General features: G+C 43.7%; 114 protein-coding genes, 1 other RNA gene, 2 riboswitches and 1 other annotated feature (2 of these 118 cut by a window edge). Of the genes, 22 read left to right on the top strand and 93 right to left on the bottom strand.

Annotated elements, in window-relative coordinates; genetic code table 11:
- The 7 genes from ECA01S_RS09270 to rplK all read right to left on the bottom strand — a co-directional run.
- Positions 1–144 carry the 5' end (the start) of an ArsR/SmtB family transcription factor gene (locus ECA01S_RS09270; RefSeq protein WP_067394385.1) on the bottom strand. It extends 183 nt beyond the left edge of the window, so only the first 144 of its 327 coding nucleotides appear in the window; the start codon lies at positions 142–144; the stop codon falls past the left edge of the window.
- Positions 145–258: 114 nt separating this feature from the next.
- Entirely contained in the window at positions 259–456 is a 198-nt protein-coding gene (locus ECA01S_RS09265; protein WP_067394382.1) for a hypothetical protein, read from the bottom strand.
- Between the two features lie 260 nt (positions 457–716).
- A complete protein-coding gene (locus tag ECA01S_RS09260) occupies positions 717–2,510 on the bottom strand; it encodes a DNA-binding protein (protein WP_067394379.1) in 1,794 nt (597 codons plus the stop codon).
- A 289-nt stretch (positions 2,511–2,799) separates the two neighbouring features.
- A complete protein-coding gene (rplL, locus tag ECA01S_RS09255) occupies positions 2,800–3,168 on the bottom strand; it encodes a 50S ribosomal protein L7/L12 (protein ID WP_067394376.1) in 369 nt (122 codons plus the stop codon).
- Positions 3,169–3,218: 50 nt separating this feature from the next.
- On the bottom strand, positions 3,219–3,719 hold the full coding sequence (gene rplJ, locus ECA01S_RS09250) for a 50S ribosomal protein L10 (RefSeq protein WP_067394374.1): 501 nt from the start codon (positions 3,717–3,719) through the stop codon (positions 3,219–3,221).
- 142 nt (positions 3,720–3,861) lie between these two features.
- Positions 3,862–3,988: a sequence feature (ribosomal protein L10 leader region), on the bottom strand.
- A gap of 48 nt (positions 3,989–4,036) precedes the next feature.
- Positions 4,037–4,726: a 50S ribosomal protein L1 gene (gene rplA / locus ECA01S_RS09245; protein ID WP_067394372.1), complete on the bottom strand. Its 690-nt coding sequence runs from the start codon at positions 4,724–4,726 to the stop codon at positions 4,037–4,039.
- Between the two features lie 102 nt (positions 4,727–4,828).
- Positions 4,829–5,251: a 50S ribosomal protein L11 gene (rplK, locus tag ECA01S_RS09240; RefSeq protein WP_067394369.1), complete on the bottom strand. Its 423-nt coding sequence runs from the start codon at positions 5,249–5,251 to the stop codon at positions 4,829–4,831.
- Between the two features lie 345 nt (positions 5,252–5,596).
- Here rplK and sdaAB point away from each other — a divergent pair, with 345 nt between their 5' ends.
- Positions 5,597–6,262, top strand: a complete 666-nt coding sequence (gene sdaAB, locus ECA01S_RS09235; protein ID WP_067394366.1) for an L-serine ammonia-lyase, iron-sulfur-dependent subunit beta — start codon at positions 5,597–5,599, stop codon at positions 6,260–6,262.
- Positions 6,263–6,274: 12 nt separating this feature from the next.
- The gene (sdaAA, locus tag ECA01S_RS09230; protein WP_067394363.1) at positions 6,275–7,144 is read left to right on the top strand and encodes an L-serine ammonia-lyase, iron-sulfur-dependent, subunit alpha; all 870 of its coding nucleotides are present in this window, start codon (positions 6,275–6,277) and stop codon (positions 7,142–7,144) included.
- An 88-nt stretch (positions 7,145–7,232) separates the two neighbouring features.
- Here sdaAA and ECA01S_RS09225 read toward each other — a convergent pair whose 3' ends face one another.
- The 8 genes from ECA01S_RS09225 to rpmG all read right to left on the bottom strand — a co-directional run bounded on the left by ECA01S_RS09225 (position 7,233) and on the right by rpmG (position 12,727).
- A complete protein-coding gene (locus ECA01S_RS09225) occupies positions 7,233–7,484 on the bottom strand; it encodes a metal-sensing transcriptional repressor (RefSeq protein ID WP_067394361.1) in 252 nt (83 codons plus the stop codon).
- Entirely contained in the window at positions 7,474–7,761 is a 288-nt protein-coding gene (locus tag ECA01S_RS09220; protein WP_067394358.1) for a rhodanese-like domain-containing protein, read from the bottom strand. Before ECA01S_RS09220 ends, ECA01S_RS09225 begins: the two co-directional genes overlap by 11 nt.
- Positions 7,758–9,401, bottom strand: a complete 1,644-nt coding sequence (locus tag ECA01S_RS09215; RefSeq protein ID WP_067394356.1) for an FAD-dependent oxidoreductase — start codon at positions 9,399–9,401, stop codon at positions 7,758–7,760. Before ECA01S_RS09215 ends, ECA01S_RS09220 begins: the two co-directional genes overlap by 4 nt.
- Before the next feature lie 118 nt (positions 9,402–9,519).
- Positions 9,520–10,620 (bottom strand): lactate oxidase, encoded by a 1,101-nt coding sequence (locus ECA01S_RS09210; RefSeq protein ID WP_067394353.1) that lies wholly within the window; start codon positions 10,618–10,620, stop codon positions 9,520–9,522.
- Between the two features lie 75 nt (positions 10,621–10,695).
- Positions 10,696–11,553, bottom strand: a complete 858-nt coding sequence (locus tag ECA01S_RS09205) for an alpha/beta hydrolase (protein ID WP_067394350.1) — start codon at positions 11,551–11,553, stop codon at positions 10,696–10,698.
- Between the two features lie 194 nt (positions 11,554–11,747).
- Entirely contained in the window at positions 11,748–12,290 is a 543-nt protein-coding gene (gene nusG / locus ECA01S_RS09200; protein WP_067394347.1) for a transcription termination/antitermination protein NusG, read from the bottom strand.
- A 102-nt stretch (positions 12,291–12,392) separates the two neighbouring features.
- Entirely contained in the window at positions 12,393–12,563 is a 171-nt protein-coding gene (gene secE, locus ECA01S_RS09195) for a preprotein translocase subunit SecE (protein WP_067394344.1), read from the bottom strand.
- An 11-nt stretch (positions 12,564–12,574) separates the two neighbouring features.
- Positions 12,575–12,727, bottom strand: coding sequence for a 50S ribosomal protein L33 (gene rpmG / locus ECA01S_RS09190; RefSeq protein WP_067394342.1), 153 nt, complete (start codon positions 12,725–12,727; stop codon positions 12,575–12,577).
- A 216-nt stretch (positions 12,728–12,943) separates the two neighbouring features.
- Here rpmG and cbpA point away from each other — a divergent pair, with 216 nt between their 5' ends.
- The 3 genes from cbpA to ECA01S_RS09175 all read left to right on the top strand — a co-directional run bounded on the left by cbpA (position 12,944) and on the right by ECA01S_RS09175 (position 15,160).
- Positions 12,944–13,588, top strand: coding sequence for a cyclic di-AMP binding protein CbpA (gene cbpA, locus ECA01S_RS09185; protein WP_067394340.1), 645 nt, complete (start codon positions 12,944–12,946; stop codon positions 13,586–13,588).
- A 97-nt stretch (positions 13,589–13,685) separates the two neighbouring features.
- On the top strand, positions 13,686–14,600 hold the full coding sequence (locus tag ECA01S_RS09180) for a DUF7916 family protein (protein WP_174519976.1): 915 nt from the start codon (positions 13,686–13,688) through the stop codon (positions 14,598–14,600).
- On the top strand, positions 14,600–15,160 hold the full coding sequence (locus tag ECA01S_RS09175; RefSeq protein ID WP_067394338.1) for a GNAT family N-acetyltransferase: 561 nt from the start codon (positions 14,600–14,602) through the stop codon (positions 15,158–15,160). The genes ECA01S_RS09180 and ECA01S_RS09175 overlap by 1 nt, the downstream gene beginning before the upstream one ends.
- Before the next feature lie 50 nt (positions 15,161–15,210).
- Here the strand turns inward: ECA01S_RS09175 and ECA01S_RS09170 are convergent, their stop codons facing one another.
- Positions 15,211–15,723 (bottom strand): QueT transporter family protein, encoded by a 513-nt coding sequence (locus tag ECA01S_RS09170; protein ID WP_067394337.1) that lies wholly within the window; start codon positions 15,721–15,723, stop codon positions 15,211–15,213.
- A gap of 5 nt (positions 15,724–15,728) precedes the next feature.
- Positions 15,729–15,774, bottom strand: a riboswitch (PreQ1 riboswitch).
- A 121-nt stretch (positions 15,775–15,895) separates the two neighbouring features.
- On the opposite strand from ECA01S_RS09170, the gene ECA01S_RS09165 reads away from it, so the two are divergent.
- On the top strand, positions 15,896–16,837 hold the full coding sequence (locus ECA01S_RS09165; RefSeq protein WP_067394335.1) for a diacylglycerol/lipid kinase family protein: 942 nt from the start codon (positions 15,896–15,898) through the stop codon (positions 16,835–16,837).
- A gap of 12 nt (positions 16,838–16,849) precedes the next feature.
- Positions 16,850–17,158 (top strand): inorganic diphosphatase, encoded by a 309-nt coding sequence (locus ECA01S_RS09160; RefSeq protein ID WP_067394332.1) that lies wholly within the window; start codon positions 16,850–16,852, stop codon positions 17,156–17,158.
- Between the two features lie 58 nt (positions 17,159–17,216).
- On the opposite strand, the gene recD2 is transcribed toward ECA01S_RS09160, so the two are convergent.
- From recD2 to ECA01S_RS09140, 4 genes are all read right to left on the bottom strand, one after another.
- On the bottom strand, positions 17,217–19,736 hold the full coding sequence (gene recD2, locus ECA01S_RS09155; RefSeq protein ID WP_067394329.1) for an SF1B family DNA helicase RecD2: 2,520 nt from the start codon (positions 19,734–19,736) through the stop codon (positions 17,217–17,219).
- 17 nt (positions 19,737–19,753) lie between these two features.
- On the bottom strand, positions 19,754–20,407 hold the full coding sequence (locus tag ECA01S_RS09150; protein WP_067394328.1) for a histidine phosphatase family protein: 654 nt from the start codon (positions 20,405–20,407) through the stop codon (positions 19,754–19,756).
- Between the two features lie 13 nt (positions 20,408–20,420).
- Positions 20,421–20,927 carry a tRNA (uridine(34)/cytosine(34)/5-carboxymethylaminomethyluridine(34)-2'-O)-methyltransferase TrmL gene (gene trmL, locus ECA01S_RS09145; protein ID WP_067394325.1) on the bottom strand — a complete coding sequence of 169 codons (507 nt, stop codon included), beginning with the start codon at positions 20,925–20,927 and terminating at the stop codon, positions 20,421–20,423.
- Between the two features lie 201 nt (positions 20,928–21,128).
- A complete protein-coding gene (locus ECA01S_RS09140) occupies positions 21,129–21,971 on the bottom strand; it encodes a methyltransferase domain-containing protein (protein WP_067394322.1) in 843 nt (280 codons plus the stop codon).
- Between the two features lie 91 nt (positions 21,972–22,062).
- Between ECA01S_RS09140 and ECA01S_RS09135 the strand changes: the two genes are divergently transcribed.
- A complete protein-coding gene (locus tag ECA01S_RS09135; RefSeq protein ID WP_067394320.1) occupies positions 22,063–22,701 on the top strand; it encodes a copper homeostasis protein CutC in 639 nt (212 codons plus the stop codon).
- Positions 22,702–22,773: 72 nt separating this feature from the next.
- Here the strand turns inward: ECA01S_RS09135 and ECA01S_RS09130 are convergent, their stop codons facing one another.
- The 12 genes from ECA01S_RS09130 to yjbM all read right to left on the bottom strand — a co-directional run bounded on the left by ECA01S_RS09130 (position 22,774) and on the right by yjbM (position 37,537).
- Positions 22,774–24,438: a phosphoenolpyruvate carboxykinase (ATP) gene (locus tag ECA01S_RS09130; RefSeq protein ID WP_067394317.1), complete on the bottom strand. Its 1,665-nt coding sequence runs from the start codon at positions 24,436–24,438 to the stop codon at positions 22,774–22,776.
- A gap of 8 nt (positions 24,439–24,446) precedes the next feature.
- A complete protein-coding gene (locus ECA01S_RS09125; RefSeq protein WP_067394314.1) occupies positions 24,447–25,625 on the bottom strand; it encodes an NAD(P)-dependent malic enzyme in 1,179 nt (392 codons plus the stop codon).
- Between the two features lie 53 nt (positions 25,626–25,678).
- Complete coding sequence (locus ECA01S_RS09120) at positions 25,679–26,791, bottom strand: Ldh family oxidoreductase (protein ID WP_067394312.1); 1,113 nt, start codon at positions 26,789–26,791, stop codon at positions 25,679–25,681.
- Positions 26,792–26,812: 21 nt separating this feature from the next.
- Positions 26,813–27,535, bottom strand: a complete 723-nt coding sequence (locus tag ECA01S_RS09115; RefSeq protein ID WP_067394310.1) for an MIP/aquaporin family protein — start codon at positions 27,533–27,535, stop codon at positions 26,813–26,815.
- Positions 27,536–27,547: 12 nt separating this feature from the next.
- On the bottom strand, positions 27,548–29,056 hold the full coding sequence (glpK, locus tag ECA01S_RS09110) for a glycerol kinase GlpK (RefSeq protein WP_067394417.1): 1,509 nt from the start codon (positions 29,054–29,056) through the stop codon (positions 27,548–27,550).
- 56 nt (positions 29,057–29,112) lie between these two features.
- On the bottom strand, positions 29,113–30,939 hold the full coding sequence (glpO, locus tag ECA01S_RS09105; RefSeq protein WP_067394307.1) for a type 1 glycerol-3-phosphate oxidase: 1,827 nt from the start codon (positions 30,937–30,939) through the stop codon (positions 29,113–29,115).
- A 53-nt stretch (positions 30,940–30,992) separates the two neighbouring features.
- Positions 30,993–32,465, bottom strand: coding sequence for an AcpB/EbpR/MafR family transcriptional regulator (locus tag ECA01S_RS09100; RefSeq protein WP_067394306.1), 1,473 nt, complete (start codon positions 32,463–32,465; stop codon positions 30,993–30,995).
- Entirely contained in the window at positions 32,455–33,678 is a 1,224-nt protein-coding gene (locus ECA01S_RS09095) for an FAD-dependent oxidoreductase (protein ID WP_067394303.1), read from the bottom strand. Before ECA01S_RS09095 ends, ECA01S_RS09100 begins: the two co-directional genes overlap by 11 nt.
- 110 nt (positions 33,679–33,788) lie before the next feature.
- Positions 33,789–35,153: a magnesium transporter gene (mgtE, locus tag ECA01S_RS09090; RefSeq protein WP_067394300.1), complete on the bottom strand. Its 1,365-nt coding sequence runs from the start codon at positions 35,151–35,153 to the stop codon at positions 33,789–33,791.
- A gap of 5 nt (positions 35,154–35,158) precedes the next feature.
- Complete coding sequence (locus tag ECA01S_RS09085) at positions 35,159–36,058, bottom strand: RluA family pseudouridine synthase (protein ID WP_067394297.1); 900 nt, start codon at positions 36,056–36,058, stop codon at positions 35,159–35,161.
- A gap of 8 nt (positions 36,059–36,066) precedes the next feature.
- The gene (locus tag ECA01S_RS09080; protein ID WP_067394294.1) at positions 36,067–36,864 is read right to left on the bottom strand and encodes an NAD kinase; all 798 of its coding nucleotides are present in this window, start codon (positions 36,862–36,864) and stop codon (positions 36,067–36,069) included.
- Positions 36,839–37,537 (bottom strand): GTP diphosphokinase, encoded by a 699-nt coding sequence (gene yjbM / locus ECA01S_RS09075; protein WP_067394291.1) that lies wholly within the window; start codon positions 37,535–37,537, stop codon positions 36,839–36,841. Before yjbM ends, ECA01S_RS09080 begins: the two co-directional genes overlap by 26 nt.
- Before the next feature lie 169 nt (positions 37,538–37,706).
- Between yjbM and ECA01S_RS09070 the strand changes: the two genes are divergently transcribed.
- Together ECA01S_RS09070 and ECA01S_RS09065 are read left to right on the top strand one after the other, a co-directional pair.
- Positions 37,707–38,288: a CYTH domain-containing protein gene (locus ECA01S_RS09070; RefSeq protein ID WP_067394288.1), complete on the top strand. Its 582-nt coding sequence runs from the start codon at positions 37,707–37,709 to the stop codon at positions 38,286–38,288.
- A gap of 112 nt (positions 38,289–38,400) precedes the next feature.
- The gene (locus ECA01S_RS09065) at positions 38,401–39,057 is read left to right on the top strand and encodes a DsbA family protein (protein WP_067394285.1); all 657 of its coding nucleotides are present in this window, start codon (positions 38,401–38,403) and stop codon (positions 39,055–39,057) included.
- A gap of 43 nt (positions 39,058–39,100) precedes the next feature.
- On the opposite strand, the gene ECA01S_RS09060 is transcribed toward ECA01S_RS09065, so the two are convergent.
- From ECA01S_RS09060 to ECA01S_RS09025, 8 genes are all read right to left on the bottom strand, one after another.
- Positions 39,101–40,033: an ROK family protein gene (locus ECA01S_RS09060; RefSeq protein ID WP_067394273.1), complete on the bottom strand. Its 933-nt coding sequence runs from the start codon at positions 40,031–40,033 to the stop codon at positions 39,101–39,103.
- Positions 40,034–40,051: 18 nt separating this feature from the next.
- Positions 40,052–40,495 (bottom strand): D-aminoacyl-tRNA deacylase, encoded by a 444-nt coding sequence (gene dtd, locus ECA01S_RS09055; RefSeq protein WP_067394271.1) that lies wholly within the window; start codon positions 40,493–40,495, stop codon positions 40,052–40,054.
- A gap of 3 nt (positions 40,496–40,498) precedes the next feature.
- Positions 40,499–42,712: a RelA/SpoT family protein gene (locus ECA01S_RS09050; protein WP_067394268.1), complete on the bottom strand. Its 2,214-nt coding sequence runs from the start codon at positions 42,710–42,712 to the stop codon at positions 40,499–40,501.
- Positions 42,713–42,825: 113 nt separating this feature from the next.
- Entirely contained in the window at positions 42,826–43,428 is a 603-nt protein-coding gene (locus ECA01S_RS09045) for a beta/alpha barrel domain-containing protein (protein WP_067394266.1), read from the bottom strand.
- An 18-nt stretch (positions 43,429–43,446) separates the two neighbouring features.
- Entirely contained in the window at positions 43,447–44,178 is a 732-nt protein-coding gene (locus ECA01S_RS09040) for a 16S rRNA (uracil(1498)-N(3))-methyltransferase (RefSeq protein WP_067394263.1), read from the bottom strand.
- The gene (gene prmA / locus ECA01S_RS09035) at positions 44,178–45,122 is read right to left on the bottom strand and encodes a 50S ribosomal protein L11 methyltransferase (protein ID WP_067394260.1); all 945 of its coding nucleotides are present in this window, start codon (positions 45,120–45,122) and stop codon (positions 44,178–44,180) included. The genes ECA01S_RS09040 and prmA overlap by 1 nt, the downstream gene beginning before the upstream one ends.
- Before the next feature lie 12 nt (positions 45,123–45,134).
- The gene (locus ECA01S_RS09030) at positions 45,135–45,602 is read right to left on the bottom strand and encodes a DUF3013 family protein (RefSeq protein WP_067394258.1); all 468 of its coding nucleotides are present in this window, start codon (positions 45,600–45,602) and stop codon (positions 45,135–45,137) included.
- Positions 45,565–46,230: a DNA-3-methyladenine glycosylase gene (locus ECA01S_RS09025; RefSeq protein WP_143139576.1), complete on the bottom strand. Its 666-nt coding sequence runs from the start codon at positions 46,228–46,230 to the stop codon at positions 45,565–45,567. The genes ECA01S_RS09030 and ECA01S_RS09025 overlap by 38 nt, the downstream gene beginning before the upstream one ends.
- 138 nt (positions 46,231–46,368) lie before the next feature.
- On the opposite strand from ECA01S_RS09025, the gene ECA01S_RS09020 reads away from it, so the two are divergent.
- From ECA01S_RS09020 to ECA01S_RS09010, 3 genes are all read left to right on the top strand, one after another.
- Entirely contained in the window at positions 46,369–47,649 is a 1,281-nt protein-coding gene (locus ECA01S_RS09020; protein WP_067394253.1) for a replication-associated recombination protein A, read from the top strand.
- Between the two features lie 62 nt (positions 47,650–47,711).
- A non-coding RNA gene (ssrS, locus tag ECA01S_RS09015) (6S RNA) lies at positions 47,712–47,906 on the top strand.
- A gap of 67 nt (positions 47,907–47,973) precedes the next feature.
- Positions 47,974–48,243, top strand: a complete 270-nt coding sequence (locus tag ECA01S_RS09010; protein WP_067394251.1) for a hypothetical protein — start codon at positions 47,974–47,976, stop codon at positions 48,241–48,243.
- Positions 48,244–48,281: 38 nt separating this feature from the next.
- Here the strand turns inward: ECA01S_RS09010 and ECA01S_RS09005 are convergent, their stop codons facing one another.
- From ECA01S_RS09005 to arfA, 5 genes are all read right to left on the bottom strand, one after another.
- Positions 48,282–50,183 carry a glycoside hydrolase family 127 protein gene (locus ECA01S_RS09005; protein WP_067394249.1) on the bottom strand — a complete coding sequence of 634 codons (1,902 nt, stop codon included), beginning with the start codon at positions 50,181–50,183 and terminating at the stop codon, positions 48,282–48,284.
- Between the two features lie 64 nt (positions 50,184–50,247).
- On the bottom strand, positions 50,248–51,096 hold the full coding sequence (locus ECA01S_RS09000; protein WP_067394248.1) for a carbohydrate ABC transporter permease: 849 nt from the start codon (positions 51,094–51,096) through the stop codon (positions 50,248–50,250).
- A 15-nt stretch (positions 51,097–51,111) separates the two neighbouring features.
- Positions 51,112–52,017 carry a carbohydrate ABC transporter permease gene (locus ECA01S_RS08995; RefSeq protein ID WP_067394247.1) on the bottom strand — a complete coding sequence of 302 codons (906 nt, stop codon included), beginning with the start codon at positions 52,015–52,017 and terminating at the stop codon, positions 51,112–51,114.
- Positions 52,018–52,085: 68 nt separating this feature from the next.
- Positions 52,086–53,348 carry an ABC transporter substrate-binding protein gene (locus tag ECA01S_RS08990; RefSeq protein WP_067394245.1) on the bottom strand — a complete coding sequence of 421 codons (1,263 nt, stop codon included), beginning with the start codon at positions 53,346–53,348 and terminating at the stop codon, positions 52,086–52,088.
- A 25-nt stretch (positions 53,349–53,373) separates the two neighbouring features.
- Positions 53,374–54,873: an arabinosylfuranosidase ArfA gene (gene arfA, locus ECA01S_RS08985; protein WP_067394243.1), complete on the bottom strand. Its 1,500-nt coding sequence runs from the start codon at positions 54,871–54,873 to the stop codon at positions 53,374–53,376.
- A gap of 131 nt (positions 54,874–55,004) precedes the next feature.
- Here arfA and ECA01S_RS08980 point away from each other — a divergent pair, with 131 nt between their 5' ends.
- Positions 55,005–55,874 carry a helix-turn-helix transcriptional regulator gene (locus tag ECA01S_RS08980; RefSeq protein WP_067394240.1) on the top strand — a complete coding sequence of 290 codons (870 nt, stop codon included), beginning with the start codon at positions 55,005–55,007 and terminating at the stop codon, positions 55,872–55,874.
- Positions 55,875–55,912: 38 nt separating this feature from the next.
- Here the strand turns inward: ECA01S_RS08980 and ECA01S_RS08975 are convergent, their stop codons facing one another.
- The 5 genes from ECA01S_RS08975 to fitA form a co-directional block, all read right to left on the bottom strand.
- A complete protein-coding gene (locus tag ECA01S_RS08975; protein WP_067394238.1) occupies positions 55,913–58,231 on the bottom strand; it encodes a hypothetical protein in 2,319 nt (772 codons plus the stop codon).
- 167 nt (positions 58,232–58,398) lie between these two features.
- Positions 58,399–59,343, bottom strand: a complete 945-nt coding sequence (locus ECA01S_RS08970) for a siderophore ABC transporter substrate-binding protein (RefSeq protein WP_067394235.1) — start codon at positions 59,341–59,343, stop codon at positions 58,399–58,401.
- 22 nt (positions 59,344–59,365) lie between these two features.
- Positions 59,366–60,124: an iron chelate ABC transporter ATP-binding protein FitD gene (gene fitC, locus ECA01S_RS08965; protein ID WP_067394233.1), complete on the bottom strand. Its 759-nt coding sequence runs from the start codon at positions 60,122–60,124 to the stop codon at positions 59,366–59,368.
- Entirely contained in the window at positions 60,121–61,068 is a 948-nt protein-coding gene (gene fitB, locus ECA01S_RS08960; protein WP_067394231.1) for an iron chelate uptake ABC transporter family permease subunit FitB, read from the bottom strand. Before fitB ends, fitC begins: the two co-directional genes overlap by 4 nt.
- Positions 61,065–62,006, bottom strand: coding sequence for an iron chelate ABC transporter permease FitA (gene fitA, locus ECA01S_RS08955; RefSeq protein WP_067394228.1), 942 nt, complete (start codon positions 62,004–62,006; stop codon positions 61,065–61,067). Before fitA ends, fitB begins: the two co-directional genes overlap by 4 nt.
- A gap of 153 nt (positions 62,007–62,159) precedes the next feature.
- Between fitA and ECA01S_RS08950 the strand changes: the two genes are divergently transcribed.
- Both ECA01S_RS08950 and ECA01S_RS08945 read left to right on the top strand, forming a co-directional pair.
- Positions 62,160–62,618 carry a YueI family protein gene (locus tag ECA01S_RS08950; protein WP_067394226.1) on the top strand — a complete coding sequence of 153 codons (459 nt, stop codon included), beginning with the start codon at positions 62,160–62,162 and terminating at the stop codon, positions 62,616–62,618.
- Positions 62,615–63,022: a hypothetical protein gene (locus ECA01S_RS08945; RefSeq protein ID WP_174519975.1), complete on the top strand. Its 408-nt coding sequence runs from the start codon at positions 62,615–62,617 to the stop codon at positions 63,020–63,022. The genes ECA01S_RS08950 and ECA01S_RS08945 overlap by 4 nt, the downstream gene beginning before the upstream one ends.
- Before the next feature lie 74 nt (positions 63,023–63,096).
- On the opposite strand, the gene gshAB is transcribed toward ECA01S_RS08945, so the two are convergent.
- The 5 genes from gshAB to rnc form a co-directional block, all read right to left on the bottom strand.
- Positions 63,097–65,361, bottom strand: coding sequence for a bifunctional glutamate--cysteine ligase GshA/glutathione synthetase GshB (gene gshAB / locus ECA01S_RS08940; RefSeq protein ID WP_067394411.1), 2,265 nt, complete (start codon positions 65,359–65,361; stop codon positions 63,097–63,099).
- Between the two features lie 139 nt (positions 65,362–65,500).
- A complete protein-coding gene (gene ftsY / locus ECA01S_RS08935; RefSeq protein ID WP_067394224.1) occupies positions 65,501–66,499 on the bottom strand; it encodes a signal recognition particle-docking protein FtsY in 999 nt (332 codons plus the stop codon).
- Positions 66,500–66,509: 10 nt separating this feature from the next.
- Positions 66,510–67,319 carry a Cof-type HAD-IIB family hydrolase gene (locus ECA01S_RS08930; protein ID WP_067394222.1) on the bottom strand — a complete coding sequence of 270 codons (810 nt, stop codon included), beginning with the start codon at positions 67,317–67,319 and terminating at the stop codon, positions 66,510–66,512.
- Positions 67,316–70,897, bottom strand: a complete 3,582-nt coding sequence (gene smc / locus ECA01S_RS08925; RefSeq protein ID WP_067394220.1) for a chromosome segregation protein SMC — start codon at positions 70,895–70,897, stop codon at positions 67,316–67,318. The genes ECA01S_RS08930 and smc overlap by 4 nt, the downstream gene beginning before the upstream one ends.
- 24 nt (positions 70,898–70,921) lie before the next feature.
- Complete coding sequence (rnc, locus tag ECA01S_RS08920; RefSeq protein ID WP_067394217.1) at positions 70,922–71,608, bottom strand: ribonuclease III; 687 nt, start codon at positions 71,606–71,608, stop codon at positions 70,922–70,924.
- Positions 71,609–71,801: 193 nt separating this feature from the next.
- On the opposite strand from rnc, the gene ECA01S_RS08915 reads away from it, so the two are divergent.
- Positions 71,802–73,328 (top strand): AMP-binding protein, encoded by a 1,527-nt coding sequence (locus ECA01S_RS08915; RefSeq protein WP_067394214.1) that lies wholly within the window; start codon positions 71,802–71,804, stop codon positions 73,326–73,328.
- Between the two features lie 95 nt (positions 73,329–73,423).
- Here ECA01S_RS08915 and ECA01S_RS08910 read toward each other — a convergent pair whose 3' ends face one another.
- The 10 genes from ECA01S_RS08910 to ECA01S_RS08865 all read right to left on the bottom strand — a co-directional run bounded on the left by ECA01S_RS08910 (position 73,424) and on the right by ECA01S_RS08865 (position 84,934).
- The gene (locus ECA01S_RS08910; RefSeq protein ID WP_067394212.1) at positions 73,424–75,211 is read right to left on the bottom strand and encodes an oligopeptide ABC transporter substrate-binding protein; all 1,788 of its coding nucleotides are present in this window, start codon (positions 75,209–75,211) and stop codon (positions 73,424–73,426) included.
- 15 nt (positions 75,212–75,226) lie between these two features.
- Positions 75,227–76,144 carry an ABC transporter permease gene (locus ECA01S_RS08905; RefSeq protein WP_067394210.1) on the bottom strand — a complete coding sequence of 306 codons (918 nt, stop codon included), beginning with the start codon at positions 76,142–76,144 and terminating at the stop codon, positions 75,227–75,229.
- 23 nt (positions 76,145–76,167) lie between these two features.
- Entirely contained in the window at positions 76,168–77,124 is a 957-nt protein-coding gene (gene opp4B / locus ECA01S_RS08900) for an oligopeptide ABC transporter permease (RefSeq protein ID WP_067394207.1), read from the bottom strand.
- Positions 77,124–78,071: an ABC transporter ATP-binding protein gene (locus ECA01S_RS08895; RefSeq protein ID WP_067394205.1), complete on the bottom strand. Its 948-nt coding sequence runs from the start codon at positions 78,069–78,071 to the stop codon at positions 77,124–77,126. The genes opp4B and ECA01S_RS08895 overlap by 1 nt, the downstream gene beginning before the upstream one ends.
- Positions 78,072–79,091: an ABC transporter ATP-binding protein gene (locus ECA01S_RS08890; RefSeq protein WP_067394202.1), complete on the bottom strand. Its 1,020-nt coding sequence runs from the start codon at positions 79,089–79,091 to the stop codon at positions 78,072–78,074. It abuts the gene before it with no gap.
- A gap of 266 nt (positions 79,092–79,357) precedes the next feature.
- Positions 79,358–79,597: an acyl carrier protein gene (gene acpP / locus ECA01S_RS08885; protein ID WP_067394200.1), complete on the bottom strand. Its 240-nt coding sequence runs from the start codon at positions 79,595–79,597 to the stop codon at positions 79,358–79,360.
- Between the two features lie 143 nt (positions 79,598–79,740).
- Entirely contained in the window at positions 79,741–80,742 is a 1,002-nt protein-coding gene (plsX, locus tag ECA01S_RS08880) for a phosphate acyltransferase PlsX (RefSeq protein ID WP_067394197.1), read from the bottom strand.
- A 10-nt stretch (positions 80,743–80,752) separates the two neighbouring features.
- Positions 80,753–82,774: an ATP-dependent DNA helicase RecG gene (recG, locus tag ECA01S_RS08875; RefSeq protein ID WP_067394194.1), complete on the bottom strand. Its 2,022-nt coding sequence runs from the start codon at positions 82,772–82,774 to the stop codon at positions 80,753–80,755.
- Positions 82,775–82,849: 75 nt separating this feature from the next.
- On the bottom strand, positions 82,850–84,532 hold the full coding sequence (gene fakA, locus ECA01S_RS08870; RefSeq protein ID WP_067394191.1) for a DAK2 domain-containing protein: 1,683 nt from the start codon (positions 84,530–84,532) through the stop codon (positions 82,850–82,852).
- 39 nt (positions 84,533–84,571) lie between these two features.
- Entirely contained in the window at positions 84,572–84,934 is a 363-nt protein-coding gene (locus ECA01S_RS08865; protein ID WP_067394188.1) for an Asp23/Gls24 family envelope stress response protein, read from the bottom strand.
- 264 nt (positions 84,935–85,198) lie between these two features.
- Here ECA01S_RS08865 and rpmB point away from each other — a divergent pair, with 264 nt between their 5' ends.
- A complete protein-coding gene (rpmB, locus tag ECA01S_RS08860; RefSeq protein ID WP_010756473.1) occupies positions 85,199–85,387 on the top strand; it encodes a 50S ribosomal protein L28 in 189 nt (62 codons plus the stop codon).
- Positions 85,388–85,483: 96 nt separating this feature from the next.
- On the opposite strand, the gene ECA01S_RS08855 is transcribed toward rpmB, so the two are convergent.
- The 15 genes from ECA01S_RS08855 to ECA01S_RS08785 form a co-directional block, all read right to left on the bottom strand.
- Positions 85,484–86,119, bottom strand: a complete 636-nt coding sequence (locus ECA01S_RS08855; RefSeq protein WP_067394185.1) for a thiamine diphosphokinase — start codon at positions 86,117–86,119, stop codon at positions 85,484–85,486.
- On the bottom strand, positions 86,116–86,769 hold the full coding sequence (rpe, locus tag ECA01S_RS08850; protein WP_067394182.1) for a ribulose-phosphate 3-epimerase: 654 nt from the start codon (positions 86,767–86,769) through the stop codon (positions 86,116–86,118). The genes ECA01S_RS08855 and rpe overlap by 4 nt, the downstream gene beginning before the upstream one ends.
- A 9-nt stretch (positions 86,770–86,778) precedes the next feature.
- Entirely contained in the window at positions 86,779–87,663 is an 885-nt protein-coding gene (rsgA, locus tag ECA01S_RS08845; RefSeq protein ID WP_067394179.1) for a ribosome small subunit-dependent GTPase A, read from the bottom strand.
- Positions 87,664–87,791: 128 nt separating this feature from the next.
- On the bottom strand, positions 87,792–89,966 hold the full coding sequence (gene pknB, locus ECA01S_RS08840) for a Stk1 family PASTA domain-containing Ser/Thr kinase (protein WP_067394176.1): 2,175 nt from the start codon (positions 89,964–89,966) through the stop codon (positions 87,792–87,794).
- On the bottom strand, positions 89,963–90,706 hold the full coding sequence (locus tag ECA01S_RS08835) for a Stp1/IreP family PP2C-type Ser/Thr phosphatase (RefSeq protein WP_067394171.1): 744 nt from the start codon (positions 90,704–90,706) through the stop codon (positions 89,963–89,965). The genes pknB and ECA01S_RS08835 overlap by 4 nt, the downstream gene beginning before the upstream one ends.
- A gap of 18 nt (positions 90,707–90,724) precedes the next feature.
- Entirely contained in the window at positions 90,725–92,041 is a 1,317-nt protein-coding gene (gene rsmB / locus ECA01S_RS08830) for a 16S rRNA (cytosine(967)-C(5))-methyltransferase RsmB (RefSeq protein WP_373277551.1), read from the bottom strand.
- A gap of 17 nt (positions 92,042–92,058) precedes the next feature.
- The gene (gene fmt / locus ECA01S_RS08825) at positions 92,059–92,997 is read right to left on the bottom strand and encodes a methionyl-tRNA formyltransferase (RefSeq protein WP_067394165.1); all 939 of its coding nucleotides are present in this window, start codon (positions 92,995–92,997) and stop codon (positions 92,059–92,061) included.
- Entirely contained in the window at positions 92,990–93,484 is a 495-nt protein-coding gene (def, locus tag ECA01S_RS08820) for a peptide deformylase (RefSeq protein WP_067394163.1), read from the bottom strand. Before def ends, fmt begins: the two co-directional genes overlap by 8 nt.
- 12 nt (positions 93,485–93,496) lie before the next feature.
- Entirely contained in the window at positions 93,497–95,875 is a 2,379-nt protein-coding gene (gene priA, locus ECA01S_RS08815) for a primosomal protein N' (RefSeq protein WP_067394160.1), read from the bottom strand.
- Between the two features lie 162 nt (positions 95,876–96,037).
- The gene (gene rpoZ, locus ECA01S_RS08810) at positions 96,038–96,340 is read right to left on the bottom strand and encodes a DNA-directed RNA polymerase subunit omega (RefSeq protein ID WP_067394157.1); all 303 of its coding nucleotides are present in this window, start codon (positions 96,338–96,340) and stop codon (positions 96,038–96,040) included.
- A gap of 6 nt (positions 96,341–96,346) precedes the next feature.
- Complete coding sequence (gene gmk / locus ECA01S_RS08805; protein WP_067394155.1) at positions 96,347–96,961, bottom strand: guanylate kinase; 615 nt, start codon at positions 96,959–96,961, stop codon at positions 96,347–96,349.
- 181 nt (positions 96,962–97,142) lie between these two features.
- Positions 97,143–97,430 (bottom strand): hypothetical protein, encoded by a 288-nt coding sequence (locus ECA01S_RS08800; RefSeq protein ID WP_067394153.1) that lies wholly within the window; start codon positions 97,428–97,430, stop codon positions 97,143–97,145.
- Positions 97,431–97,485: 55 nt separating this feature from the next.
- Entirely contained in the window at positions 97,486–98,367 is an 882-nt protein-coding gene (locus ECA01S_RS08795; protein ID WP_067394151.1) for a YicC/YloC family endoribonuclease, read from the bottom strand.
- Between the two features lie 10 nt (positions 98,368–98,377).
- Positions 98,378–98,593, bottom strand: coding sequence for a YdbC family protein (locus ECA01S_RS08790; RefSeq protein WP_067394148.1), 216 nt, complete (start codon positions 98,591–98,593; stop codon positions 98,378–98,380).
- Between the two features lie 2 nt (positions 98,594–98,595).
- Positions 98,596–100,191 carry a patatin-like phospholipase family protein gene (locus ECA01S_RS08785; protein ID WP_067394145.1) on the bottom strand — a complete coding sequence of 532 codons (1,596 nt, stop codon included), beginning with the start codon at positions 100,189–100,191 and terminating at the stop codon, positions 98,596–98,598.
- 127 nt (positions 100,192–100,318) lie between these two features.
- Here ECA01S_RS08785 and ECA01S_RS08780 point away from each other — a divergent pair, with 127 nt between their 5' ends.
- The gene (locus ECA01S_RS08780) at positions 100,319–100,564 is read left to right on the top strand and encodes a hypothetical protein (RefSeq protein ID WP_067394143.1); all 246 of its coding nucleotides are present in this window, start codon (positions 100,319–100,321) and stop codon (positions 100,562–100,564) included.
- Between the two features lie 204 nt (positions 100,565–100,768).
- Positions 100,769–101,110, top strand: a complete 342-nt coding sequence (locus ECA01S_RS08775) for a hypothetical protein (protein WP_067394141.1) — start codon at positions 100,769–100,771, stop codon at positions 101,108–101,110.
- Positions 101,111–101,226: 116 nt separating this feature from the next.
- On the opposite strand, the gene thiT is transcribed toward ECA01S_RS08775, so the two are convergent.
- The 3 genes from thiT to ECA01S_RS08760 all read right to left on the bottom strand — a co-directional run bounded on the left by thiT (position 101,227) and on the right by ECA01S_RS08760 (position 104,304).
- Positions 101,227–101,826: an energy-coupled thiamine transporter ThiT gene (gene thiT, locus ECA01S_RS08770; protein ID WP_067394134.1), complete on the bottom strand. Its 600-nt coding sequence runs from the start codon at positions 101,824–101,826 to the stop codon at positions 101,227–101,229.
- 58 nt (positions 101,827–101,884) lie between these two features.
- A riboswitch (TPP riboswitch) is annotated at positions 101,885–101,984 on the bottom strand.
- 72 nt (positions 101,985–102,056) lie between these two features.
- Positions 102,057–103,412, bottom strand: coding sequence for a TPM domain-containing protein (locus tag ECA01S_RS14720; RefSeq protein ID WP_067394132.1), 1,356 nt, complete (start codon positions 103,410–103,412; stop codon positions 102,057–102,059).
- A gap of 103 nt (positions 103,413–103,515) precedes the next feature.
- Positions 103,516–104,304 (bottom strand): hypothetical protein, encoded by a 789-nt coding sequence (locus ECA01S_RS08760; protein WP_067394130.1) that lies wholly within the window; start codon positions 104,302–104,304, stop codon positions 103,516–103,518.
- Positions 104,305–104,535: 231 nt separating this feature from the next.
- On the opposite strand from ECA01S_RS08760, the gene ECA01S_RS08755 reads away from it, so the two are divergent.
- Positions 104,536–105,249, top strand: coding sequence for a class A sortase (locus ECA01S_RS08755; protein ID WP_067394128.1), 714 nt, complete (start codon positions 104,536–104,538; stop codon positions 105,247–105,249).
- 95 nt (positions 105,250–105,344) lie between these two features.
- Here ECA01S_RS08755 and ECA01S_RS08750 read toward each other — a convergent pair whose 3' ends face one another.
- Positions 105,345–105,800 carry a low molecular weight protein-tyrosine-phosphatase gene (locus tag ECA01S_RS08750; RefSeq protein WP_067394127.1) on the bottom strand — a complete coding sequence of 152 codons (456 nt, stop codon included), beginning with the start codon at positions 105,798–105,800 and terminating at the stop codon, positions 105,345–105,347.
- Positions 105,801–105,901: 101 nt separating this feature from the next.
- On the opposite strand from ECA01S_RS08750, the gene ECA01S_RS08745 reads away from it, so the two are divergent.
- Complete coding sequence (locus ECA01S_RS08745; RefSeq protein WP_067394124.1) at positions 105,902–106,864, top strand: 2-hydroxyacid dehydrogenase family protein; 963 nt, start codon at positions 105,902–105,904, stop codon at positions 106,862–106,864.
- A 114-nt stretch (positions 106,865–106,978) separates the two neighbouring features.
- Here the strand turns inward: ECA01S_RS08745 and ECA01S_RS08740 are convergent, their stop codons facing one another.
- The 9 genes from ECA01S_RS08740 to ECA01S_RS08700 form a co-directional block, all read right to left on the bottom strand.
- Positions 106,979–107,548: a TetR/AcrR family transcriptional regulator gene (locus tag ECA01S_RS08740; protein WP_067394121.1), complete on the bottom strand. Its 570-nt coding sequence runs from the start codon at positions 107,546–107,548 to the stop codon at positions 106,979–106,981.
- The gene (ruvB, locus tag ECA01S_RS08735) at positions 107,545–108,549 is read right to left on the bottom strand and encodes a Holliday junction branch migration DNA helicase RuvB (RefSeq protein WP_067394119.1); all 1,005 of its coding nucleotides are present in this window, start codon (positions 108,547–108,549) and stop codon (positions 107,545–107,547) included. Before ruvB ends, ECA01S_RS08740 begins: the two co-directional genes overlap by 4 nt.
- Positions 108,550–108,559: 10 nt before the next feature.
- Positions 108,560–109,132: a Holliday junction branch migration protein RuvA gene (gene ruvA, locus ECA01S_RS08730; RefSeq protein WP_067394116.1), complete on the bottom strand. Its 573-nt coding sequence runs from the start codon at positions 109,130–109,132 to the stop codon at positions 108,560–108,562.
- Positions 109,133–109,238: 106 nt separating this feature from the next.
- Positions 109,239–109,688 (bottom strand): peptide-methionine (R)-S-oxide reductase MsrB, encoded by a 450-nt coding sequence (gene msrB / locus ECA01S_RS08725; RefSeq protein WP_067394110.1) that lies wholly within the window; start codon positions 109,686–109,688, stop codon positions 109,239–109,241.
- Between the two features lie 79 nt (positions 109,689–109,767).
- A complete protein-coding gene (locus ECA01S_RS08720; protein WP_067394109.1) occupies positions 109,768–110,331 on the bottom strand; it encodes a Maf family protein in 564 nt (187 codons plus the stop codon).
- Between the two features lie 12 nt (positions 110,332–110,343).
- A complete protein-coding gene (mutL, locus tag ECA01S_RS08715; protein ID WP_067394107.1) occupies positions 110,344–112,329 on the bottom strand; it encodes a DNA mismatch repair endonuclease MutL in 1,986 nt (661 codons plus the stop codon).
- Positions 112,330–112,341: 12 nt separating this feature from the next.
- Entirely contained in the window at positions 112,342–114,897 is a 2,556-nt protein-coding gene (gene mutS, locus ECA01S_RS08710) for a DNA mismatch repair protein MutS (protein ID WP_067394105.1), read from the bottom strand.
- Between the two features lies 1 nt (position 114,898).
- A complete protein-coding gene (locus ECA01S_RS08705; protein WP_067394101.1) occupies positions 114,899–115,249 on the bottom strand; it encodes a YlbF family regulator in 351 nt (116 codons plus the stop codon).
- Positions 115,249–115,343, bottom strand: the end of a protein-coding gene (locus ECA01S_RS08700) for a TIGR00282 family metallophosphoesterase (protein ID WP_067394098.1). Its footprint extends 706 nt past the window's final position; only the last 95 of its 801 coding nucleotides appear in the window; its start codon lies beyond the right edge, outside the window — the gene reads right to left on this strand; it ends in the stop codon at positions 115,249–115,251. Before ECA01S_RS08700 ends, ECA01S_RS08705 begins: the two co-directional genes overlap by 1 nt.

Raw genomic sequence — 115,343 nt, 5'->3', positions numbered from 1 at the left:
CGTCAAATCCGTTACCCGCAGACCCTCGCAAGAATCCTCTTCCATCAAACGGATAATGATTGCTTGCCGTTTTTCATCCCCCAAAGCAATCAAAAAATCACTGACTTCCGCAAACTCTTGCTTTAATTTAGAAAGATCCGCCATGATATTCCACTTCCATCGTTCTTATTTTTAAACCATTTAACCACGTGCGAGAGTGGTTGTCAATTACCACGAAGCCGCTTTTATAGTTTAAGCATCAGTTATTTCGCGGTAAACTTATTTCTTCTTATAATACATACCAAAAGCAAAAAGAATCGCACTGGGAAGTAGATAATCAATCGTCCGATCAAAAATCAACTCAGTAGTAAAGCTAGACCTTAGCACAAATAGGTCCAAAATCGTTCTAATCAGAAAAATAGCCAAGAGTACCGCCGCTAAAATCAAAAAGTATTTATAAAAGTTTTGTTGCTTCATTCGTCCCACCTCACAGCTTTTATGTACCAGAAAATAGTTGAAGAAATCATCAAATATAGCTCAACTGTAGCATAGACGAAAAGAATTTAAAATTGTAGTGAATAATTCTCTCTATGTAGCCATATATAAGTTTGAAAGAGTCTCATCTTACCCCGACAAATAATAAATACTAAAAGTACGGCTTATTTATTGGTTACAATATTAGAATCAGGAATCAAGGAAAAGCAGAGAAAAGTGTATTCTTTCCTCTGCTTTTTCCTCTATTCTTTTCCATCAATACTAGCAACTGTCAAATCTTGAATGCTCGCTGCAGTTTGATCTGCTGTCACGTTAGCTTTAAAGGTGACCTTGTCCCCTTCCTTGATAAAAATAGCATAGGGACTATTATTAGAATTAACACTATAAACTGTTCTATCATTTTGTAGTAAAAATGACACCACCGTATTACTACCGTTTGCCAGAACAACCACCCGTTGTACGATACCGCTTTTTTCAGCAAGAGAATCTGCGTTTGTATTACTGTTATTACTGCCTTTAGTCGCCAACTCAATTCGATAAGCATCTAGTGCACTTTGCGCATTTTCGGCGTCGACAACTATATCGTTATCAACAGCATTGATATAGACATATTTTTTGAAAATTCCTTTGCTATCCATTAGTGAAACAATCCACGTTGGAACGCCATCAATGTTGTAAAGAACGGGCATTTCAGCATCCCATTTCTTTTCTGGATAAATCTTGGAGGCAATGGAGATTGCACCATCACTGTCCATAATCCCAACTTCCAAATCACGGTAATAAGTCAACTGACCGCTGCGAGCATCGATCAATGAATAACCCAATGCAGAATCCTGATCATCGTCACCACTGGTAAAGTCGGTGAAATAATTTAAATGACCTTCTTTACTAAGCATTGGCGTAATTTGACCAGCCGCATAAATGCCATTATCCGTGGGAACTTTGACATCTTTTTTAGCCCCAAAAATAAACTGGTTCCACCAACCTTGACCATAACGTCCAAAAAATTCATTCATACTATTCGCTGCGGCCGAAGTAATTGGTGCATCTACAAAACTAGGTGCTTCTTTGCTATCATATAGCTTAACTTCACCTGTTTGGGCATTTAAGACCGCCGTTTTAAAATTATCATAATGCATTAACCCCGTTACGCCATATTCCTTGTACAGTGTTTGAATATAATAAGGAATCCCCTTATCATCAATTTCTAGATTGATTTTCCCATAAGAAGCATATCCAGGAAAAGCAGCATAAATTTTTCGCCCGGCATCTTGATTAAAGAAAGCTGATGGGGTGTACTTCAGTGGTTCTTTGACAAATTCTGGCTGTGCATTAATATCAGTAGCACTAATTTTGAAATATCCCGGAACCTCTCCAAGTTTAAGCCACTTGAAAAAACCATTGTATTCTACCGTTGCAACATAAACGTATTCTCCATTAATCGTCTGGGCCGTAATGCCATCCAAAGTGAACATATTGGAGTTTGGAATCACAGAGAATTTTTGCAGCATTTTCCGTTTCGCCATATCTGGTGCAATTGCAATGGGGGTCTCTTTAGTAGAAGTTAATACCTCTGCTTTTTCCTCTGTTTTAGCATGGATGGAAGAATAAACTTCATCAATGGAAGTAATTGCGCTAATTTTAGAAACAACAAATAAAATCAGCATCAGTGCCACCACACTACCAAATAGTTTTCCCAATTGCACAGGAGAAGTTTTTTTATCAAAAGAAATATCCACCCGTTTTCCGGTTACATTTAATGTTTTTTGACGAATTTTACTCCCCGCTTTTACAAGGGTTAGCAAACCTCCAGCTAACAAGATTGCAGCAAATGCGCCCCACAAGTTGTACCATAAAAGTGAACTCAAGTTTTTACTTGGAAGTGCAAGATACAAAAAAATACCCATGAAAAACAGTTCAAAAACGGTTAACCCAACTAATCCTTTTTTAGAATTGTTTTTTTTCATCAGGGCAATTAATAAATTGACAACAATAATACCAAACAACCCGGTTAAAACAACAAAATCAACAATCATTCACAACACTCTTTCCTTAATAAGACTTTTATTTATTATGCCAGAAAAAAACAGGAAATACTTCATACTTTAGTGGTATTTTCAAAAGACTGCAGTCTTTATAAGATTAGATTTTAAGCAGTATAAACTAACAAAGCTTAGAAAACTATCGTCCGTAAAAAGAACAAGGTACTCGCACTTTTTTTTGATCTATAGATTTTCTCAACTATTACCCGCCATTCCTTAATTCACTATAAAAAAAGACCCAAATCCCTATTAATAGGGATTTGGGTCATGTAGTCAAATAGAATTATTTAACTGTTACTGAAGCGCCAACTTCTTCTAAAGCAGCTTTCAATGCTTCAGCTTCGTCTTTAGAGATGCCTTCTTTAACTGCTGAAGGAGCTCCGTCAACTACTGCTTTAGCTTCTTTCAAGCCTAAGCCAGTTGCTTCACGAACTGCTTTGATAACTTTAACTTTTTGGTCGCCAGCTGCAGTTAATTCAACTGTAAATTCAGTTTGTTCTTCAGCAGCAGCAGCGCCACCAGCAGCAGCTACAGCTACAGGAGCAGCTGCAGATACGCCAAATTCTTCTTCGATAGCTTTAACTAAGTCGTTAAGTTCTAGGATAGTTGCTTCTTTTAACTCAGCAACGATGTTTTCAATGTTCAATGCCATTTTTGGTTTCCTCCGTTTTGAAAGTTTAATTTTTTTATGCTATGCGGCTATTAAGCTGCATCGTCTTCTTTTTCGGCCACTGCTTTGACAGCGTAAGCCACGTTGCGGACTGGTGCTTGTAGGACAGATAGCAACATAGAAAGAAGGCCTTCGCGGTTTGGCAATTTTGCCAATGCTGTGATTTCTTCCAAAGAAGAAACTTTACCTTCGATGATACCGCCTTTGATTTCCAAAGCTTTTGCGTCTTTCGCAAATTCGTCCATGATTTTCGCTGGAGCGACAACATCTTCGTTACTGAATGCAACGGCTGTAGGGCCTGTGAACACTTCGTTCATACCTTCTAAGCCTGCTTGTTCAGCCGCACGAGAAAGGATAGAGTTTTTGATAACTTTCATTTCTACGTTAGCGTCACGAAGTTGTTTACGTAAACGAGTCACTTCATCAACAGTTAGTCCACGGTAATCCACGATTACTACAGATGCGGCTGCTTTGAATTTTTCGCTTACTTCGTCAACGATCGCTGCTTTTTTTGCAATTGCTGCTTCACTCATTGTTTGTTTCACCTCCTGGTTTTGATGGAAGAGTTCTTCTAGAAAAACCAACGAAAAGTCGTTCTTTTAAAGGAAACGACCTACACTAGGTTGGGCTAGTACGCTTCAACAGTCCCGTCAAGTCGGTTGACCAACGTTGTGTTGAAAACGCAAAAAAACTCCATGCCACCGCAGACATAGAGGGACTATTGAATGTTCTCAATAATTGTCCTCGGTAGGAAATTAAGACTTGCGTCACCTACTGTCTTCGGTACAGTTAAACTTTAACCTCAACTACCTTATCACAGATAAGGCAGTCGAGTCAATCTTTTTTTTAATTAGAAAGAAGCTTGATCTACATGGACACCAGGGCCAAATGTAGTTGTTACGGAAATGTTTTTGATGTATTGACCTTTAGCTGCTGAAGGTTTAGCTTTCAACAAAGTGTCATTGATTGTTTTGAAGTTTTCGATTAATTTGTCGTCTTCAAAAGAAACTTTTCCGATTGGCACATGGATGTTACCAGCTTTGTCAACGCGGTAAGTAACTTTACCAGCTTTTACTTCGTTAATAGCTTTTGTTACGTCCATTGTAACTGTACCAGTTTTAGGGTTTGGCATTAAGCCTTTAGGGCCTAAGACACGACCTAATTTACCAACAGTAGCCATCATATCCGGAGTTGCTACTACGACGTCAAAGTCGAACCAGCCACCTTGGATTTTTTGGACCATGTCGTCGTCACCAACGAAGTCAGCACCAGCAGCTTCTGCTTCTTTTGCTTTTTCGCCTTTAGCGAAGACTAAAACTTTTTGTGTTTTACCAGTTCCGTTAGGTAATACTACGGCACCACGGATTTGTTGATCCGCTTTTTTAGGGTCAACGTTTAAGCGGTAAGCCACTTCTACTGTTGCATCAAATTTTGCGATGTTTGTTTCTTTAGCTAAAGCAACTGCTTCAGCAACTGGGTAAGCTTTAGTTGAATCAACTTTTTTCAATGCATCTTGCATCTTTTTGCTCTTTTTAGCCATTTTGTTTCCTCCTTGAATGTGGTTATAACGGTTGAACCTCCCACGTGTTCTATATCTTTCAATATAGAGCCAACTGAGAAGCTACTTCCTTAGGGATAAGTCTTATTCGACAGTGATCCCCATGCTTCGTGCAGTTCCTTCAACCATGCGCATAGCTGCTTCTACGTCAGCGGCGTTTAGGTCTTCCATTTTCAACTCAGCGATTTCTTTTACTTGGTCGCGAGTTACTTTAGCAACTTTGTTTTTATTTGGTTCGCCTGAACCTTTTTCGATTTTAGCTGCTTTTTTCAATAATACGGCAGCTGGTGGTGTTTTTGTTACGAAGGTGAATGAACGGTCTTCGTATACAGAGATCACTACTGGAATGATCAAACCTGCTTGGTCAGCTGTACGAGCATTGAATTCTTTTGTGAATCCCATGATGTTGATACCCGCTTGACCTAGTGCAGGACCTACTGGCGGAGCTGGAGTTGCTTTACCTGCAGGAATTTGCAATTTAACTAATTTTTCTACTTTCTTTGCCACGAGACATACCTCCTTAAGTCCGTGATGTGGTTAATTGGAGATGCAAATTTCTCCTCCCACCTTCCTAGTGTCGCCACTAGATGTGCCGAAACCCATCAAAAAGATGCGTCCAAAACTGCACACTCAGATATTCTACTAAAAAAGTGCCAAAATTACAAGAAGGAAAAGTCCCTTTTTTGAAAATCATACGCGTAATGTCTTTATGAGAGCTTTGGCAAAAATCCGTGAAGAATCGCTAAGATACGCGTCTTCCCTACTGTCCGAATGGGAAAGAATGTGATAGACTAGGCTCAGATTTTTAACTATAATATAGAAATTAAATTTTATGATAAAGGAAGACGCAAGATGGAATTACGGTATAAGAGCGTTTTTGATATTATTGGGCCCGTTATGATTGGTCCCAGCAGTTCCCACACGGCCGGCGCTGCTCGTATTGGCAAAATCGTCCGCAGTATCTTTGGTGAGCAACCTGATAGTGTGGATATCCTTCTCTATGAATCTTTTGCAAAAACTTATCGGGGACACGGAACAGACATTGCCTTAGTGGGCGGTCTCTTAGGAATGGAACCCGATGATGAACGTTTAGCCGATTCACTAAAATTGGCTCATGAAGCGAATATGGAAGTCCTGTTTGTACCTAAAAAGGAAAAGGCGGAGCATCCTAATTCTGTGCGTTTAATTGTTTCTAAAGGCGAACGTAAAATGAGTGTCACCGGCATTTCCATTGGTGGCGGCAATATTCAGATTTCAGAACTAAACGGCTTTAAGATTTCCCTTAGCATGGGCACCCCAACCTTTATTATCGTTCATCAAGACTTACCAGGAATGGTGGCAAAAGTGACCCAGATTCTCTCGGACCATGAAGTCAATATCGGCACCATGACTGTGACCCGGGAATCAAAAGGGGAAAAAGCAATTATGATAATTGAAGTAGATGAGCCTAATCAACAAGAGTTGACCAAGACCCTGGCTACTTTGCCACATCTATATAGTGTGAACTTTTTCGATTAGGAGGAACGACTGATGTTTTTATCGATTAAAGAATTGATTGAACAAGCACAAGCTTATGATTCTGTTGCCGAATTGATGATTGCGACAGAAATGACCCAATCCGGTCGTAGCCGGGAGCAGATTCGCGAATTAATGGGACGCAATTTAGCAGTGATGGCCCAATCCATTGAGCAAGGCGTGGCCGGCGTTACCTCGGTGACTGGGATCACAGGCGGCGATGCCAAAAAACTAAATGACTATTTAAACAGTGGCCGCTTTTTAAGCGGTGATACGGTTTTGACCGCTGTCCGCAATGCGATTGCCACAAATGAAGTCAACGCCAAAATGGGACTAATCTGTGCAACACCCACTGCCGGTAGCGCTGGGGTGGTAGCTGGTGTTCTTTTTGCCGCTAAAGATCGACTGCAATTAGACTATGAAGCGCAACTAGACTTTCTTTTTACAGCTGGTGCTTTTGGTCTAGTCATCGCCAATAATGCTTCGATTAGCGGTGCCGAAGGAGGCTGCCAAGCAGAAGTTGGCTCAGCCAGTGCGATGGCGGCGGCCGCGCTAGTCTGTGCCTCTGGCGGAACCGCCGCTCAAGCCGGTGAAGCGGTGGCGATTACCTTAAAAAACATGATGGGTCTAATTTGTGATCCAGTCGCTGGTTTAGTGGAAGTTCCTTGTGTGAAACGGAATGCCCTTGGTTCTTCACAAGCGTTCATCTCGGCTGATATGGCCTTAGCCGGCATTCAAAGCGTAATTCCCCCAGACGAAGTAGTGGACGCCATGTATCAAGTAGGACGCCAAATGCCTTCAATCTTTAAAGAAACAGCCGAAGGTGGCTTAGCTGTCACACCAACTGCGCGCCGTTTACAAGCAGAATTGATGAACGAAGCCTAGTCACAGCTAGCATCCTCAGCAGATCAAAAATAGCGCCCCGCCATCGTTAGTTGTTAGACTAACTGTTGACGGGGCGCTATTTATATGACTAACGAGTTTTAGAAATCAGCTGCAAAGCTGCCGCAAACTCCTCTGTAATTGGGACTTGCTGTTGCGCTAAACATTCCTTCACGTTTTCTTCCACCACTACGCCAATTACTTTATCGATGCTAGAGCGAACAGCCATCAGCTGAGTTAAAACTGCTTGGCAGTCTTTTTCTTCTTCCATCATGCGTAAAATGCCGCGAATCTGACCTTCTGCTCTTTTGAGACGATTCTCAATTTTTTTATCACAACTCATTGACTGTCGCTCCTTTATACGCCATCATACCATCGGACACATTCACTACTGAAAATCCGGCACGGGCTAAAACCATACTGGCCATTTGTGAACGATTGCCAGAATGACAAAGAATTTGATAGGTTTCTTTGGGGTCTAACTGCGCGGCCCAACTCTCAAATTCACTTAAAGGCAAATTACATGCACCAGCTAGATGTCCTTGACTAAATTCGTCAACCTCGCGTACATCCAAGATGGGCCATTTTTGATCTAATTGATTAACTGAAATCTGTTTCATTTTAGCACCTCATTAGGGAAAAGAATTTGATAAAGAATAAAGGCTCCGTCTAAATTTTTAACATGACTAAAGCCGTGATTTCGTAAAATTCGTTCGGCTAGATAACTGCGTTGGCCGCTATGACAGCTGACGATTAAAGGTTGGTCTAATGGCAATTCTGACAAATGGTCCCGTAATTGATCCAGCGGAATATTTTTAGCTTCCGGTATCGCACCAGCTTCAGCGATTTCTAGCGGATTACGTACATCTATTAATAAGGCCCCCGCTGCTTGGGCTTCTTTTAGCGCTAACGGTGTCAGCGATTCAGAAAAACCTTCCATTAAGTTTAAAGCTGCATAGCCTGCCATATTCACAGGATCCTTGGCACTGCCAAAAGGTGGCGCGTAACTCAATTCAAGTTCAGGCAGGTCCGCAACTGTTAAGTGACCCTTGATAGCCGTCGCTAAAATGTCAATTCGTTTATCAACACCACTATTTCCTACCGCCTGCGCGCCAAAAATTTCGCCGTTTTCGGGATCAAACAGCAGCTTCAGCGTCAAGGGTTGCGCCCCTGGAAAATAACCGGCATGGTGTTTGCCAGTGATGTGGATAGCTTGGTAGCGCTGGCCAGCCTGTTGTAGTTGTCCTTCATTCAGACCCGTACTACCAGCTGCCAAATCAAAAACTCTTACAATTGAAGTCCCAATGCTCCCACGATTTTTGCGCGGCAGCCCCATCATAACATCCGCAACTTGACGGCCTTGACGATTAGCTGGTGAAGCTAAAGAGATCAAACTTTCTGCCCCATTGATTTGATTTGTTACACTAATCGCGTCGCCTACTGCATAAATATCAGCTTGAGAAGTCTGATAAAACTCATTCACTTTGATGCTATTTCTTAGACCTAGCTGCAAGCCGGCCGCCGCTGCCAATTGGGTATCTGGCTGAACGCCAATTGAAAATACTGTTAAATCAAAGGGAATGCTCTCACCATCACTTAAAATCGCCTTGTTCGTTTCAAATTCTGTGACTGCTCGGTTAAGTAGCACTTTGATGCCATGCTTACGCATTTCTTCTTCAACAAAACGAGCCATTTCAACATCTAGATTAGGTAAAACATGGGGTCCTGCCTCTACTAAGGTCACATCTTTACCTGCTTTACGCAGATTTTCAGCCGCTTCCAAGCCAATAAAACCACCACCAACAACTAATGCTTGTTGACTAGTCGTCATTTTTAGTAAAATTTGATCCATATCATTTATACTCCTAAGGGTATAAATGTTAGCAGCTTCCCTCAAGCCAGGTATCGCCGGCTGGATAGCTTTAGCACCAGTCGCTAGCAACAGCTTATCGTAAGTCAGCGTTCTAGTCTCTTCTTGGTATTGGTAGTGGATTTCTTTTTGTACCGGATCAATCTTCGTTACTTCACTTTCGGGACGAACATCAATCCGAAATCTCGTCCGCAACTGCTCCGGTGTTTGAACCATTAGCTCTTCTCTGGCTACGATTTCGCCTGACAAATGATAAGGTAAACCACAGTTTGCAAAGGAAACATAAGGTCCCTTTTCTAATACGATAATCTCTGTCTCTTCCGATAAACGACGTAAACGCGTAGCTGCCGACATTCCACCAGCCACACCGCCAATAATTACAATCCGCATTTTCTCGCTCCTTGTTATACCCCTGTAGGTATTTATATTCTTTACTATACCGGAGCGGGTATATCCTGTAAAGAAAAAAAGCCTCGACTTTTATTAAGCCGAGACTTTCTAATTGGTATTAATCAAACAATACAGTATTTTTTACTTCTTCAATTGTCTTTGTACCAGCCAATTGCATGGTAATTGATAATTCTTTGTTCAAGTGATCAAAGACTGATTTTACACCTTCAGCTCCACCTAAGTTCAAAGCATAGATTACTGGACGACCAATGGCCACTAAATCGGCGCCACTAGCTAATGCTTTAAAGATATGTTCGCCGCGACGTACGCCAGAATCAAAAACGATTGGGACCCGTTTGTTTACTACTGCCGCAATTTTTGGCAAAACATCAAAGGAAGCTGGACCACCGTCTAATTGACGGCCACCATGGTTGGAGACCCAGATACCATCTGCCCCGGCTGCAATAGCAACTTCGGCGTCTTCTGGTGATTGGATTCCTTTGACAAAGACTGGCAAATCGGTCAAATCTTTGATGGCCTTAATATCTTCTGGTACTAAGCCTTGTTTAGCAGCCGCATAAATTTCAGCAATGCCTTTACCTTCACCGTTGCCGCTAGCGCTTTGGGCGCTGTAGGCTGCCAAGTTAGGCATTGGTAGTGGGAATTGGAATTGATTAATAATATCTTCTTCACGATAGCCACCTAATGTTGAATCGGCGGTTAAAATGATGGCTTTCGCACCTGCTTGGACGGCTTTATCTAAAATAAATTTGTTAAAGCCATCATCTTTACTCATATATAATTGGAAAAATTGCGGTGCTTCAGGAGCCGCTTTCGCAGCATCTTCAATCGTCGTATTGGCATAAGTACTAATGGAGAAAATAGATCCGGCTGCCGCTACTCCTTTGGCAGTGTCAGCTTCGCCTTTTTCATGGGCCAAACCTTGGGCAGCGGAAGGCGCTTGGATAATTGGTGTGGCTAACTCAATATCCCACAATTTGGTGCTGAGATCCGCATGATCGATGCCACGCAAAACACGAGGCATAATCGTTTTTTTATTAAAAGCGGCAGTATTTTCCCGCATCGTCCATTCATCTTCAGAGCCACCACGGATATAGCCGAAAGCACCTGCTTCCATGCGTTCTTTAACCCGTCCTTCTAGTGACGCGATATTCACGATTTCGATTGGGTGTTCTTCATTACTTGTATGGTAAGCCATTTGATATTCCTTCTTTCTTGACGTTTACAAGAAGAATATACTCTCCTTACCAAAAGTAAGCAACTATTTGCACTTTTACCTTGTGGACAAGTCCCAAAGGAAATCACTGACATAGTTATCCACTTGTGGATTCTCGTGCAGTTGGCTGTGTTGCGCGTTTTTCCCCTCCACAATTTCCAGTTTAAGCGGGTTTCCCTGGGCTTTCAGTAAAGAATACACCGCCACCGCACTTGTTAAAGGGACCGTGCCGTCACTGAGATCTTCTGGGGATAACTGTCCGGCAATTAATAGAATCTGCGTATTTGTGGGTAAATTGCCAATCATTTGTTGATAATCTTGATAACGGTCGGCTTTCTCCACAGGACCTGTGGCTAACTCATCCTCAATTGTTTGATCGGCGTTCTCTAGAAAGTCATTAAATGGTGCCCCAATAGCAACAAAATGATCGATTGCCGGTAAATCTTGCTCTCCTCCATAGGTCAATAGATAACGTAAACCGCTGACACCGCCCATGGAATGCCCCACTAAATCAACGGATGTTACATCGTAGGTTTTCTTCAAAAACAGTAATACATTTTTGATCCATTCCGTTTGATTCCACTCATTATTTTTATTGTCGGTAAATAGTACCTGTATCGTGGGGTTGTCCGCATTCCCGCTAAGACTTCCGGAACTAGTCACGCTACCATCTGGCGCAACGGTTACCGTTAGCTCTTGTTGGGAAATATCGGCCTGTTGAAAGCGTCCCAGCATTTTACCAAAAGAGGCCGGGCCACCACTGTAGCCGTGGATAAAAAGTGTTGGTCGCGTTGTTTTAGGAATGGTCTCACTTGAAGTCGTCGTCGCTTGCTCTGCCGTTGTTTGACTCGTCGCATCTTGTACACCGCAAGCACTTAGTAAGAAAAACGCGCTGATTAAAAAGAACTTTTTCATTTCGATTCCCTCCGTAAATTAGTCCTTAACAGAAAAGAGTCCAGGACATAACTCAAAAAGCTATGTCCTAGACTCTTCCTATCCGAATAAATGGTGGAAGCAGAAGCAACAGCTATACGCATACAGTTACTGCTAAGCAGAACTAGCATCCTGCTTATTTTTCGGAGTTAACCGCTTCTGCTTCAACCTCTTCTTTAAATACTATCGACTTGATCAAAATCTAGTTCAGTACTTGTTTCGCGTCCAAACATGTCGATGTTTACTTTTAGTTTTTGACGTTCTTCTTCAATATCCGTTATTTGACCGGTTAAACCAGCAAAGGCACCCTCGATGATTGTTACCACGTCGCCAACTGCGATTTCTAAGTCTGTTTGACGCGTACTCATACCTAATGATTTCAGAATCGAGTTGATTTCTTCTGGTAATAGTGGAGCAGGCTTACTACCAGCACCGTGCGAGCCAACAAAACCAGTTACGCCTGGGGTATTGCGGACGACGTACCAGGAATCATCGGTCATGACCATCTCTACTAAAACATAACCAGGGAATGTTTTATGAATGGTCTCTTTTTTCTTACCGTTTTTCACTTCTGTTTCAGTTTCTTCCGGCACAACTACCCGAAAAATAAAATCTTCCATCCCCATACTTTGCGCACGAGATTCAATATTCGCTTTGACTTTGTTTTCATAACCAGAATAAGTGTGTAGGACATACCAATGTTTTTCAAATGTTTCCATAAAAGGTGGCTCCTTCTTCCGTAAAATAAAAAAACCTCAGGGAACCCGAAGTTTTTTCTTCTCGCTTATTATAGCATTATCCCTAGGGAAATACTAGAAAATTTAGCGAATCACCAGTTTAAAGACTGATTGGATCGCCCAGTCCATAACCCCAAACATCACGGCAAAAATAATTGATGTTTCAATCACGACTAAGGTATCTTTACGCAATTGTTTTTTTGATGGCCAGGTTACGATTTTCATTTCATCAATGACACTGCGAATGAATTTCATCTTTGCTCCCCCTATTTTGTTTCTTTATGAATCGTATATTGATTACAATATTTACAAAATTTACGAATCTCCAAGCGCTCTCCCTGTTTGCCTTCGCTAACAGACTTGGAGTAGTTACGGGAGCCACATACAGAACAAGCCAGTGCTGCTTTTTTCTTAGCCACTGCTTTTCCCCCTCTCAAAAATGTGCATAGAACGCTCTTTTAACATTAGCACGCTTTCGATTTTCTGTCAATTGTCTCTGTTACCTATTGTTTTAATAGGAAATATGTTATCATTATTGATGATCTCAAGATGTAAAAAAAGGACGTAAGGGTTGTCGTTTTCCTCTTTTTTTACATCAGCAGCGAGTCAAAATTTTAAAAAATGGGGGAATCTTTATGTTGTTAAAAACAGTAGTCCGCAAGAAAAAAGATTTGACCACGGTCACTGAGACCAACACGCTGGAAGAAGCCTTGACGATTTTAGAAGAGTCTGGCTTCCGCTGTGTGCCAATCTTGGATGAATCTGGTAAAATCTTCCGCGGGAATATCTATAAAATGCATATTTATCGCCATAAATCCAACGGCGGTGACATGAGCTTGCCGGTGACACATTTGCTGAAAAATGCTACGAAATTCATTTTCGTCAATACTTCTTTCTTCAAAGTGTTCTTCACCATCAAAGAATTGCCTTATATCGCCGTATTAGATGAAAACAACTACTTTTACGGTATTCTGACCCACGCTTCTCTTTTGAATATGTTGGCACAATCTTGGAATATCGAGCAAGGTAGCTATGTTTTAACCATCGCTTCAACTGGGAAACAAGGTGACTTGGCCGCTATGTCAAAAATCATCGCCAAATACAGCAGTATTGCTAGTTGTATCACCCTAGACGTAGGGAAAGATGAATATGTACGCCGGACTTTGATTACTTTACCTGCTAATACCTCACAAGAATTATGTGCTACCATTGTGGAACAATTAGAGAAGAAAAACTTCAAAGTGGTAGAAATCGAAGACCTGCAAAATCCTGAAAGTTAAGTAAAACAGCACAATTATTTGATCATTTAGGTGCCGCTTGCGGCGCCTTTTTGTAAGCAACTATCGAAAGCGATACCAGGAAGGAACGAATAGAATTATGAAACGTTTATTAAGTGCCAATACCTCAGAAATCGAAGCTATGAACGGAGCTGATTTGAAACAGTCAATCTTAGCTTCAGAAGGACGCATCATCTGTGCGGAAAATGTCGTGAATGCCGGCCCTCAAGTGGGCGAATTAACGAATGGCGAAGTGGCCGTAGCTTACGGTGCTGACTTATTATTATTGAATGGCTTTGACTGCTTTGAACCATTTATCGGCGGTCTACCCGAAACAGTCGCTGACTTGGGACCTGATAGCAGCCCTGTTTTACGCTTGAAAAAATTGATTGGTCGTCCAGTTGGAATCAATCTGGAACCCGTGGATCCTCACGCTGCCGGTATGGAACAGCTATTGACAATCGCTGAAGGTCGTATGAGTTCAGTCAAAACTTTCCAAGAAGCCGAAAAGTTAGGCGTTGACTTCATCTGTCTAACTGGAAATCCCGGGACTGGCGTAACTAGCCAAGAAATTGCGAAAGCCGTACGCGTCGCAAAAGAACATTTCAGCGGGCTAATCATCGCAGGTAAAATGCACTCAGCTGGGGTCAATGAACCAGTGGCTGCGCCTGAAGCAATCGAGGCTTACATTGAAGCTGGCGCTGACGTAATTTTGCTACCAGCAGTGGGCACTGTTCCTGGTTTCACCGATGAAGAAATGCGGGCAGCTGTTCAAGTAGCCAAAGATAACAATGCCTTAACGATGTCTGCAATTGGCACTAGTCAAGAAAGTGCGGATGCCGATACCATCAAACAAATCGCATTACGCAACAAAATCAATGGCGTTGACATCCAACACATCGGTGACGCTGGTTATGGCGGTCTAGCTCCTGCTGAAAATATCTACACGATGTCCCTAGCAATTCGCGGGTTGCGTCATACTTTGAACCGGGTCAGCCGTTCAATCTTACGTTAATGGAAACGCCCCGTTTGCTGTTGCGCCCCTTTGAGTTGACAACTGACTTAGCCGCGATTTATCAAATTTTTTCTAATCAGACATTGAATAAATTTTTGCCTTGGTTTCCGCTAGAGACTGAGGCTGACGCGGTGGCCTTTTACCAAGAGCGGATGGCGCCAGTCTACACCTCAGGGAAGGGCTATTTCTGGGCGATTTGCTTGAAGGATAGTACGCCCATCGGTTATGTAACGGTTAGCGGGAATGATAGTCATGACTTAGGCTACGGCTTATTACCAGCTTATTGGAATCAAGGCTTAGTGACCGAGGCCGCTGCTTATGTATTAAGTATACTAAAAAACCAGTATCCTTTTGTCACCGCGACCCATGACCGAGAAAATCCTGCTAGTGGCCGAGTCATGCAAAAATTAGGCTTAAGCTACCGTTATTCTTACCGAGAGCAGTGGCAACCTAAGGATGTATCAGTGGTCTTTCGCCTTTATCAAAAAGATTTTCAAGAAGTCCCCACATTTTCGACTTACTGGGAACAGTATCCTGATCATTTTATCGAAACGATCTAATCAATTAAAAAAATCCTGCCGACTCTTAAGAGCTGGCAGGATTTTGTTTGTTAAAGTCGGTTCGCAAAATGGACATGCTTATCAATATAGTACATCAGCGGTGCGGAAACAGCCATAACGACAAATTCGCCTAAAGCCGTAGTCCCATAGGTCGCCCAGAATGGTAGGTCGATTGCGATATGCAGCATCCAGGCAATCAAGGCCATACTAGCCGTGAAAATCACAGTATTCAAGGCCAAACGGATTTTGATATTAGGAACATATTTCGCCAATAAAGCAGTCAAGCCTAATGAAAGAAACGTCTGACTTCCCCCGAAAATCACATCTAACCAGCCAAATTCTGAAAATAGAATATTGTAGACGACTACGCCGCCTAAAACGCCCCACATTAGTTTCTTATTAAATACGACTAAATGATTCAGACTTTCTGACAAGCGGAACTGGACTGCCCCTGAGGCCAATGGTTTGATCATTATCGTCACAGCTAAGTAAACAGCCATCACCATACCATTAATCGCCAGCGTTGTGATTTTACGATGATTTTTTGTTAATTGATTCTCCATCTTTTCTCCTCCTAGTTTTGTTGTCGCGGGATGGTTACGAACCGCGGTCACTTTTTAGTAACAGTAGTCATTATAGAAGAAGCCGCTTAAAATAGCAACTCCTTGAAGCACCTCAGGTTCTGTTTGCCACGCTCTTCTGCTATAATAGCCCTAGTACAAAAGGAGGCTCCTCATGAAGCACCATTATTATTTGATTGCCAACGAAGAAGCCGGCAGCGGTCGAGCTAAAATTGCCACGGCGCGCATTCGGGAAATATTGGAAAAGAAGAATTTTACATATAGTCTGTACACCACTACCTACCCTGGGCACGAAAAAGAGCTTGCCCAAGAACTCTTACCCAAGCTTGCACCATGGACTGAACCAGTGGAGGAATTCCCTTTATTGATCGTCTTAGGGGGAGACGGCACTTTGCATGGAGTGGTGAATGTTTTGCCTAAAGAGATTCCGGTAGGCTATATTCCCTGTGGTTCTGGTAACGATTTTGCTCGAGGCGCTGGCATCCAGCGCGAAGCTGAAAAAGCTTTTTGGCAAATCGTCGGTGCTCAAAAGCCCCAAACCTTACAAGTGATGCGTTATCATGAAAAAATTCAAGATGAAGTAGGTCTTGCTATTAACAACATTGGGATTGGTTTGGATGCGGCTATCGTAGCAGCTACCAATGATTCTGCCACTAAAAAGACCTTAAACAAATACAAACTAGGTTCGCTGGCTTATATGGTTTCCATGATTAAAGTGCTTTTTACACAAAAGGGCTTTCCCATCCTAGTCGAACTCAATGGCCAGCAACTAGCTTTTGAAAAGGCTTTTCTTTGCACGACTACGAATCATCCCTATTTTGGCGGTGGCGTCCCGATTGCCCCTGTAGCGGATCCCCGCAAAGCGACTTTGGACTTAGTAATCGTGGAAAAAATCGCCTGGGTTAAGATCTTCTACCTGATTTTCCAATTAGCTCGTAAAAAGCATATGCAGTCTAAAAACTTCCATCATTTTCAAACAAGTAAGATTCGGATTATTTCAACAGTGCCAGAGTATGGCCAAGTCGATGGTGAAGTCATGGGCCAGCGCTCCTTTGACCTTTCCTTCACTAGCGAGCCGCGTTTGTTTTGGTTTTAAGGGAGGGATAAGATGATTTATACGGTAACTGTTGACCGGCCTATCGGGTATCAGGATGCTTATGGAAATCGCTATCCCTTAAATTATGGCTTTATCGCTGGTATTATGGGTGGTGATGGTGAAGAACAGGATGCCTACATCCTGACGGAAACCAACGAACCTTTGCAGACTTTTACAGGAAAACATATTGCCACCGTGATTCGTCATGATGATGTCGAAGAAAAATGGATCATTAGTGACCAGTCCTATTCGATTGAAGAAATTGCCGCTCGTGTTCACTTTATGGAACAATATTTTGACAGCGAGATTCGCAAGCTCTAAACCTAAAATTCAGCTACCAACTAGTAGCACACAAAAAAAAGCCTGACCGAAATTGTGGTCAGGCTTTTGGCATGAAATCAGCAGGTGTTAGATTTTCCATGCCAATCATGGGGTCAATAGTCGCTAGGTTCGTTAACGTCAAACGATACTCAATAGGTTCAGCGTTTACTGCAGCTGTTGCGCTGGCTTGATTCGCCGTTTCTGTTTCAGTAGTCACCGTCTGCTCCTCAGGCTCGTCTAAAAGTACCAGCTTGGTTTCAGTTGGCTTAGACACCACTTTAACCTCAAAGTCAGCGCCTTCTTGATAAGCTGCCAATTGTTCCTGCAAACTACCACGTAAATCATCCGCATGGCGAATCCGCTCCTGGAGGCTTGTGAGGCGCACCGCCGATTCACGGGTCACACAGGCTTCATAAGCGGTTACTTCACCTAGTAAAATCAATAGTTCCTTACTACGGGTGACTGCAGTATACAAAAGATTTCGCTGCAGCATTCGTTGATACTGACGCACCATCGGTAAAATCACCATTTTAAACTCACTGCCTTGGGCCTTATGAATGGAGCAGCAGTAAGACAAGGTGATTTTATTCCATTCATTTCGTTTATAGGTAACTTCATTGGTATCAAACTGGATCACCAACTCATCCACCTTGTCCTCCGAGTCCTTCGCCTCAATAATTCCGGTGATTTCCCCCATATCACCGTTAAAGACGTTCAGTTCAGGCGCATTGACTAGCTGTAGGACCTTATCGCCAATGCGATAGACCGTTTCATTCCAGCTGACTTCTTTACGGCCTGGTTGGCCCGGGTTAAAAATTTCTTGCATCATTTTATTCAGCGCATTAATGCCAGCCGGTCCCCGGTACATGGGTGCCAATACTTGGATGTCCTGTGGGGTAAATCCTTTGCCTTTGGCCTTCGTAACGATTTGCCGAATCAAAGGTTCAATATGAAAAGCATCACTATTAAAATAGGAGCGGTCAGCTTGATTCTGAGTGAAATCGGCCGGCAAGTGGCCTTCCTTAATTTCATGCGCTAAAGGAATAATGCTGGAGCCGTCGCCTTGACGGTAGATCTCGACTAATTCCTGCTTAGGAATTTCTTCAATTTGTAGCAAATCGTGCAAGACCTGACCCGGTCCAACAGAAGGTAGCTGATCCTTATCTCCCACTAAAATAACCTGCATATTAGTCGGGATTGCCTTGAATAAGGTGTTGGCCAGCCACGTATCCACCATGGATAGCTCATCAACAATCAATAAGCCGCCTTCTAACTCTTTTGCGGTAGTCGCGGGATTTTTTTCACGTCCCGTCAAGCCCAGCAAGCGATGGATTGTACTAGCTGGCAAGCCTGTTGTTTCATTCATCCTTTTCGCGGCGCGTCCCGTCGGCGCAGCGAGCAAGATGGGAAACATCTCCTGCGTGTAATCTTTCGGGTCTAAGGATAACCCATTTAATTCTGCAAATAAGGTCACGATACCATTGATAACGGTGGTTTTCCCAGTCCCCGGTCCCCCAGTCAAGATGAATAACGGGGCTCGAATTGCTTCCTCTAAGGCCTGTTGCTGGCTGTCGCCATAGGTGATGCCTAAAGTTTTTTCAATACGACGAATATTCTTTTGAATATCCTTTTGAGGATACTTGATTTCCTTTTTCCGTTTCAATAGACGGTCAATGGAACTAGCAATGCCCCATTCAGCAAAATACAAGGAATTGTCATACAGTCTAGTCGCCTCCTGCTGTATCTTCCCTTCTTCCACCAACTGAATAATGACATCTGCCAAGTTCTCTGGCGGAATCTCAACAGGCCGGCTGCTTTCCAAGGTTAAGATTGCGGCCTCCAGCAAGGTATTAGCTTCAATAAAGGTGTCTCCAGTCTGCATCGCATGCTGAAAAATTTCATGCATGACTGCTGCTCGCATCCGCGCCGGCGCGTCAGCCTTGATGCCCAACTGTTCCGCTAACTGATCGGCTCTTTTAAAACCAATTCCTTCAATATCCTCCACTAGCTGATAAGGATTTTCTTGAATAATTTCTAATGCCTCGTTGCGATAGGTCTGATAAATCGCAAAAGCCAGCTGCGAGCCAAATCCATAACGGTTCAAGCCAATAATCACCTGTTCCATACCATGATTCTCTATGATGGTTTTCACAATCAAATCCCGTTTTACTTGATTTAAGCCTGGGACTTCCCGCAATCTTTGAGGCTCCGCCATAATTACATCAATTGCCGCTTCTCCCAAAACAGCTACGATTTTTTCAGCCGTTTTTTTCCCAATACCAGGGAATTTATCACTAGAGAGGTAACTAACGACGCCATTGGCCGAAGTCGGACGTTCCTGTTGATAAGTCTCGACTTGAAACTGTTGGCCATAACGGGGATGATCGACAAAATGGCCAATAAACCGGTAGCTGGTCTCTTCTTGAATCTGACCAAAACTGCCGGTTACGACGATTTCTGTATCGGGAAAATCGGTATTTGTTTCACTGACTTTCACCAACATGACTTTATAAAAATTTTGGGGATTCTCAAAAAACACTGCCTGTACTTGGCCTACAATATATAATGCCTCTTCCAAGACAGGTCGCCCCCTTTCTACGGAATACTGATCAATTCATCACTATCACTTAGGAAACTAACATCGTTAAAGCGAACCAACTCAAATGGCAGCTGCTTATTTTGAGTCTCCATAATACTTAAGCTGTTGTTCTTCAAGCCACCCATTGCTCTAGCCTCAGCCAATGGCTTACCCGCCATCGCTTGAACGGCCGCCGTCAGGGAAGCTCCGTGACCTACAAATAATAACGGTCCTTGCTGCGCCTGTTTAACAGCTTTTAAGACAACCGCTTCAATCCGCTGGATAGCGTCTGGAAATGTTTCCCCCTTAAAAGGGCTCGGATCGTACTCATCGATTTTTTCCCGCATCGCCTGCATTTCTTGCGGATACTTGACTTGCATTTCGCGAATCAGCTGACCTTCCAATTCACCCAACCCTAACTCTCGCAAGCCGGGATCCACAATGATTGGCACGGGGTTAGCCAAACAAGCATTGATTCCTTGCGCAGTATCTTGCGCCCGCTTAGCATCACTTGTATAAATGGCCTCAAAAGGTACCTCACGAATAAAGCCACCTAGCTCCTTGATCTCCTGATAGCTTTGTAAGAGTAGTGGTGAATCGCCTTGACTCCCTTGAAAACGTAACTCCTTATTCCATTCGGTGCGGCCATGTCGTGTAAAATATAGCTCCATTTTAACTCCTCACTCAGTCTAATTTATCGTGTTCGTAATGATGAGATAACTCCAACTGCGGAAATTCTTGCTGCCGCAACGCTTCATAAACAACTAAAGCCGCCGTATTAGATAAATTTAAAGACCGAACATGGGTATCATTCATAGGGATGCGTAGACATTTTTCGGCATTTTCTCGCATGAAATCTTCCGGTAAGCCCGTGGTTTCTTTCCCAAACAGGAAGTAATGGTCGCCTTCCCGGTAATCATGGTCGCTATAAACTTGATTGGCAAATTTCGTAATTAGGTGCAATTCACCAGCACCCATTTTTTCCAAAAAGTCTGCTAGATCTTTATAATAGTAGATTTCTACCTCATGCCAATAATCTAAGCCGGCCCGTTTCAATTGCTTATCGTCGGTGGAAAAACCCAATGGCTCAATCAAGTGCAGGGGGGTGTTAGTAGCAGCACAAGTCCGGGCGATATTGCCGGTATTAGCTGGAATCTGTGGTTCAAATAATACGATATGGTTTTTAGCCATGCTCTTCACTCTTCTCTACTGGTTTTTTGGCAATAAAAAAAACGTATCGCCTCGGTGTCGATCACTGCGAGTCGCTACGTTAGTGAAGCTCTTTTCACTAACTTTTATCAGAACAGGAACCTGATAAAAACCAATGAAAAAACAACTTGTAAGTAATATAACACCATTGTGTATCTATTGCAAGCGTCTTGCAGAAATTTTTCAATGTAAGCGTTTTATATCGCCAACTAAAATACGCAGATCAATAGTAATTTCTGTTAGCGGACTGTTTTGTAGTTTTTCCTTTTGTAAAGGTGTCGCCTGCCACTCTAATGGTGACATCTCCATGATATCCAAACGGCGTTCTGGCGGAATACTAAAGGTATATTGTATGCGTTCTGAGTGGACCAAATTCAGCTCCGCTTGGAAACGTTCTAGAACAGCTGTATTTTGATAACTTTTTTGGCCGTATGCCTGACGCAATTCTTTTAAATAGCCTTCCTCCGGCACAACTTTAATAATTTTACCGGCGGGCTTCAACACCCGTCTAAATTCTTGGTAATGAGAGGGTGAAAACAGGTTTAAAATAACATCTACCTGTTCTGTTTGAAACGGTAAATTCGTCAAATCTGCGACACACCAAAAAGCATTTAGTGGTTGATTCGTCGCAAGATAAATCCCTTCTTTAGCAATATCGAAGCCAATTGCTGCGCCCAAAGAGTGTTTTTCACCTAATTGATTCAAAAAGCTGCCTTCGCCACAGCCTACATCGACTAGTGAATCGATTTTTTGAGGGAGATAGCTGGCGATAGTCTCTAGTAATGGATTATACATGCCGCTAGCAATCATCCGACCACGGGCTTCAAATAACGAACGGTCATATTCGCTTTGGATCTGGTGCTGTAAAAAATACAATGTGCCTTTTTTGGATAAGTCAAAGCGGTGCTCCTGCTGACAAATCAAGCTAGTATCGTGAGCCGTCATGGACTCGTGACACAATGGGCAGCGGAACAAGTGTTGATTTTTCTGTAAAAAGAGGGCACTACGATCAATTTTCTTTAACATGGGAAATCCTCCTATCGCTATCTTACCACAGCACTTCTGTCTGTCCATAAAATATGCTAAAATGCAGTGAAGAAGTAAAGGAGCGAAAGAGATGATCAAAGAATTTTGTGCCGAAAATTTTACTGATATTCCCAAAGCCATTGCAGCTGGTGCTGGCCGCATCGAACTATGTGACAATCTAGCTGTTGGCGGTACGACCCCCAGTACTGGTGTTATTGAAGAAACATTGGCTTACGCCAATGAAAAGGCCGTCCCTGTCATGACTATGATTCGTCCTCGTGGCGGTAATTTTGTCTATAATGATATTGAGTTAAAAATCATGCATACTGATTTAATTGAAGCTAAAAAAATTGGCACGGATGGCGTTGTTTTTGGCTGTCTAACTGAAGATGGCTGGTTAGATGAAGAAGCGTTGGAACTCTTGATTGAAGTGTCCGAAGGGTTACAAATCACCTTCCACATGGCTTTCGATGCGTTGTCAGCCGAAAATCAGTTCAAAGCTATTGATTGGTTAGCCGAACGCGGCGTTGAGCGCATTTTGACACATGGTGGCGCTGCTGGGACACCCATTGAAGCAAACTTCGAGCATTTAAAAGAATTGATGAGCTATGCGAAAGGCCGCATCCGCATCTTACCTGGGGCTGGTATTACTTATGAAAATTTGCCAGGTGTAATCGAGGCTTTGGCTGTTCAAGAAGCCCATGGAACTAAAATCGTAAAATTAGGCTAAAAAACGACCCGTATTTGTTAGATAGCAATCTAACGCGTACGGGTCGTTTCATATTCTCAATATTTTTTTAGGCTACTCTTCTAAATAGCTTTCCAATTCTAAGATTAAATGCTGAATCAAAAGAGAGGCTTCTTCTGGCAAAGCGTTATAGCCTTCATTGATATCTTTTTGTTCTTGGATAAAGACTAGGCGGTCTTCAATCCGTTTACGTAATCTTTGGACATACAACCGGTCATCGAAATCAACTGGATGGTCTGCTAAAGGTAGGTAGCTCATAGCCGTCATTGGACCAAAATCATTAAATTCGGCAGTACCTTCAACAATTTTACCAATACTACCTAATGTATCTTGTGGTGTTACTTTCTTACCATTGAAGAAACCAGTATTCAAGATATAACAGCTGGTTCGACCACTAGCAAACAAATCACGGAAGTCCATATAATCTTCTTTTAGCGGATAAGCTCTAAATGGATTAGCGAAAGGTTCAATCACTAAGCTTTCTAAATCGGTTCCTGGCACCACATTTTCCGCAGTTGAGCGTTTCGTTGCTAGCGTTACCCCAAAGACAGCAGCTAGGACTGGATCATCAATGCGCGTCACTGGTGGTAAGCTATCATCCTTCATAATCCAAAAGACAGCATCAATGCCTTCTTTTAGATGGTCCACACGATTCGGTGTCACGTAACGCGATTTCACAGTTCGACCATTCCCATTACGGATGTCTTCCGTCACAATCACTTTCTGGCCTTCTTCATCTAACGTCACGCCGACATTTTGACATGTCAAGAAGTAGTTCACCGCGTTATTTGTCAATGGATAGTCTTGCGTTTTATCAAAGTAGGCGGGCTCTAAAGCAGTAGTTGCGCCGTCCTTTTCCGAAATAACAAACGCATCATCATGTAGCACGGTTACTTTGTATTGATCACCATGTTCTGCCAAGGTAATGGTTGATTTACCCGATCCTGAAAGTCCAAAGGCTGCCATGGTAAACTTGCGATCACCTAAATCATATTGCTTCATACCGCCGTGACAAGCAATAAAGCCATTGCGGTGGGCAGTTGCCCAAGCCATCGTCAAGGTTGCCTTTTTCAATTCGCCAAAGTAACGTAGACCTAAGATTGCGGCAACGTTATGCTCTGGATCGAAAAGGGCCAAACCATGTGGAAAGTCTGGGTGGGACCAATACGGATCAGCAAAGAGATAAATATCATCTTCCTGATATTTTGCAGAATTTTGATACATTTGATCGAATTCTGATGTCATAACTTGGAAATTCGCCATATAAGCATATAAGTTATTCTCAAAACCTTCAGGAATCATGACATGGCTTTTCACCATAAACTCTTCATCAAGTCCTACATAGACATCTGCGCGGTAGTAATGATGCTGAGTGCTTTGATAAATAGCTTCGCGTAAGATTCCTTCATAATAGGCTTTATCAATTCCCGGTTGGCCAATGATTCGACGGGCAGCAGCCGTTCGTCCGACAACTTTCCCATCATTGCTGACAAGGATTTTGGCATCATCTGGCAAGCCCAGCTCTTTTGTGTGACTTGTTGGCATATCTGTTACAACGGTTTTAGGACAGCTCTTCGCTAATTCATACGCATCTCCTAATGTTTTTACGATTTCAACATTATTTCCGTAAAAATTTGCTTCCACCATCGCTTTAAAACTAGAAAATAATGCATTGCTGTGTTTGATATCACTTCTGGCAAAACGTCCGACTGTACTCATATTCTTCCCTACTTTCTGATGACATTTTCTGTTACCGCCATTTTTTGGACGGCCTCACTGATTTTTTCAGCGACGTCTTTATTTAGTGCGTCTGGAATAATGTATTCCGTAGTTAATTCCGATTCTGGTATTAAATCAGCAATCGCTTGAGCTGCCGCGATTTGCATTTTTTTCGTAATTTTAGTAGCACCAACTGTCAAAGCCCCCTTAAACAAGCCTGGGAACGCTAAGACATTATTGATTTGGTTAGGCTGATCTGAACGGCCAGTTCCTACAATCATGGCCCCAGCTTCAATCGCTTCTTGGTAGGTGATTTCCGGTTCTGGGTTGGCCATTGCAAAAACAATCGCTTTATCAGCCATCGAGTGCACCATTTCTTGCGTCAAAAGCTTTGGTGCCGATACCCCGATAAAGACATCCGCCCCCACTAAGGCGTCTTTCATAGTTCCTTGTTTATCGCTATGATCAGTCAGTCGTGCGATTTCTAAACGAACAGGGTCCTCCTCATTGGAAGAACTTAAATCCACTACACCATTTTTATCAAAAGCTGTGATGTTTTTCACACCATATGACAAAAGCATTTTGATAATGGCACTACCCGCCGCGCCAGCACCGGAAACAACAACTTTCAAAGACTCCGGCGTTTTGTGTACAAGTTTCAAGGCATTGATCAAAGCAGATAATACAACGATTGCGGTCCCATGCTGATCATCATGAAAGACAGGAATATCCAAGGCCTCGATTAAACGATTCTCAATCTCTACACAACGAGGAGCCGAAATATCTTCCAAGTTGATACCACCGAAAGTTGGCGCCATTTTGGTGATAATCGAAACGATCTCATCTGGATCTTTCGTATCTAGGCAGATAGGAATCGCATTAACTCCTGCAAATTCTTTAAACAGCAAGGCTTTACCTTCCATTACCGGCAAGGCGGCTTGTGGTCCAATATCCCCTAGGCCTAACACTGCTGTACCATCCGTTACTACCGCGACAATATTGCCTTTCCAGGTATAGTCATAGGCCTTCAGTGGATCTTTTTCGATTTCCAAGCAAGGTGCCGCTACTCCAGGTGTATATGCCAATGAAAGATCATGGCGTTCCGTGATTTTTTGTTTACCAGTTACTTCGATTTTGCCCCGCCATTTTTTATGGGCGGCTAATGCTTCTTCGTAAATATCAGTCAACGAACTCGCTCCTTTTATTGATAGCGGCGGGAAGTCTCCCGCCGCTAATGGTTTTATTTTTCCCAGCTAAAGGTAAAGTCAACGTTGTATTTATCCCGAACATCCGTCAGCGATTTCTTCACAGCTGGATTCAAAGGAACACCTTTTTCAGAGCGTTCTAAGAAAGCCAAGTATTCTTTTTCACCTGCAGTATAAATTCGTTCTTCACCTTTGGCTTTTTTCGAAGCCCGTAAAGCACGTAAGATATCACCTGAGGTTTTTTCAAATTCTTTCTGGTCAGTAAAGGCGTTGATATCAATCGCCATAAAGAAATGACCTAAATGATAAGGTTCTTTTTCACCGTTGGTACCAACTCCAGTCAATTGATGCAGGAAGGAGCCGCCTTGCAGCGCTGCTGATAAAACTTCAACAACCGTTGCGTAGCCATAGCCTTTGTAGCCAGCCAATTCTTCCCCAATACCGCCTAAAGGTGTTAACGCACACGTGCCTTTGACCAAACCTTCTAAAGCAATATCTGGATCCGTAACAGCCTCACCATTTTCGTCAATCACCCAGCCATATGGCATGGTTTTACCAATGCGAGCGTAGTGCTCAATTTTTCCCCGTTGTGTGATGGATGTCGCGCAATCTAACACAAATGGGAAATCTTCGTCGGTTGGGAAACCAATCGTTAGTGGATTGGTTCCCAGCATATTTTCCACCCCAAAAGTAGGTGCAATTGAAGGACGAGCGTTAGTTCCGGTAATCCCAATCATGCCTTCTTTAGCAGCCATTAACGGATAGTAGCCGGCAATACCGTAATGAGTAGAATTGCGGACAGCAACCATACCCATCCCGTATTCTTTAGCCTTTTCAATTGCCATTTCCATGGCTTTCACACCAATTACATGACCCATTCCGTCGTTACCGTCTAAGACAGCTGTCGTTTTTGTTTCACGAATAACATCGATTTTTGTTTTGACATGTTGGATACCATCTTCGATTCGGTCGATATAGATGGGTTTAAAGCGTCCTACCCCATGAGAATCGATACCACGTTTATCAGACTCAATCAGCACTTTCGCACAAGTTGCTGCGTCGTCCTTAGGAACACCTACCGCTTCAAAGCCTAACTCCATAAACTTTTCTAGTTGTTCAAAACTTTCATATGACAATTCTTGCGGCATTTCTTTTTCCTCCTCTTACTCCTACAATGGTAAAGCTACAAATAATAATGCTGCGATCGTTCCGCCGATTGCAGGGCCTACAACCGGGATCCAGCTATAAGACCAGTTAGAATCCCCTTTATTTGGAATTGGTAAGAAAGCATGAGCGATCCGTGGACCCAAGTCCCGTGCAGGGTTGATGGCGTAACCAGTGGTTCCACCAAGAGAAAGTCCGATAGACAAGATCAAGATACCTACTACAATTGGATTCAAGCCATCAGTAAAAGTATTAGCCCCAAAGGCCATGATTCCAAACACCAAGACAAATGTTCCAATAATTTCACTGATTAAGTTAGCTCCTGTACTGCGAATAGATGGGCCAGTAGCGAATGAGCCTAAAATTGCACCTTGATTGGTAGTTTCTTTCCAATGTGGTAGATATTGGATGTATACCAACACGGCTCCAATGATCGCACCAATCATCTGTGCTGCAATATAAGGTGCTACCAAATTCCAACCAATATCTCCTGAAATCGCCATGCCTAAAGTCACAGCTGGATTCAAGTGAGCGGGACTCATAAAGCCAGAACAATAAACCGCAATTGTCACAGCTGCGCCCCAGCCCAGCGTGATCGCTACCCAGCCAGCTCCTTCAGCATTTGATTTCTTCAAGTTTACACCGGCACAGACCCCGTCCCCTAACAGAACTAAAATGGCAGTCCCTAACATTTCACCAATAAATTGTGTCATTACAGATGTATCCATAGATTTTCCTCCTTAATTAAGCGGGCGGTGTTTAAACTGCATCGTCGCTTGAACGGCTTCTTGCCATCCAGCATAAAGGTTTTCACAAACTTCTGGATCCATCTTCGGATCGAAGTGCTGACCAGTTTCATTAAATTTCTTGATTTCATCCAAGTCTTTCCAGAAGCCAATTGCAAGCCCAGCCAAGTAGGCCACGCCTAATGCCGTCGTTTCCAGATATGCTGCTCGTTCAACTGGTGTTTGTAAAATATCTGCTTGGAACTGCATCAATAAGTTATTATTAGAAGCACCACCATCGACACGGAGTAGCTTGATTTCTGTTCCAGCGTCTTCTGACATCGTCTTCACTACGTCAGCTGACTGATAAGCTAATGATTCCAATGTTGCTCGAATGAAATGTTCCTTCGTCGTACCACGAGTCAAGCCGAAAATAGCACCGCGAGCTTCTTGATCCCAATACGGTGCACCTAAGCCCGTAAATGCAGGCACCACGTACACATTGTCGCTATCTTTGACACGCTCTGCGTATTTTTCTGATTCAGGCGCACTAGTAAACATCCGCAAGCCATCCCGCAGCCATTGAATCGCAGATCCTGCCACAAAGATACTTCCTTCCAGTGCATAAGTCACTTTACCGTCAATACCATAACCAATCGTTGTCAACAAGCCATTTTCAGAACGAATCGGCTCTTCGCCGGTATTCATGACAATAAAAGCACCGGTACCGTAAGTGTTTTTCACCATGCCTTTTTCAAAAGCAGTTTGACCAAATAGCGCCGCCTGTTGGTCCCCAGCCATACCCGCAATAGGCACTTGTTGACCATAAAAATGATAATCTTGAGTATAACCATAAATTTCTGAGTTGGATTTTACTTCTGGTAGCATTACTTTTGGAATATCTAGCAAGTCTAAAATTTCTTGATCCCATTCAAGATCGTAAATGTTGAACATCATCGTACGGCTAGCATTCGTTAAGTCGGTTACATGGGATTGGCCACCTGTCAATTTCCATACTAGCCAAGTATCAATCGTACCAAAGAGCAGCTCTCCATTTTTGGCCCGTTCACGTGCGCCTTCAACATGATCTAAGATCCATTTTACTTTTGTGGCTGAGAAATAGGAATCAATAATAAGACCAGTTTTCTTCTGGATCATTTCTTCATAGCCAGCTTCTTTTAGTGAATCAGAAATCTCATTAGTTTGTTTTGATTGCCACACGATCGCGTTGTAAATAGGACGTCCTGTATCTTTTTCCCAAACCACAGTGGTTTCCCGTTGATTGGTGATTCCGATTGCAGCAATTTGATGGGGGCGTAAGCCACCTTCAATCAAGGCACCAGCAATAACAGATTGGACAGAGATCCAGATTTCATTGGCATCATGTTCTACCCAGCCAGCTTTAGGAAAGTGCTGTGTAAATTCTTTTTGCGAAGTAGAAACCTGCTTCCCTTCCTTATTGAAAACAATTGCGCGTGAGCTAGTGGTTCCTTGGTCAATCGACATAATATACGTTTCTTCCATTGTTTTGCCTCTCTTTCTATTGGTAGTTGTGTGCTCAGCCGTCATTTTCCTCCTTTCTAGCGGCTCTTCAAGTGTGTCAGTCTTGTTTCATCTAAAGCGGCCAACAAGGTTGCACGTTGGTGTTCCGTCGTGGTTTCATCCCAATCAAGATAGCTTGCCATATAAGCTAATGTTGGCTCAATCAATGGTTCCATCTTGTCATTCATAAAGAGCAGATAGTTCGTGCGACGAGTGAAGAAATCAACCGCGCGGAAAACTGCCTCTTCTTCTAACGCATAGCGCAAGCTAAGCGTATTGGCTAAACTCAGGCCCTCAATAGCTGTTGTGTCGGCGATTTTATCAAAAATTGCCAAAACATTGGAGCCATATAGATTAGCTAAATAGCGGGCATCGTCTAGCGAAAGGCCTTTGTCAACGCCCTGTTGTGCATATTCTTCTAAGATATCATCTACTTTTGTGGGATCGAAATGCCCGCCGGAAACGGGGTACGTCTTGCTATCAATCAAGTTGACCGACTGCCCGAAGTCTTGCTCTAAAATCTCTTTGACTTTTTGCATAGCTCCTGCGGCCATTTTACGGTAGTCCGTGATTTTACCACCTGCTAATGTTAATAAGCCATCTGGTGCAATCCCTAAGTCACTACCTCGGGAAACTGCCGAAGGGCTGTCGCCTTTTTCCGATAAGGTATCTTCTAAATGCTGGATGACATCCTCGACATCACTGCGTTCCACTTTGCCTTGATTGTATTTTGTGACGATAGTGATCAAATCTTCAAAGCCTTGCTCCGAGATTTTGCCACTATTACCACCGTTATAGTCCGAACTGCGATTATCTGAGATCAACGGTCGTAAGCCAGCCCAGCTACCTTCGATATCCGCCAGCGAAAGATTGGCTTCTGGATAGCGGTTATTCACGATTTCCAACAAGTAATCCACATCGGCTTGCTCCACAGTTGGCTGACTATAATCACCACGATAATCGGTATCAGTAGTCCCAAAATAAGTTTTTTCCTCCCGTGGAATTACAAACACCATCCGTCCATCGCCTTTACCAGTATCAAAATAAGTTGGCTGCGGCACCGACAAACGTTCTCGGTCTACTACCAAGTGGACGCCTTTCGTTGGACGCATTTGAGGAATCACTTCAATCGCGTGATCTAATTTCCGGACTAAATCGGACCAAGGTCCACCAGTATTAATGACGATTTTTGCTCGGATTACCAACTCTCTATTTGTCAGCAAGTCTTCGGCGATCACGCCATTAACGAGCCCTTCTTCATTATGGGTAATCTCTTTGGCTTTTACATGGCTCAACATGATGCCACCATCTGCGTGTGCCTGTTTGATATTCTCGATAACCAGTCGAGCATCATTATTTCGGAAGTCTAAATAGACGCCGCCGCCTTTTAAGCCATCCTTTTTCAGTTGCGGCTCCCGTGCAAGCACCTCGTCTTTTGTCAGCATATAATTCGCATACTTACCAGTGACATTGGCCAATCGGTCATATAAGTCCATTGCGATTTTCACCGAAAACATATTAAAGGTGCTGTTTGGTTCATCATATATTGGCAGCAGCATTGGATCTGCCCGAGGAATGTGAGGGGCGATTTGTTGAACGACCGCCCGTTCTTGAACCGTGTCAGCGACGACTTCGACATCGAATTGTTTCAGGTAACGAATACCACCGTGAACTAACTTCGTTGAGCGGGAAGAGGTTCCTTCCGCAAAGTCTTGCATCTCAATCAAACCAGTTTTAAGTCCAGCCGCTGCTGCTTGGACGGCAACTCCGGCACCGGTGATTCCTCCGCCAATTATCAGAACATCTAACTCCGTTGCCGCAATAGTCGCTAAATCCGTTGGTCGTGTTTCATAAGAAAATGCCATGCTATTCCCTCCTTCTTAGAAAGCGCTTTCTTTTACTATAGATTACTGTTTTTTTACTGAAATGTTCTGTCACCTTTTTCCAAATCCGCACTTTTTTTGACAGAGTGCTGTCGCAGCTCTACTAATTGCTGTATTTTTTTCTTGATTTGGCTGAGGTCGTATTCAGAACCAATCTCTGATAAGAGGTACCGTTCCTTTTCCGGTCCAGAGACATTGGAAAGAACCAAATCATAAGTTTGGTGTGGATCATACTGCGTCAATACTAAACCGTTTAGATGTTGTAAACTCAGTTTTAAAATCTCACTGTAGGCTTCGGCGAATAACGGTTCCATTTGTAAATCCAAGCCCACTTGAATCTTTTGAGCCATCTTGACTTCAATTAACGACAGGCAGCTCAAATATTTGATTTCAGTTAGTTGTACTAGACTATCTTGACGTTCTCCTAACATGCGAGTAGCAACCTGTCGCATATAATGGGCGTGCTTTGCTAGTTCTCTAGTGGATAAGCTTTTTTCCTTCTGCCAAATATTCTCTTCATCAAAAATCTCAAAATCGCCCTTGAAAAAGTAAAGCATACTATGAGCCTGACTCAAGTAGTAGCTGGTCTTTAATCGTTCTGACTCTGGTAATTCTTGTGGTTGGAAAAAGAGCTGTAATTCAGCCAGCATCCGTTGATTTAGCTGTTCAATGGGGCCCTCACTTTGTAAAAATAACCGAGCGTGGTCTGCTGGCGTCACCACTGACAACGCGCGTAAAAAGATATATTGCAGCTTCACTTCGTTCTCATCTAAGCTGACTGAATACCGACTTAAAAAGCGAAAGAAAAATTGCTTCAGTTGTAAATAAAGTGGGTCGTTTAAATAAGGTCGCATCTGGCCATGCGGGTATTGAACCCCTTGTCGGTAACGTTTTTTACTGATTTTCAACCAAAGATTGACTCGCAACCGCTCGTGCTCAGAAAAAGATAATTGCAGATTTTTCTCGATCATAGGAAATAAATCTGTTTTGGCAAAGACTCGTTGCTGCCGGCGATGCTCTTCATAGGGGAGGATGAACCAATAAAATTGAAAATAAAAATAGCGAATCTGTAATTCTGGTCCCGTAATCATTCCTTGTTTGATTTCCAGTCCAAATTCCCCAAGACTCCGGTTCAATTCCTTGATTTTGCGATAAACAGTCGATTCACTTGCTGATAATTCGATGCACAGGGCTTGGATTGACCAATGACTTTTACGAAACAGCTGATCTAATAAACGATATTTCAAAGATCCCCGAATGAGCTCATAAGTATAGCCTTCCAACGAAAAATCAGCATCTGCTTCGAATATCACCTGCTGTTGCAGCCGTAAACGAAAGTGGGCTTGGGGTGTTTGAAGCTGTGCAAGATATTTTTGCGTGCTTTTGGCTGTGATTCCCAGCATTTCAGGCAAAACCTCAGCTGACAGCCGCCCCCCAGCTAATAACAGCTTGCGGATGATTTGCAAGGAAATCCGGTCCTCTTTTTCTAATAGTTCCTCAACTTTCAAGAAGGGCACCTGCTTTCCACGCCAGTTGCGTTAGGAAGTCTAGCGGCTGACTTTCTGGTGCATAATAAACAAAGTCAAGATTGGCTAATTGTTGAACCGTGGTACTGGCATGAATCGCCAGTACAAAAAGGTCTGCTAAAGCTGTCAAAGGATTAGCGCTGACTAGTTGAGCGCCTAAAAGCTGCCCGGTTGGTGCAAAAACCAGCTTGATTGATAGATAGGGCGTCGCTTGCGTGAGCTGGACCGCCTTAACAGGGATATCCATGAAACGAGCCTCACTCTCAGTCAAGCCGACACTGCTGTAATAGTTATTAAATAAACGTCCCCCGACACTGCGCAATGCTGGCTGTACCGTTTTCTGTGGTTCTAACAGATTTTGCGCCACGACTAGCCCACTTTGGATACTTTGATTGACAAGCGGCAAGTAATAATCATTTTCCGGGAAAAACAACGGAAAACGGACCATATCTCCAATCGCAAAAACATTAGGAAGTGAGGTCTCGAGATACTCATTTACTAAAATTGTCTGATCCATGTGCTGCTCCAGCTCAGGTGGTAAAGCAGTGAGCACTTGTGGATGACCATTCAATGCCAGAAAGACCTCTTGGAAAATGGCCCGCTCTTGCTGCCAGCAGAGGTTAGGTTGTTGGGGTCCTTCGATGCGTTCCAGCGTTACACCCAAATGTAGGTGAATACCCCGGTCCAATAATTCTTGCGCAAGAACCGCAACCATCTCCTGATCAAAATAACGAAAAAGGAGCTGATCCATACTTTCAAAAAGTGTCAAATCCCGACCGGGTGTTGCCAGTTCACTCAAGGTTCGCAAGCCTTCCCAGCCAGCCCCCACGACTGCAATTTTTTCATGGCTTGAGCGATTTAACACGGTTGGCTGTACTATTTGGACACCCGGAAAATCTGCTCCCGGTAATTCTTGCGCCAAGCCGGTTGCCGTCATGGCAAGAATCAAACGGTCATAGGAAAGTGTAAATTCACTAGTGTCTGTTCCACTTACTTGTTGCTGACGCCAATCAATCGCCGTAATAGTCACTGGTTGACGCCATTCAATAGTGCTAGTTTCCAGCTGCTCTTTAAACTGTGTCGCCGCCTTTTCCTCTGCTAGAGCTAAAACCGTGACTGCCATAGTCGAATCCTGACTAATGGCCAGCGCCGCCGCAATCCCTGCATAGGACCCGCCAATGATGATGATCTTCATTTGAACACCCCCATAAAAATATTGTATCAAAACAAGAAAAGGTTTTCACTTTTTAACTAAAAAAGAATGATACACAAAAGAGCCCCCAAACTTTTTTGTGTATCATTCTTTCACATGAAATATTGTAAAAATAAACTGGCGATATTGAAATAAATCAGTACACTAGTCAAATCGCTCAAAGTGGTAATAAAGGGACCACTAGCGACGGCTGGGTCAAAGCCCAATTTATCCATCAGCATCGGAATCAAGCTGCCGGCCAAATTAGCCACCGTAATCGCACAAAGCATGGCCATTCCAATTACAAAGCCTAGCGTAAAATTATGTTTCCAAATACCTACAATCAAAAAGATCGTTAGACCAGTGACCGCGCCCGTGATCAGCCCTGTTAGAACCTCACTAACAATCAAGCTGACAAAGCTCGTATCTTTATCATCAGACATGGCAATGCGCCGCACCGCTACCGCCAACGACTGCGTCCCCGCATTGCCGGCAGTCCCGGTGATCAAGGAAATAAAGACCGCTAAAATACTGGCTTCTGAAACTAATTCTTCATAGTGGCTGATCAAACTCGCAGTAGACATCCCTAAAAAGAGCAGCGTGATTAACCAAGGTAATCGTTTTGAGGCCGCTTTTAGTGGATTTTCACTGACTTCTTCAACGTTGACCCCCGCCAAACCAGAGTAGTCACTAGCAGCTTCATCATCGATAACATCAATGATATCATCAACAGTGACAATCCCTAACAGATGATCATCATAATCAGTAACTGGTACCGCTAGAAAGTCATAATCACGAATCGTTTTCGCAACATCCTCTTGGTCATCGCCAACATGAACCGCAATCACCCGCTCACTCATTACATCGGCAATCAAGGTATCATCATCATTCACAATCAAATCACGCAGCGAAATAACCCCAACTAAACGGTTGTCGGTATCCACCACGTAAACATAGTAGATCGTTTCTGCCACATCAGCTTCATTTTTTAAGACATACATTGCCGAACGAACCGTTTGATTCGCTACAATCGACACAAACTCCGTTGTCATGATCGAGCCGGCGGTGTCATCCTCATAGTGTAATAATTCCTTGATTTCACTAGCATCTTCAACGTCCATCAGACTTAAATATTTTGAAACCTGACTTTTGTCCAAGGTGTTCAATAAATCGACGGCATTATCTGAATACATTTCAGATAACATATCAGCGGCATAATTTGGCCGCATCTCGTCTAGATAATCTTTCATATGTTCGTTGTCTTCTTCAATCACATCAAACATATCCGCCAATTCTTTCGGTGACAAATAGGTGTATAAGCGCTCGCGCTCTTGTTCTTCTAATGATTGATAAAATTGCGCTTGGTCATAAATATGCAGGGACAAAAACAGCTCCCGAAACTCATTCAAATGACCTTGGCGCAGCTCACTGAGCAACTGATCAAAGTGCAGTGCCAGTTCTTCTTGCGCTTCTTGCATATTTTTCACCTCTCGATTTCAGTTGCGACTGCTGCCATGTCTGGTGGCAGTGGTGATTCAAAATTCAGATCCTCCTGCGTAAAAGGATGGCGAAAACGCAGCTGATGGCAATGCAAGGCTTGTCGCGTAATGCCTTGTGTTACATCGCCGCCATACATGTCATCTCCTAGTAAGGGGGTCCCTAAATAAGCAAAGTGGACGCGAATTTGGTGGGTACGCCCCGTATGTAATTGGATATCCACTAAGGCCTTCTCATCATCATGAGCCAAACACCAATATTCCGTCAAGGCATAACGGCCTTCCGCTGCCACTTGTCGTTGCATTAAAGAATTGCGATTACGAGAGATGGGGGCCTCAATTTCGCCATGTTGGGCTAGCTGAGCAACTTTTCCACCAACTAAAGCAAAGTATTTTTTAGAAACTTGCTTTTTCCGCAGCTCCTGATCCATCATAGCATGAGCAAAGCCGTGCTTAGCAAACAGCATCAAGCCTGAAGTGTCACGGTCAAGTCTAGTAACGATGTGGATGACCTGATCTTGATAGCCTTGCTTGACATAATAAGCTTTGACACGATTGGCCATCGTGCCGTTAGGATGGTATTGAGCGGGAATTGAAGCCACGCCTGCCGGTTTCTCCACTACTAATAAATGGTCATCCTCAAACACGATTTCAAGCGGTTGATCATCCAAGAGCATTGTTTCATGCGGCGCCTCATCAGGAATCGTTACCGCTATTTGATCGCCATTTTTCACCTGATACAAGACATTTTCTATTTGCTGATTGACCCGGATGGTCCCGCCCTGAAATTTGATTTTGGCTAAGAGACCTTTAGACAGACCTTTACCTTTTAAAAAAGTGCGTAACAACTGCGGTTCTGTTTGTTCATACGTCCAGTTAAATTGCATAAAAACTCCTAATTTTCTCCAATAAATGCGTCCTTCACTCGGTGCCAAAAATGCATGTGGCGATAGGAAGCAAAATGAATCCGTTCTTTGGCGATCCGGTAATGGACCGACAAGATATTGTCATGGCGAATATCCAGTTGATCCACCGTTAGTAAGTAATCATCACTATCTTGCAAACTGATTTCTACCCATTCATTTTCTGCAATTACCATGGGCGAACCTAATGTTCGAAAGACACGATTATTTAAAGAGGCGATTTCCGCCAATTGAAACGCGTTAATCGAAGGGTGGATTACGGCACCGCCGACACTTTTATTGTAAGCAGTAGAACCCGTCGGCGTCGAGACCGATAGCCCGTCCCCACGAAAACGTTCAAATAATTCATCTTTAATATAGATATCGGCAACCATCGTCCGATTTGAACGCTTGATTGTTGATTCATTCAGCGCTAGAAAGTGTTTATCGGCGGTTTCATCCCGGTAAACGATTTTTACATCCAATAATGGATAACTAACGCTAGCTCCACGATTTTCTTGTAAACTATCTACCAGTTCTTCTAGCTCGTAGTCCCGCCAATCTGTATAAAAACCTAAATGGCCAGTGTGGACGCCTAGAAAACTCACCTCATCCAAGCGGTGATTAAAGCGGTGGAACGCGGAAAGTAATGTTCCGTCGCCCCCCACAGAGATCACTAGCTCTGGCTGTTGATCATCAAGCGTAATATGTGCCTTAAGCAAAAGCTCCTTCAATTGCGTGGTGACATTGATGGATTTGGCTTCATTATTGTGAACGATCGCTACTTTCATCTAATGGCTCCTCGCTTTCTTCTTCCACCGCCTGCCGATATAAATCATCGGTGGCTGAAGCTCGTCCATGAGAGAATAAGTGCTGTGCTTCTTGAATCTCTTCACGGATATTGGACATTTCTTCATCTAATAAGTAAGCTGCCTCCGCTGCCCGTTGCAAACGGACACTCATTTCTTCCGGAAAAACACCTTGATATTTGTAATTTAACGAGTGTTCAATCGTGGCCCAAAAGTTCATGGCCAGTGTCCGAATCTGAATTTCCGCTAAGATTCGTTTTTCCCCACCGATTACTTGTACAGGATATTCAATCACTAAATGATAAGAGCGATACCCGCTGGCTTTTTTATTAGTGATATAATCTCGTTCTTGAATGACTTTCATATCACGACGTCCCCGTAAAAGTTCCACTACTTGATGGATGTCTTCCACGAATTGACACATGATCCGCAAACCAGCAATATCTTGCATCTCTTCTTCTAAACGAGCCAAGGGAATGTGGCGTAATTTTGATTTAGCTAAAATGCTTTCGATGGGTTTGACACGTCCGGTCACAAACTCGATAGGCGTGTGGCTGTTCTGTTCCCGATACTGCTTGCGAATACCGCGCAGCTTGACTTTCAGTTCACTTACAGCTTGTTCGTATGGTGCTAAAAATTGATCCCAGTTATTCATCCCTATCCCTCCATCGCAATTCATACAGAGACATTTTACCACAGTCCGCCTAAAATTTGACCGTAAAAGCCGAATCTCTCTGTTGACAAAATTATGGAAAAATACAGACAATTCTTGACGTTTCCCTACGCCTTGTGTCACAATGTCTTATTGTGAAAGGATGAGTCCCATGAGCCGCAGTTTAGAAATCGAATATAAAAGCATGTTGACCGCCGAAGAATATCAACGCGTCAAAACACAGCTAAAATTAAGCGAAACAGATTTTTTCGTACAAACCAACCACTATTTTGATTCTGCTGATTGGCAATTGCGTTCCCGGCAGATGGGCCTGCGGATTCGGCAATTTCCCGATAAAGCAGAGCTGACCTTAAAGCTGCCGCAACCAACTGGACTGCTGGAAGTCACTGATCCACTAACTTTAACCGAAGCACAGACTATCCTAACAACAAAGCATTTGCCAGCTGGACATGTCACGGCCGAGCTAGAACAACAGGGGATAAATCCCAGACAGTTACAACCAATTGGCAGTCTTACCACTAAGCGTGCCGAAGTTGCGCTGCCTGAAGGACTGTTGGCACTAGATGAAAGCTGGTATGGTGCAGAGCATGACTATGAAATAGAGTTGGAAGTCACCGATGCCCTCTCTGGAGCCCAAAATTTTCAACTTTTGCTAAATAAGTGGCAAATTTTGAAAAAAGGAGCGAAAAACAAGGTACAGCGCATGATTGAAGCGTTACATCCTTTTAATTAACCGACATTTTTTGAAAGTCGAATTAGTTTAGTTTTTTGCTATTTTCTGATACATTAAGGGTACAGAACAGAAAAGATATTCACTAGGGATGAGAACATTGGGGGAATTTTTGATGATTGAGATCTATCTGTTCGTGAATCCAATCGGAAAGTTGTGTCTGCAAGCTGAACAAGATATCCTAGCTCTGGTAGAAAAGGAACATAAAGATAAAAGCATTCAATTTCGCTTTATTCCTTTATTGAACTTACGTACCATTAATGGATTGATTCAACAGTTACAGATTCCACGGAACGATTTGGAGCAACGAAATCGCTTATTTGAAACTATTTATTCTGCCGCTTTGGACTACAAAGCTGTGCAGCTACAAGGAAAGAAAAAAGGACGTGCCTTTCTACTTGCTCTACAAGCGCAAGTAGACCGTAAAGGAACCAACTACACACCAGAACTGGTGGAACGTTTGGTAAAGGAAACCGGCGCTGATTGGGAGATGTTCCAAAGCGACCGTGCTTCTGAATTCGTTCGAGAATCTTTTCAAGCAGATCAACAGATTGCGCGGGAAATGGGGATCACCAAGCATCCGTCTGCTGTCATCTATAACTATGCCTGCGAACGAGACTATGGCGTTCTTTTAGAGGACTACCATACGATTGAAGAATTGGCTGTTCTTTGCGAAACAACCGAGGAAACATATCACACATTCCACGATGATACGCCTCTCTCAGCAGCGAATGAGCGCCGCGTTGCCCATCGGCATTTACGACTAGTATAAAAGGTTGCACCAAAGCTCTATGAGACTTTGGTACAACCTTTTTTTATTTCTCTTGGATTTCTTGATGAATTTGATAAACAGCCCCAATCAAACCCGCATTATTGCGTAATTTGGCCGGCTGTACGATTCCCATGGTCTTATCCTGTAAATAATTGATGGCCTCGTGTTGGCTAGCAACCACTGCTACCTTGTCTAAAAGTCCTTGCATAAAATCCTCATTGGCACTAATACCTCCGCCAATTAGAATCGCTTCTGGGTCAAAACTTGTTAGCAGGTTAAGACAAGTCACGGCTAAATCTTGATAGTAACGATCTAGGACCTCTTGCGCAATCCTTTCACCAGCCTTGGCTCGCGCCAGAATAACACGCGCGTCCTTGACCGTTTCGGCCTGTGGATTGCTCCTGCGCAAGGCCCGATTATAAATAGGATACAAGCCACCCACCACCGCGCCATGCCAATTGACAGAAGCAGCTTCTAAATTCCCAGTTGCTGGCAGGGCATCAATCAACATAAAACCAAATTCGCCAGCCATACCATGAGCTCCGCGATAAATCTGTCCGTTGATAACGACACCACCACCTACACCAGTTCCCAAAACTAGGCAAATATAGTCGTTATAATTTTGCGCGTTGCCAAGCCATTTTTCCGCAATAGCAGCCGCATTGGCATCATTTTCGACAAAAACAGGCAGTTGACAGCGTTGCATCATTTCTTCCTTTAAATTGATTCGATAGAGCGAACGGATCGCCCCCGCTGTCGTCATAAAACCGTCACGACGAATCACACCAGGGGCACTGATACCGATGCCTTTTAGCGTGCTTTTTGTTTGATAATCTGCCACCACCTCGGTAAGTGCCACTAAAATTGCTTCTTTTTCACTTGGAGTTGGTAGCTGTGCCTGCTCCAAGATTTCGCCTGTTTCTGATACTAAGCCATATTTGATCATGGTGCCGCCAATATCAAAACCCACATACATCCGCCGATTCTCCTTCGCCTATTCCTTTGTATCAATCAAAATAGTTACTGGTCCATCATTGACCAATTGGACTTGCATTTCTGCTCCAAATTGCCCGGTTGCTACAGTTAGACCTGTTTTTCGCAATTGTTCATTAAAGTAATCGTACAATGCAGTCGCCTGCTCTGGAGCGGCTGCTTTGACAAAGCTAGGACGATTTCCTTTTTTTGTATCTGCATATAGGGTGAACTGGGAAACCGATAAAACACTGCCAGATACTGCCCTTAGATCCAGATTCATGCGACCTTCTTCATCTTCAAAGACCCGTAATTTACTGATTTTCCGTATGAGATAATCCGCATCGGCCTGCGTATCTTCATGAGTCACACCTAAAAATATTAGAAAACCTTTAGTGATAGCGCCGATAGTCTCGTCAGCAACGGTCACTTGTGCTTCTTGTACTCGTTGAATCACTGCTCGCATGATTTACCCCTTTGTTCGCCGTACACTATAAACGTCCGGTACTGATTTGATTTTATCCACGATCCGTTCTAAGTGAGGCAGATTTTGAATTGAGACCGTCAAATGGATGATCGCCATTTTATTTTTAGCTGGTTTCGCATCAACACTGACTAAATTCTTTGTCATATTACTGATGGTTTGCAAAACGTCATTCAGCAAGCCACTACGGTTATAGCCGTATATCTCTAAATCAGCGGCGTATTCTTTCTTCGTGTTAGAAGTATCTTCCCATTCCACTTCAATCAAGCGTTCCGCGATCTCGTCCTTATTTTGGACATTAGGACAGTCTGCTCGGTGGATTGAAATACCCCGACCTTTCGTGATATACCCCACGATAGGGTCGCCTGGTACTGGATTACAGCAACGACTGATACGGATTAGAAGATTATCTACCCCTTGAATAACGATACCGCCCTCATGACGGACCTTCATTTTCTCCGGTTCCTTCTTCACCGGCTGACTCATTAACTCATCGGCTTCTTGCTTCTGCCGTTCTTGTTCCTGCTGGCGGCGTTCTTTTTCAGTTAAACGGTTAGCCAACATTTGAGCCGATAATTCGCCATAGCCGACTGCTGCGTACATGTCATCTTCACTTTGGAAGTTAAAACGGTCCAGCACTTCACTGACCTTGGCTTTACTCATAAACTCTTTTGGTGAAAATTGATGCTCACTTAATTGTTTGGCAACCGCCTCTTGTCCTTTACTGATATTCATTTCTCGGTCTTGGACTTTAAAGAAGCGTTTGATTTTGTTGCGAGCTTTACTAGTTGCTACCATATTCAGCCAGTCACGACTTGGACCAAAAGAATTCGGTGACGTTAGGACTTCAATAATGTCCCCATTCTTCAATTTATAATCCAACTGGACCATCTTACCGTTCACTTTAGCGCCGGTCGTTTTATTGCCAATTTCGGTATGGATACTATAGGCAAAGTCTAACGGACCCGAACCTTTCGGCAGCTCAGTAACATCACCCTTTGGTGTAAAGACATAAACCTTATCGCTAAAGATGTCTCCTTTGACGCTTTCCATAAATTCGGAGGCATCATAGCTTTCATCTTGCAGCTCTAAGATTTCGCGGAACCAGCTTAACTGATTGGTACTAGCATCAGCTGAGACCTTTTCAGTACGGCCTTCTTTATACGCCCAGTGCGCGGCAACCCCAAACTCAGCGATTTGATGCATTTCATGCGTCCGGATTTGAACCTCTACCGGATTCCCTTTAGGACCAATTACTGTGGTATGTAGCGACTGATACATATTAGCTTTTGGCATTGCAATATAGTCTTTAAAGCGACCAGGCATCGGTGTCCACTTCGTGTGAATAGCCCCTAAGACAGCGTAACAATCCTTGATGGAGTCCACAATAACCCGAATCGCCAATAAGTCATAGATCTCGTCAAATTGTTTCTTTTGGTCTTTCATTTTCCGATAGATTGAATAGATATGCTTCGGCCGGCCATAGATTTCAGCGTAAATCGACAGCTCTTCAGTTGCTTGCCGAATATCTTCTACCGCTTCAGCCACATAGGCTTCTCGTTCTTCGCGTTTTGATTGCATCAAATGGACGATCCGGTAGTATTGCTTCGGATTCAAATAACGCAAAGCGGTGTCTTCCAGTTCCCATTTAATGCGGCTGATCCCTAAACGATGAGCCAACGGAGCGTAGATCTCCAAGGTTTCTTGGGCAATGCGGCGCTGCTTATCTTCCCGTAAATGCTTCAAGGTGCGCATATTATGAAGGCGGTCTGCCAACTTCACCATAATGACGCGTAAATCTTGAGCCATTGCTAAGAGCATCTTACGGTGGTTTTCTGCCAATTGTTCCTCATGAGACTTATAATGGATTTTCCCTAATTTGGTTACGCCATCTACTAACATAGCGACACTTTCACCAAACTCTTCTCGTAAATCCTCTAGCGTTACCTCTGTGTCTTCTACAACATCGTGTAAAAAGCCCGTTGCGACCGTTTGTGGATCCATATGCAGCTCCGCTAAAATCCCTGCCACCTGAATAGGATGGATGATGTATGGTTCACCGGATTTCCGCGTCTGTCCCTCATGGGCTTTTGTCGCATATTCCAGTGCTTTTTCTACAAAAGCGGTATGTTCTGGTGACATATAGCGGGAAACCATTTTTATGACGCCTGGTCCTGTCATGATTTCATCTTTTGCCATGGTCTTTCCCCCTTAAAAATTTAGGCTAAAAGCCGAGTAGATCAACTATCCACACAGCTTTTAGCCTAATACTTGACTAATTATAGGTATTATAACGATTCCAACAACTTTTTTCAATCCTTGAGGCGGCGAATCACATGCAGCCGATTGCCTCCTTGCGCTTGAAAAGCCTCCGGATCTACCGACTCGTCTCCGTGGGCCTCAATCACTAAATCGGCACCGCCATCTAAACGAAAAATGCTGACATCATGTAACAAATCTTCAGCCGTTTCACCACATAGGATTACCCGGCGAACGCCTAACTCCCGCAGCCGTTGTGCAGCCGTGATTTTAGCCAGTTCTTTCAAATCTTTTGTAGACACTAAGAAAAGCAACTCTCCCCAAGCCAGCGCCAGTGGCACTAATGTTTCCTGAAACGTTTGAAAGACCGCAGGATCAGCCGACAATAGCTGGGCGGGTAAAACAATTGCAACACTAGCTGCGCCTTGCTGAAAAAGCTGGGCGACTTCAAAGGCCTGCTTAGCTAATGTTCCTTGACCTAAAGGATAATCCGCTAGTCCCCGCAGTGCGATTTGCTGACGCGTTAGCATCTTCAAGCGTGGTAGATAGCTTGGCAGCGTGGTAATCTGGCTCACGCCCGCTAAAATTGCCTCGGTTGCCAGCTGTTTTAATTGTGCATCTGTCAAATCGTTTTGATCAATGACCCAAGACTCCAAAATCCATCCTCCTAAATCCTATAGCAGCTCCCACTGATAGCTAGCTGCACTCAATACGTATAAAGGTGCGGTCTCCGCTCGTAAAATACGCGGTCCTAAGCCGCAAAGTCGGGCACCGGCTGCTTGATATTTTTCAATTTCGGCAGGCGTAAAACCACCTTCTGGGCCGAAAACCACCAACAGCCGCTCCCCGGCTGTAAGGTTCTGTAAGACCTGGGCCAAAATAGCCTGTTCGCCTTGCTTTGCTGATTCTTCATAGGCGATTAGCACTTGGTCATAATCGCTGAAGCGTGAAGTGATATCTTGATCCAGCAAGCGTACCGTCGGAATCTGCTGACGGTGAGATTGTTCTGCTGCTTCTTGCGCAATTTTCTGCAGCCGCGCTTGCTTGTTCTGTCTCTTTTTCTGATCCCATTTCACCACCGAGGTCTTAGCCGGAAAGGCCATAATCTCAAAGGCACCTAATTCAGTAGTTTTTTGCGTAATCAGCTCCAATTTATCGCCCTTTGGAAAACCACAAGCAATACTAACTTGAATTGGCAGCTCCTTTTGCTGCTCTTCTGGATAAAGCTCCTGTAAAAGGACCTCATCTTCTGTAAGATCAGTAATCGCGGCTACCACGGAGGCTCCATCAGGATACGTCAGATAAACCTGATCTCCGACCTTCATCCGCATCACATGACGAACATGATGCACATTTTCCCCTGTGATCCGCGCTGGGTGGCTACGTTCCACAAAATAACGCTGCATTAGGCTTCCTCCGGTTTTTTCAAAATTAGGGCAAACCAATCAGCCTGCTGCAAAAGCTGATCCACTTCAAAGCCCAATGCATAAGCTTCTTCCAATACTAAATCTTTTTTGTCTTCAATAATTCCCGATAAAATTAAACGCCCCTGGTCTTTTAATAAACGCCAAGCATCTGGCAAGAGGCGAATAATGATATCGGCTAAAATATTCGCCACAATCACATCAGCTGCTTCCGTTACACCTTGCAGTAAATCATTGGCCGCTACTTGAACATCTTCTGCCACCGGATTAAGGGCCATATTCTCCAAAGCTGCTTTTACGGCAACCTCGTCTAGATCATAAGCTAAGACTTGATCGGCACCTAAATACTTGGCCGCAATACTTAAAACACCAGAACCGGTTCCGACATCAATCACCTTTTCGCCACCACGAATCACAGTTTCCAAGGCTTGTAAGGACAAACGGGTAGTGGGATGTGTACCGGTACCAAAAGCCATCCCGGGGTCTAAACGAATCACCGATTCAAGCTTGTCACCTGTATAATTTTCCCAGCTAGGTGCTACCGTCAAAAAACGCGTGATGCGCACTGGATGGTAGTATTTCTTCCAGGCTGTAGCCCAATCACTTTCCGCCACTTCGCTAACCGTCACTTGGTTCGCGCCAACCGCTAGCCCAAACTCTGGTAATTTGGTAATACTAGCTTTGATAAAGGGTAGAATTTCCGGTAAGAAGCTTGTTTCTGGAAAGTAAGCCGCCACAATTGCGCCTTCTGAAATATAATCAAAATGTTCTTTATCCAATAGTTCGCCATATTTATCACTCTTGAAATGCGCCACATCTAGGGCATCTTCAATGGCGACACCACTAGCTCCTGCTTCCATCATAATATTTGAAACGGCCTCGACTGCTTCGCTAGTCACTTCGGCTTTGATTTCTGTCCACTTCATGTTTGTATCCTCCTAAAAACTTGGGTATGGAATCAAGGTTGTTGGCGTTGCCGCCACTGCTTGCTGAAATTTGTCTTCATCCCAATGCAGCTCAAAAATTTCAGCCTTTTCATCGGTCAAAAAGTCTAAAAGATCACTTTGACCATTGGCTAAAACTTCCGCTAAATAATTTAAAATACCCACCACCACATTTTGTGGCAGACCTTTCTTGCCGTCAAAAGGAATCGTTTTGACATAGTCCGCTTCCGCAAAACGTGATTTACCTGGCCAATAAAAAAGCACGCCATCTTCAAATTCAATGATTTCTTCCGCTGTCTCCGTCCCGTCTACATCGTCAATCACAAATTGTTGCTGATTTTCTGCAAAAAGGCGAAATGTCAATTCGATGGTACTATTGCGTTTATCCCAAACCACTTCTGGTTCATATTCGGCCAACTGTTGGCTATTTGTTTCTAGAAATGATACTAAATCCATTTTCATCTTCGTCTCTCCATCCATTGTTTGGTAAATATGCTTGTTTCCGTTGCCCCGTTACGTAAGGATTACCTTTGACCGTATAACGCAAGGGCATGTCTGTCCATTGACCCTTATTAGGGATGCCCACCCGTGGCAACTTTTCGACTACTTGCGGATAACGGCGTTTTTCCGGTACCAAGTGTAGCCGACTATCAAAAATCGATTGGCCATAAAAATCTTTTGTAACAGCTAAAGCTGCTACTAATTTGCCAGGGCCATTACTAACCTCGGGGCCTTTACGACCACCACGATTTTCTTCCATCAAAGCTAGTCCTGCCACCGGTTCAAAACCGCGAAGCATGACTCCTTGCGGCAGACCGGCTTCTCGCGCAATAATATTCAAAATTAAATGGGTATGCATCGTATAAAGGTAGATAGTTCCTGGCGGCCCATACATGGCCTGCACGCGCTTAGTTTGACGCATACCGAAGCTATGAGCTGCTTCATCATCGGGCCCTAAATAGTCCTCACAGTCGACGATATACCCACCTAATTTGCCCATGGGCGTCTCGTGTTCTAAATACATACCTAATAAATACTCCGCCAATTCCGGCGTCGTTGCTTGTTGAAAAAATTCCTTCATTTCATTCATTTGCTTCACCTTCTTTATCATACACGAAGAAGGCCCATCACGCTAGAAACCACGCCGTTTTTATGGCGAATGTACGTTCTGTTTTATCTCGTGAGATTGTGCTATACTTAAGGTATCTTATTTAAAGGGGGAATCAATGTGCAACAGCCTCTTGCTTACCGAATGCGGCCACGGGTTTTAGACGAAGTTTTTGGTCAAGAACACTTAGTGGGACCCGGGAAAATTATTCGCCGAATGGTGGATGCCAAAATGCTGACCTCTATGATTCTTTATGGACCACCTGGCACCGGGAAAACCAGTATTGCCAGTGCCATCGCCGGTTCTACCCAATATGCCTTTCGCATGTTGAATGCCGCAACCGATACAAAAAAAGATCTCCAAATCGTCGCCGAAGAAGCTAAAATGAGCGGCACCGTTATTTTACTATTAGATGAAGTCCATCGTTTAGATAAAACGAAACAAGATTTTTTATTACCACATTTAGAAAGCGGCCGTATCATTATGATTGGCGCGACAACTGAGAATCCTTATATCACCATCAATCCCGCGATCCGCAGCCGGACCCAGATTTTTGAAGTCAAACCACTTTCAGAAGCGGATCTCTTAAAAGCAGTTGATCAAGCCTTATCTGATAAAGAACGAGGACTAGGCAATGAGCCCGTCCAATTAACGCCTGAAGCGCGCGCTCATCTCGCACGCGCTACCAATGGGGATCTCCGCAGTGCGTTGAATGGCTTAGAATTGGCCGTTCGCTCCACTCCCGCCACTGATGGCATTATTCTGATTGACCTGGCTATTATCGAAGAGTGCCTGCAACGAAAAGCCCTGACTCACGATAAAGACGGTGATGCGCATTATGATGTGATCTCAGCTTTGCAAAAGTCGGTTCGCGGAAGCGATGTAGATGCGGCACTTCATTATTTAGGGCGCTTGATTGAAGCCGGTGAGTTGGCAATTATTAGCCGTCGTTTGATGGTGATGGCTTATGAGGACGTTGGTTTAGGAAATCCCGCAGCGGCCCAGCGAACCGTCGCTGCCGTCCAAGCTGCTGAAAAGTTAGGCTTTCCCGAAGCGCGGATTCCTCTTGCCGAAGCAGTCGTTGACCTATGCCTATCACCGAAATCAAATTCGGCCTACCTAGCTATTGACGCTGCTTTAGCTGATATTCGCGCCGGAAAAGCCGGCGCCGTACCGGATCATTTGCGAGATAGTCATTACCAAGGGGCCAAAGCATTACAGCGAGGCATTGGCTATCAGTATCCACATGACTTTGAACAAGCCTGGGTGGACCAACAATATTTGCCGGATACATTAAAAGACGTTCATTATTACCAGCCTAAAACTACCGGTAAATATGAACAAGCGCTGAAACAGCAGTACGATCGTATTCAGGATTGGAAGAAAAACGAGCATCATTAAACGCTTTCAATAACGAAGCATTCCCATTGCTCTTTTAGGGTGCCTATGCTATTATAGAGATGGGAATTCTGTGATGTACGAGTTGTCCTTTCTGTGTGTTGACCGAACATTTTTATTGATATATTGGGATCCGTCTTGTGTCAAGGCTGGTGACACGCCTTTTCTTTTGGTAGTTCGATGCTTAGACCGTGGAACCCACCTGCTAGAATTTGCGGGATCAATACTATAGGACGAATAACGGCATTAACGGATATTACCCTTTGATTGAAACAAGCAATTTGTCTTCGGACAAGTTGCTTTTTCTTTATAGAAAGGAACTTGCTGATGTTACGTATTCTTTTCATCTTACTTGCCATTATTTTAGCTGCAGTCGGTTTTTATTTTAGAAAACAAGGCAGTGCCTTAAGTACGCTACTGTTTAAAAAAGATAGCCCGCTCTTTCAGCATTTCTCTATTGCCCTCTTGATCGATGCAGGAGGTGCCCTAGTGGTTGCCCTGGTAGATTCCTTGATTATTGCCCTATTGTATCTATTTTTATTACTACTGACTTCCGGTATCTTCAGTTTTCGTTTGTTAAAAGAATGGCAAAAATAAACGTACCTCGTTAGCATAACTTCTAACGAGGTACGTTTTTAATTTTTTTGATTCAGCCAAATTCGCATGTCTCCGGCTCCACGATTTCCCCACAAAAAGTAGGGAACCAGCTTAAGCTCTTTCCTTTCAAAACTAGGCTTTTCCACCATATATAGGCTACCAACGGATTTGCGTTGTTGACCTTCTAGCTGAATACCTAAACTGTCACCAATTGGAAAATTCGACAATAATTGACTGCCAGTAACTTCTGAAATATAAATATTTGCCAAATCAGTCCCATTATCCACGGTTTCCACAGCGTAGACCAGTGGTCCGCGTGTTACAGCAACTTTCCCCACAAGCTCAGGAACCCGTTCATTCGCATAATTAGCCACTACCGGCATATCAAAGAACAATTGGATTTTGTCATCCCTTTGAAAATCAGCTGCCAAAAGTAGATAGCCTTGCTCTACTTGATTAGGGATAATTTTCCCATTAAAATAGACTTTCGCTGCCTTCACCCAAGCTGGAATTCTAAGGGCTAATTCATTGATTTGCCCACCATTTTCTTCAATTGTCAGCTCTATTGAACCTGCCCATGGGTAATTGGTGACTTGTTTCATCTTGAACTGGGTTCCTTGCGCAGCTACCCCGCTAGCAAACGTGCTCTCTCCATAAACATTCAAATACAGCCGCTGCTGTTTTTGATAGTAGTGATAATTTTCGATAGATTGGATCAAACGAGCAAGATTAGGCGGACAACAAGCACAACCAAACCATGATTGTCGTTGACCTTTTACATGGTCGTGATCTTTTCGTGAACAGCTAGTGCCAGTAACTTCTAAGGGATTGACATAAAAGAAATGCTCACCTTCTTGATCCATACCACATAAACAACCATTATAAAGTGCTTTTTCAAGAATATCGATAAAATGGGCCGCCCCTGTCAGTTCAAACATCTTTTCCGCCCAAAAGACCAGACCAATCGAAGCACATGTTTCATTATAGGCGGTATCATTAGGTAAATCGTAAGCTTCTGAAAAAGCCTCTCCCCACGCGGTTCCACCGATGCCCCCATTGATTGTCATTTTACGAGTAGTAACATCTTGCCAAAAATCTAAAAGCTTCTCCGTCAATTGTTTATCCTGTTTAATTCTAGCAAAGTCGGCCAATGCGGTGTAAAGATACATGGCCCGAACTGCATGGCCCACCGCTTCTGTTTGAGCTAAGATCGGTTCATGCGCTTGCGAATAGCGGTGATTGTCCCCCCACCATGTTTGAATGCCGTGGTTATATTGTTTTGCTTCTTGGTCAAAATAATTAGGCTTTTGACCTCGATGCTGGATAAAATTCCCTGCCAGCTCCAGATATTCTTTATTCGTGGTTACTTGATATAAGCGTAACAAGGCTAATTCAATCTCTTCATGACCTGGATAACCACCTTCTTGGGGACTCCCTTCTTGAAAGGTGGTTAAAATATGATGGGCAAATTTTTCTGCAACTTCCAGCAAGGCTGTTTCCCCAGTTGCCGTATAGTGCGCCACCGCCGCTTCAACCAAATGACCCCCACAGTATAATTCATGGTTATCCCGCAAGTTGGTCCATCTTTTATCCACACCTTGATCAATCTGATAAAAAGTATTTAAGTAGCCGTCTGCTAGTTGCGCTTTGCGAATCCAACTAATGGCTTCATTGACATGTGCTTGCAACCTTTTATCTTCTGTTTTTCCTAACGTATAAGAAGCAGCCTCAAGCCACTTATAGAGGTCGCTATCTCCAAATTTTATTCCTTGATAGTCTTCTCTAATGCCCGCCGCTGCTTTTTTAAAATTAGCCATCACATGACTGGCTGGTGTTTCAGGTAACTGATCATTTAAAGCCGCCCATTGATACGGCAACATTTTTTCCGTTACCAGCGTTTGATAATGCTGCCACAGCCCACCTTGTACTTCTATTTGCATCGCTTTACCTCCTAGTTCAAAAAAGCAGTTGAGCCTGATCCTACGATCCGCTCAACCACTTCGTTTAATCTTTCATGCCAGATGTTTTGATCCCGGCTACTAAATGTTTTGAAGCAAACATATATAAAACCATCGGCGGAATCGCCATAATCATGGCAAAAGCCATCTGTAGGTTCCAAGCTGTTTGGTTCTGACCACCTTCTAATTTGAAAGCAGTTAGCGCCCCTACCGTCAACGGCTTAAGATTCTCTGAGTCAATAAAGATCAGTGGTTGGAAAAGCTCGTTCCACCAGAAAATCGCGGATAAAACACCCACAGTGATAAAAATCGGTTTGGCTAAAGGAACCAAGACCTTAGTGAACACTTGCAATTTCGTACAACCATCTAACATCGCCGATTCATCAATACTCTTAGGAATCGTTTTGAAGAATTGACGGAATAAAAAGACATTGTATGGAAAAGCAAAGAAGCTAGGAACGATCATTGGTAAAAAGCTATCCAACCAACCTAAATTTCTAAACAAGATAAATTGAGGAATAACCAACGTAACGGTTGGGACCATCATGGTTGCCAAAATCATCCCGAAAATAACGCCTTTACCTTTAAATTCCATTCGGGCTAATGGATACGCAACAATCGAACTAGATAATAAGGTTCCTACCGTATTCCCTACTAATAAAATCAAACTGTTTTTCAAATAAGTCAGTGCATCACTACGTTTAAGAACCTCAATATAGTTTTCCCATTGCGGTTGTGTCGGGAAAATTTTAGGCGGAAACTCACTGATACCATTCAGCGTCTTAAGAGAGCTAGAAAAAATCCAGAAAATCGGAAAGAACATCAGAATGGCAAAGAAAATTAACACCGCATATTGGAGAATCTTGACCCCTTTAGAAGAATAATCTTTTCTCATTTTTCACACCCCACCTTAACCATAATTTACTTTATCATCTGAAAGTTTAAATTGTAGAACTGAAATCAACGCTACAATAATGAACATGATGAATGCCAATGTTGAAGCCGTCCCCATATCAAATTGACGGAAGGCTTTTTCGTAAATTTGCAAACTCAATACTTTGGTTGCATTACCTGGCCCGCCACCTGTCAATGGATACAGTAGTGTAAAGGCGCCATTAAAGGAATTAACCGTAGCCACTACTACATTGAAAAGTAAAATAGGTGAAATCGATGGAAGCGTGACATTTCTAAAACGTTGCCAAGCATTCGCGCCATCTAAATCAGCCGCTTCATAAAGCTCTACTGGTACTTCTTTTAGACTTGAGTTGAAAATCAACATCATTTGGCCAGTTGAGAAGGTAAAAATACTGGCGATTCCAACCACCACCCAAACTAGTTGGGGATTTCCTAACCAGTTTGGCGCATTGATGCCAATTTGTGAAAGGAAATAGTTGACGATACCTAACTGATTATTAAACATTAAGATAAAGCAACTAGTCATTACAACTGATGGCATAACTGCTGGCACAAAATAGAAAAATTGAAAAATACCGATAAACTTCACTTTAAAATTCAAAAGAACTGCAAGGAAAAGTGATGCACCAACTGTTACCACCACGTTCAAAATAGTGAAGAGGAACGTGATTTTTAGTGTCTCCAAAAAGTCTGAATTTGCGCTAAATAATTGCCGATAATTATCAAAACCTACAAATTTGGGATCTCCTAGTAGGTTCCATTTCGTTAAACTTAATAAAAATGACATGAGGATCGGTCCACCAGTGAAAAAGATGAAGCCCACGATCCAAGGAGAAAGAAATCCGTAGGCCGTCAAAGTATCTTTTAGTCCCTGCCGTGATTTTTTTGTTTTTCCTGCCATATGTACGCCCCTTTTCTAAATCAAGGCGGAGCAGGCGGCTAAACCCGCCCCACTTGATAGTTTACAGTTTACTGATTGTCTTCGATTTCTTGGTTTGCTTGTGGAATATACTTATCAAAGATTTCATCAAGTTTAGTTGTTCCTAGCAAATAGGCATCAAATTGATTGACTAAGTTCGTAGTTGTCCCAGCGTTTACTAAGGTGTAACCAAACTCGCCTTCTTCACCAGATCGTTCAATAGCGTCCCAGTTAGTCGGACCATTGGTACCTTCATTCTTATAAGCACCTTGTGCGGCGATTGACTTCAATGCTGATGGATTATTCCCCCATTGGGAGTTAAGCGTTTGGCCTTCTTCACTCATCATAAATTCAATGAATTTCCAAGCTTCGTCTTTATGCTTGCTAGCAGCATTGATTGTGTAAAAACCTGTATGAAGCGAGTTGTAGGCACGTTCACCTTTTGGCAATGTTTCAATATCCCAGTTAAATTCCAAATCTTTGTATTGGCCTGTCATCCAGCTACCAGTACGAGTCATAGCTGCTTGTCCAGCAGTAAATAGATCGGCAACTGAATCTCCGGCAGACGGTTCTGGACTTACTTTTAGGTCATTCGTCAAAGTGTTTTGATATTCTAACGCGGAACGTAAACCGTCACCTAAAGCTAATTTACCGTCTTTCACGACATCATCGCCACCTTGGCCTGCTAGTGACCACCATAAGCCTCGGAAGCTCAAGGAATCAGCGCCCCATTGTGTCACTTTGTCGCCATCTTTGATGGTCAGTTTTTCAGCTGCTTTTTCAAAATCTTCCCAAGTCCAGTCAGCAGTAGGATAATCGACACCGGCTGCATCAAACATATCTTTATTATAGAAAAGGATTTCTGAAGCGTAGCACCAAGGTAACCCATAGCTGCCGCCTGTTTCTTGATTCAATTTATCCACAGCTGGAATAAAGTCGCTGGAGTCAATTTCTTTTGAGTCTTTTAAGTAATCTTCTAACGAAATAACCGCACCAGATTCTGCAAATTTCGGTAAGTCTGTTTCAAAGGCTAAAATGACGTCTGGCGCCGTTCCACCCACCAACATCTGGTTAACTTTCTGTGAATAATCAGAATCAGGTGTTTGTACAATTTCCAACTCAATATTAGGATATTTTTTATTGAATTCATCGATGATGTTTTGGGGGAACTTATCCCATAACGCAAAGCGAATTTTTACTTTATCCCCATCAGAGCCTGAATCTGCCTTATCACCAGAACCCGAACCACAACCAGCTAATAAAGAAACACTTGCTAATGTTACTAATGCACCTGTTAAGATTTTTTTGAACATTTTATACCCCTCGCTTTATCATTTTTTAGTTACTCTTTAGTCTAAACCGCATCATATTCCATGATAACGGCGCTAACACGACACTGCCTGCTACTTTATTGAAGCTATTTTGTTCATTTACCGGCGCTACCCGATTTTGATTTTTTTCATTGATCATTTTGACTGGGAAACCTTTCAAGGCAGAATGTTCAATCAACTCGCTCACCTCAAAATCGCCAAAATCCAAAATAGTCTCCATCGTTTCTTGCGCACGATTTACTGCAAAAACAACTAATTCATTGGCTTCATGATTTTCCACAACGACACTTTCTAAATAAGGTACATCTGTGAAATCCCGACAATCGTATTTTTCGGACTCAATCTGACTGACTAGAACATTTCCTCGACCAAAATTAGATACTTGCTGAAACGGATAGAACGTTGTTTGCTTCCAGACTGCTCCGCCAGTTTCGGTCATAATTGGTGCAATCACATTGACTAACTGTGCCAAGCAGGCAATTTTGACTCGATCACTATTTTTCAGCAGGGTGATTAATAGACAACCCACCACCAAAGCATCCTCAAAATTATAAACATCCTCTAAAATTGGCCGACCTTTTTGCCATTTTTCCACTTGATTATCACTCTCTAAGGTGTGATACCAAATATTCCACTCATCAAAGGCTAAGTTGATGGTCTTTTTGCTGCGCTTGCGGGCTTTAACTGAATCACAGATAGCCACCACGCCTTTGATAAATCGATCCATATCCAAAGATTTCGCCAAATAGTTTTCTAGATCATTTTCAGCATTTCCGTAGTACATGTGTAAAGAGAGATAATCAACATGCTCATAAGTGTGCTCTAAGACTGTCTGTTCCCAAGAACCGAAAGTTGGCATTGTACTGATGGAGGTTCCACACACAACTAACTCGATGCTTTCATCAACTAATTTCATGACTTTCGCTGTTTCACAGGCTAAACGACCATATTCTGTCGCAGTTTTAGCACCAATCTGCCACGGTCCGTCCATTTCATTACCTAGACACCAAGTTTTAATATTGAAGGGTTCTTCGGCACCATTTTGGCGTCTTAAGTTGCTCCAGTGAGTTCCCTTAGGAAAATTACAATATTCAACTAAATTACGAGCTGCATCGATCCCTCTAGTGCCCAGATTAACCCCCATATTTACTTGGGCGTCGACTCCTTTAGACCAATTCATAAACTCATGCAAGCCAACTTCGTTAGTCTCAATGGCTTGCCAAGCTAAGTCCAAACGAGTAGGCCGTTCAGCAACGGGACCAATCCCATCTTCCCAGTTGTAGCCAGAAAGAAAATTTCCTCCGGGATAACGTATCAAGGGCACATTTAATTCCTTGATTAATTCCTTAACATCATCTCGAAAACCATCACTATCCGACATAGGATGGTCAGGATCATAGATACCTCCATAAACTGCTCTTCCCATGTGTTCTACAAATGATCCATATAATCTCGTATCGATTGAACTTAGTCGATTTCCCTTATTTGTAGACAGTTTCGCCTTCATCGGATCCTCCTTCAGTTTATTAAAACGATTGTTTTATCTCCTCTATTCGTGTATATTATAAAATGAAATCGCTTTTATTAGTTATAGAGATTCAACTTCAATTTATAATATTTCACACTATGGAGGTTGAAATGAAAAAAAATTTGATACTCTCGCTGGTTGTCCCTCCCTTCCCAACTTTTGTGGAAGGAAACATCACCCAATATTCTGCTGGTCAGCAACATCCTAATCGAAGCGGTCTGCCTTACTTTGATCTCTTGTTTGTGATTAAAGGCTGCTTGTTTTTAACAGAAGAAGCTATACCTTACGAAGTACGAGCCGGTGAAATGCTTATTTTAAATCCCCACAACCACCACTACGCTACAAAACCTTGTACTGAGGACACGCAATTTTATTGGCTGCACTTTTATTACGAAGGAAATTGGCAGTTAGCAGAAAATCCCATCGTCCTCTCTTCCGGCGTCCATATGCCGGAACTTCATTATCACAATGAGGATTACACCCTTCACCTCAATAAATTTCAAAAACTAGCTGATTCTAAATTTATTTTTGCTTTATTAGATCGGCTATTGTTAGGAACCAAAGGCGAGAAAAAGGCGATTGTTTTTTGGGACAATCAAAAACGTTTTACCCAACTTTTAAAAACCTTAGAGGAACAAAGCTATGCTAAAACTGGCTCAATTGAATTAGCGGAAAATGTCGAACTATATTTAAAGCAGAATTATCATGAAAGCATCACGAACGCTCTGCTGTCACAACAGTTTCACTTTCACGAGAACTACATTATCCGTTGCATGAAACAAGTTTTTAACCTGACACCACTGGAATATCTGGCGAACTATCGTTTAGAGAAAGCCGCTGCTTATCTAATTAAGACGAATCTTTCAATGGCTGACGTTTCTCGTCAATGTGGGTTTCAAAGTAGTGCCTATTTCTCACTTTGTTTCAAGAAAAAATTCAACGTTTCTCCATTAAACTATCGAAAATCCCACTCTGGTTAAAAGACGGGAGGCTAGCTATAGCTGGTCTCCCTCGTCTTTTATACGTTTACTTGAAAAAGCTGAGTTAGCGGTACATAATTGTCCACCACTTTTAGTTCGCCCTTTGTTAATACATAAAGATTACGTGGATAAGGGGCATCATTGACTAAATAGCTCTGGCTATCTGTTTGAATATGGCAGTTGATACATTTTATCTGGCCAGCGCTTTCATAGCAATAGGCGTCCTGCCCAAAACGATCAAGAAAAGCAACTAACTCTTCCCCCATATCCCAATCGCTGGTCTGCTGCGACTCTTCCGAAAAAATACTCGAGAAAATACCACCATCACCAGCAAAAGTCTCCTGGCCAAAGCGAGCATGAGCCAAATCTTCACGGTTGTAGTGGGGCTTGGCGCACGCAAAAGTCGAAGCGGCTGCGCCTTTAGCTAGTTTGGTTGTGTTGCTAGCGTTGGTATCATAGCAATAAAGTACGGCAATAAAAGCCCGATAACTGGCCTCTAGATAGCGTGGATCTTTGGTTTCATGGAAGACATCTAGTGCAGCCGCAGCGCTGATTCCGCCCCATAAAGAATGGATCATGTACGACAAGGCTTCCCACCAGCGATCAGGGTTTTGCATTCGAAAATCATTGGAAAAGCCAATATTTGCTAATAATAAATCACCATATAAGCGACACTCTTGCGTATAATGGGCATTGGCCAAAGAAGCCGCTGCTGGACCAAAACCAGCATTATCATAAAAATGTTCCGTCATTGCCGCTGCATAATCATTCTTCTCTTCCAAAATTTTAAACAGATTATTCTCCCACAACAATGAAAGCTTGGCATGATGTTCTGGTAACGTTCTTTCCAATTCAGCCAGTAAATCATCGATATACAGAAAGAATACCCCTAGCATCTCAGACTCTTCCTTTTCGCGAAAGCCTGTATGCAGATCTGGGTTGATCCTCAATTCCACAACTTGGGCGGCCCAAAGTAAGTAAGTCTTGGCGTCATTTAATTGCAGATAGTCATTAGGAACTTGCGCTAATAGGTATAATAGATGGCCTAAATATTCAAAATCCATTACGCGATAAAATTCACCATATAGCTTCTTTGGTTTCGTAAAATCACCTTGTTCAAACCACTTGTTTAAAACGTAATGGTTCAAACTCCGTTCTACCTTTTCAATTTGTACTTGATCTGTCTGCCCCAAAAGATTTTTTTTCAAAACTAGTGACATTTTTCCAAGTGACTCCCCTTGATTGGAAACTGGTAGAAAAACATCTTGCTGATCACCAGCTGATTCTTGATAGGATTGTTCACATAAGTAGGTCACCCGGTCTTGAATCAATTCTTTCAATTCGCTCATAACGTTGATAATAAGCTGATCTTGCGTCCCATCTTCAAAATACAGCACGATTTTGTGTTCACCTGGAAGCTGAAAACTAGTTTGAATCTTACTTTTTTGAATTGAAATCCTGTGATTTTCCAGTAAGGTTCCCGCTTGATAAATATTGACTTTTTCCAGTGGTGAGTTGCTCTGATAGACCAATTCAAATTGCTGATCGACAAGCGCCAAATCAGCATATTGATAAACTGGATGGCCCAGTTGACTGCCCTTTTCATAAAAATCAGCCTGATCCTGAACCTCCATTATGACATATTCCCATTCAACAGTATTTCCTGGTGGAATCACTATTTGTTGGTTAGGATAAACCCAATCAGCGACTGCCTTTTCCTTATCAGAAAGTACTAAACTATGATAAATCACACCATCCAGCGAAGGTGAAACCGCTTCAAAAAATTTATTCTCAAATTCACAATAAGAACCTAGCGAAAGTGTTTGGCCTTTTGTCTGAAATATCCCTAAACTGGAGGCCTTGCCACTTCTTCGCATTACGGCAAGCTTAGTAAAATCAGGGGAGATGGTTGGGAAAACCGCTGCCGATTGAAAAATATTACGCTGCACATTTTTATCTCGAAACATCATATAAGCAAATGAACTCCAAACAGAGAAGTGTTGCAGTTTCATCGGTAAGCTGGTTTTATTATGTACCGCAATCTGCCAAACAAGCCGATTAGGTTGTGAAAGATCATAGTTCATGACCACATCTAAGCCATTGAGCTCATAAATAATCTGACAGCTCTGTTCTTGTTGGAAAATAGTCGGCACCATGGTGACACTTTGAAAAAGTTTATCCTCAAACTTCAATTCAAAATGACCAAATAACTTATCTTGGGAAGTATAGCCCACTTGCTTAAGGTAGTCTTTATCAATCACCCAATTCATTTTGTAGGAATCTTCATTGAATACTAGTTTTTCAACAGTTCCATGCTCATCGACCTGCAATGATATCTTTTCATTTTTTAGTAGCATTAATCGTCACTCCTGCTAGATTTATTAACTTCATAATAGCTTATCAAATCCCAAAAAAGTTACGATTTTCCAACCCATTTTTTTACATTTCAACACATTCTTTTATTAAGCTCTTTACGAAAAAAGAACTCCTTATTTAAGTTAAGGAGTTCTCTACATAGTATCGATTATTCAAAAGCTGCTTTAACATCTTCAATCATTTTCTGAGTGGATTCCAAGCCGCCACCGCTTAGATACCAGATATCTGGTGCCAATTGGATTACTTTATGATTTTTGCCGGCGTTTGTTTCTTTGACTAATTCATTGGCTGCGACATCGTCTTTACTGGTATCGCCACCAATCGCTTTCGTTCGGTCAATAACAAACAAAATATCCGGATTTTTTTCTAAAACATATTCGTAAGAAACACTTTGACCATGGGTTGAGGCTTCGATTTTGTCATCCGCCTCGGGAAATCCAAAGGTATCATGAATGATGCCAAAACGCGAACCTTTGCCATAAGCTGACAGCTGGCCTTCATTCACTAATGTGACTAAGGCTTTGCCACTATCTTTGGCTTGGGCTTGAAGTGCGGTGATTTCTTGATCCAGTGTGGCAATTTTTTCTTTTGCTACTGTTTCTTTTCCAAAAATCGTCGCCAAGGTCTGGATGTTTTGTTTAGTTGAATTCCAAGTATCTTTTGCGTCCACACTTAAAAAGATCGTTGGGGCAATCGCATTCAAATCTTCTTTAAAATCTCGCTGACGTCCTGAAATGATAATCAAATCTGGTTGTAGCTGATTGATTTTTTCTAAATCAGGTTCCTTGATACCACCAGCATTTTCAACTTTTTGATAGCTTGCCAAGTAACTAGGTAAGCTTTTCGTTGGGGCACCAATCACTCGCTCCCCCACACCGAGAGCATCCAGGGTATCCAAGGAGCCATTATCAAAGACTACCACTTTTTGCGGGTCTTTGGGAACCGGCACTTCGCCATCACTGTCTTGAATAGTCACTTCTGTTGCTGCCTCGGTGGAGCTATTGCTACTACTGTCGGTGCTGGCACTCCCATTGCCACAAGCAGTCAGTAACACGGCTGCTCCCACCATCATGCTATAGATAAACTTCTTCATTGTTTCCTCCTAAAAAAAATTTTTAACTAAAATACATGCAAAATCGACGTCCCTCGATCTCGCAGATTTTAATTTCCATTTCATAGAGATCATTCAAGACCTCGCTTTGGATGACCTCTTCAGTCGATCCGTGGGCAAATAGCTGCCCTTTTTTCATAGCGACCACTTCATCCGCATAACTTGCGGCAAAGTTGATATCATGCAAGACGATAATAATGGTTTTCCCATAATCATCTACTAGACTCCTTAACGTCTGCATCATCTGTACAGCAAAATTCATATCCAAATTATTCAAAGGCTCATCTAACAAGATATACTCAGTATCCTGGGCGAGGATCATGGCGATATAAGCTCGTTGTAGCTGCCCTCCTGATAATGTATCGATAGGTTCTTCCGCTAATTCTGTAAGCCCTAAGGCCGCTAACGCTTCTGCTACCTTCTGCTCATCTTCTACTCCCAGGCGTCCGTGACAATAGGGAAAGCGACCAAAATTCACTAGCTCCCGCACCGTAAGTTTCAAATAAACACCGTTAGCCTGTTTAAGAATGGAAAGTTTTTGCGCCAATTCATTGGATTTCCACGCTCTGACTTCATTACCATCTAGGTAGATTTCACCTGCGTCATGAGGCAATAAACGACTCATGAGGGACAATAAGGTACTTTTGCCAGCACCATTGGGTCCAATAAAGGCCGTCAATTTTTGCGTGGCAATAGGCAAATCAATCCCTGACACTACTTGTTTTTTGCCATAATGCTTACTTACAGCTTTCATTTCCATCATGCTGTTAACCGCCTTTCGCGAATGATTTTAAGAATAAAGTAAAGTCCACCTGTAAATTCAATCACGACGCTTAAAGTCGTATTTAATTGGAAGACTTGTTCCACTAAAAACTGGCCAGCAACTAAAAATAAAATCGCTAATAGACTGCCACCAATAAATAAAGTTCGGTGTTCATAGGTCTGAAACAATTGGTAACTAATATTAGCCACAATAAAGCCTAAAAAGGTAACCGGCCCGACTAGCGCCGTGGCAATACCGACTAACAAACTGACTGCTACCAAGGTTAAAAGGCGCAGTCGCGCGACATCCAAACCTAAATTGATTCCTTGATCCACGCCTAAATGCAACACATCTAAAGCCGGCGCTTGTTTCCATAGAAAAAGGATAGCTAAAATGGCTAAAAGACTACCTGCTACTAAAAAATGGCTATCCACATTGCCAAAGCTCGCAAATAATTTTCCCTGCAATAGGTCATATTCATTAGGATCCATGATGACTTGTAAAAAAGTACTGATACTGCTGAAAAGCGTTCCTAAAATCATCCCCACCATTAGGAGTAAAAAGATGTTTTGCTGCCGTAGTAAAGTGCGAATCAAAAATGTACTTGCTAAGGTCAGAAGGAAAATATTGCCTAAAAAGAGCGCCAGATTTTGATTTCCCAACATCGCTTTTCCTCCTAGTACAAAGAAAGAAGCAGTTTGAATCAAGACATAAAGGGCATCGATTCCTAAAATATTAGGAGTGAGAAAATGATTCTGGGCTACTGTTTGAAAGGAAATTGTGCTGACACTAGTCACGATGCCAACTAAAACAAAGGCGGCGAGCTTCATTCCGCGAAGCTTTAAGGCAAACTCCCAGTTGCCATAAGTCTTGTAGGTTAGAAAAAGGAGACTGCTAGCTACAACTAAAATCACTAAAAGTAAAAGAATACGGTATTTTTTCATGCTCGTTGCCGCCTAACTAGCAGTGTGATGAAGCAGATGCTACCAATGATGCCCACAATCACACTAACAGGAACTTCATAGGGTGCAATGACAATTCGCGCCAAAATATCACAGCTCAAAAGAAAGATACTTCCTAACCATGCGGTGATCCCCAGCGTTTTTTTCATCTGATCGCCATAACGCAGTGAGACCAGATTAGGAACAATCACACCTAGAAACGGAATCGTCCCCACCATGATTAAGACTAAACTACTGGCTAAAGCAACCAAAGCTAAACCCGCCACCTGCACAAAGCGGTAATTCAAGCCAAGATTCTGAGCTACCTCTTCTCCCAGCCCAGCGACGGTGAAATAATGAGCAAATAAATATAAGATAACTAATAATGGCACTGCAATGTATAATAGCTCATAACTTCCCCGCATGACGGTTGCAAAATTTCCCTGCAGCCAAGAAGACATATTTTGGACTAATTGAAATTGATAGGCAAAAAACGTGGCCACCGAACCAATGATATTACCAAACATGACCCCTACTAGTGGCACCATGATTTGATTTTTCCCTGGTAAAAATCGAGTCAATTGAACAAAAACCAGTGTGCCACCAAAGGCAAATAAAAACGCAACTGCCGAACGCAGTAAAAGCGGCGCCTGCGGCAGGAAAATCATGACAAATAATATGCCTAAACGCGCACTATCCATGGTGCCTGCCGTTGTCGGCGAGACAAATTTATTCTGAGTCAGATGTTGCATTACCAAACCGCAAACACTCAGGGTACTCCCTGCAATCAATAGGCTTAACGTACGGGGGACTCGTGTCGTCCAGAAAATAAATTGTTGATCTGCAGATGTAAAAAAATGCTGATCAAAGGCGCTGACCCCCACAGACAGCGATAATAGAATAACGATTAGCAGAAGACTTATCTGCCAAAATCGACGCATTTCATTTCCTCTTTTCTAATTGAGAATGATTTTCATTATTACTTACTAAAGTGTATGTGAATTCGCATGAAAATGCAATCTCTTTTTGAGATTTGACGTTTGAAAAGGGTTTTATGCTATAATGAAGCCAACGAAAACAGAGCAGGTGATAGGATGAGTGATGAATTACAACAACATTTAGACAAAGGAATTTACGGGACGCCACTAGTCAATCCTGACGAGCAACATCATTATCTGGGAACTTTCCGTGAGCGTGTATATATCACTATGACTGTGTTACAAATGAAAAATGCGACCTTACGGGAATCCTTGAAAAAAGCCATTCAAGAACATCCCGATGCAACCATGTTGCTGAACGGCGCTGTTGATCAAAGCGTGCAGAGCCTCTACATCAAAATGGCTAGTGAATTGAATATCCATTTCACTGTTGTCAACGATCACGTCAGCAATACAGACGACGCCATGGGCTTAGTCTTAACCGCTAAAGAGGCGGTCAACGAACAAACCGTAGATATCGCTGAAAAGTACACAATCCCCGCAGCCCAACCCCAAACCGCACCAAAAAAAGCCGGTTTTTGGGACCGACTTTTCCATAAGGAGGAGGACAAATGATGACGAATGAATCTTTAAAAAAAGAGTTAGCACAAGCATTGAATGCCCATATCGAGCTTTTACGGGAAGTCGATTACATCGACAATGACAACATGGATGCCTTCACCTTCATGATGCGTAGTTTTGGCTTTATGCTGAAGGGAGCGCCTCATGTCTTGATTAGTGAGCAAGAGGAAGAATTGCATTATATGATGTTCCAATATTACAGCCTACTGACAGAGCTGAAATATAATTTAATGCTGAATTATCCTTATGCGAAGCTACAAAACAAGCCGATGCTTGAAGTTTTGGCTGCTTTTCCAACTACTTACGAACGCGAAATGAAAAACTGGTGGGAAGAAAAAACTGGCCTGCAAGTAGAAGAAACAAAACAGACAATTGCGATTAAAGAGTTGGAATATTAACATTCTTAAGCTAATGAAAAGCCCCCGAAGAGTTAAACTCCTTGGGGGCTTTCATTATTAGCATGGTTAAATTTTTACAGCTTCATTTCCGGAAATAGCAGCCGCAAGACATCCATCGTGAGTCGGCGGCTTTTTCCGCTGAAGGGATAGACGTGCATATGCATGGCAGGATTGAAGTTTGCTTCAATGATGCCATAATCTTGTGACCCTTGGGCTGGCTTTTGGGCATCGGGAATAATCAAGTCAATGCCACTGATGGCCGCGCCGATTGCGGTAACTGCTTGCTGCGCGATTTCCCGGTAGCTGGGGTGCATCGCCTCAGTCACATCAATTGAATCCCCACCAGAGCTGACATTGGAATTCTCACGTAAATAAACGATTTCGCCAACTTTCGGCACACTATCTGGCGTTAAGCCTTGTTCCTTCAACATCAGTTTTTCAATGCCGCCTAGCTGAATTTGTTCTAATGGTGCACGGTGGTGACTACCGCGCAAGGGATCCAGATTTTTTTCGGCCACCAGCTCAGCAATGGTCCGCTGACCATCCCCAGTGACATTAGCCGGCACACGCAACAAGACCGCCCGTACCTTGCCATCAAGTACAAAGAAACGATATTCGGTCCCCGCTAAAAATTCCTCTACTAAAATGGATTGATCTTCCGCAAAGGCCAGCTCAATCGCCGTCAGATAGTCTTCTTCACTAGCGCCGTCCTTAAAAATCGAAATACCTATGCCATAATTAGTAGTTTTAGGTTTTACCACGATTCCTTGACCCTTAAATAGCTCATAAGCCGCAAGCGCTGCTTCACGGGTAGCAAATTCTTGGCCTAGAGGAACACGGAAACCTGCCTTGGCTAACACTTCTTTGGTGACTGTTTTATTTGCCATAATCAATGGCACGATATAACTGTCTTTGCTCGTCATATTGGCATTTTTAACATATTCCAAATGCTCGTGATGGCGCAAGGAAATAAACTGATCAGTCTCATCCATTACGTCGATTTCAAGACCTTTTTGGATTGCATCAAACAATAAGATTTGCGTGGATAATTCCATTCCGCTAAAACCAGCCAGTTGATAGGGCCGCTCCCAGGCAGTTTCATAATAATCTTGTCCATAAGCAACTCCTAAAGCGGCATTTGTTTGACCCTTTTCAGCCGCCATGGTCATTTGTCCAGCTAACGTCCATTCGGGATGTTCTAAGAGTTGCTCAAAATAGCTGACCGCTTCTTGAACAGCTGTCGGCAAGTCTAATTCAGCGACAAATTGATGCATTTGATCAAATAAGGCTTGGCCTTCTGCCTTCAGCTTGGTTTGAACTAGCGGATGCTCCAAGGCGACTAATTCATTCCAATCATCTCCGGTCCCCACCCACGTATCAGGTGCGTCCGCCGTTTCTTGCCATAACATAAAGAGCATGAAAAGGTGCATGAATTCTAGTGTTTTTTTGTCGATACCGCTGCGAGCAAAGGGGTTCAGATCCAAGTTACGCAATTCAATATAGCGAATTCCCGTCTTAGGCAGGTCAGCCATTTTAGCCCCACCCCGCAACCGGATAGGCGCGTAAAATTCTTTTTCCTCAGAAAGTTTCCCAGTCTCGATTAAATGCGCCAAGTCGGCTAAATAAGCCGTCAAATCTTTATAGGAAACTTGGATATCTGCTTTATTGGTATAACCAAAGCGACTGTTGCGGATACTGCGGACTGGCGTCGTTAGTGCTTGGTCAAAATAGCCCGCTTCTGCGACAGCTGCTGCGCCAAATAAGTACGTGATTAGCCAGCGGGAATGGAGATAATTGCGGGCCACTTTCATATAGAGATTATTTTTAAAATCTGCCAGGGTTTGGTACTCATCCTGCAAGGTGAACAATCCTTGCACTAGCGCATCATCAAATTCAAAATTAAAGTGGATACCACTAACCATTTGTTTCCGTTTGCCATAAGCTCGCGCTAAGTAGCGACGATACAAGACATCTTCATGGGTATCTAGCTTCGCAATCACGATTTCGGCATCGTCCGCTGGCAAGGCAGGGGGCATGCTTAAAGGCCACATCATTTCGTCTAGCGCCATGGAGCGTTGCGCCACGTCATGAATCGCCTCTAAATAACGGAGGACTTCAGTCACTGAGTTAGCTACCGGTGTAATCAATTCCAACTGGGTTTCAGCAAAGTCTGTTTGGATATATGGATGATAACTGCGGTTGCCCAGCACTTCTGGGTGATTTGTCTTGACTAATTGGCCTGTTTTAGTCACTCGCTGGCTTTCTTTTTCCAAACCAAAACGAGCCGTCAATAATAACGGTTTAAGAGCCGGTGTTTGGAGTAGGTTTCGATAATTCATCACGTTTCTCGCTTTCTTTAGGTTTCTAGCCCATTATATAGAAAGTCAGGTAAAAAAAGAATGGTTCTGCTCACAGCTATTGTAGAAAACAAAAAAGCAGGAGTGTGACGTGCGTCTCCTGCTTTCAATGCTGCTTATTTTAATCCGTTTCTTGGATTAGTCCCTTAAAGAGTCCAATCACAAATTCCGTTGGATCAAATGGTTCTAAGTCATCAATACCTTCTCCAAGTCCTACTAATTTCACTGGCAATTGTAATTCGTTGCGGATTGCTAAGACAATCCCACCCTTAGCAGTACCATCTAATTTAGAAAGTACTAAGCCAGTTACATCGGTGGTTTCTTTAAACTGCTTTGCTTGAACCATGGCATTTTGCCCGGTTGTGGCATCCACCACTAACAATACTTCATGAGGCGCATCTGGTAATTCTCGCTGAATGACCCGTTTGATTTTTTCCAGCTCTTTCATTAAGTTGACTTTATTTTGCAGACGTCCGGCTGTATCCACTAACAATACATCCGCATTTTCCGCCTTGGCGCGTTCCACTGCGTCAAAAACGACAGCAGCTGGATCGCCGCCAGCTTTGCCGCGAACAACCTCGACACCGGCACGCTCGCCCCAAACCACTAACTGATCAATAGCCCCTGCTCGGAAGGTATCAGCAGCCGCTAATAAGACTTTTTTACCTTCTTCTTTAAACTGATGGGCTAATTTCCCAATGCTGGTGGTTTTCCCTACTCCGTTGACGCCTACAAACAACATAACAGTCAAACCAGGCTGCATGTTCAGTTCATTGTGTTCGTTGATTCCTTCTGCTTCATATAGATCCACTAGTTTTTCAATAATCGCGTTTTGAACCTCAGCAGGTTTTTTTGCGTTCCGTAATTTGACTTCTTGGCGCAATTCATCGGTAATTTTAATTGCCGTTTGAAAACCGACATCGGCCCCAATCAGTGTTTCTTCTAATTCTTCAAAAAAGTCCTCATCTACCGTACGGAAATTGGCAAACAGCTCATTCATGCGTTCCCCAAAGGTTTTCCGACTTTTTTCGAGACCCTTATCATATTTTTCTTGTACTTCTGTTTGCGGTTCTTCTGTTTCACCAGTAAAAACCTTTTTGATTTTATCAAAAAATCCCACAGGATCCCTCCTATCTCAATACATATTCTTGTACAACTTGGGCCACCCCATCAGCTTCATTACTTAAGGTCACCACATCCGCCACTGCTTTGGCAGCGGGCACCGCATTAGCCATCGCCACCCCGATACCGGCATATTCAATCATGGGAATGTCGTTTTCTTCATCCCCAATTGCCATGACTTCCGCGGCAGTGATACCTAAATCACCAGCCAATAACTCAATCCCATAGGCTTTAGTGATTCCTTTCGGCATAAATTCTAGTAGATTAGCACGAGTTTTAATCACCTCATACTTATCACGAAATTCAGTTGGTATCAAAGCAGCTTGCTGATCCAAGTAGTTCGCTTCAATCGCCACTACCACTTTATTATAGGTTTCCAGCTCATTTAATTCCGCTAAGGTTGCTGGGACAAAGGTCAATAATCGATTCAACTCCCCGTAGATGGAAGGGTGACTGCTTGCTGTCGGCAGTTGTTTCACCAAACCGTCTACTAAGACGTCTAATGGTAGTGACAGATCACTGGCCAGCTGGGCAATTTCTAAAACTTCCGCTAAACTTAGCGCCGCTTTTTCCATAATTTCACCAGTATCATTTTTTTGGACTAAACCACCATTAAAGGTGATGCTGTAATCACCTGGCTCCGTTAGCTGTAATTCTTCTAAGTAGCCTTCGATAGCTGTCAAAGGACGACCGGTACATAGAACGATTTTGACGCCTTGCGCTTTGGCTGCGGCTAATGCCGCTTTATTCGCAACTGAGATTTGTTTTTGGTCGGTTAACAGTGTGCCATCTAAATCAATGGCAATCATTTTAATCATAAAGCTTCTCCTTGTGGGGCCTCGATTCGCCCGCCTTCTTTCACTTCTTCTAAACGAACAGAAACAATCTTAGAAACGCCGGATTCTTGCATGGTCACACCGTACAATATATCGGCGGCTTCCATGGTTCCCTTACGGTGAGTTACTACGATAAATTGCGTATCTTTTTCAAAGCTATTTAGATAACGACCAAAACGGCTGACATTAGCCTCATCCAAGGCCGCTTCTACCTCGTCTAACACGCAGAAAGGTACTGGTCGCACGCGAATGATAGAGAATAGTAAAGCAATGGCGGTCAAGGCCCGCTCTCCACCGGATAAAAGGCTCAAACTTTGCAATTTTTTGCCTGGCGGCTGCGCTTCAATTTCAATCCCCGTATTCAGTAAATCATTGGGATCTGTCAAACGCAACTCGGCACGGCCACCACCAAACATATTAGGGAAGACTTGCTTAAACTGGCCACGAATTGCCTCGAAAACTTCGGCAAAACGCTGTTTGACTTCTTCATCCATTTCCGCCATTGTGGCGAACAGTTGATCTTTGGCCTGCAGCAGGTCGTCGCGCTGGGAGGTCAGAAATTCATGACGCTCTTCTACTTGTTGATGCTGCTCAATGGCATTCAAGTTGACAGGTCCTAATTGACTGATACTTTGTTTCAAACGTTTAACTGCAGCTCGGGCGTCGGCTTCTGCTATCGTCAACTCTGCCTTTTCCGCAGCTTCGAAGCTCAAGCTATATTCTTCCTGTAAATGGACTAGGAGCCGGTCTAAATTCAACTCGGCGCGATTTTTTTGGACCTCCAACTGACCTTTCACTTGTAATCGCTCTTGCTGGCGGCGATGGTCGGCACTCACTTGTTGATCCAATTGATCGACGGCTGCTTGGGTCGCCTCACGGTCGGCTTTTTTCGCCGCTAAAGTCGCTTGCATAGCGGAAAGTTTCTCTGCTAGCTGCACCAGCTGCTGCGCCAAGCCTTCTTTTGACAGCTGTTGGTCAACATCGGTTGACGAAAGAGCCGCCAATTGGTTAGAAAGACGCTCTTGGTTCAAACGATTTTCAGCCAAGCGATTTTCTCGTTCTTGTAATTGACTTTCCGTAAAGCTTTGCTGTTCCTTCAAAGCTGCCAACTCGGCTTGCCGCTGTGCCAACTCTTGTTGCAGACGGCTGCGTTTGGCTTCTCGTTCGGTTGAAGCTTGGTCCAGCTCGGCCATTTGCTCATCTAACTGCTGACGCTTCGTTTCCAGCGCCGCTTTGGTTGCAGTCAATTCCGCTTTTTGGGTCTCATATTCGGTCAAAAAGCGTTGTAGCTCTTTGGTTTCATACTGGAACAAGCGGAGTTCTTTTTCTAATCGAGTGACCTCTGCCTGTGCTGTTTCTAAAGCAGCCGTCATTTTTTGTTCTTGTAAACGGGCTTCTTCGCCAGCAGCACGATCGTTCTCTAGCTCATGCAACGCCGTTTTGACCGCTTTTTCCAACTGCTGAACTTGTTGCTCCTGGGTAGTTAGTTGGGCTTCCAGCTGCTCTTTTTCAGCCGTCAAACGGGTCAATTCTTGTTGATGACTGAATAAGCCCTGTCCTTGCCGTTTATTAGCACCACCGGTCATGGAACCACCTGGGTTCATGACATCTCCCTCTAATGAAACCACGCGGCATTGGTATTGGCTAGCCCGAGCAATGCGATTGGCTGCTGCTAAATCAGTGGCAATAACCGTTGTTCCCAACAGGTTTTCAACGATTGTGGTCAATTCTTCACTAAACTGGACTAATTCACTGGCAACTCCCACAAAACCTTCTTGTTGGACTTGCTGACGCAGGCGCGGGCTCAGTTGCCGCGGTTTAATAGTGGTTAAAGGCAAGAAAGTCGCCCGACCACCCCGTTGTTCTTTCAAAAAGGTAATCGCTTGACGGGCCGCTTGTTCATCCGTCATCACGATATGTTGGGCAGCCCCGCCTAAGGCCGTTTCAATCGCCAAATTCAATTCTGTTGGCACTTCCATCAGTTCAGCCACGGCACCTACGACACCCGTCAATTTCTGTTTGTGTTGTAAAACGTAGCGTACACCTTGGTAAAAGCCGGTATAATTTTCTTGGATTTCTTGTAGGCTAGTTTGGCGCGCTTTTGTTTGTTGCAGACGATTCATCAATTGGAACATTTGCTTTTGTTCTTGATCAAAACGCAGTTGCTGCTGTTTTAGCTGCTGCTGTTTCTCACTATAAGCAGCTCGTTGCTGGGCTAACAGCTCAGCTTGCTGGGCTACGGTCGTCGCGCTTTGCTTGGCAGCCTCTTTTGCTTCTTGTAATTGTGTTTCCATGGCTGCTTGATTTTGCAATGTTTGCTTATTCTTTACCGTTTCCTGCTGATACTGTTTTTCCAAGTGCTTCAAATCGTTAGATGTATTGGCTTGCTGCTGCATGACTTCTACGTATTCACTTCGCAGTTCCTCTAGAAGCTCTTTAGAAGAACGACTATAAAACGCCACTTGCTCTTCTAATTCCTGCAACGTTGCGGTTAGGCTGCGCCAACGGTTTTGTTGCGCTTCACTGGTGGTTTTCAACTCTGCCATTTCGGTCTTTAGCTGTTCTGCTGCCGCCATCAATTCAGCCAAATTTTGCTGATATTCGGTGGCGGTTAAAGCAGAGTGCTTTGAACGCTCAGACAGCAGCTCCTGTTGCCCTTCTGCCTGCTTATAGGCTTCCGTCAGTTGCAACAATTGCTGCTGAATCTGATCCATTGACTGGTTCAATTCTTGCCGCTTTTGCCGCAGATCCAATAAAGAAGACTCACGGGCTTCGATAGTCTCCGCAATTTCCGCCAATTCTTTCGCTAAATCAGCTAATTCAGCTGCTACTCGTTCCCAAGTCGCTTGATTGGCCTTAATCTCATGGACTGTTAAACCGACATCCACCGTCGTCAATTCTTCTTTTAAGGCTAAAAAGCGTGCGGCAATGCGACTTTGCTCCGCTAAAGGTGCCAGTTGATCTTCCAATTCATAAATAATATCTTGGACCCGGTTCAAGTTGTCTTCTGTTTCAAAAAGCTTTTGCTCAGCTTTGCGTTTACGGACTTTATATTTCAAAACGCCTGCGGCTTCTTCAAAAATACCGCGCCGTTCTTCTGGTTTACTATTGAAGATGGCCTCCACTTTCCCTTGGGAAATGATGGAGAATGATTCTTTCCCCAAACCAGAATCCATAAATAAGTCTTGAATATCTTTTAGACGACAAGCCTGCTTATTAATGAAAAAATCACTTTCGCCGGTACGGCGGTAGCGTCGCGTGACACTGATCTCACTAAAATCAAGACCTAAATAGTGATCGCTATTATCCAGCACAATCGTCACTTCGGCAATATTCAACGGTTTTCTGGTTTCAGAACCGGCGAAAATAATATCGGGCATTTTACCGCCCCGTAAATTTTTAGCGCTCTGCTCCCCCAAGACCCACCGCAGCGCCTCCGTGATATTACTTTTGCCGCTACCATTGGGCCCCACGATGGCGGTGACGCCATTTTCAAATTGAATCGTTGTTCGATCAGCAAAGGATTTAAACCCTGCTAATTCGATCCGTTTTAAATACACCTAATTGTTTCTCCTTCCAACAGCTTAGAGTTTTGCCAAAGCTGCTTCTGCGGCACTTTGTTCGGCCAATTTCTTTGAGCGTCCTTGCCCTTCGCCAATTCGTTCACCGTCAGCATAGACTTCCGTCCAAAAAATACGGTCATGGGCCGGGCCTTCTTCTTTGACTAAGCGGTATTCGATTTGGACATCCCCACGCCGTTGCAATAGTTCCTGCAAACGGGTCTTGTGATCCATCTCATGTGAAAAAGCACCTGCTGCGATTTTAGGGAAAACCACTGTTTCAATAAAGGCTTTAGCCGCAGCTAAACCTTGATCTAAATATAGCGAGCCTAAGAAAGCTTCAAAAAGGTCACATAACAAGGCTGGTCGTTCGCGACCACCAGAGTTTTCTTCCCCTTTACCTAATTTGACATATTGGTCAAAATGGCATTCTTTGGCAAACTTGGAAAGGCTGTCTTCCCGTACAATTGCCGCACGCATTTTTGTTAGTTTTCCTTCTGGTAATTGTGGAAATTCGCGGTACAAATAGTCGGATACCAGCAATTCTAAAATTGCATCTCCTAAAAATTCCAACCGTTCATTGTCCGCTAATTTCAGTTGGCGATGCTCATTCACATAGGATGAATGGGTGAAAGCTTGTTCCAATAGATCCCCATCATGGAAGAGGATCCCGAAACGTTCATTTAGTTCACGGGTTAATTGATGGTCCATCTTTCACATTCCTTTTTTGTTTATTGATTACTCCTCATTATACTTGCTTTTGACTTTTTTTTAAATGCTTTTCACCCAATCGACTTTTCGCCAGCTTTTCTCAAAAATTCATAGTAGCTGACTGCTTCTTGTGTTATGATAAATGCGCATTTGTAATGTATTACACAAACTTTAACTTAAGGAAGTGTTTTATTTGACGACTGATTTGACTTATCAACCACTAAATCTCTACAACAACTACCGTGACGCTGCTTTGGCAACGCCTGAAGTGTCCATTATTTTAGATGAGCTCTTGCCGGCTTTCCCCGCCTTAGGCTATGAAACGACCTACCAAGCCAGCCATGAGGAAGTCTTGAAACGGGCTGCTCAATTAGCAGCTGCCGGTGTCAAAGCTGGTGATTTCGTGATCCTTTATAAAAGTCCTAAATTTGATACTTATTTATTAGCAGTTGCGGCATCTTACTTAGCTGCCAAACCAGTGATGGTTTCCTATCATTTACCAGCCAGCACCATTGATGTTTTCGTGACGCGTTTAGGTCAGCCTTTCATCGTTTTTGATGAACAAACCGAAGAAAAAGTTGCGCAATTAAGCCATCACCCGTTGGATCACCGCATTGCCATTCGTGATCTGTTACTGCTGCCGGATACACCAGTAGCCCAAACAGAGCTACCACTAGATGAAATTTCTTATGTGACGCATACTTCTGGTACTACCGGTATTCCAAAATTAATTTGCCATTCAGCACGTTCTATGGGCTGGCGCACCAAATGGCAAAAAACAATCTTCACAAAAATTGCAGAGCAAAAATTGGTGGCTTTTCATATCTCACCAGTTCACTCCCGCTTTAACATTGGTGTTTCTTCCCTAATGGCTATGGGCTTTCCTATGATGCCGTTAGCAGGTCACCGTCCCGCACATTTAAGTCGGATGTTGACCCAGTATCAACCGATCGCGCTAGAAACCCATCCTAATAATTTCGTACAGTGGGCTGCTTTGGCGAAAAGTAATCCTGAAGTTTTTGCCAGCCTACGGTATTATCATTCTACTTTTGATGCCATCAATAACCAAACAATGGCGGCCTTTTTAGAAGCAACACAACAGCCTGACCCAATCTTTTTACAAGTGTACGGTCAAAGTGAATGTGGCCCGATGATTTTAAAAGCTCATACTTTAGCTTCTCTGGCAACCTCTGATGCCCGCGACATGGGTGTTGGCTTGGCGGATCTAACGAAAGCCCGGATAACAGATGCTGAGGGCAATGAACTTCCTGTCAATACCAATGGTCATATCCAACTGTATTCAAAAGGTCGTGCCTTAACTTATTACCAAGAAGATGCGCGCTTTGCTGAAAATGTCTACGGTGATTGGTGGGACAGCGGCGACTATGGGCTGATTGCTGAAAACGGTCATTTGTATCTGAAAGACCGCCAAGTGGATCTGATTGAAAACATCGACAGCAACCTAGCCTTAGAAGACTTTTTACTGGATCGTCTGCCTTTCTTAGAAGAAGTCGTAATCGTTCGTGGGAAAGAAAACAGTCCGCAACCGATTTTAGCGGTGGCCCAACAACACGAAATGGACTGGGATGCTTGGTGGGAATTAGTGGCTGATCTGCCCCATCTAAACGAACCAATTTTAATGGCCTTTGAAGATATCCCTCGCACAGCCACGATGAAAGTACAACGATTACAGTTAGAAAAAGAATTAAAAGCGCAATAAGCAAAAGAAACCATTCCTCACTGACTTATCAGGGGGAATGGTTTCTTTTATGATAAAAAGATCAGGCCCTAAGACCTGATCTTTTCTGTATCGTATTATTGACGGTCGTCGCTCGTTACGCCGATTGTAGCCCAAGGGTTAACAGTAGTGTCATAAGCCCAAGTAAAGCCAGTTACACGGTTGTTCATTGGTAACAATTCGTTACGGTAAAGAGTTGGGATTACGTAAGCTTCTTCAAAGGCATATTCTTGCCATGCATCGAAAGCTTCTTTACGTTTTGCATCGTCAAATGAATCTTTTGAATCGATAGCTGCCAACAATTTCGTGTTTTCTTCAGACTCGAAGCGAGTGTAGTTGAAAGCAGAGTTTGGTCCGTACAAGCCGGTAGGTGATGGATCAGAACCAGTACCCCAAGCGCCTTGGAAGACATCGATTTCTGGATCATCATTTTTCAGTTTGTCATAGAACGCTTGGAAGTCAATCAAACGACCAGTTGCGTATTCTACTTTCAAACCAACTTTTTCCCATTGTTGTACATAGTAATCTGCTAATGGTTGTGCAGTTTCGCCACCTGACATAGAAGCAAATTTGATTACTAATTCTTTGCCATCTTTGTCTTCACGGATGCCGTCGCCATTTGTATCTTTGTAGCCAGCGTCATCTAACAATTTGTTGGCTTTATCAAGATCTTCAGTGTAGCCTTTGATCTCTTTATCATGCAATGTACCGAATACTGGTGGGATCAATGTAGTTCCGCCAGTCCGTAGACCATTGTAGAATTTTTCCCCAACAGAGTCGTTGTTCAACGCATAACCCATTGCTTGACGCAATGATTTGTCGGCCATTTTAGAATTTGGATTGTATTCAACTTTACCTTCATCCGCGTTCCATTTACCTAATTTGAAACCAATATAAGTGTAAGCTTGTTCTTCACGACCTAAGATTGTGTAACCAGCTAGATCTTTGTAGCTAGGGTACGTATCTGTTGGCATTACTTTTGCCATGTCGTATTGTTTAGAGTTCAATGCTTCTACAATTGAAGCAGAAGGAACTGACTTGAAGACTACTTTATCTAATTTTGGTTTGTCACCATAGTAGAATTCATTTGGTGTGTATTCTACAGACTCACCAGGTTTAATGTTAGTCATTTTGTATGGTCCAAGTGTTACTGGGCTCTTACGAACTGGATCACTTGATTCCATATCTTTGACAGGAATATCTTTCAAGACATGTTTAGGTGCCGCATAACTCCAAACACCACCACCAGCTTGTTGCATACCTGGGTTTACTTCTTTATATTGGATCTTCACAGTGTGATCGTCTTCTTTAGTGATACCAGAGATCGTATCTGCTTTTTGATCGTGGAAATCTTCCATACCAACAATGTTCGTGAAGGTATTATCGTAACGGATACCTGTGTAATCTTTGTCACCGATGATTTCATAAGAGAAAATCACATCATCAGCTGTCAAAGGTTCACCATCAGACCATTTTACGTTGTCGCGTAATTTGATGGTTGCTGTATTCGCATCTGGGTCGATTTCTAAGTTAGCAATCCCGCCATCAACGATCTTGAAGTCTTTATCCACTAAGAACAAGCCTTCATGAGAAGGTTCCATGTATTGGGCATCATAGTTATCTTGATAGTATTCCCACATGAATAAGCCTTGGAACTGTGTATCTGTTACAACAGCTACATCTAATGTTCCGCCTTCTTTTGCTTCTCCCGCTGGCATTTCCAATGGGAATTTGCTTAGATCCTCTGTTTCAGTGGCACTGTTGCCGCCGCCAGTTGAATCCGTGTTACCACCGCCGCCACAAGCAGCGAATCCAGTTGCAGCAACTACTGTTAATGCAACAAATCCAAAAATCTTTTTCTTCATCCTTTGTCCTCCTCTTTATCCTAGTCGTTGACGAGCATCGGCAGAACGCTTAAATGCTTGACCAACATAATTTATACTCAACATCAATACTAAAATTAGAATTGATGCAGGTAACCAGATCCATTGTTTGTTAACCAGAACGTCTCCGCTGGCAGCAAACCCGATTAATGTTCCCAAACTTGGTACATTTGTCGGCAAACCAAAACCTAAGAAAGTCAGTGTCGTTTCGATCCCGATATTAGCTGCGAAGTTCATGGTCAAGTTGGTGATGATCAATGAACTCAAGTTAGGCATAATTTCGCGGAACATGATTTTAAAATCACTAGTTCCCATCGTTTTCGAAGCACTAACGTAATCCCGGCGACCTTCTGACAAAGTCTTACTCCGGAATAAACGCGCTTTTCCGACCCAATAGAAGGCACTCATAATCCAAATAAAGGACCAGATAGTGTAGCGCGGAATAACAGATACAAATACGATAATAATCAGCATGATTGGTAGGATCATAACGAAATCGACGATACGCATCAAGATGTTATCGATCAAACCGCCATAGTAACCAGAGATAATCCCTAGGCCAACCCCAATGATTGAGGTAACAACTGTGATAGTGAACCCGATCATAATCGAGTTACGGGCACCAATCACTAGCTGACCAAAAATATCACGGCCACCCTCATCTGCCCCCAAAAGGAATTTTGTTCCTTCCATTGAGACAGAACCTGGGGCTGCGTATTTATCTAAAATACTGACATACATTACTTTTGATTGGTCTAGAAAAATCGAACCAATAAAGACGAATAGTAAAATCGCCACTAAAATGACTAATGAAACAATCGCCACTTTATCTTTCAGAAATTCGCGGGCGATGACCCGGAGTCCCATAGGTGGGATACTCTCTTGCCCAACGACATTTTTCTTTTCTTTTGCCATTTTCTTGTTCCCTCCCTTTTAGATTATTGGATCCGGATACGTGGATCAACGATACTCATGATAATGTCAGACAATAATGTCCCTATCAAAGTAGCTAACCCAAGAATCAAGACTAAGGAAGTAATAACGGAGTAATCCCGTTGAACAATACTATCAATAAACAGTTTCCCAATACCAGGATAAGCAAAGATTTTTTCAATAACCACCGAACCGGCAATCAAGGAAGTAATTTCATAGCCCATTTGCGAAGCAATTGGTAAAGAGGCATTCCGGAAAATATGTCGAGTAAAGACTTTTCCTGTTGGTACCCCTTTAGAACGTGCCGTCCGCACAAAGTCTAATGATTTTGAATCGATAACTTCACTACGTAGGTACTGGATCGTTACCGCCGTCCCCAATAATGCCTGGGTGATTGCTGGTAAGATAATATGATACATACGGTCAGTAAAGGCAGCAAAACCGGTCAACCCGATCGTCCCGGTCCCGGTAGTTGGGAACCAACCTAAACGGTAGCCAAAAACAAACAGCATGATCAAAGCAAAAATGAACAATGGCACTGCAAAACTGAAGAAGTTATAAACGACTACCACTTTATCGAACCAAGAGTTTTGGTAACGACCAGCGATCAAACCTAATGGGATCGCAATCAAGTAAGTCAAAATAACCGTTACTAATGAAAGTAACATGGTATTACCAACACGGTCGCCAATCAAATCAGAAACAGGTAGTTTAAAGATAAAACTTTGTCCAAAGTCCCCTTGTACCGCATTGGAAATCCAACGCCAGTATTGTTGAGGCCAAGGATCGTTCAAACCAGCTTTTTCCCGCAACGCTTCAATAACGGCTGGGTCTTGGTTTGGATTGATCAATCCTGTAAATGGATCCCCTGGCATCATTTTTGCCAACATAAAGATTAAGATACTCAGAATAATGACTTGCGGGATCATCAGTAACAAACGACGTAAAATTGTTTTCCACATTATTCAGCACCCCCTGGTTTCAATGCAACTTGATGTGTATCAGAAATCGGGTGCAGGTCATAAACACGACCCGTGTTATCATAATAATCTTTTTGATGGGTGATATATTCTTCTTCTACACGACGACGATTTTCTTTATGGGCTTCGCGATTTGGTACATCAATCCGCGGAATAGCCGAAAGTAAACGTTTTGTATAAATATGTTGCGGATTCGTATAAATATCTTCTCGTGAACCAATCTCAACAAAACGGCCTTTGTACATGATGGCAATGTTGTCACACATATGTTTAACGACCCCTAAGTCATGGGAGATAAACAAGTAGCTCAAGCCGAATTCTTGCTGGATACGTTTCATGAAGTTCAACACCTGCGCCTGAACTGACAAGTCAAGGGCTGATACTGGCTCATCGGCTACGATCAATTTAGGGTTTGTTGCGACCGCTCGGGCCACCCCTAAACGTTGCCGCTGACCACCAGAGAACTCATGGGGATACTTGTAAATTGCATCTTCTGGCATCCCAACGATATCTAACAGATATTTAACGCGTTTCTTTTCTTCCTGATCACTCAGGCGTTCAAAGTTACGAATAGGTTCAGCAATGATATCCAAAACCCGTTTTTTTGGGTTTAAGCTGGACATTGAATCTTGGAAAATCATTTGTACATCACGGTTGTATTCAATCGATTTACGTTTGTGACGAGTTGTTACGTCCGTTCCTTTGTAAATGATCTCGCCGGAAGTAACTTTTTCTAGACCTACGATTGCTTTACCGGTAGTCGATTTACCAGAACCGGATTCTCCTACTAGTCCATAGGTCTTCCCTTTTTCGATCATGAAATCAACACCATCCACCGCGTATACGTGGTCAGTTACACGGTTGAAGAAGCCGCTACGGATTGGATAATGGACTTTCAGATCTTTGATTTGAATTAATTCTTCAGCCATCTACGCTTCTCCTTCTCTAAAATGAAAATGTTGGTAACATGTGCAACGTACCAAATGATTTGGTGCTACTTCATGCAAGGTTGGATTTTCTTCATGGTCGCTTTCTGGAATCCAAGGAATCCGCGGAGCAAACCGACAACCTTTACGAGGTAAGTTCTTCAATGAAGGTACCACGCCTTCAATTACGTGTAGTTCGCTATCATGAGCGTCTTCTTGCGGAATTGAATTTAGCAATGAGCGTGTATAAGGATGTTGTGGGTTTGCAAATAGCTCTTCAGCCGTTGCAACTTCCACGAATTGACCTGCATACATGACAGCCACGCGGTCAGCCATTTCCGCTACAACCCCTAAGTCATGGGTAATAAGGATGATGCCGGCTTCCGTTTCTTCTTGCAAGTCTTTTAATAAGTCCAAAATTTGCGCTTGGATGGTTACGTCCAAAGCGGTGGTTGGTTCATCAGCAATAATAATTGGTGGTTTGCAGGCGATAGCGATGGCGATGATGACCCGTTGTCGCATCCCACCAGATAATTCATGAGGGTATTGACGGGCAACTCGTTCAGGATTAGGAATCCCTACTTGATTCAACAATTCGATCACGCGTGCATGTTGTTGCTCTTTGTCTAAGTCGGTATGGTAAGACAAACCTTCTGAGATTTGGTCTTCAATACGCATCAAAGGATTTAATGCAGACAATGGATCTTGGAAGATCATGCCAATATCATTTCCACGGATCTTATTGTAAAGTGTTTCGTTTAGATTCGTTAGATTGAGTTCGTTGTAAAGCACTTCCCCGGTGATTCGTGTATTATTTGGATCTAATAGACCCATGATCGTGGTGGCTAATGTACTCTTGCCACAGCCGGACTCCCCTACAATCGCCAGAATTTCGTTTTTTTCTAATGTAAAGGAAACGTCATCGACGGCGTCATAAAATTCATCCTTGATACGAAACCCCGTGTGTAGGTTTTGAACATCCAATAATTGGTTATCGGTTGACAAACGAATACCCCTCTCCATCTTTCAATATAGTAGGATTATGTTTTTTTATACATTTCAAATCCCGTCGTAAAGCCGATTTGTGGGCTTCGCAACAAATCTTACTCTTAACCGAGTATAATAGATTCTTAATAATTATATAGAAAACCTTAGTACATTGCAAGATTTTTAAGAACAAAATATGTAGAATTTTCAGAAAAATACCACAAGTAATCGATTCATTCTATAAAAAAATAACAATTGATTAAAATAATTTAATCAATTGTTATTTTATTCACATTCTATTTCTATAAATGGTTGGCAATGTAATCGACAGCCGCTCCTACTGTTTCGATTTGCTCTGCATCTTCATCAGAAATCTCAGTACCAAATTCATCTTCTAATTCCAAGACAAATTCCATGACACTGATCGAGTCGGCGTTAAGGTCATCTTTAATGCTCATCGCATCAGTTACCTTGTCAGCATCAACGTCAAAATGCTTAGCAATGATTGCACTGACTTTTTGAAAAACTTCTTCACGAGTCATTTGCATTCACCTCCAATGGTACGTTTGAAAACGTATTTTTCTGCTAGGTTTCGAGTGACAAACTCCATTTTACTGATAAACTATCCTTTTGTCTATGGATTTTTACAGATTGTTACAAAAAAATGTCGATTTCTTTGCAAAAATCAGCTTTTTTCTGGGGATTGCTCAAAATGACGGACTAATTGTCCCACCACATCGGTAGCCAGCATGGTATGAATTTGACGAATGGTATATCTCACTGCTTCTGGACCAGTTGCCCCATGGGTTTTAATAACCGGTGCTTTCAGACCAAACAATACGGCACCGCCATGTTGCGAGTAGTCCATTTGATTCTTCAAGCCGCGCAAAGCATCCTTCAGCAATAAAGCCCCCATTTTTCCTTTAAGACCTTCATCCAGAATAGCGCCTTTTAATAAGCTCATCATCCCTAAAGCTGTGCCTTCAATAGATTTCAGCACGGCGTTACCAGTAAAGCCGTCAGTGACCACCACATCAGCAACGCCATTCAACAAGTCGCGGGCTTCCACGTTGCCGACAAAATTCAGATCTTCGGCACTTAAAAGTTCGTAAGCTTTTTTCGTCAGCTCGCTGCCTTTTGATGCCTCGGTACCATTATTCAATAACCCTACCCGCGGATTTTTAACACCGCGGACTTGGGCGGCGTAAAAAGAACCTAGTACGCCATATTGCGCCAAGTGTTCCGGACGATTCTCCGCATTGGCGCCAAGGTCCATAAAGTCAAAGCCACCTTCTTTGCCTAGAACGGGCAGCGTAGACATCAAGCCTGGACGTTCAATATTTTTGATACGGCCAATGATGAATAAACCAGCCGCTAATAAAGCCCCTGTGTTTCCCGCGGAAAAAATCGCATCTGCTTCGCCATTTTTCACGGCCTGGGCCGCCAAGACCATTGATGCTTGTTTCTTACGGCGAATCGCTTTGACTGGTTCGTCATCGCTATTGATTTTTTCTTCCGTATGGATAATAGTGATGTTGGTTTCGTCTGTCAAGAAAGGACGGATTGCATCTTCCTTCCCATATAATTGAAATTCAATCTCGGGGAAATCTTGTTTCGCCAGCATAACCCCTTCTACAATTGCTTGAGGCGCATTGTCGCCGCCCATCGCATCTACTGCAATTCTCATTGTCTTCCTCCTAATCAAAATGCTGCGTTGCCGCTGCTAATTGTAAGTTTTCACGTAATACTTGATATTCCGGTTGTTGCCACCAGTCCTGTTGCCATAACAGCTGGGCTTCCAGTCTGGCTGCCTCTAAGATTGGCTGGTCCAAAATCAAATCAGCAACATGAAATTCTGGCATGCCTGATTGCCGATTACCAAAAAGTTCACCTTGTCCGCGCATTTCTAAATCTTTTTCACTAAGGACAAAGCCATTATTGGTTTCGGTCATGATTTTCATCCGTTCGACGCCCATTTCATTTTTAGGTGCCGCAATCAAGATACAATAAGAAGCATCAGCGCCTCGGCCTACCCGCCCCCGCAGCTGATGGAGTTGGGCTAACCCAAAACGATCGGCATCCATAATCAGCATCACCGTCGCATTAGGCACATTGACGCCCACTTCAATGACGGTGGTGGAAACCAAAAGCTGTAACTCATTATCCTTAAAGGACTGCATAATATGATCTTTTTCAGCCGCCTTCATCTTACCATGCAAAAGTCCAGCTTGATAGTTAGGGGCAAAATAATCTTGGACGTGTTGGAAGATTTCGGTCGCGTTTTTAACATCTAAGGCTTCCGATTCTTCAATCAAGGGACAAATCACATAACACTGGTGCCCTTTTTTAAGCTCTGTTCCCACCCAATGGAGCACATCATCAAACTGAGGTGGCCGGACCCAACGCGTCTCAATGGGAATCCTTCCTGCTGGTAGTTCATCAATAATGGAAACATCCATCTCGCCATATGCTGTGATAGCTAACGTTCTGGGGATTGGTGTGGCGGTCATGAATAACACATCTGGCTGATGCCCCTTCTCGCGGAAGATGCGCCGCTGATTGACCCCGAAGCGGTGCTGCTCATCGGTAATCACAAGCCCTAGTTTATGGTAATGGACTTCCTCTTGAATCAAGGCGTGCGTTCCCACAATCACATCAATCGTGCCATCAGCTAAGTCTGCTAAGATTTCGCGGCGCTCCTTCGTTTTCGTAGAGCCCGTCAATAAAGCCACACGAACTTGCTCACCAAACAGCCCCTGCAAACTTTCTAAATGCTGCTGCGCCAAAATTTCAGTAGGCACCATTAAGGCTCCTTGAAAGCCAGCAGTCTTCACGGCATATAAAGCAATAGCAGCGACAACGGTCTTGCCACTACCAACGTCCCCTTGCAAAAGGCGTTGCATATGTTCCGGTTTTCGCAGGTCCGCACAAATCTCATTGGTTACTCGTTTTTGAGCTTGCGTCAATTCGAAGGGAAGTTGTTGGGTAAAATTTTTCAGCGCTAGTACATCATAGGGAATCTGGGTGCCGTGGCGCGCGGCTTTCTCTTGCCGTTTCAGCCCCTGGATCTTCATTTGAAAGAAGAATAACTCCTCAAAGGCTAGACGCCGCTTGGCTTGATGGTGTTCGGCTGGATCGACGGGAAAATGCATCTGATAAACAGCTTTTTCCCTTGGTAAAAGTCGATATTTTTCCAATAAACTTGCGGGAAGATTTTCCTTCAAAAGCTCCCCATATAATGGAAAAGCCGTCTGAATCAGTTGAATCAGGGTACTCTGGCGCACGTGCTTATTAACATGGTAGATGGGATCGAACTCATTGGTAGTGGCTAAAATCTTCATGCCATTTAGCGATTTACGTTTAGCATCCCATTTCCCATAAACCGCGATTTCTTGCCCCTCTACCACTTTATCTTTTAGAAATGCCTGATTAAAAAAGGAAACATTGATGACGGCGTGGTCTTGCATCATCCGAAACAGCAAGCGATTTTTCTTATAACCATAATGGCTAACTACTGCTTCCGAAATGACGGTTCCCTTTAAGGTCACTTTTTCCTGATCCTGGATTTCCAATAGATTTTTCTCTTGGATATCGTCATAGCGGAAAGGATAATAGGTCAATAAGTCCTCCACCGTGCGAATCCCCAATTCTTGCAAATGCTCGGCTCGTTTAGGACCAACGCCACTTAGCACAGTAATGGAATCTTGCAGGGTCCTCATCCATAATTCCCCCTTTCATCTGTAATTGAAAAAGAGCCGGGATCAACTCAAAGAGTTGTCCCAGCTCTAGCAAAGTTATTCCGCTGAGAACAGGTACGGATAAACCGGCTGATCTCCTTGGTGAATCTCTAATTCCAAGTCATCATGATCTTCTTCCAAAGCGTTAGCCAACTCTTCAGCTTGCGCTTGCGAGCCGCCTTCACCCACGATGATCGTCACAATCTCAGTGTCCGGTTGGATCATTTTATTTAACGTTTCTAGTGAAGATTTGAAAATATCGCGTTCTGAGACTACGATTTTTCCATCAATCATCCCTAAATAATCATCTTTTTTAATAGCTACGCCGTCAATCGTCGTATCACGAACTGCCGTGGTTACTTGACCACTGACTACGCTTTCTAACATGTGAATCATGCTAGCGCGGTTTTCTTCCAAATCAGCTTGATCATTGAAGGCCAACATCGCAGTCATCCCTTGGGAGATCGTTTTTGTTGGTACCACTGCCACTGCTACGTCACTGACTTCTGCAGCTTGATCTGCGGCCATAAAGATATTTTTATTATTTGGTAAAACAATGACTTGTTCCGCGTTGACTTCCTTGATAGCTTTCAAGATGTCTTCGGTACTTGGGTTCATTGTTTGACCGCCACTAATGATATAGTTGGCGCCTAAACTACGGAAAAGTTCTTGAACACCTTCGCCAGCGGCAATCGCGATGATTCCGTATGGCTTGCGGGCTTCAGCTTCATCAGCAAATTCTGCGACTTGTTGATCATGCTCCAAGATAGATTCATGTTGCAAGCGCATATTGTCGACTTTGATTTTTACCAAAGAACCAAATTTTTGCCCGTAATTCATGACTTCACCCGGGTGTTCCGTGTGCACGTGAACTTTGATAATTTCATCATCATTCACTACTAATAAAGAATCACCTAAGCCGTCCAAATAGTTCCGGAAGTCTTCGTAGTCAAACTCGCTGTCCACCGTTGGACCTTCGCCGATTTGAACCATGATTTCAGTACAGTAACCAAATTTGATATCTTCCGTTGCCATGTGACCTTGCACACTGCGGTGATGTTCAGCATTCACCATTTCATCCATTTCAGCGGGCGTGATTTCATATAATTCAGATTGTTCAAATTTGCCAGATAGCGCTTCATAAAAGCCTTCATAAATAAATAGCAGACCTTGGCCGCCGCTATCTACTACGCCGACTTCTTTTAAAACTGGCAATAATTCTGGTGTTTTCGCCAATGAGCGTTTTGCCCCTTGAACGACTGCTTCCATTACGGCGATGCAGTCATCGCTGTCTTTGGCACGACGTTCCCCAGCTTTAGCTGCTTCACGAGCAACGGTTAAAATTGTTCCTTCAACAGGTTTCATTACGGCTTTATAAGCTGTTTCTACCCCATGAGTAAAAGCTTTTGCTAAATCGCCAGCTGTCAATGTTTCTACATCAGGAATCTGTTTTGAAAAGCCACGGAATAGCTGTGACAAAATAACGCCAGAATTCCCGCGAGCTCCCATCAATAAACCTTTTGATAATACATTCGCCAACTCGCCCACTTTTTCTGAGCGTGAATCGATTACAGCTTTCGCGCCACTGGTCATCGATAAATTCATATTGGTTCCTGTATCACCGTCCGGTACAGGAAAGACATTTAATGAATTGACATATTCTGCATTCGCCTGCAAGCGACTAGCACCAGCCTGAACCATTTCTTGGAACTGACTCGCACTTATATTTGTTACCTTCACCTAAATAATCCTCCTTCAGATTCACTGACTGGCCTATGCCTAATCAGGTAACACCCGTACGCCTTGTACAAAAACGTTGACTGAGTTTGCGGTAACACCCAGCATTGTTTCCAAATTGTACTTCACTTTTTCTTGTACGTTGCGGGAAACTTCCGAAATCTTGGTACCATAACTAACAATCGTATACACATCGACTGCGATACCATTTTCTTCTTGTCGTACGACAACGCCACGGGAGTAGTTTTCTTTTCTTAAAATTTCATTGAGATTATCTTTGATTTGATTTTTGCTTGCCATGCCGACAATGCCATAAATGTCTGTTGCTGCACCGCCAACTACTGTTGCGATTACTTCATTTGCAATTTCAATGGTGCCTGCTTGGGTTTTGATTTTTACAGCCATTGAGCCATCCTCCTTCAGGGATTTCCTATTTTCTCCCACTTATTTTATCATAGGGGTAGGGTAAAAGAAAGAAACTGTCATCTTTTTACACCGACAGTTATTCTTTACGACATGACCTGACATTGCTATAATTTACCTGTTTTGCATGAAAATGTCAATATTATTTCAAAAGACTTGCTTGCAAAAGTGGACTGACTATGATAAATTATTTTAGTATGAGCTGAATACTATCGCTCCAACATCAAGGCAAAGGAGGAATTTATAATGGCAAAAGTTTGTTACTTTACTGGTCGTAAAACCAGCAGCGGCAATAACCGTTCTCACGCGATGAATGCTACAAAGCGTACGGTTAAACCTAACTTACAAAAAGTTCGCGTTATGATCGATGGCAAACCTAAAAAAGTTTGGGTGTCAACTCGTGCTTTGAAATCTGGAAAAGTTGAGCGTGTTTAATCATAACTTTCTACCGTTATCTCTTTGAGGTAACGGTTTTTTTGTGCCACAATAGCCCCTAAGCTGCTCGAGCTTAGGGGCTATTGTTTATTTGCTTTAGGCGTCGCGACTTTGAATCACGGCAATCAAACCACTGGCAAATGAAAAGTCAGCCGTGTCCGTCAGAAATTCATTACTGGCATATGAGGTTGGTACTTTGACTGCAACATCTGTCAGTGTATATTTACTCCCTGTCAAGGTCAAATGAGTCACAGGCGTCAGACAACAATAGGCTAAATAATGCATATCCGCCACTTTTGCTACCGTATAGTTACCAGGCAGATAAAAGCGAATCACGTTCTGGCGATCCCGTAGTTCTAGTTGTGACAAATAAGGTTGGAAGCGCGGTTCCAAAGGAAGCCATAAGTTTGCCAAAAAATGGTCTAAGCGGCCACCCGTCGCCCCTAACAAAGTTACTTCTGCTTCCTGCCAACGCTGCCACACCTCTAAAAGCGCCAACTGAACATCTGTATCATCTTTTTCAGGAATTGATTGTTTGATTGCTGGAACCTGTTGCGAAACGCGAACCCATTCCGCCGGTGATAGCGAATCAAAATCACCGACAGCCAAGCTGACGGGTAGGCCTTGCTCTAGCAAGACCATCGTCCCGTGATCAACACCGACATAATGATCAGCCGGCGGAATCACGGGCATGACCACCTGCGGCCCACCGGCGACCACGACTACTTTCATTCTCCCAAGGCCTCCCGTAAGGCATCGATCCGATCTTTCGGGCTTTCCGCATTATAAATGTAGGAACCTGCTACAAACACATTGGCACCAGCAGCTTTACAGATTTTAGCTGTTTCGGGATCAATGCCACCGTCTACCTCGATATCGTAATGGTAGCCTTTTTCCGCTTTTAATTCCGCCAGTCGCGCAATTTTACTCACTGTCTCTTCAATAAAGCTTTGACCACCAAATCCCGGGTTAACGGTCATAATCAATACTTGATCGGCCATTGATAACACATGCTCGATCATGGCAACTGGAGTCCCTGGGTTGATGACGACCCCGGCTTTAACACCAGCATTTTTGAGCATTTGCATGCCTCGATGGATATGGGGGGAAGCCTCTTGATGAATCGTAATAATGTCAGCCCCAGCTTTCGCAAAATCGTCGATAAAACGTTCTGGTTCCGTAATCATTAGATGGACATCTAATGGCAACTTCGTCACCGGCCGAATCGCGGAAACGATATTGGGTCCCAAGGTGATGTTGGGCACAAATTGCCCATCCATCACGTCAACGTGGATATAATCAGCACCAGCATGTTCCACTAGTTGGATATCCCGCGCCAGATTGGCAAAGTCAGCACTTAAAATAGAAGGAGCAATTTTCATAATAGATTCCTACTTTCTCTTTTTATAGATAGGTTTACGATTTTCGATTTCCGTCAAAAATTGCACATAGTGATCATACCGATCTTGAGCGATTTCACCTGTAGTCACTTGACGCTTCACTTCGCAACCGGGTTCTTTGCGGTGCATACATTCGCGGAAACGGCAATGGACTGAGGCCCGCACAAACTCTGGAAACTGTTTGGGCAGCTCGCTGGTTTCCATTTCTAAAAAATCAATCGAACTAAAGCCAGGAGTATCCGCAACTAGCCCGTCATACAAAGGCAGGAGTTCTACATGACGCGTGGTATGTTTGCCTCGGCCTAGGTAAGTCGAGATTTCACCAGTTGCTAGCTTCAGTTGGGGTGCAATCGCATTTAACAGCGTAGATTTACCTGCACCGGATTGTCCCATAAAAACGGTCAATCGTTCTGGAAATAACCGTATCAATTCTTGGGTAGCGCTCACGCCATCGGCAATCAAAACCTCATAGCCAATCGCCATATAGATTCTCTGGATTTCCCGAATCGCCTGCCGCTCATTTTCACTTGCAAGATCATATTTAGTAAAATAAATGACTGGCTGGATGCCTTCATATTCAAGGGTTACTAAAAAGCGGTCCAGCAAATTAGTAGAGTAATTAGGTTCTACGATACTCATGACAATCACACCCAAATCCACATTTGCCAGTGGCGGGCGGACTAATTCATTTTTTCGCGGTAAAATCTCCAATAAATAGCCATCTGTTGGGTTATCACTGGAAAAAATCACTTGGTCGCCAACTAGCGGGGTGATTTTACGATTGCGAAAATTCCCACGGGCGCGGGTTTGAAGTGTTTCTCCGTCTTTATAGACATAATAAAAACCACTTAGGGCTTTTCGGATCTGTCCTTGCATGCTTTCGCCTCCTCGTGTTTCATTCTACCATAATTTCGAAAGAGGATTCTGAAAAAACATCGGGTTCCCAATACAAAAAAATCTTCAGAAAGCAGACCCTTGTCTGCCTTCTGAAGATCTTATCTTCATTAATCATTACTACTAGTATTGGTTTCACTATTACCGGTGCTAGTTTGAGTTTGATCGGGGCCAGTAGAAAATACGATAGTCACCGTACTACCAGCATTCACCTCTGTACCCGCGCCTGGTTCCGTGCGAATCACTTCGCCAGAAGGAATACTATTGGATGGTTCACTGCGTTCAATCGTGCTAAGTCCCGCATCCGACATGTATTTACGCGCCTCACTCTTAGAATAGTTACTGATATCTTCCAGTGTAACTTTTCCTGTGCCTGTGCTGACTTCCAAGGTAACAGTATCGTTGCTTGGTGTCACATCACTACCGGCATCTTTACTTTGACTAATGACTTTACCGGCTGCCACTGAATCATCGGTTTTCTCTTGCACCACGATATGGTCATCAGAGAAGCCCAATTCTTTCAAAGTAGCTACTGCATCATCTTTATTTTTATTCACCAGATTTGGCATTTTTTCCTTTTTCGCTCCGCTGCTGACAGTCAACTCAACAACTGCGTCACGGTTAACTTCTGCATAGGCACCTGGACTTTGATCAATGACCACACCATCGGCCGCCGAATTACTAGCAACTTTGGTAATTTTGATGTTTCCTTCGGCAATACCTTTTGAAACAAGATCATTCACCGCATTTTGTTGTGTGCCGCCAATGTAATCCCCGATTTGGAACGCTTGCGGTCCTTTGCTGACAGTCAAGGTAATCGTATCTTTTTTGGGATCCACTTCAGCATCTACAGCTGGGTCTTGCTTAATAATTTTATCTTTATCAACGGAATCGCTAAACTCTTCTTCTTCAATAATCCGGTCTTTGGTAAACCCAAGCTCCAACAAATCAGCTTTTACGTCGTCTAGGCTCTGCCCTTCATAGCTTACCAGTTTAACTTTTTCGGTACCACTGCTGACATAAAGGACGACTTTTTTACCCGGTTTGACTTCGTCACCAGCAGCTGGGTTGGTTTTCACTACATGACCTTCTTCGATTTCATCATCCGGTACTTCGCGAACTTTGTCATCGACGGCTAATTTAGCATCTTGTAACTGCTGTCTAGCAGCCGCTTCTGTCAGATTAGTCACATCAGGCACCACCACAGCTTTAGAGCCAGAAAAGGCATAAACCAAGCCGCCGATAGCAAATACCCCCAGAATAGCCGCAATAATTAAAAGCAGTTTTTTCTTACGAGACATTTTCTTTTTGACGGGTTTTACGGGTTCTATTACCGGCTCCTCCACAGGTGTCTCCATTTGTTTGAAGGCTTCCGGCATTGGGGTGGTGTCCGTAATAGGATCGATGATTCGCGTTTCTTCTAGCATCGCACTTGGTGCAAAGGGAACCTCATTCGCTCGCTCAGGTGATAAAACGGTCCGCAAATCTTCTGACATCTCATCCACCGTTTTATAGCGGTCAGCCGGATCTTTAGCCGTTGCTTTCATCACCACATTTTCCAACGCTTGCGGAATATTCCCGTCCACGTTGCGGACTGAAGGGATCTCATCTTGGAAATGCTTTAAGGCGATAGTCACCGCTGACTCACCGTCAAACGGAACATTACCAGTCAACATCTCATACAAAATAATCCCCATAGCATAAATATCTGATTGGTTAGTGGCCATGCTGCCTCGTGCTTGCTCTGGCGACATATAGTGGACAGAGCCTAACAAGGTATTCGTTTGTGTCAAAGAGGTCTCTGATAACGCAATGGCAATCCCAAAATCGGTAATCTTCACCACACCATTTTCATCCACCAGAATATTTTGCGGCTTTAAGTCACGGTGAATAATGCGGTGCGCGTGAGCCAAAGACATGGCAGACAGAATCTGCTCCATGATATCTACGACCCGCTCGTAAGGAATCGGATAGTATTGTTGGATATAGCGTTTCAAATCCATGCCTTTCACGTATTCCATCACCAAATACTGCAAATCATCTTCTTCGCCGACATCATAGACACTGACAATGTTGGGGTGCACCAATTCCGTTGCTGCCAACGCCTCACGCTGGAAACGGCGAATTGCCGCCTTGTCATTTTGGAAGTCAAAGCGCAGGACTTTGATTGCCACGTCACGATCTAGGATTAAATCATGTGCTAAAAATACATTTGCCATACCACCACTACCAATGTTGCCGATGATTTTGTAGCGGCCACTCAATTTCGAGCCGATGTCAATCATTGTCCTGCCTCCTCTCCCAGTGCAATCAAGAGCACGGTAATATTATCTGATCCGCCAGCTTCATTGGCTAGAAAAATCAAACGTTCATTTTTGTCCACTAAAGAACCTGGTCCATTGACAACTTCAGCTATCGTGGCATCGCTGACCATATTCGTCAAGCCGTCCGAACAGAATAGTAAATAATCATCGGCTGTCCATTGAATCGTCGTTACGTCCACCTCTACTGTACCAGGCATGCCAATCGAACGCGTCAGCACATTTTTCCGTGGATGGTTAGCCGCCATTTCTTGAGTGATTTCCCCCGATTTCACCAGCTCGTTCACTAAGGAATGATCCTCCGTCAATTGACGAATCTGACCGTCTCTTAGGAGATAGGCCCGGCTATCCCCTACGTGAGCTAATGCGAAAACTTCTGGAAATAAGATTGCTGCGACTAGTGTCGTGCCCATGCCTAATAGCTCTGGTTGTTCCTGACCGGTGCGATTGATTACTTCATTTTCTTGTTGAAATTGACGAATCAACCATTGTATTGCTTTCTCAGGCGTTTCTGTCACGGTTTGCTGCCAATCTTCGCCTAGATTGCTAACTGCCATCTGACTGGCTACGTCTCCCGCTTGGTGACCGCCCATGCCATCTGCTAAAACCGCAAGTAATTGACCCGTTTGATTTTCAAACACAGCCGCATAGTCTTGGTTTGTATTACGCCGTCTACCGACATCAGTTTGGATGTTAAATCTCATGATTTCACCTCGTTGCCTTTATTTCCGCCGCATACAACAAATAAAGAAGCCATCTGTATGCAAGGAGTGTGGATACAACATCAGCATATCCTCTTGAACAAAGGGCTGAACCGCTGCATCTACTTCTACAGGAATCTTTTCAAATTCAGGATGCCGTGCCAGAAAAGCCGCTACGACTTCCTGATTTTCTTCTGCTACGATCGTACAAGTACTATAAGTTATTATACCCGAAGGTTTGACCGTTTGAGCAGCACTTTCCAAAATTTCCAGTTGAATTTTAGGAAGTTGAGCAAAATCCGCTGCCGTTTTATGATATTTGATATCTGGCTTGCGGCGCATCAGTCCTAAGCCTGAACATGGGGCATCCACTAAAACCCGGTCAAATTGTTCACCAGTTGCGCCAATTTTGCGGGCGTCTAGTTGACGAGTCTCTACAACATCGGTCACATGCAAACGAGCAGCATTTTGTTGAATTAATTTAATTTTGTGAGCATGGATATCTAAGGCTGTCACCTTGCCACCTTGATCCGCCTCAAGGAAACTGGCGATATGGGTGGTTTTCCCGCCTGGCGCCGCGCAAGCATCCAGAACCTGGGCATCCGGCGTCAAACGCATAGTTGGCGCAACGAGCATGGAACTTTCGTCCTGGATGGTTAATCCCCCATACTGAAACAATTGGCTGCTGGCTAAATGTCCCCGTTCAGCCACTACCCCGTAAGGCGACACTTCACTAGGCAACACCTCAATGCCATCGGCGGCTAAAGCACTAATGGCTTCTGCTCGAGGAATACCGTTTACGCGGGCGCTAACATGAGCGGGCTCTAAGAGTGCTTCCCCTAATTGCCGCGTTTCCGCTAAACCGATTTGTTCCGCTAACTTTTCTACTAACCAAACAGGTAAGCTGACCGCTAAGGCCGTTTCTTGCAGCGGATCAGTTTGCGGCAATTCCGGGAGGCCGCGACGTTGGGCATTACGTAAGACACCATTAACTAATTTGCTGACGCCGATATTTCCACGCTTTTTCGCAATTTCTACCGCTTCATTGATAACCGCGTGGGCCGGAATTCGGTCTAGGAAAAACATCTGGTAAAAGCTCATAGCTAAAAGCGTCTCCACCCAAGCCTCCAGCTTACGGTCCACAAATTGGCTGATGTAGTAGTTCAAAGTCAATTTGCGAGCAGTCGTCCCGTAGACTAGTTCCGTAAAGAGACCTCGGTCGGCCGGGATCCACTGCTGCTGATTAATCACATCATTTAATAATAAGTTAGAATAGGCGCCGCCCTTTTCAATTCGCTCCAATGTTTGTAGTGCCTGAAAGCGAACGGACTTTTTCATTGCTGCTGATATTTTCATTATTCCACCCGCTGTCCTTCAGCTACTTTTTGCCCGACACCATTCAAGAATTCTTGGATGGCCAACTGACCTTTACCCGCCGGCTGTAATTTTTCTACGGCTAAGACAGTCCCTTCACCACAGGCAATCCAGCATTCTTTTTTAGTGCGCCGGATAATGGTTCCTGGAGCTGCGTTGGTGGTTTCAGTTAGCGGTTTGACCGCCCATAATTTCCAGCGTGTATCTTGATATGTGGTGAAAGCAATTGGCCAAGGACGCATGCCCCGAACTTGGCAATCAATTGCGGACGCTGTTTTATGCCAGTCGATGGCTTCCTGTTCGCGACTAATATTAGGTGAGAAGCTAACCTCTGCCTCATTTTGCGGCGTCGGCTTCAAGCTGCCGTCTAAAATATCCGGCAAGGTATCCAGCAACAGCTCACGGCCTAGAATACTTAGTTTATCGAACATCGTACCGACATCATCTTGGGGTGTAATGGGAATAGCTTGTTGGCTGTAAATACCGCCAGCGTCCATCTTTTTGATCATTTCCATAATGGTCACGCCAGTCTCTTTTTCCCCCTCCATAATGGCATAATGGACGGGGGCACCGCCACGGTATTTAGGCAGCATAGACGCGTGCACGTTGACCGCACCAAAGCGCGGTACTTGCAATAAACGTTCCGGTAAAAATTGACCAAAAGCCGCTGTGACGATCACATCAGGCGCTAAGGCAATAATAGTCTCCAATTCCGGAGAACCACTGATTTTTTCCGGTTGCAAGACCGGAATCTGGTGGGCCAAAGCTGCTACTTTGACTGGTGGTGGCGTGACTACTTTTTTACGTCCCACTGGGCGGTCTGGTTGAGTTACCACGGCAATCACTTCATAGTCTTCTAACAAGCCCTCTAAAATAGGGACTGAAAAGGCTGGTGTTCCCATAAATACGATTTTAGTCATCTAAATGCGCCTCCATATATGCTTCTAATTCATCAGGGGGAATGCGTTCGATCATTTGATCGATAAATAATTTTCCTTGTAAATGGTCCAGCTCATGCTGAAAGGCTCGCGCTAAGTAACCATAGGCCGTTACTTCAATTTCTTCCCCTTCACGGTCAAAATAACGAACTGTCACTTCATCGGCACGCTTAACGGTACCATACGTCTCGGGAATGCTTAGGCAGCCTTCCACATCGATATCTTCGCCCTTAGCCTCAATAATCTCTGGATTGATCAGTTCGAACAAGCCCGTTTCCTCATCGATTTCAATGACGGCAATCTGCAGGTTTTTGCCAATCTGCGGCGCAGCTAACCCAATTCCGTCATGGGCTACCATTGTCTCATACATATCATCTAATAGCGTCACGATGTCATCAGTGATCATCGTGACAGGTTTTGCCGGTCTGTTTAAGAGCGGGCTTGGATGGATTACAATTGGGTGTATCATAAATTTCCTTTCTTAAATAAAATACATTGGTTCGCTATCGATGGAGATCAAAAGACCTTTGGCAGCTTCCCCTTGAGTGTCATACAATATTTTTTCTAATGCCTTTTGTAAGGCTGGCTCTTGCTTATATTTAATAATCAATTGGTAATAGTAACGATTGTTGACCCGCATCACTGCTTTCGGCGTAGGTCCCAGCACAATACTTTGTTCGGATAGAGATTGCTTCAGCTCGTGAGCAATTTGATAAATCTTCCCAGCAGCCACCTCTTCACTACTATGACTAGCGGTGATTTGAGCAGTGAAATAGTAAGGCGGATAATCGCCGCGATGGCGCGTCTTCATCTCTTCTCGGAAAAAGGTCTCATAGTCATGCCGTTGTGTTAGCTGGATTGCATAATGCTCAGGATTGAAGGATTGAATCACTACCTCACCTGGCTTTTCCGCCCGCCCTGCTCGACCACTAACTTGGGTCAGCAGTTGGAAGGTGCGTTCACTGGAGCGGAAATCCGGCAAATTCAACGCCGTATCCGCGTTCAGTACTCCTACTAGCGTGACGTTAGGGAAATCCAACCCTTTAGCAATCATTTGCGTTCCTAATAAAATATCGGCCTCTTGGTTGCCAAAAGCCGTCAAGAGTTTTTCATGAGCGCCTTTTTTGCGGGTTGTATCAACATCCATGCGCAAAACTCGTGCTTGAGGAAAAAGTTGATGCAACTCTTCTTCCACCTTTTGTGTCCCTGTTCCAAAATAGCGAATCTTATCGCTACCGCAATTCGGGCAATGGTGGGGAATCCGTTCCTCATGCCCGCAATAGTGACATTTCATGGTTTTCGTATCCATATGTAGCGTCAATGAAATATCGCAATTCGGACAGTCTAAAACAAAACCGCAATCTCGACAGAGGATAAAAGAGGAGTAGCCGCGGCGATTCAGCATCAACACCGTTTGCTCGCCTTTCGTCAGCCGATCTTGGATTTTTTCCATCAAAGTATTGGAGAAATCAATACTCATCCGTTTGCTGGGTTCTCGCCGCATATCAACGATTTCGACTTGCGGCAGGAGCGCTTGGCTATTGGCCCGTTGACTCAACCGTAATAGTTGATAGACGCCTTTTTGAGCCCGCGCCCGTGTTTCTAAAGATGGTGTCGCACTACCTAAAACAACGGGACAGTGATGATACTCACCCCGCCACAGGGCGATATCCCGAGCGTGGTAGCGGGGCGTTTCTTCTTGTTTATAACTAGATTCATGTTCTTCATCAATAATAATGACCCCAATATTCATTAATGGGGCAAAAATGGCTGAACGAGCCCCCACGACTACCCGCGCTTCACCGCGTTCAATCTTACGCCACTCATCATACTTTTCACCTTGTGACAAAGCACTGTGCAGGACCGCCACCTCATCGCCAAAACGGCTTTTGAAACGATTGACCATTTGCGGTGTCAAAGCAATTTCCGGCACCAGCATAATCGCGGTTTTATCCTCTTTCAACTTTTGGGCAATCACTTGTAAGTAGACTTCTGTTTTGCCACTACCGGTAATTCCCTCAAGTAGAAAAGTCTGTTGGCTCTTGGTAATCGCCTCATAAGCCGCCTGTTGTTCGCTATTCAGCGCTAGCGGAATTGAAGGCTTAAAGTCATGCTCTTTATAAGGATCCCGGTATAATTCCCGTTCTTCTAACGCTAGCCAGCCTTTTTTGACGCCTACTTTCAAGGTTGCTAAGGTGACAGTCGGTAACGCGCTTTGAGGAAAAGCGTTAGTTGCCTTGGCTAATACCTCCAACAGTTCTTGTTGCTGTACGGCATTTTTTCTGATTTTTTGTTTTTCTAAGGTATATTCAGCCGCGGTTAAAAGCGGGGCAATATAGCGTTGGGTCTGAACTTTATTACGGGTCTTAACCTCATAATGCAGCGCAATTTTTTCAGCCTTACGCCAAGCTAACATTTGTGGTAGCCAGCCGGCCTCTTCGGCGGTTTCCCATAATAGGCGCTCATCATTGAAGTAAGCTTCACGTTCTGCTGGCGACAAGTCCACCGGCACAAAATATTTAACTGTGGCTGACTTCATCACGCTAGGCAGCATCGTCTGTAAACAGGTAATTTTAAAGGCAAAAGTGCGTCTGCGCATATACTCTGCCAGCTCCAGCAATTCCTGATTCAAGACCGGTGCCGCATCGAGAACCGTCTCAATCATTTTCAGTTCGGTGGTGGGCTCGCCTTCACGACAGGCCATTACAAAGCCTTGGATCAGTCGGTCACTACGGCCAAAGGGGACTGCCACCCGCATACCCGGCTCTAAATAAGCCGCAATCGCCGGCGGTACTGCGTAGGTGAAGGGCTGGTCAGTTTGTCTGGTGGGTACATCTACAATGACCTCTGCTAGTCGCATGCTGTCGCTTCCTTTCAAATTCTCTTGGTTTATTGTACTAAAGAATACGGGGGTTGTCTTGTTTAGCAGCAGAAATTAGCAAAAACGCAATTTCTCCATAAAAAAGGGAAAGAGTGCAAGATCAGCTGATCTCGCCCCTTCCCCTCTAATTCATTCGTACGCTTACAGTTTTTCTTCGCGAATCCGGTTTTCTAACTCACGCTGTTCTTGATCACGCAGTTGTTTCCGTGCCTGTTCTTCTTCCTTAATGCGCTCACGCTTCAATTCTGGATGAGGATCACTGATTACATTTCCAGCATCGATTTCTTCCAAAGCTTGCCCAACACTTTTCACTGATTCGAAGTTTTCAACAGTTGCCTGTGCCCCTGCATCTAATTCATGAGCTCGTTTACTAGCCAAGATCACCAATGAATACTTAGAATTAACACGATCTAACAAAGAGTCAATAGAAGGTTTTAACATCATTTTCCCTTACATCTCCTTCAACATTTTGATATAGTTTCCAATCACGCGATCAACACGAAAGTGTTCACTAGCGATAATTTCCTTAATTCGTTCTACTGCCAAAGGTACTTCGTCATTGACGACAGCATAGTCGTAAAGAGCCATCATTTCGATTTCTTCTTTGGCTACGCGCATCCGTTCCTCAATAACTTCGGCCGCATCGGTACCGCGCCCAACGATCCGGGATTTCAATTCCGTCAGATCTGGCGGTGTTAAAAAGATAAAGACTCCATCTGGAACTTTGTCTTTGACTTGTTTCGCTCCTTGGACTTCGATCTCTAAAAAGACATCCTTGCCTTCGTCTAATGTCTGATTGACATAGGATAGCGGTGTGCCATAGTAATTACCAACATATTCCGCATACTCCAACATTTCTCCTGCCGCAATCATTGCTTCAAATTCTTCCCGTGTTCGGAAATAATAATCCACACCGTCGACTTCTCCTGCCCGCATCTTCCGCGTGGTCATGGAGATGGAGTATTGGAACTCATTGTCCTCACTTTCAAAAATGGCCTTGCGTACCGTCCCTTTGCCTACGCCTGAAGGGCCAGATAATACGATCAATAATCCACGATCCGTCATGATGCCGTCCTTTCCGATGGTTCTTTTAGTCTAGTGTATATTTTGCACTTTTTTTGAAAATATTTCAAGTTTTTCTTTCACTTTACCAATAAGCCAGCGAAAAAGTGATTGGGACAGAAGCGTTTATTGGGAAAAAGTCTGGGACATAACCTTTTGAGTTACGTCCCAGACCCTACAGCCACTATAAGCCCATATTGGACAATGTGTTGATGACGCCCGCCAATTCATCATGGCGTTTAACCTGCTCTTCCACCGGTCCATCTACTTCTTGTGTATCAATGCGCACAAGCTGGTTACGGAATAAAGTGACAAAGGTATCGTCATTGACTTGCACCGTCAAAGCCTCTGGCGTGATACTCTCACAAGCATCCTCCCAAGCACTAAAGGGATCCTTTTCTGAATAGATTTGATGTTTGATCACGGATTTATCCGCTACCATATGGAATGTGATATCGTAAAATTTTGCCATTTTTCTTCACCTCACCTTTATTATACACGGTCTTGCCCTTTTTACCTTGGCAGAACTATTCGATGTTTTGGACCTGTTCTCGAATTTTTTCTAAAAGCGTCTTCAATGTTACCACGTGATCTTTAATCGCGATGGCGGTGGATTTCGAACCAGTCGTATTGACTTCTCGATTCATTTCTTGAATCAGAAAATCTAACTCGCGACCAATAGCCCCTTCTTCTTGTAGTAATTTCTGCAACTTTTGTACGTGAATTGCCAAGCGGTCCAATTCCTCATGGATATCACCACGTTCAATCAGTAAGGTCACTTCAGTCAATAAGCGTGCTTGATCCACTTGTTCACCTAATAATTCCGTTACTTTTTGAGTCAAACGTTCACGATGCTGTTCTTCAATCACTGTGTTTAATTGATTCAAATCCGCCAGCTGACGTAAAATCTCTTGGCTGTATTGACTCAAGATTACTTGGATGCCATCGCCTTCTTGTTGGCGGGCAGCTTGTAAGTTACCTAGCGCTTCTTGGATGGCCGCGGCCAGTAATTCTGGCAGTTCTGGGTCCGCCGCCTGCTCCTCCACTACTTCAATAAAATCAGGCCGCAAGACTAAGCCATTCAATAGTTGGGTCAAATCAAGATTTTTCCCCGGCAATTGACTAAAACGGGTGTCAAAGGCCGCCACGAGCTGATCTACCAACTGCCAATTTACTTGAACTTCTTTGCCGCCTTCTGCGCGCCGCGTCAAAGACACATAAACCTCAATTCGTCCTCTTTGTAAAGTATCTTTAATTTGTTTGCGGACATCGGCTTCATACGGATTGCATTCTTTTGGCATCCGCAACTGCATATCTAAAAAGCGATGATTGACGGATTTGATTTCCACATCTACTTGCAATGTTTCATTAGCCGTCATCGCTTTACCAAAACCTGTCATACTTTTCATGGTCTCACCCTCACATATTTTGTAGTAATGTCTTTAATTTTTCAAACTCTTCGTTGGATAGTGTGACTCCTTTACCCATTTTTTCATGATTAGGGGCCCAATCTCTTAAATCAAATTTTGGTGGCCGCCCATTCCAACTGACTAAATTGAATTCCTTGCGCCAACCTTTGGGATTTTCCGATAATACTGCGATTTCTTCCACAATCTCATATGAAAATTCTGCCATCTTTATTCCTCCAATAATTCTATGGTCATTAAAGCTAAAAAAGTCGGTAATGGTAGCAGCGGCCAGAGATACCGCAGTCGGCGTTTACGCTCATCTAAAGGAACTTGTAGGAAACGGCGAATTCGCAAATACTGCTGATAATCTGAGACTAAAAACTGCTGATGGTACTGTTGAAACCACTCCGATAAGGATAATAGCCCGATATCTAATGGTGCTACCTGTTCTATTTTAGCACGAATCGCCGTTTGCAAGTCTGCTATTGTATAACATTTCGTTGGAGGTACTTGATGAAGCTGAGCCAACAGTTCCCAGCCACAGCGTAAGATTGTTTCAGGTAAGATTGCTTCCCCAAACAACCGCTGTAATTTGCGGGCTGCCGCTTGCCATTCCCGCTGAAATTCTGCGTAACGCTTATACAAGCGAAACCAGGCTGTGGTGGTTGGTACCTGCTTTTCCAAGGTATAAAAATGACCCTCATAGCGGCCAAAATGGCGCAAAGTTTCCCAATAGCCTAATGCTTGATTAAACGCCGAACGCTGTGGATCAAACAACAAAATATTTCCTAAACTCCAGGAGGAGCGCAATACATGTGTACAAGGCGCGGGCTGCTCTACTCGTTTCGTCAAGCCCGGACCTTTGACATCTACAACAATCAACTCTGTAGCACCTTGTGCTAGCGCCACATCTACCGGAACGTTATTACGGTAGCCGCCGTCCACATAGGGAACACCGTCAATCACCGTTGGTTTCATAGCTGGAAAGAAAGACGAGGACGCTAAGAGCCAAGCCAGTTTTTGTTCAACAGGCTCACGGTTAATGTCCACCACTTTTTCCTGTAGACCATTCAGTGTCACAGTTACGATAAATAATTCCTGAGTGGCGGAGGCTAACCGTTCGGGGCGAAAGGCTTGCTGCATCACTTCCTGTAACGGCTCTGTGGATAGCCCTTGCTCTGTTAAAGCACGGGCCGCAAAATGACGCAACTGATCTAATAGTTGCCGCATCGTACCAGGGCGATCTGCGCCTTCTGGGAATATTAGCACATGCTCGGTGTCGATTCTTTCCCATAAGGTCGCGGCTTCCTGAAAATCATTTTGCAGCATCAAGGCGCCATTCAGTGCACCCACAGAGGTGCCGGTGATGATACTCACCTCGATTCCCAGCTCCGTTAGAGCCTGCCACACACCAATTTGATAAGCTCCTTTTGCACCACCGCCCCCCAACACCAAGGCAGTTCGGTAGGTCAGCTTTTTAGTATAATCAATAAAGCCGGCATCCCTTAAATAAGGTTGTAAGCGCTGGTTTGCGCTAAAGCTTAACTCGGCCCTACGCAACCAGCGCCAAGCCGCCTCTAGTAGTTGCCAGTTATTTCCTTGATACGATTCCAAGACGAGCCAGTTATCGATTTCGCCATGACTTTCACTGACGACCATCACCAACTGCTGCTTTTCATATATGCCTAACTGCTGCTCTCCTAGCCAGAATTGCTGACGCGCTTTTAGCTGACTGGAAAAGAATGGCAGTGGCTGCCGCATCTCCTGCAGTTGCACTGACAGTCGTTTTCGCTGTGAAGGTTGGAAGTTTTTTACTTCAATCATCGACTCGCCTCCTCTTTATTTAGTATAACAAATCTAACGCATTTTGCTTTCCATGAGCCTTTTACGGTACTTTTTTCAAGAATAGGATTACAATAATAGAGTAGAAAACTTTTAGGAGGAATGCTCTATGACTTTTTCAATGAAAGATGAAGAATTTTTTGAACGTTACATCGCACAAGCAGTAAAACCTGGTGAAGGCGATAGCGCTAAAGCTGTCGTTGCAAAATTGTTTACCGCAGTAAATACGGAAGACATGAGCAAAAAGGATGCCGCTGATGAATTTATTCCTGAAATCCTCAGCTATGTTCGTGAAGACGCGGTTAACGATACTAAGATCGAACTAGAAAAATTACTGGGTACCTTTGAACAATAAGCACCCGCAAACGTCACCATGATTTATCAACTGAAGCCGAGACAGCCTTAAGAATCCCTAATATGATTAAGAGGCTGTCTCGTTTTTTCACGTTGGCGTCCTCACAGTTCCCTCATCTTTTTTTATAAAGCGAACATATTTTCTTGAAAAATGACGGATAATTCAGTAAAATAGCGTTAACATCACCTATTGGGAGGTAAGGAAATGGACGAAAAGAAAACACCTTTTTTGAAACAGGTCTCCAGGATGCTGTCCTCATCACAACATTTTTTTACTTCTTTTTTCGATGATGAGAAGGAAGACCGAGCCCGTATCCGTCATATCCGTCGCGAATTAACCGCTGCTGCCCATAGTCAGGCTTTAGTGGTGATCCAATTTAAAGAGCAAGATAAACTACAGACGCTTTCTGGTTGGTTAGTAACTAAAAAACAGATTCGTGATACAGTCTTATTGCAACGCCAAGATGCCGATACTTTACAAGTTATTCCGCTTGCCGCAATTCGCAAGTTAAGCATGCTGACGCCGCGGAAAAATGTCAGTCACTAATACATAAAGAAACCTATTTTCTAAACAAAAACACAGCTCGTCACCTTCAACCGTGACAAGCTGTGTTTTTTTGGTAGATCCTGGCAGGCGCTTTATTCGTCTCCAGGCCCGCGTTTTTAGCGTTTTGCAGTTAAATAGTTTGTTGCTTTTGGAATAAACAGTTGAGGTGCCACCTTTACGAGGATACCTAACACGACTCCGACATACACAGTATTGGCAATTGCGGAACCACCATTGAAAATCAATGAGTACCAATAAGGACTCATGCCTTCAGGAGCATACATACCCCATACGAAAACGCCAGCCCAATAATGCCAAAACCAGCGTGCCACCACTGCGACTAGCCCACCTAATATCACATAGCTTAAAGCTTGATTGTTTTGCTGTTTTTGTAAAGCCCGTTGGATTTTTGTCGCAAATACGCCCCCTAAACCGCCAAAGGCAAAGGCAAAGGGATATTCAAAAATGATTTGTGGAACGCTGACGAAATTCTTCATAGCAGAACCGATGACGATGCTTAATAAGCCCCAGACAAAACCAGATGTCATACCAGCTACCGCCCCACGACGATAAGAATATAGCACCAAAGGTACCAAGCCTAATGACAAGTCAAAGGCTGAATTAGCCGTTTGAATGGGGATAAAGGATAACGCCATTGCCAGTGCTGCGACCACCGTTCCTTCGATCCAAACCCGTAGATCCATTTTTTTTGACATAAAAAAACTCCTCCTTGTGCGTAGAACAAACCATACAGCAAAGGAGGAGTAAATAGTATATTTACCCCATCACAATTCCTACGCTCGCATTACCGAACAGGTTCGAAGGGTCCGAGTGTTTACTCAATCTCAGCCAGATGGCACCCCTTTGTGATGGTGTTCTATTCGATTTTTTTGCGTTTCCGCAAGTGTATCATAGTATATAGAACAAGCGTTGTCAACTGACGGGATTACCAGCTGCCGGAAAAACCGCCGCCGCCAGAAGAACCGCCGCCAAAGGAATCGCCACCAGATCCCGAACTAGAACTAGATTGATAATTCGACCAATCTAGCGAACTGGAAACATACGAAATCATTTGTAACGTTGCCAAATCACGAATGGCTTCATCCATATATTCAGCTTCAATCTCTGCTGCCTTTGAAAGCGCAAATTTATAGGCCTTATCCAGTCGCGTATCATTGAACAGGGTCGTGTTTGCCAGCAGATTGGGTTCAGATAAGTCGGCCTCCTTCACCAAATCATAGCGCATTAAAGAGGCGAGTAATTGTTGCTCCTTACCTGATTTATTTTTAGCTGCCACAAAGGTTGTCGTCCGCTCCAAGACTGCTGTCATATTTGCGGCTGCCATGGCCTTATCTGTCTCTATCTGCAGGGCGATCGCCTTAATATACTGATCGATTTGCACATCGGTTGGAAACCTATCTAAACTACGCCAGAACGGATCAAAGTATTTTTCCGTGACAAACTCAGCACGCTCCGGTTGACTTTTCGCGGCTACTAGTACAGCAGAAGCCGTATACGTTTTAAAACGAAAGCCCTCAAGCTCCGTCTGAATTTCCTCTGTAGTCAAATTTTCTGGCAGTGCTTGGTAAAAATGATAAGCGAGTTCCAAAAATGAAACTTGGTATGCATGTCCATTCGCCACATGCCACACCGATTCATCCGGCATATCATATGTTTCCTGCAACACTTTTTTGATTTTTCTCTTGCGCAGTGCCCACCAGCCGGCACCACCAGCGCCCAACACGCCGACACCAGCAAGACCGCTAAGGATCCAAGGGAGTGGCCCCCGCCAAGGATTCGTGTATTGATCGACTACTTCCGCCGGTACCTTTTGCGCTACCACGTCAGCAATTCGATTGGAGATCAGCAGGACTGCCTGATCATAGTCTTCAGCCTTTAACTCAGCTACAACATCATCAGAGATAATGTAATCTTTCATCCCATCTGGTACAATATCCTCTAAGCCATAGCCTACTTCTAAACGGTATTCTCGGTCTTGAGGAACTAAAATAAATAAGAGCCCATTATCTTGACCTTTTTGGCCGATTCCTAATTCTTCAAAGCGCCGTACCGCATACTCTTCGATGGATTCATCTTTCAAGCGGGGTGTCGTAATCACCGCGTACTGCGGTGTGTTAGCCAATTTCTTAAATTCTTGATTAATCGTGTTGATTCGTTCTTTGGTTGCCTCCGACAAAACCTTGGCGCCATCTTCGACATAAATATTAGCAGCTTGCGCAGCGATACCACCAATAAATAGAACCGCTAAAGCCAAGCATAAAGTAATCCAGATTTTTTTCAATTCCTCACTCCCCTTCTCCCATAGTGTACCCCTCTTTTCTAAAAAAATAAAACCGCAGGGTATGAAGTTACATCCATAAAAAAGATGACCCCTTAAAAAGAGATCATCCATTAATTTTAGCTTGACCTAGAGAAAAACCAAAATCTTCTTCTCGCTCAATCAACCAAGTTTTTTTACCTGTATGGTAGACTAAAGTTGCAATCACCGGCTCATTTAAATAGCGTTGGCTTTTGGTTTTCCAAATACTATCTTCTACTACGTGAATTGGGATCCGGTATTGCTTATCTTGTAATTCTGTTTGAGAGAAGCAGAAAACGACGCCTTCTTGCAGGATGGTTTTCAGCTCTTTCAATACTTCGATATCTAATTTTTCCACCGCAACACCTCTTCTAAAAAAGGTTTTGCGGTCATTTAATTTTTCAAGTAGGACGTGGGTGATCTTATCACCCAAAATACGATAAAACTCATCTAAGTAGCGGTAATAGATGCGTGTCATATCATCCATGAATTCAAAAAAGACGAAATTATTCTGTAATTTGTAGAAAAAAGGTGAATGGAGATGGGTCTTCATATGGCCAAAATACAATAATTCAGAAATCTCCAATGGCGTCAGTTGTTTTAACATCGCCAAATCGGTAAAGTCCATCCACTTGATTTCCTCACTGCTGCGACGGCGTCTGATTAGATTAAAATAACGACTGACCGCTTCTTCACCCCGAATGATTCGTAACCCAGTGTGGACTTCGTATTCGCCCTCTTCTGCGGCAGGATCCAGCAGCAACAGATTTTGTGGGTGATGGACGATGGAATGATCAAAATCAACATTGGTAATGCCTTTTGACAGCACAGCATTGCTGGTAGTGTCAATATGTACATAAATATATTCCAACATACGTCCTCCCCCCTTTTGACTCACTATCTACATTTTACAATATCCCTGAAAAAAAAGCTTGTTTCTTTTCTTTTAAAATTCCATTACAGAATCGCTATCGTAAGCGCTTTATTCGTTATTTTTTTGTAATCTTCGGATTTTGAGTATCTTTCAAATAAAGAACCTTAAATAAACAAACAGGTCCCCTTTTCTAAAAAATTATGGTACACTTAGTGAAAAAGGAGGTTGTGTATGAAAAAGAAGCGAAAAAGAAATTGGCTCATCAATATCGTCTTGATCTTACTCTTGGTTGTAGGCCTGGCTTTAGTTTTTAACAATCAAATCAAAAATTGGTTGATTCAACGGAATGGTGACGCTTATTCTGCACAAACCCTCACGTCGGATGTAGTCGATAAAAACCTAGCTCGTGACACGACTTTTGACTTTGATGCCGTAGAATCAGCTAGTCTGGAAGCCGTTCTAAATGCTCAAATGAACAATAAGGATCTGCCAGTAATTGGCGCGATTGCACTACCGGATGTTTCCATCAATCTACCAATCTTTAAGGGCCTTTCAAATATTGTCCTTTTGATTGGAGCTGGGACTATGAAGGCTGATCAGGTGATGGGTGAAGGCAACTATGCACTAGCCAGCCACCGAACAATTGACCCGGAATTACTATTTAGCCCTTTGGAAAATACCCAATTAGGCGATACCATTTACTTAACAGACATGAAGAGCGTCTTTACCTATGAAGTAACCTTTAAGAAACGAGTGGCGCCCACAGATGTGCAACTGATTGACGATGTACCAGATAAAAAGCTCGTGACCTTGGTAACCTGTGGGGATATGGATGCCGCGACCCGAATCATCGTTCAAGGAGAATTGCGCAAGAAAACCCCAATTAAGGATGCTGACGATAAGATGCTGAAGGCTTTCCAATTAGAGACAAAAACACTAGGCTAGCTCCGCAGCAGCCTTCATTGCAATAGCAATAGTAAACGGCTAACATTCCCTCTTAGGAGTAAGAATGTTAGCCGTTTTTTGACCAGAACTGTTTTCTACGTTAGCTCAGTTTGAATTTTTTTCAACCAATAGTCGGTTCCCAGTGAAACCAAACGATAGGTTTCCTCGAAATCACCTGTATAATACGGGTCTGGGACGCCCTCAGGTGCATCAGGGACAATCGCGAGAAATTCATAGATTTTCGCTGCTGTGTCAGTTGGCGCAATTGACAGTAAATCTTCGACATTACTACGATCCATTCCAATAATGTAATCCGCTGTTTCAAAGTCTTCCCGACTAATTTGACGGGCCTTGGTAGGCGCCAAAGGTACGTGATATTTCGCTAAAATCTTTTGTGTACCAGTATGGGGTGGATTGCCAACCTCCCAGCGACTAGTAGCCGCCGAAGCCACCGTGACAGGTAAATTTACCCCTTGAATTTTTTGTCGCATTACTGCTTCGGCCATCGGAGAACGACAAATATTGCCTAAACATACAAAAATCACTTTCATGAAATCCCTCCTTGATTCTAGTATACTTGACGTCCATCTGGATTCAAAGTTTTCGACTTATTGACGCTAGCGCCTTACAATAGAGGAGAGGAGGGAACTTTATGGCACAAATCTATTTATCAGCAAAGATTCCTGAAAAAGGAATCCAACTACTAAAGCAAAGCCGGTTGCCGTTTGACTTGTACGATGGGGCAGGGGTCGTTGACAAAGACACCTTGCGGCAAGCTGCCAGTCAAGCCGAAGTTTTGATTACATCACTTTCCACGATTGTCGATGCTTCAATCATCGATCATGCGCCTAATTTGAAGCTGATTGCCAATTTTGGGGCTGGCTTCAATAATATTGCGGTGGATTACGCCAAAGAAAAAGGCATTATGGTCACAAATACCCCTTTTGTTTCAACTGATGCTACCGCAGAACTCACGGCTGGTTTGATCATCGCTCTTAGCCGGCGAATTGTAGAAGGTGATCATTTAATGCGGACAACCGGCTTTTCCGGCTGGGCACCGCTCTTCTTTTTAGGACACGAGCTAAAAGGCAAAACCCTAGGCATCATTGGGATGGGCCAAATTGGTCAAGGTGTGGCACAACGTTTGCGTGCCTTTGGTATGAAAATCGTTTATAGTCAACGACATCGTTTAGCTAGTGATGTGGAACAAGCACTGAAGGCTGAGTATCTGCCCATCGAAAAAGTGTTAGCACAAGCTGACGTAGTAAGTATCCATACGCCCTTGACTAGCGGTACTTACCATTTAATCGATGAAGTTGCCTTTAGTCATATGAAACCCTCTGCTTTTCTAATCAATGCTTCTAGAGGGCCTATTGTTTCTGAAGAAGTCTTGATCAAAGCCTTACAACAGCAAAAGATTGCCGGCGCGGCTTTAGACGTCTATGAATTTGAGCCAAAGGTCAGCGATACGTTGAAAGACATGTCACAAGTTATTTTGACTCCGCATATCGGCAACGCCACCGTTGAAGCCCGGGACGCAATGGCTGTGATTGTCGCAGAAAATGCGCTAGCTGTCTTAAAAGGACAAAAACCACAGTATATTGTAAATGCCTAATATAAAACGATAACAGCTTGTTTTCAATAATAGACGTCAGTCTAGTGAGACAAAAAAAGTGCGTAACCGTCAATATTTGAGGTTACGCACTTTTTAACTGTTTAAGCCAGCAAGTTATTCTTCTTGCTCCGTATAAAGACGATAAGCAAAAAATTCGATATCTTTGGCTAACCGGAACAATTGTGTGGCAATAATCAACGGTGGTTCTTGATAGCCTTTCACAATCCAATTCAATAAAACACCACTGCAGCCATAGGAAAAGAAACGTGCATAAAACTCTTTGTCTTCTGCCAACAACTGCTTTTCGATATCCATCTGCTCAAATAAGCGAATAAATAGCCCTTGAATCATTTCGGAAAAGGTCGTTGCTAGAACTTGCTGATCGGCTTTGACGGAGCTGGTGTAAAAAGCTTCTTCCGCCGTAATAGCCTTCAGCATTTTCAGAGCCTGCTCTTCCCAGTTGTCGATAGTCGTTACCTCGTCTGCTAGAAAATGCAACGCTTGATTTTCATAGGTCCATTGGAGCAATGCTTGCTTGTCTGGAAAATGATAATAAAAGGTCTGCCGATTTAATTGCGCGTGCTTTGTCAGCTCCTGGACACTGATTTTTTCATAAGGTTTTTCCCGGCATAACGCCATTAAGGCCTCAGCTAAGGCTTTTTTAGTCAATTGGGCCTCGCTCATACAGCACCTCCCGTTGGATAACCGAAGTGCTCATACGCCCTAGGGGTCGCGATACGTCCCCGGGGGGTGCGTTTAATAAAGCCTTTTTGAATCAAGTAAGGCTCATACATATCCTCAACCGTTTCTCGTTCTTCTCCGATGTTCACGGAAAGCGTACTTAAGCCTACCGGTCCGCCGCCATATAATTCAATCATGGTTTTTAGCAATTTCTGGTCCACATAATCTAAGCCTTCGTGATCCACCTGTAACAGACGCAAGGCGTGGTCTGCCACTTGCCGATTGATCACGCCATCTGCTTCCACTTGGGCAAAATCGCGCACTCTTTTTAATAAACGATTGGCAATCCGCGGAGTGCCCCGAGAACGGCGAGCAATTTCAAAAGCTCCTTCTGTCACGATATCTGTTTGAAAAATATCGGCAGAACGTAAGACAATTTCCTGTAGATCCGCATCTTCATAATATTCCATATGCGCCACGATGCCAAAACGGTCTCTGAGCGGTGCTGATAGCATGCCAGCACGAGTGGTGGCCCCGACTAAAGTAAAAGGCGGTAACGGAAAATGGACTGGATGGGCCGTTGTTCCTTGCCCTACCATGATGTCTACGTAAAAATCCTCCATTGCCGAATACAACATTTCCTCTGCGATCCGCGGTAGCCGGTGAATTTCATCAATAAATAAAACATCCCCCGGCTCCAGCTCATTCAAAATCGCGACTAAGTCACCGGGACGTTCAATTGCTGGTCCACTAGTCGTGCGAATATTAACGCCCATTTCGTTGGCAATCACCATCGCCATCGTCGTTTTCCCTAAACCAGGCGGCCCGTAAAGTAGCACATGATCCAGTGATTCCTGACGGTTTTTAGCAGCTGTGATATAAATCGCTAATTCTTCTTTAACTTTGCGTTGGCCAATATATTGTTGCAAGGTCCGTGGCCGCAAAGATTGTTCAATGGCGCTATCTTGCTGATCCTCTGCTGCTGAGAGTAAACGTTCTTCCATAGCGACCTCCTTATTTCTTCATGAGTAATTTGAGCCCAAGTCGTAGATAATCATCCGTTGCCTGGGCTGGCTCTTGTGCCAATTGTTTTTCGATACGTTTGACCTCTCGTTCGCTATAACCCAATGCTGTTAGTGCCGCCAACGCTTCATCTAAAGCTTGATCGGCAGCTGGCGCTTGCGGTACTGCTTCAGTGGAAAGCTTGCCTTGTAAATCTAAAATCATTTGTTGCGCCGTCTTTTTGCCCACACCTGGAAAGCGGGTTAGATAGGTCACATCACTAGCCTCAATAGCATGAACCAAGCCACTGTGATCACTGGAAGCCATAATTGCTAAGCCACTTTTAGGTCCGATGCCCGAAACACTGATGAGCTGCAGAAAAAGTTGTTTTTCCTCTAAATCACGGAAACCATAAAGCGTATGGGCATCCTCCCGCACGACTTGATGGACATAAATCGTAGCTATTTGTCCTTCTTGATAGGCATAGGGGTTGCCACAAGCTAATTGATAGCCAATTCCGCCTACTTCTAATACTACATACGCGGGCGTGATACTGGTCACAAGCCCCTTCATATATTCAAACATTGCGTCACCCTTCTAATAGTACATACGTTCCCTTGATTGTACCACAATTTTTACCTCCCAGTACAAACAAAAACAGAGTGCCCGTAGACACTCTGTTTTGACTCTCTTACATAGAAGACCGGTCATTATCGAATAGACGCATATATTCCCCGTAGCCTTCTCTTACCAATTCCGTTTGTGGAATGAAACGTAGCGCTGCTGAATTGATACAGTAGCGCAAGCCGCCTTCTTCCTGAGGTCCATCAGAAAAAACATGGCCTAAGTGAGAATCCGCCTTTTTACTACGAATCTCAACACGATGCATGTTATGGGTAAAGTCAGCTTTTTCCTGTACGACTTGCCGGGCGATCGGTTTCGTAAATGATGGCCAGCCACAACCGGCATCATATTTATCTAAAGAGGAAAAAAGCGGCTCCCCACTGACGATATCGACATAAATGCCGGGTTCGTCAAATTTGTCATACATACCGGTAAAAGGTCGCTCTGTCGCATTCTCTTGGGTGACCGCGTACTCCATCGGTGACAAACGGCGTTTCAACTCTTCTTGTTTCGTCATTGGGATCACTTCCTTTTTCTTTTATTATAAAAAGAATTAGAGAAATCTCCAAAAAACATGCTTGTTTCTTTCTTCACAGCTAGCCAATTTGTTCAAAATCGCGCAGCAGCCGGTAGGTCGCCGCCAAAGGGAAGCCCACAATAGTATAAAAATCACCTTTGATTGCTTTTACCAGTAAAGCTCCTTCACCTTGAATTCCGTAAGCCCCGGCTTTATCGGTGTACTCGCCAGTATCTAGATAAGCCGCAATCTCAGCATCTGTCAATGGATAAAAAGTAACTTCCGCCTGACTGGTCAAGGCTGCCGTTTTGCCTGCTTGCTTGACCACAACGCTGGTGAACACTTGATGTGTCGTTCCGCTAAGTGATTTCAGCATTTTGAAAGCCTCCATGCGATTAGCCGGCTTCCCTAGAATCTGTTGATCTTGAACCACGATGGTATCACAGCCGATTACACGGGCAAAAGGATGCGTTTTAGCAATCACCTCGGCCTTGCCTTCCGCCATAGCATAGACATATTCTTTGGGTTGATAGTCTGGTTGGATGGTCTCGTCGATACTAGCCGGCATAATGGTAAATTCTGGGACGATGCGCCGCAATAGTTCCTGTCTGCGGGGCGATTGCGATGCTAAAATGGTCTCCATGGAGCGCCTCCTTTAATGTGGATCTTGGATCCGTTTAAACATTTTTTCCATATCTTGATTGCTAAAATGGACTAACACTGGTCGACCATGGGGACAATTAAAAGGATTGTCACACTTGGAAAGTTCAGCTAATAACGCCCGCGCTTGCAGGGCATCTAAATGATGATTGGCTTTGATGGACCGTTTACAGCTCATCATAATAGCCGTTGCTTCACGGAATTTTTTCACGCTGATCGTTCCTGTCAAAAGTAAAGTATCAATCATTTCCCGAATGACCGCTTCCTCTTCTCCTTTAGGATACCAAGTAGGGTGCATACGTACGACAAAACTATTTTGACCAAAGTCTTCCAAATGGATGCCCACTTCTGTCAGCAAGTCGCGTTGTTCCCGAATTTTTACTGCCTCACTAGCCGGATAATCAAAAATCAGTGGTATCAGCAGTTCCTGTAAATCATCGCTGACTTTGCCAATTTGTTCCCGGTAAAATTCATATTTAATGCGTTCTTGGGCCGCATGCTGATCGATTACATAGAGTCCTGTTTTACTTTGTGCAAATAAGTAGGTCCCGTGCATTTGACCGAAATACTCCAACTCTGGAAAATGGCGTTTTTCTTCATGCTCCAAAACCTCGGTGGCTTTTTCCAAAGCTCGCTCACAAGCCGGATCATTTAAATCAAATTCAGGATGCTCAGCCAGCTCTTCCCAAACTGCTGATTCATCAGTCGTGGCTTGCTGATCACTGGCTAGTGACTCAGCAGGCTGTAGAAACTCGCTAGAAAAATCAGGTGATACTAACGGCGTTGGCTCATCATGAAACACTGGCGGTTCAGAAAACGATTTGGGCGGCTCGCTAGCTGCTGATTTAGTCTCTGACTCTGCCACAAAGAACCCTCGATTTGGCGTATAGTGTAACCCAGAAGAGGTTTCTAGTGGCAGCTCTTCTTGCTGAACTTTCGTTGGCGGCACTTTTTTCTTAAAGCCCAAATTGTCCAGCGCACTAGGAATCAATTCTTCCGAACGCAAGGCTTCGCTGATGGCTGTTTCAATCAAGCTCATCAATTCCTTTTCCTTGCTGAGCCGCACTTCTTGCTTGGTTGGATGAACATTGACATCCACCAACAGCGGATCCATTTTGATTTCAATCACCGCAATCGGAAAACGGCCCACCATCAATTTGGAGCCATAACCGTTGACAATCGCCTTATTCAAGGCAAAATTTTTGATATAACGGCCATTGACGATGGTGGATAGATAGTTCCGTCCAGCACGAGTGACCTCTGGCAATGAAATATAACCACTGACTTGGAAATCAAGATCTTCGGCAGCCAGCGGCAGCATTTTTTTAGCCGTAGGTAAGCCATAAATCCCCGCAATAGCCTGCTTAAGATCCCCACTGCCGGTTGTGGCTACCATTTGATGGCCTTCATGGACTAGTCTAAAGGCAATATCCGGATGACTTAAAGCCAAACGATTAACGATATCCCCAACATTGGCCAGCTCCGTCTGAATAGTTTTGACATATTTCAGTCGAGCGGGCGTGTTGAAAAACAGATTGGCTACGGTGATCTTTGTCCCCTTACGCAAGGCACCCGGTACTCGTTCCAACACTTCGCCTCCACGCAACACCAGCCTAGCTCCACTCGCCTCACTTTCAGCCGCCGTTTCCAGCGTCACTTCTGAAACAGAAGCGATACTAGGTAATGCCTCACCACGAAAGCCTAAGGTCCGGATGCGAAATAGGTCATCTCGCGTGTGAATTTTACTAGTTGCGTGGCGCTTAAAGGCATTCTCCACATCTTCCGTTAAAATACCCTCGCCATTATCCGTCACTTGTATCTTGCGCAGTCCCGCTTCTTCTAACAGAATATCGATTTGCGTACTGCCGGCGTCGATGGCATTTTCCACCAATTCCTTCACAACAGAAGCCGGTCGTTCCACAACTTCACCGGCGGCAATCTGATTGGCTAAACGTTCTGATAGTTCTTGGATCTTTGCCATACTTTCACCTTCTTATATCCGTTTTTGTAGTTCGTATAAAGTATTCAGCGCCTCCATTGGCGTCATTTCCAGTAAATTCAATTTCTTCAACTGATCCAGCGCGCCCAGTTCACTAGTGGAAACTTCTTCAAAAAGCGACAATTGTTGATTGTCCTCCTCAGGTGTTTCAGCAACCAGTGCTTGTGGAGTTGCTTCTAATTTCGCCAGAATCGTAGCCGCGCGAGCTAATAAGGGCGCGGGCAACCCGGCGATTTTAGCCACATGGATTCCATAGCTCTTATCAGCCGGTCCTTCCATGATTTTATGGAGAAAGACCACCTCGCCATCTTTTTCCACAGCCCCCACATGAATATTGCGAAGTCCCGACAGCGTCTCATCCAAAACCGTCAGTTCATGATAGTGTGTGGAAAATAGCGTTTTGGCTTTCACTTCTTTATGGATGTACTCAATGATGGCTTGTGCCAATGCCATCCCGTCATAAGTGGCTGTACCCCGTCCTAACTCGTCAAATAAAATCAAACTGCGGGGGGTGGCGTGGCGCAAGGCTTGATTGGCCTCCATCATTTCTACCATAAAGGTACTTTGACCAGCAATCAGGTCATCAGAAGCCCCAATACGCGTAAAGATTTGATCAAAAATCGGCATCTCAGCAGAGACTGCCGGCACGAAACATCCAATCTGCGCCATAATAACGGTTAAGGCCAACTGACGCATATAGGTACTTTTACCAGACATATTCGGTCCGGTAATCAGCAAAATCTCAGTATCAGCAGCCATCTTGATGCTATTAGGAACATATTCCTGATGTCCCAGAACTTTTTCCACCACAGGATGCCGACCATCTATAATGGCTAGCACCTTGCCATTACTATGCAGTTTAGGCTGAACATATTGATAACGTTCACTGACTACCGCAAAACTTTGCAAGACATCGACAGCACTGATGGCTTTCGCTAACCGCTGTAAGGCTTCCGTATGCTGTTTAATTTCTTCTCGTACCTCAACAAAAAGCTGATATTCTAAGTCCACCGATTTTTCTTCTGCCTCTAAAATCAACCGTTCCGTTTCCTTCAGCTCGGGCGTTACAAAGCGTTCCGCATTGGCCAAGGTTTGTTTCCGTTCATAACGGCCTTCCGGTAAATTAGCCAAGTTGGATTTGGTAATTTCTAAATAGTAACCAAAAACCCGGTTAAAGCCGATTTTAATGTTTTTAATTCCTGTTTCTTGACGTTCTTTCGCTTCTAATTCTGCTAGCCATTGCTTCCCATTACGCATGGCTTCGCGGTACTGATCTAATTGTGGATGATAGCCGTCTTTAATGATATTGCCTTCCGTAACTGAAAGTGGCGCATCTACCGTAATCGCACGGTCAATCAATTCCGTGACTGCTGGCAGTGGCTCTAAAGCTAGCAAAAGTTCTTGCCATTCTCCTTGATCAATTCCCGCCAGCAATTGTTTAATAGCCGGCACTTGCGCCAGCGAACTTTGCAGCTGCAATAGGTCGCGACCATTGACGGAGCCAAAAGCTACTCGACCGACTAGCCGCTCTAAATCGTAGACTTTCGTCAACATCTCTTGCAGATCAGCCCGCTCAAAATAGGCGGCTAATAAACTAGCTACCATCTTTTGCCGTTTCAAAATCTGCTTTTCTTGAATCAAGGGACGATCCAGCCACTGCTTCAGCAAACGGCCACCCATCGCGGTCTTTGTTTCGTCTAATAGCCACAAAAGCGTTCCTTGTTTTTTACCTGTTCGGATCGCCTGGGTTAGTTCCAAATTGAATTTAGAAAAGTGATCCAGCTTCAAGAAATGGTCCACTTGATAGCTTTCCGCCTGTTGAATATGGCCTAAGCTACGTTTTTGGGTCACTGAAAGATAGCTCAGCAACTGCACCACAGCTTGTTTTTCTATGTCGCTCGTCACCTGTTGTGTTAAAAAGGCAAATTCAGCATTTTCCAAAAGATCTGTTTGTTGAGACAACAAAATACCTAGACGTTCCGTCAATTCTTCCGCCAATTCCGCAGGCAGCTCTCCATTTGTCACCAGCTCTTTTGTTTTTAAAGCTGCGGCTTCGTTCACAACAGCGTCTTGATCAGTTAAAACCGTTGTTTTCAGCTCACCCGTGGTTAAATCAGCATAGGCAAAACCAAAGTGATCCTTTGCGCAAACCAAGGCCGTCAAATAATTATTATCTTTAGCAGCCAAGCCTTTGGCATCCATCACCGTTCCCGGTGTCACCAATTGGACGACTTCGCGTTTCACCATGCCTTTAGTAGTTCTAGGATCCTCCACCTGTTCGCAGATGGCCACTTTGTAACCTTGTTCGACTAAGGTATCAATATAGCCCTGCGCCGCATGATAAGGTATCCCGCACATCGGAATCGGGTCATCAGCATTGCGATTGCGGCTTGTTAGGGTCAATTCTAATAATTGCGACGCCTTGATGGCATCATCGTAAAACATTTCATAAAAATCTCCTAAGCGGTAAAACAAAAAAGCATCAGGATATTGCGCTTTGATGGCCAAATATTGTTCCATCATAGGTGTTTGTTTCGTTTTTTGAGGCATGTTACTCCCCTTCCAATCCTTTATTCACTTCTGCTTCAATTAAGCGGGTAATATGTTGCAAGAGATCATTGGCTTCTAAGAGCCGTTCCCGATAACGGATCACCAGCGGATGCTGGTCAAAACGAGCGGTCAATTCATCTGCCCGTTGCAAGGCGAAACTTTCCAGTTCCGGCTTGCCGTAGTGAGCAAAATTGACCGCTTCCTTTTGAGCTGTTTTGATTTCTTCAATCAAGGCCTGCAAGCCTTCGTGTTCTTGCACTTTAGCTGCAATCTCTTGGTAGGCGCGGATCACTTCATGCTCCGCTAACTGGCCTTCCAGTTCTTGTAAGGCTTTTTGTATCATTTCATCCATTATGTTTCCTCACGAAAAGGGTTTTCTTCATTGATTTGAATAGGTATGATTTTTTGTGCTTGACCATTGTCAGCAATATCAATAACGCAAGCAG

The organism is Enterococcus canis NBRC 100695, from assembly GCF_001544375.1.
Classification (GTDB): Bacteria; Bacillota; Bacilli; order Lactobacillales; family Enterococcaceae; genus Enterococcus_H; species Enterococcus_H canis.
This window is presented reverse-complemented; position numbering and strand designations above follow the sequence as displayed.

What these genes read in the sequence shown, in the direction of transcription:
- ECA01S_RS08890 (WP_067394202.1), bottom strand. Translation starts at nt 79,091, where the DNA reads ATGGAGAGGGGTATTCGTTTGTCAACCGATAACCAATTATTGGATGTT.
- ECA01S_RS09140 (WP_067394322.1), bottom strand. Translation starts at nt 21,971, where the DNA reads ATGTTAAAGAAAATTGATCGTAGTGCCCTCTTTTTACAGAAAAATCAA.
- fitC (WP_067394233.1), bottom strand. Translation starts at nt 60,124, where the DNA reads ATGATGGAAATGAAAGCTGTAAGTAAGCATTATGGCAAAAAACAAGTA.
- ECA01S_RS09095 (WP_067394303.1), bottom strand. Translation starts at nt 33,678, where the DNA reads ATGAAGATCATCATCATTGGCGGGTCCTATGCAGGGATTGCGGCGGCG.
- ECA01S_RS08945 (WP_174519975.1), top strand. Translation starts at nt 62,615, where the DNA reads ATGATGACGAATGAATCTTTAAAAAAAGAGTTAGCACAAGCATTGAAT.
- rplA (WP_067394372.1), bottom strand. Translation starts at nt 4,726, where the DNA reads ATGGCTAAAAAGAGCAAAAAGATGCAAGATGCATTGAAAAAAGTTGAT.
- ECA01S_RS08740 (WP_067394121.1), bottom strand. Translation starts at nt 107,548, where the DNA reads ATGAGCGAGGCCCAATTGACTAAAAAAGCCTTAGCTGAGGCCTTAATG.
- mutS (WP_067394105.1), bottom strand. Translation starts at nt 114,897, where the DNA reads ATGCCTCAAAAAACGAAACAAACACCTATGATGGAACAATATTTGGCC.
- ECA01S_RS08865 (WP_067394188.1), bottom strand. Translation starts at nt 84,934, where the DNA reads ATGGCTGTAAAAATCAAAACCCAAGCAGGCACCATTGAAATTGCAAAT.
- ECA01S_RS08980 (WP_067394240.1), top strand. Translation starts at nt 55,005, where the DNA reads ATGAAAAAAAATTTGATACTCTCGCTGGTTGTCCCTCCCTTCCCAACT.
- opp4B (WP_067394207.1), bottom strand. Translation starts at nt 77,124, where the DNA reads ATGTGGAAAACAATTTTACGTCGTTTGTTACTGATGATCCCGCAAGTC.
- ECA01S_RS08760 (WP_067394130.1), bottom strand. Translation starts at nt 104,304, where the DNA reads ATGTTGGAATATATTTATGTACATATTGACACTACCAGCAATGCTGTG.
- ECA01S_RS09065 (WP_067394285.1), top strand. Translation starts at nt 38,401, where the DNA reads ATGATTGAGATCTATCTGTTCGTGAATCCAATCGGAAAGTTGTGTCTG.
- ECA01S_RS09180 (WP_174519976.1), top strand. Translation starts at nt 13,686, where the DNA reads ATGAAACGTTTATTAAGTGCCAATACCTCAGAAATCGAAGCTATGAAC.
- ECA01S_RS09215 (WP_067394356.1), bottom strand. Translation starts at nt 9,401, where the DNA reads ATGCGGATTGTAATTATTGGCGGTGTGGCTGGTGGAATGTCGGCAGCT.
- ECA01S_RS09085 (WP_067394297.1), bottom strand. Translation starts at nt 36,058, where the DNA reads ATGCAATTTAACTGGACGTATGAACAAACAGAACCGCAGTTGTTACGC.
- ECA01S_RS09175 (WP_067394338.1), top strand. Translation starts at nt 14,600, where the DNA reads ATGGAAACGCCCCGTTTGCTGTTGCGCCCCTTTGAGTTGACAACTGAC.
- ECA01S_RS08795 (WP_067394151.1), bottom strand. Translation starts at nt 98,367, where the DNA reads ATGAAAAGTATGACAGGTTTTGGTAAAGCGATGACGGCTAATGAAACA.
- ECA01S_RS09070 (WP_067394288.1), top strand. Translation starts at nt 37,707, where the DNA reads ATGAGCCGCAGTTTAGAAATCGAATATAAAAGCATGTTGACCGCCGAA.
- ECA01S_RS08800 (WP_067394153.1), bottom strand. Translation starts at nt 97,430, where the DNA reads ATGGCAAAATTTTACGATATCACATTCCATATGGTAGCGGATAAATCC.
- ECA01S_RS08995 (WP_067394247.1), bottom strand. Translation starts at nt 52,017, where the DNA reads ATGGCAGGAAAAACAAAAAAATCACGGCAGGGACTAAAAGATACTTTG.
- ECA01S_RS08990 (WP_067394245.1), bottom strand. Translation starts at nt 53,348, where the DNA reads ATGTTCAAAAAAATCTTAACAGGTGCATTAGTAACATTAGCAAGTGTT.
- ECA01S_RS09040 (WP_067394263.1), bottom strand. Translation starts at nt 44,178, where the DNA reads ATGCAGCGTTATTTTGTGGAACGTAGCCACCCAGCGCGGATCACAGGG.
- ECA01S_RS09170 (WP_067394337.1), bottom strand. Translation starts at nt 15,723, where the DNA reads ATGGAGAATCAATTAACAAAAAATCATCGTAAAATCACAACGCTGGCG.
- ECA01S_RS08750 (WP_067394127.1), bottom strand. Translation starts at nt 105,800, where the DNA reads ATGAAAGTGATTTTTGTATGTTTAGGCAATATTTGTCGTTCTCCGATG.
- ECA01S_RS09005 (WP_067394249.1), bottom strand. Translation starts at nt 50,183, where the DNA reads ATGCAAATAGAAGTACAAGGTGGGCTGTGGCAGCATTATCAAACGCTG.
- dtd (WP_067394271.1), bottom strand. Translation starts at nt 40,495, where the DNA reads ATGCGAGCAGTGATTCAACGAGTACAAGAAGCACAAGTGACCGTTGCT.
- gshAB (WP_067394411.1), bottom strand. Translation starts at nt 65,361, where the DNA reads ATGAATTATCGAAACCTACTCCAAACACCGGCTCTTAAACCGTTATTA.
- ECA01S_RS09060 (WP_067394273.1), bottom strand. Translation starts at nt 40,033, where the DNA reads ATGTATGTGGGTTTTGATATTGGCGGCACCATGATCAAATATGGCTTA.
- ECA01S_RS08905 (WP_067394210.1), bottom strand. Translation starts at nt 76,144, where the DNA reads ATGGCAAAAGAAAAGAAAAATGTCGTTGGGCAAGAGAGTATCCCACCT.
- ECA01S_RS09025 (WP_143139576.1), bottom strand. Translation starts at nt 46,230, where the DNA reads ATGAATGAAATGAAGGAATTTTTTCAACAAGCAACGACGCCGGAATTG.
- glpO (WP_067394307.1), bottom strand. Translation starts at nt 30,939, where the DNA reads ATGGCATTTTCTTATGAAACACGACCAACGGATTTAGCGACTATTGCG.
- ECA01S_RS08720 (WP_067394109.1), bottom strand. Translation starts at nt 110,331, where the DNA reads ATGGAGACCATTTTAGCATCGCAATCGCCCCGCAGACAGGAACTATTG.
- glpK (WP_067394417.1), bottom strand. Translation starts at nt 29,056, where the DNA reads ATGGAAGAAACGTATATTATGTCGATTGACCAAGGAACCACTAGCTCA.
- ECA01S_RS09120 (WP_067394312.1), bottom strand. Translation starts at nt 26,791, where the DNA reads ATGCCGCAAGAATTGTCATATGAAAGTTTTGAACAACTAGAAAAGTTT.
- ECA01S_RS08950 (WP_067394226.1), top strand. Translation starts at nt 62,160, where the DNA reads ATGAGTGATGAATTACAACAACATTTAGACAAAGGAATTTACGGGACG.
- ECA01S_RS08930 (WP_067394222.1), bottom strand. Translation starts at nt 67,319, where the DNA reads ATGATTAAAATGATTGCCATTGATTTAGATGGCACACTGTTAACCGAC.
- fmt (WP_067394165.1), bottom strand. Translation starts at nt 92,997, where the DNA reads ATGACTAAAATCGTATTTATGGGAACACCAGCCTTTTCAGTCCCTATT.
- fitA (WP_067394228.1), bottom strand. Translation starts at nt 62,006, where the DNA reads ATGCGTCGATTTTGGCAGATAAGTCTTCTGCTAATCGTTATTCTATTA.
- ECA01S_RS09160 (WP_067394332.1), top strand. Translation starts at nt 16,850, where the DNA reads ATGATTTATACGGTAACTGTTGACCGGCCTATCGGGTATCAGGATGCT.
- ECA01S_RS08835 (WP_067394171.1), bottom strand. Translation starts at nt 90,706, where the DNA reads ATGAGATTTAACATCCAAACTGATGTCGGTAGACGGCGTAATACAAAC.
- ECA01S_RS09150 (WP_067394328.1), bottom strand. Translation starts at nt 20,407, where the DNA reads ATGGAGCTATATTTTACACGACATGGCCGCACCGAATGGAATAAGGAG.
- ECA01S_RS09115 (WP_067394310.1), bottom strand. Translation starts at nt 27,535, where the DNA reads ATGGATACATCTGTAATGACACAATTTATTGGTGAAATGTTAGGGACT.
- priA (WP_067394160.1), bottom strand. Translation starts at nt 95,875, where the DNA reads ATGCGACTAGCAGAGGTCATTGTAGATGTACCCACCAGACAAACTGAC.
- def (WP_067394163.1), bottom strand. Translation starts at nt 93,484, where the DNA reads ATGATACACCCAATTGTAATCCATCCAAGCCCGCTCTTAAACAGACCG.
- ECA01S_RS09210 (WP_067394353.1), bottom strand. Translation starts at nt 10,620, where the DNA reads ATGGCTTACCATACAAGTAATGAAGAACACCCAATCGAAATCGTGAAT.
- ECA01S_RS08975 (WP_067394238.1), bottom strand. Translation starts at nt 58,231, where the DNA reads ATGCTACTAAAAAATGAAAAGATATCATTGCAGGTCGATGAGCATGGA.
- acpP (WP_067394200.1), bottom strand. Translation starts at nt 79,597, where the DNA reads ATGACTCGTGAAGAAGTTTTTCAAAAAGTCAGTGCAATCATTGCTAAG.
- rsgA (WP_067394179.1), bottom strand. Translation starts at nt 87,663, where the DNA reads ATGCAAGGACAGATCCGAAAAGCCCTAAGTGGTTTTTATTATGTCTAT.
- ECA01S_RS08790 (WP_067394148.1), bottom strand. Translation starts at nt 98,593, where the DNA reads ATGGCAGAATTTTCATATGAGATTGTGGAAGAAATCGCAGTATTATCG.
- ECA01S_RS08895 (WP_067394205.1), bottom strand. Translation starts at nt 78,071, where the DNA reads ATGGCTGAAGAATTAATTCAAATCAAAGATCTGAAAGTCCATTATCCA.
- rpe (WP_067394182.1), bottom strand. Translation starts at nt 86,769, where the DNA reads ATGAAAATTGCTCCTTCTATTTTAAGTGCTGACTTTGCCAATCTGGCG.
- ECA01S_RS09010 (WP_067394251.1), top strand. Translation starts at nt 47,974, where the DNA reads ATGTTACGTATTCTTTTCATCTTACTTGCCATTATTTTAGCTGCAGTC.
- ECA01S_RS09265 (WP_067394382.1), bottom strand. Translation starts at nt 456, where the DNA reads ATGAAGCAACAAAACTTTTATAAATACTTTTTGATTTTAGCGGCGGTA.
- ECA01S_RS09050 (WP_067394268.1), bottom strand. Translation starts at nt 42,712, where the DNA reads ATGGCAAAAGATGAAATCATGACAGGACCAGGCGTCATAAAAATGGTT.
- nusG (WP_067394347.1), bottom strand. Translation starts at nt 12,290, where the DNA reads ATGGAAACATTTGAAAAACATTGGTATGTCCTACACACTTATTCTGGT.
- rpoZ (WP_067394157.1), bottom strand. Translation starts at nt 96,340, where the DNA reads ATGATGTTAAAACCTTCTATTGACTCTTTGTTAGATCGTGTTAATTCT.
- ECA01S_RS08970 (WP_067394235.1), bottom strand. Translation starts at nt 59,343, where the DNA reads ATGAAGAAGTTTATCTATAGCATGATGGTGGGAGCAGCCGTGTTACTG.
- yjbM (WP_067394291.1), bottom strand. Translation starts at nt 37,537, where the DNA reads ATGAATAACTGGGATCAATTTTTAGCACCATACGAACAAGCTGTAAGT.
- ECA01S_RS08705 (WP_067394101.1), bottom strand. Translation starts at nt 115,249, where the DNA reads ATGGATGAAATGATACAAAAAGCCTTACAAGAACTGGAAGGCCAGTTA.
- ECA01S_RS08775 (WP_067394141.1), top strand. Translation starts at nt 100,769, where the DNA reads ATGGACGAAAAGAAAACACCTTTTTTGAAACAGGTCTCCAGGATGCTG.
- ECA01S_RS08755 (WP_067394128.1), top strand. Translation starts at nt 104,536, where the DNA reads ATGAAAAAGAAGCGAAAAAGAAATTGGCTCATCAATATCGTCTTGATC.
- ECA01S_RS09225 (WP_067394361.1), bottom strand. Translation starts at nt 7,484, where the DNA reads ATGAGTTGTGATAAAAAAATTGAGAATCGTCTCAAAAGAGCAGAAGGT.
- trmL (WP_067394325.1), bottom strand. Translation starts at nt 20,927, where the DNA reads ATGGCTAAAAACCATATCGTATTATTTGAACCACAGATTCCAGCTAAT.
- sdaAB (WP_067394366.1), top strand. Translation starts at nt 5,597, where the DNA reads ATGGAATTACGGTATAAGAGCGTTTTTGATATTATTGGGCCCGTTATG.
- thiT (WP_067394134.1), bottom strand. Translation starts at nt 101,826, where the DNA reads ATGTCAAAAAAAATGGATCTACGGGTTTGGATCGAAGGAACGGTGGTC.
- ECA01S_RS09220 (WP_067394358.1), bottom strand. Translation starts at nt 7,761, where the DNA reads ATGAAACAGATTTCAGTTAATCAATTAGATCAAAAATGGCCCATCTTG.
- rplL (WP_067394376.1), bottom strand. Translation starts at nt 3,168, where the DNA reads ATGGCATTGAACATTGAAAACATCGTTGCTGAGTTAAAAGAAGCAACT.
- ECA01S_RS09000 (WP_067394248.1), bottom strand. Translation starts at nt 51,096, where the DNA reads ATGAGAAAAGATTATTCTTCTAAAGGGGTCAAGATTCTCCAATATGCG.
- recG (WP_067394194.1), bottom strand. Translation starts at nt 82,774, where the DNA reads ATGAGGACCCTGCAAGATTCCATTACTGTGCTAAGTGGCGTTGGTCCT.
- plsX (WP_067394197.1), bottom strand. Translation starts at nt 80,742, where the DNA reads ATGAGAATTGCAGTAGATGCGATGGGCGGCGACAATGCGCCTCAAGCA.
- sdaAA (WP_067394363.1), top strand. Translation starts at nt 6,275, where the DNA reads ATGTTTTTATCGATTAAAGAATTGATTGAACAAGCACAAGCTTATGAT.
- ECA01S_RS09130 (WP_067394317.1), bottom strand. Translation starts at nt 24,438, where the DNA reads ATGAGTACAGTCGGACGTTTTGCCAGAAGTGATATCAAACACAGCAAT.
- ECA01S_RS09080 (WP_067394294.1), bottom strand. Translation starts at nt 36,864, where the DNA reads ATGAAAGTAGCGATCGTTCACAATAATGAAGCCAAATCCATCAATGTC.
- ECA01S_RS09165 (WP_067394335.1), top strand. Translation starts at nt 15,896, where the DNA reads ATGAAGCACCATTATTATTTGATTGCCAACGAAGAAGCCGGCAGCGGT.
- ECA01S_RS09205 (WP_067394350.1), bottom strand. Translation starts at nt 11,553, where the DNA reads ATGAAAAAGTTCTTTTTAATCAGCGCGTTTTTCTTACTAAGTGCTTGC.
- ECA01S_RS08855 (WP_067394185.1), bottom strand. Translation starts at nt 86,119, where the DNA reads ATGAAAGTAGTCGTGGTCGCCGGTGGGCCGCAGGTGGTCATGCCCGTG.
- ECA01S_RS08910 (WP_067394212.1), bottom strand. Translation starts at nt 75,211, where the DNA reads ATGAAGAAAAAGATTTTTGGATTTGTTGCATTAACAGTAGTTGCTGCA.
- prmA (WP_067394260.1), bottom strand. Translation starts at nt 45,122, where the DNA reads ATGAAGTGGACAGAAATCAAAGCCGAAGTGACTAGCGAAGCAGTCGAG.
- mgtE (WP_067394300.1), bottom strand. Translation starts at nt 35,153, where the DNA reads ATGCAAGAAGCGCAAGAAGAACTGGCACTGCACTTTGATCAGTTGCTC.
- cbpA (WP_067394340.1), top strand. Translation starts at nt 12,944, where the DNA reads ATGTTGTTAAAAACAGTAGTCCGCAAGAAAAAAGATTTGACCACGGTC.
- ECA01S_RS08745 (WP_067394124.1), top strand. Translation starts at nt 105,902, where the DNA reads ATGGCACAAATCTATTTATCAGCAAAGATTCCTGAAAAAGGAATCCAA.
- rplJ (WP_067394374.1), bottom strand. Translation starts at nt 3,719, where the DNA reads ATGAGTGAAGCAGCAATTGCAAAAAAAGCAGCGATCGTTGACGAAGTA.
- pknB (WP_067394176.1), bottom strand. Translation starts at nt 89,966, where the DNA reads ATGATTGACATCGGCTCGAAATTGAGTGGCCGCTACAAAATCATCGGC.
- rnc (WP_067394217.1), bottom strand. Translation starts at nt 71,608, where the DNA reads ATGGACCATCAATTAACCCGTGAACTAAATGAACGTTTCGGGATCCTC.
- rpmB (WP_010756473.1), top strand. Translation starts at nt 85,199, where the DNA reads ATGGCAAAAGTTTGTTACTTTACTGGTCGTAAAACCAGCAGCGGCAAT.
- gmk (WP_067394155.1), bottom strand. Translation starts at nt 96,961, where the DNA reads ATGACGGATCGTGGATTATTGATCGTATTATCTGGCCCTTCAGGCGTA.
- mutL (WP_067394107.1), bottom strand. Translation starts at nt 112,329, where the DNA reads ATGGCAAAGATCCAAGAACTATCAGAACGTTTAGCCAATCAGATTGCC.
- ECA01S_RS08780 (WP_067394143.1), top strand. Translation starts at nt 100,319, where the DNA reads ATGACTTTTTCAATGAAAGATGAAGAATTTTTTGAACGTTACATCGCA.
- secE (WP_067394344.1), bottom strand. Translation starts at nt 12,563, where the DNA reads ATGAAATTCATTCGCAGTGTCATTGATGAAATGAAAATCGTAACCTGG.
- msrB (WP_067394110.1), bottom strand. Translation starts at nt 109,688, where the DNA reads ATGACGAAACAAGAAGAGTTGAAACGCCGTTTGTCACCGATGGAGTAC.
- ECA01S_RS09260 (WP_067394379.1), bottom strand. Translation starts at nt 2,510, where the DNA reads ATGATTGTTGATTTTGTTGTTTTAACCGGGTTGTTTGGTATTATTGTT.
- arfA (WP_067394243.1), bottom strand. Translation starts at nt 54,873, where the DNA reads ATGAAGGCGAAACTGTCTACAAATAAGGGAAATCGACTAAGTTCAATC.
- ECA01S_RS09030 (WP_067394258.1), bottom strand. Translation starts at nt 45,602, where the DNA reads ATGAAAATGGATTTAGTATCATTTCTAGAAACAAATAGCCAACAGTTG.
- ruvA (WP_067394116.1), bottom strand. Translation starts at nt 109,132, where the DNA reads ATGTTTGAATATATGAAGGGGCTTGTGACCAGTATCACGCCCGCGTAT.
- fitB (WP_067394231.1), bottom strand. Translation starts at nt 61,068, where the DNA reads ATGAAAAAATACCGTATTCTTTTACTTTTAGTGATTTTAGTTGTAGCT.
- ECA01S_RS08785 (WP_067394145.1), bottom strand. Translation starts at nt 100,191, where the DNA reads ATGATTGAAGTAAAAAACTTCCAACCTTCACAGCGAAAACGACTGTCA.
- ruvB (WP_067394119.1), bottom strand. Translation starts at nt 108,549, where the DNA reads ATGGAAGAACGTTTACTCTCAGCAGCAGAGGATCAGCAAGATAGCGCC.
- rsmB (WP_373277551.1), bottom strand. Translation starts at nt 92,041, where the DNA reads ATGAAAAAGTCCGTTCGCTTTCAGGCACTACAAACATTGGAGCGAATT.
- ECA01S_RS09135 (WP_067394320.1), top strand. Translation starts at nt 22,063, where the DNA reads ATGATCAAAGAATTTTGTGCCGAAAATTTTACTGATATTCCCAAAGCC.